This is a genomic window from Rhizobium rhizoryzae (genome assembly GCF_011046895.1).
In the GTDB taxonomy this organism is placed as follows: Bacteria; Pseudomonadota; Alphaproteobacteria; order Rhizobiales; family Rhizobiaceae; genus Neorhizobium; species Neorhizobium rhizoryzae.
Genome location: NZ_CP049249.1, coordinates 114,466 through 229,808 on the forward strand (window position 1 = coordinate 114,466; position 115,343 = coordinate 229,808).

The window sequence follows — 115,343 nt, forward strand, 5'->3', positions numbered from 1 at the left end:
TCAACCAGCCAACCGGGACCAACTGCAGTATTCAATCGTTTCCCAGCGATGTCTGCCTCGCTTCAACGTGTGTTGCCGTTATTGATGCGGCTTTGCCTTGTTCTCGCAGCGATATTGCTGACCGCTACGCATGCCGCGGCGGCGCTTTCGACTGCCTGTCAGCAGCTCAATACCGATTTTGGAAGTGGCCGAACATTCACAGTTGGAGACATCTCCTCTGGTAGTTCGGCTAATTTCAACAGTGACTACCCACTTCTGGCTGGTGAAAAAGTCACATGGCAGGCGAATGCTACTGCGGACCCGACGAATGATACTGAAGCCCAATATAGCGTTTACGATGGAAATTTTGCCTCACTTGCCGGAGCGCGAACCCGGAATGTCGGCTCCTTCTCACAATCCGGTTCCTACACTCTGACAGTGAATGAGACCGTCAATCTCGAGATCGGTACCGAGCGGAATGGTAACGAGACCTCCGGCGCCTCTATCACGATGACCGCCTCTTGCAGTGCCGCTACCGCATCGACAAATGCCAACCTTTCGAACCTCTCGTTGTCCTCCGGTACACTGTCACCGAGCTTTGCCAGCGGTACGACGAGCTATACCGCCTCGGTGGCCAATGGCGTGAGCACGATTACGGTGACGCCGACGGTCAGCGACGCGACCGCAACTGTGAAGGTGAACGGCACGACGGTGACTTCCGGCACGGCCTCGGGCTCCATCAACCTCAGCGTCGGCACGAACACGATCACCACGGTTGTGACGGCGCAGGACAGCACGACGACCAAGACCTATACGGTGACGGTGACGCGGGCGGCGGCGGTCTCGACGGATACTAACCTCGCCAACCTCTCGCTGTCATCCGGCACGCTTTCGCCAAGTTTCGCGAGCGGCACGACGAGCTATACCGCCTCTGTCGCCAATGGCGTGAGCACGATTACGGTGACGCCGACGGTGAGCGATGCGACCGCGACGGTGAAGGTCAACGGCACGACGGTCACGTCTGGCACGGCGTCAGGCACCATCAACCTCAGCGTCGGCACGAACACGATCACCACGGTTGTGACGGCGCAGGACAGCACGACGACCAAGACCTATACGGTGACGGTGACGCGGGCGGCGGCGGTCTCGACGGATGCTAACCTCGCCAACCTCTCGCTGTCATCCGGCACGCTTTCGCCAAGTTTCGCGAGCGGCACGACGAGCTATACCGCCTCTGTCGCCAATGGCGTGAGCACGATTACGGTGACGCCGACGGTGAGCGATGCGACGGCGACGGTGAAGGTCAACGGCACGACGGTCACGTCTGGCACGGCGTCAGGCACCATCAACCTCAGCGTCGGCACGAACACGATCACCACGGTTGTGACGGCGCAGGACAGCACGACGACCAAGACCTATACGGTGACGGTGACGCGGGCGGCGGCGGTCTCGACGGATGCTAACCTCGCCAACCTCTCGCTGTCATCCGGCACGCTTTCGCCAAGTTTCGCGAGTGGCACGATGAGCTACACGGCCTCTGTCGCCAATGGCGTGAGCACGATTACGGTCACGCCGACGGTCAGCGACGCGACCGCGACGGTCGCAGTCAATGGCACGACGGTGACTTCCGGTACGGCGTCAGGCTCGATCAACCTCAGCGTCGGCACCAACACGATCACCACGGTTGTGACGGCGCAGGATGGCACGACGACGAAGACCTATACGGTAACGGTGACGCGTGCGGCGGCTGTCTCGACGGATGCGAATCTCGCTAACCTCTCGTTGTCCTCCGGTACACTGTCACCGAGCTTTGCCAGCGGTACGACGAGCTATACCGCCTCGGTGGCCAATGGCGTGAGCACGATTACGGTGACGCCGACGGTGAGCGATGCGACGGCGACGGTGAAGGTCAACGGCACGACGGTCACGTCTGGCACGGCGTCAGGCACCATCAACCTCAGCGTCGGCACGAACACGATCACCACGGTTGTGACGGCGCAGGATGGTTCGACGACCAAGACCTATACGGTGACGGTAACACGGGCGGCGGCGGTCTCGACGGATGCAAACCTTTCGAACCTCTCGCTGTCGTCCGGCACGCTTTCGCCAAGTTTTGCGAGCGGTACGACGAGCTACACCGCCTCGGTGGCCAATGGCGTGACCTCTGTGACAGTAACGCCGATCGTGAGCGATGCCACCGCGACGGTGAAGGTCAATGGCACGACGGTGACTTCCGGCACGGCCTCGGGTTCGATCAGCCTCAGCGTCGGCACGAACACGATCACCACGGTGGTGACGGCGCAGGATGGCACGACGACGAAGACCTATACGGTAACGGTGACACGGGCGGCGCCTGTGACTCTGATACCGCAGGGCGGTGCGCTGGCTTCCGGCAACATCGGGCAAACCTATAGCCAAAACATTTCTGCAACCGGAGGAACATCAGCCTCTGGTCCCTACACATTTTCTGTGACCGGATCGCTGCCTGCGGGACTGACTTTATCGGCCGCCGGAGCCATCACCGGAATACCCATGGTGGCGGGCGAAAGCAGCTTTACCGTCACCGCGAAAGACGCGGACGGCACGACGGGCAGCGCCGTCTACACGCTTTTGATCGAGGGACAGATCATCCTGTCGCCAGGGGCAGGGTCTCTGTCCTCCGGGATAGTCGGAACACCTTATAGCCAGGGGTTTAGTGCCACAGGCGGCAAGGCGCCCTACAGCTTCGCAGTCAGTGGGACGTTACCCACAGGCTTGAGCCTTTCGAGTAATGGTGCCCTGTCTGGTACGCCGACGGCAGCGGCGAATGCGAGTTTTACCGTGACGGTAACGGATGCGGACAGGATCACCGCGTCGGGAACCTATAGCCTCGCGATTGTCGCAGCCGCCATCAAGCTTTCACCGAACGGAGGCGAGCTGGCGAAAGGCATGGCAGGCGAACAATATAGCCAGCCAATTACGGCGACGGGCGGCGTCGGAGCAACGACCTTCAGCCTGGTATCGGGCACCTTGCCGAAGGGGATGAGCCTGAACCTTTCAACAGGCGAACTGACAGGTCCGCTCGAAATCGGATCGGAGGGAGACTACAGCTTCGTTCTCCAGGCTCGCGATAGCACGGGTAACCTCGGAAGCGGTTCCTATAGCCTGAAGGTGGCGCCGCGAAGCGTGACGGTGACCGACAAGCAGATCGAGGTTCAGGCGGGATCGACGCCCGCTGACGTTCCGCTTCACCGGGGAGCGACGGGCGGTCCTTTCGTTACGGCGGAGAAAACTTTTGTCGAACCGCCGAACGCTGGCACAGCAACAATTATCCGCGGCCAGTTCGCCCAGGCGACGACGACGACGCCCGTTGGCTGGTACCTTCAGTTCACCCCAAACCCCAGCTATGCGGGTCAGGTGAGGGTGGGCTTCCGGTTGACGAGCGCGCTCGGGGTATCGAATACCGGAACGGTGACCTACACAATCGCTTTCGACAAGAAGAAGGTCACCGACGAGATAAATGGTCTTGTTGAGGATTTCGTTCGAGCCCGACAAAACCTCCTCGCCTCAACGATCAAGGTGCCAGACCTGATGAAGCGCCGGCGGTTGGAGACGGCCAAAGACCCTGTGACGACGCGCATACAGCCTTCGGCCAGCGGCGTGACCTTGGGTTTCTCCACCAGCCTTGTGCAGATGGAGTCGGCAGGCAGCAAAGGAACCCGCGGTTCCGGTGGATCTCTTTCCCCGTTCAATATCTGGATCGACGGCACCTTCATGGCCCATAATCGCGAGCAGAACGGTGATCGTTGGGGAAGCTTCGCCATGATCTCCACCGGAGCAGATTATCTCGTCACGGACAAACTGCTGCTGGGTCTATCCTTCCACTATGACCGGATGACGGACCCCACTGACAAAGACGCCGAACTGACCGGAAACGGCTGGCTGGCAGGGCCTTACGCCTCAATGGAAATCGCCAAGGGCGTTTTCTGGAATGCCAATGTTCTCTACGGCGGATCGGTAAATGATATCGAGACCGAGTTCTGGGACGGCGATTTCGATACCAGTCGCTGGCTGTTCGATAGCTCCATCAACGGTGAATGGCGGCTGGACGCTGACACTGTTCTGGTTCCGAAACTGCGCGCGGTTTATCTGTCTGAAACGGTAAAGGATTATGCCGTCAACAATGCTCAGGGCGATAGGCTGGACATCAAGGGTTTCACGACCGAACAGTTGCGGGTGAGCCTTGGTGCAGACCTGTCGAGGGATATTCATCTGGAGAACGGAATGGTTCTGACGCCAAGGATCGGGGTCACCGGGGGCTATTCCGGGCTCGACGGTTCGGGCGCGTTCGGGCAGGTTTCAGCGGGTCTCTCTTTGAATGCAGAGGCCGCCTGGACGCTCGATTTCGATCTGCTTTTCAATATTGACAATGATGGCGAGAGGTCACCCGGCGCCCGCGCGCGGATCGGTGGTAGGTTCTAGCGCGCAGTTCTACCGGGTTCGACTTTCAACACGGAGTCGAACCAGATGTCCGTGCTGTAAATCCTTGATCGACAAAGATCGAGGTCACAGGAAAGTTCGATCAGGTCGAATTTTCCCTGGTCATGAGAGGAAGACCAGTCACTTCGGCCAGATGGCCCGCTACGCCGGGAGCGGCCGCAAGCACGGGGCCGCCCATGACAAGATCCGCTGACGTGACGGGAAATGTTCCGGTACAGCCGCCAGCCTCCCGCACCATCAGGAGGCCGCCGAGACAATCCCAAGCATTCATGAAGTATTCGACGTAACCATCGGTGCGGCCTTCCGCAACCCAGGCTAGGGCAAGAGCCCCGGATGCGCCACGACGAACAGAGGCGCCTCCGGAAAAGACAGCGGTGAAAAGCGAGATATACTCACCCTCGGGCGTATGGTGCGACCAACCGAGTTCTATGCTGGCGGTTTCCAGCGTGGATGTCGCTGCAACCCTTAGTGGGACACCATTCTTTGCCGCGCCGCGTCCCCGCCGCGCCGTATAAAGTTCGCCGGTAACGGGATTATAGGTCGCTGCCAGTTCGGTTTGACCGTCCTCCACATAGGCGATAGCCACGCAGAAATGATCGATCCCACGAGCAAAGTTCGCTGTCCCATCGATCGGATCGACGACCCATAATCTGGAGCCGCCCGATCCGCCGCCGGTTTCCTCACCGAGCAGGCTATCCTCCGGGAAACGAGCTCTCAACTGCGCAAACACGCGTGCCTCAACGAGACCGTCGGCCTCTGTCAGGAAATCCTGGCGGCCCTTGAGGCTGAACTCGCCCGCACGCCGTTTGCGATAGCAATCAAGCGCTACTAGTCCGGCATCCCGGATGATGCCGTGAAGGGCGTTTTCGCGCTCGTCGAGAGTAGTGCTGCTCATAACGGCCTCCGGACTGCCGAACAGTCCCATACCTGTTTGGACTGATTAAGCGGACTTTTGTGCAAAGAGATCCGGAATGTCGGACAGGATCGTCTGCGCGCCGCAATCGAAGAAATGCTGTGCCACGTCCGGCTCATTGATAGTGGCGACGGCAAATTCGATGCCACTATCGGCCAGGATCTTCAACGAATCCTCTGGAAGGAAGTCTCGTTGCAGATGGAGGATCTGGCATTGCGTCTCTTCAAGAAGTGCCTTTGGCTTCTTTGGTGGGATGACCACGGCGTAAGCCCGCGGAACGTTCGGCATGAGCCGGGCCGCTGCATGAATGGAGCGGATGGAAAAGCTGGCAAGGAACAGTCCTTCGTGGTTGGCAGGCCAAAGATCCTTCATCAACGCAAGAGCGACTTCCGCAGTCTCAATGTCATCGCCGGGTGTCGGCTTCAATTCCAGCTGGAGATTGATACCGAGATCAAGCACGGTCTCCACCAGTTCTTCCAGCGTTGGAACCTTGGTGCCGGCGAATTCCGGTGCGAAATAGGCGCCAGCATCCAGTGCCCGTATCTCTTCAAGGGTCATGTTCCCCACAAAGCCGGTTCCGTTGGTGGTCCGGTCAACGCGATCGTCATGAATGATGACCGGTTGCATGTCACGGGTGAGCTTGACATCGATCTCCACCCAACGCGCCCCTTTTGCGGCAGCGGCGCGAATTGCTGGAATGGTGTTTTCGGGCGCCAGAAGCGGAGCGCCGCGATGTGCGATCAAGGCATCCGGAACGGCTACGTCACGACGGGCGATGGTTGCGTCAGGTCTCGGGTCTGTCAGATACACGTGTCAATTCTTTCTTTTTGATTGATAGAAAATGAGAGGGTGCGCCGCGATCGGGCCAACCGCGGCGCCTGAGGCATCGATGCACTCAGTTCTGGGTCACCTGGTTGATGAAACCCTTCTTGATCTCATCGCCGAAAGGTTTGGCCGCCCAAACGGTCGAGTATTTGCGATCGGCTGCCGGGATCAGGGCGACGGCGCTATCGGCTTCGGGATGCTGTGGCGCAATACCGAAGGACTTGGCGAATTCGGTCTGTGTCTTTGCACTGGTCAGCCAATTGATCAGCACGAGTGCAGCGGCCTTGTTTTTTGCATTGGCCGGAATGGCGATGACGTTGCCACCGCCGGGAAAGCCAAAGGACGGTATGTACATCTTGATATCCTTGGAGATCTCGCCCTTGCGCTGAAGCGCTGCCAGTTGGTCCTCCCAGGCGGCAATGATCTTGAACTCGCCCCCATTGAGACGCGTAATGCTGTCCGCATTCGACGCGGTAATGATGTAACCCTGACGGTTGTCCTTGAACCACTTCCAGGCCGGTGCCAGTTTGGCGATTTTTTCCGGCGTGGACGCGCCTTGCGAATAGTCGATATCGGTTACGACAGCGCGCGTGATGCTCTCGATGAGGGCCGGGCCAGAACCGCCATTTTCCACGTTGAAGCCCAGTTCTCCCGGATTCTTTTTCATGAAGGCCACGAATTCGTCCAGCGTATGCGGCAGTTCGGACTGCGAAACCCGGGCCGGATTGTAGGCAATGGCTGTCTGGTTACCCCAGAATGCAGGCGCATAGCCCTTGTTGTCCGTACCTTCCATGACGTAGCGAAGCTTGGCACCTTCCGGCAGCAAGGGCTTCAGAGGTCCGAACAGAAGTTCCTCTGCCTTGAAATTCTGCGGTGTCGAGCCGCCGAGCGAGATGACGTCGATGTCTCCCTGAGCACGGCTGCGTTCGGCGAGCATCTTGTCGATATTGGTCTTGGCGTCACCATCTGGAATGGTGACCTTGATGCCGTACTGGGCCTCGAAGGTCTTTACTTGCTCGCGCATGGCAGGCTGCGAGTACCAGTGGAACCAGTTGATCTGCCCTTCTTTCTTTGCCTGGGCCACGATCTCGTCCCAACTCATCTGGGTAAGGTCCTTGGCGGCCGCCTCAGTCTGGATGCCGGCCAGCGGCAGAACGGTTGCGAGCGCAAGAAATGCTACTTTTCTAAGCATGGCATCAATTCCTTGGTTTTCGTGAGTGAACAGAAACATCGACATCATCCCTTGCCGGTCACGACTGCGGGGTCCGCGCTTTTGAGAAGCCGTTCGGCGATCAGCATCAGGAGTACGTTGGGGACGACGAGGATCAGGGAAACGGCCGCAGCATTGGGCCGGATGAAGTTGTAGCCGAGATAGGAGTAGAGAATGGTTGGGACCGTGGTGAAATCCGGTGCGCCGACGATGTAGGAGATGGCGAACTCTTCTATGGACAGGATGAAAACGATGATTAGCGCAGCCAGGAGCCCCGGCTTCAGGACCGGCAGATAGGCCGTACGGAAGACGGTAACACGAGATGCACCCAGATCGCGGGCCGCATCGATAAGGTCCTGCCGCACCATCGAGAAGGACACGCTGAGCAGTCGGATAGCATAGGGCAGCAGGCCCACCGTATGGCCGATCAGGATTCCGAGAAATCGCGAATAGAGGCCAAGCTCGATCAGCAGCGCCGAGAAAAAGATGGCGCTGACAAAGCCGGGCAGAACCAACGGGACCAGTGTCAGCATCTGCGCAGCCGCCTTGCCGGGAAACTCCATGCGGCCAAAGGCATAGGCTGTTGGCGTGGCCAGCAGCAGGGTCAGGAATGAGACGCACGCCGCCAGCGTGTAGCTATTGTACATCGCTTGCGGCAGTGCGCTCGTCGCCCAGATTTCCACCCAGCGGCGCAAGGAAAGTACCGGCGGAAGCACGGCAGGATAGGCCCATGGGGTTGATGGGTCCACCAGAGACCAAAGAACTGCCATGCAGAAGGGAAGAACCAGGGCGACGAAGAAGACGGCGAGGGCAAGCAGGATGAGCAGTTGACGCTGCCAGAAGGGTGTTGAGCGGGAGGGTGTGGTCATTGATTATCTCCCCATCCGACGAACAAGAAGTTGCATCAGGCCTGCAAGGATGAGTGAGCCGAAAAGCGAGAGTGCCATCAGCATGACGGCCACGACCGCCGCCTCATTCCACCCATGCGCTGCATTGTCGGACTGAACGCGGTGCATGAACTGCGCCATGGACTGAATATTGGTCGGCCCCGCCACCACCTGGAATGACCAGTCGCCTGCTGCGCCGATAAAGATCAGAATGAGCGCCGCCTGCAAGGCACGCAGCGTCAGCGGCAAGATGACCCGCCGAAGTCGTGCAAGACTTCCTGCACCCAGATCCCGGGCTGCATCCAGAATGTCGTCACCGATTGAGCGAACGGAGCCGGTGACGACGAGAAACGCCAGGGGCATGTTCTTCCAGACCTGCAAGATCACCACGCCAATGGCATAGCTGTCGTTCTGCATCCGGATTGGCCGGTCGATGAGGCCGAGCTTGACCAGTGCGACATTCAGGAAACCCTGAAAGGAAATGAAGTTGACGAACAGGAAGGCGGCCACCAGACCGTGGACGAGGAGCGGCGCCTTGATCATGGCGCTGATCAGATCGGAGCCTGGAAAGGGGCGCCTGAGCCACAGCGCCACCGGATAAGCGAGCATGACCGAGATCAGAGAACTCAGGATCGCGATACGCGCCGAGTACCAGAACACGCGCCAGAACTGGCTTTGCGACAGCATGCCTTCCCAGAATTCCAGCGAGAAACGGTCATCACCCGCGAAATTGAAATATCCGATCGACTGCGACACGGCCATTCCCACCACGAGTGACATGAAGGCGACGATGGGAAAAAGCCCGGGAAGCAAGAGAAGGTAGGGAGTGATACGCTGCCGTTTCATCGGACAGCCTCGGCGAGAAATCGGATGGCATCAGGCGCAATCACGACGCCGATGGTCTCACCTTCGGAAACAGGAGCAAACCCGTGGGTCTGAATGCGATAGCGGCTTGTCGCGTCACCAAGCGGATGGACGGAAAAGTCGCATTGGCTTCCCAGGAAGGTACGGGTGGTGACTTTGACGTCAAAGCGGTTCTGTGCGTCTGCAGTGGGCTTCGTGACGTGCGCGTCCTCCGGTCGCCAGCAGGCATAGACATGATCTGAGACCGGCGGGGTGTCCGAACGGACAACTGCTTCGCCCAGGGGGCAACTGACCTTGTATTCGCCCTGGGTGCGATCAACGTCCAGAATACGCAGCGGCATGATGTTGGCCGTGCCGATGAAATCTGCCACGAAGCGGTTGGCGGGGTTGCGATATATGTCTTCCGGACGTCCCATCTGCTCGATGACGCCCGCCCGCATGACGATGACGAGATCGGACATGGCAAGCGCTTCTGCCTGATCGTGGGTGACGTAGACGGCGGTGAACCCGTGCTCGCGCTGCAGCGCCCGTATCTCCATGCGCACATGATCCCGCAGCTTCGCATCGAGGTTGGACAGCGGCTCATCGAAGAGCATGACCCCCGGGCGGACTGCCATGGCGCGCGCAAGCGCCACGCGTTGCTGCTGCCCGCCGGAAAGTTGCCCCGGCAGCTTGGCCAGTTGCGAGGACAGGCCGACCTGCTCTGCGACTGCGGCAACCCGCGCGGCAATGTCCTGTGCGCCAAGCCTGCGCTGGCGAAGCCCGAACCCGATGTTGTCGGCAACTGTCAGATGCGGGAAGAGAGCATAGGACTGAAAGCACATGGCCGTGTCGCGCTTTTCTGGCGGCACGTCCTGCATGTTCTGACCTTTGATCTCAATCGTCCCGCCATCAAGCGGAATGAAGCCGGCAATTGCTTTCAGAAGTGTCGTCTTGCCGCAGCCGGAAGGGCCCAGCAGCGTAACCAAATGTCCTTGCGATGCTTCGAAACTGACTTCGCTCAAGGCCTGGAATGTGCCGTAACGCAGACTTGCGCTGCGAACGGACAAAGCGGTCGACGCTTGTGCCACGGTGTTACCCTCCCTGTAGACGAGCTCAATTCTGACGTTGAGCTTGATTTATCATGCTTTGTGTATAATATTTATGACAGGTTTTTGACTGTTGTAAATAGCGGCATCATCGGTAAAAAGCTCTTTGAATGGTAGAGAACACAGGTTGTGACCTTATGTTTTTATGTTTATTGCATAATTTTTATAGGAGCACCGTGTACGTATTGCCGAGGGCGTTAAAAGCCTCTAGGGGTTGTATGTCCGGACTGAGAGGTAAAGGCTGAGATGTCTGAGAAGGTGAGCGATCTCTCGGGAAACGAGCGAATGATTCTCGAGATCGTGCGCAGGGCACCCAATATTCTGCGGTCTGCCGTTGCGCCTGCCACCAATCTCACACAGCCTTCGGTGCACAGAATCATCGATCAGCTTCTGGAGATGGGACTGCTCACCCTGGGCGATCCGGTCATTCACGGGCGCGGCAAGCCGAGCCCTTCGCTTAAGCTGAACGCTGAAGCACGTTTTACGATCGGCATTTCCGTCAATACCGACAGCATAGCGTTCGGATTGTGCGATTTTGCCTGCCGTATCGTTTACGAGGAAATGCTGGAGGTCGCGCCGACCAACAGGCGTGATACGCTCTTCGTTTTGAAAGAACGGCTGCGCGCGGTTCTGGCGGAGCGGGGAGTTATGCAGGACAAGCTCGCTGGCATAGGATTTTCCATGGCGGGTTTCTTTATTGGCCCCGAGCGATATTTCAATGCGCCGGAACTCCTGCGTGACTGGTCGCTGGTAGATCTACGCAAGGAACTGGAAACGCTCTTCGATCTTCCGGTCTGGACCGAAAACAACGGTACGACAGGCGCTATAGGGGAGTCTGCCGTTGGCGCAGGCCGAAACTTTTCTACCTTTGGCTACCTTTCCTTCAACTACGGTTTTGGTGGAGGCATCGTTCTGGACGGCAAGCCATTCTTCGGCGCTTTCGGTAACGCAGGGGAACTTAGCCGGGTCTTCACTCTGGAGGAGGGACCTTCGCGGCCGGCTCTTGGCGAATTGCTCAAGCGGCTCGATCGTTCAGGCATCGCGATCGCGAATATTCGTGAGTTGCGACAACGCTTCGACCCGACCTGGCCGCAGGTTTCCGAATGGGTCGAGGAGGTTGCGCCCACACTCAACAGGGCGATCGACATGCTGCGCGCTGTCATCGATCCAGAGGCGATTGTCTTCGGTGGTGAACTTCCACCCGCCCTGGGTGAAATGCTGATTGCCATCCCCCCTTCGTCCACAAAGCCGCGATATGGTCTGGAAGCCCCTTATCCGCACCGGCTGCTAAGCCCCATTCAATCGGATCCCGCAATTCTGGGCGCAGCGCTCATTCCGCTGATGGATCAGTATTTTGCCTGGTCGCTTCCAAAGCCGTGAAGATGTGTGTTGTTCCCCTGAAAGACCGTCGTTTCGAGAACGACGGCCCTCGTCGCAAAAATGATGCGCATGATCACAGAGAGACCAAAGCGGGTGTCCCTGCCTGCTACTCCGCAAACACTTCGTCACGACCTCTGCGGATATTCGGAATGATTGCAACGATCAGCAAAAGGGCAGACAGGATGATGAGTCCGGCGCTGATGGGCTCGGTTACGAAGGTGGACAGGGAGCCGCGTGACAGGATGAGCGCCCTGCGCAGGTTTTCTTCCAGAAGTTTGCCAAGCACGAAACCGAGCAGCATGGGTGCTGGCTCGAAGCCGAACCGGGTCAGCAGATAGCCCACGAAACCGAAGAGGCCGATCAGAAGGACATCCGTCGCCTGTGAGTTGATCGAGTAGATGCCGATACAGCAGAAGACGAGGATGGCCGGGAATAGCAACCGGTATGGCACCTTGAGCAGCTTCACCCAGACGCCGACCAGCGGCAGATTGATGATGAGCAACATCAGGTTGCCGATCCACATCGAAGCAATCATACCCCAGAAAAGTGAGGGTTTGCCCGTCATGACCTGTGGACCTGGAATAATGCCATGGATGGTCATCGCGCCGACCATCAACGCCATGACGGCATTGGCGGGAATGCCGAGCGTCAGAAGCGGGATGAAAGATGTCTGGGCACCGGCGTTGTTTGCCGACTCTGGCCCTGCCACACCTTCGACGGCACCCTTGCCGAAGCGAGAGGGGTCTTTCGAAAGCTTCTTTTCCATCGCGTACGACGCGAAGGGAGCCAGAATTGCGCCGTTCCCGGGCAGAATGCCGAAGGCGGATCCCAAAAGCGTTCCGCGCAAAACCGGCGCGATCGACTGGCGTAGTTCCTCCCGGTTTGGCAGCAGCCTGCCGATTGCTCCCCGCACGACATCGCGCTCTTCCGGTTGGCCGAGATTGCGCAGAATTTCCGATACACCGAACACACCCATTGCCAGCACGGCGAAATCGATCCCATCCCATAGGAAGGGTTGGCCGAAGGTCATGCGCTGGTCGCCTGTTTCCAGATCGGTGCCAACCGTGGAAAGCAGCAGGCCAAGCATGATCATGGCAATCGCCTTGATGATCGAGCCGCCCGCCAGAACGACGGCGAACACGAGGCCCATGACCATCAGCGCGAAGTATTCGGTCGGTCCGAACAGAAGAGCGACGCGTGTCAGCGGGGCACCGAGTGCTGCAATGAAGATCGTTGCAACGGTGCCGGCGAAGAAGGAGCCAAGTGCCGCGATGCCCAAAGCCGCTCCGGCCCGACCCCGACGAGCCATGGCATGACCATCAAGGGCGGTAACGACAGATGTTGCTTCACCGGGAATGTTCACCAGAATGGCAGTCGTCGAACCACCATATTGCGCTCCGTAGTAGATGCCGGCGAGCATGATCAGCGCGCCAGTCGGATCAAGGCTGAACGTAATTGGCAGAAGCATGGCAATGGTTGCGACAGGGCCAACACCCGGAAGAACGCCGATCAGCGTTCCTACAAGGCAGCCAAGGAAAGCAAGCGCCAGGTTTTGCAGGCCAAGCGCGACCGAAAATCCCAGCGACAGGTTTGAAACAAGCGTATCCATCAGTCCTGCTTTCCATCAACCGTCGAATTTGAGAGATGCCTCTCTGTAGCGAACAAGCCTGCGGAGATGCAAAGCATCACAGCGGCTGTGACCCGCAGCACCAGTTTTTGCGACCAGCCCTCGGGAAGGCTGTCGATGAGAAAGGCCGGCAGGATCGGGATCGGCAAGTTCAGCAGATCTCCAAACATCAGCATGCAGACCGGCGTCAATCCGAATGCCAGCGCCAGAAGCTCGCGCAGGCGTGCCTCTGGCGTCGCAAATCCGGCAATTATGATTGCAAAGGGGGCTGATACCATCAGGCCCAGTCCCGGAACGTTGACCGGGCCAATGCGCCATGAACTGATGGTCGCAGCGAAGAAGCCAATGGACAGGAGAACGAAAACGGTGCCGCGAAGCTCCGTTTTCTCGATCGCCGAACCATGACGCACGAGGGCGACACCAGCGATGATGAGACCAAGGCTACCCACACCGATGGCCAGGGCACGGGGCAGAAGCGCCGAACCCATTTCGGAGAGCGAACCTGCATTGAGGTCACTCAGCAACCACAGCGCCAGGCCGGCGACACCGGCCAGAGCCAGCCCGCCGGCAAAGTTCTGAGGCGCCTTGATGGCCCGCCCGGCATCCCGCTGACGGGGTTCGATCTCATTCATTCGCAGCCTCCCTGCAGTCATGCCCTAAAGATGTCAGTTCGGTTCGATTCCCAGATCCTTCAGGACCTGACCGGTATAGGCATGCTGGGCTGCTAGAAATTTCTTCGCGCCAGCCGGAGCCACGTTTTCACCCTTTTCCATCTCGAAGCCGAGCGTGGGAGCCCGTTCCAGAACGTCTGGTTCGGCAATTGCCTTGGCGACGGCCTTGCTCATGGTTTCGACGATCGCATCCGGCGTTCCAGCCGGAGCCATGATCATGAACCAACCCTGTAGCTCCATGTTTTTCAGCGTTTCAGCAATGGCTGGCACATTGGGAAGCGTGGCGATCCGCTCCTTGCCGGCGACTGCAATCGGACGCAGCGATCCGTCCTTGATGAAGGCCTCGACGACCGATGCAGACTGAATGGTCACGGGTGTACGACCACTGATGCTGTCCTGCACCGCGTTCGAGATCGTGTTGTAGGGAACCAGTGCCATCTTGGTTCCGGCCTGCTTGTTGATAGCCTGCGCGATCAAGCCGGAAATGTTACGCGGCCCATCCACGGCGATGCTGAGAGAACCGGGATCAGCCTTTTCGAGGGCGATGAGCTCTGCAAGACTGTTTGCTTTCACGTCCGGATTGACAAGCAGGATGTGATGGCTGCGCGCAACCATGGCAACCGGCACGAAGTCTTTCAACGGATCGTAGGACAGATTCTTGATCGTGTAGGGGTTCGTTACCAACGCTGCCGACGTTGCGAAGACGAAGGTGTATCCGTCATTGGTGGCGCGCGCTGCCGCCTGCATTCCGACGACATTGGCGGCGCCTGGACGGTTTTCAACGATGAACTGCTGGCCCAGGGCGCGTGAGAGCTTGTCGGTGATTATGCGGCACAGCACGTCGGGGCTGTTGCCAGCTGCCTGCGGCACGATGACGGTCACAGGCCGTTGCGGCCAGTCCGCTGCCGTTGCCAAGGTCGGGGCAGCAAGGGCTGCGCCCGCTGCGCCAGCGATGAACATGCGTCTAGAAATTTTGAACATTCTTACCTCCCAAGGTTCAAATCAAAATCGGGTACAGGGCCGCCCTCCTCCGGGCGGCCCTGCGCATCAGGCCGCCAACGTCACATCGACAAGATTTGACGTAGGGCTCAGGATCTGCCGCAAATCCTGATCGCGAGCAGCCTGGAAAGTGAATTCCTGTGTCTCTACGCCCTGGCTGTCCCAGAAGGCGAGGCCGGTGCCGTTTGCGGATGACAAAAGCCAGCGGGCCGACCCGCTGAGGACCTGTGTCGAATAAACCGTGTCCGCCGGGATGTTGGCAAAGTCACCAGCGCCCATCACATAGGCTTCGCCATCGAGAACAAGCGACAATGCGCCTGACAGAAGGTAAAGATTGACATGCGTCTCGGCGTGCCGGATTGGCGGCATGCTTGCACCGAGACCGGCCTCGATTGTGCGGATCTCCATCCTGTCATCGCAAAGGCTTGCTGGCAGCACCGTTGTGGCAAGATGGCCAGCCAGACGGTGGCGCGGTCCATATCCGGACTGAAGGACGAAAGACTGACGCTGCTGCGGCAACTGGCGGTCTGTCTCATTGCCATCGGTGACCTCGGCGTAGACCGCTTCCGGCATACGCATAACGCCAAAACGCTGCATTGCGGGACCCATGCGTGAGAAATCGAACGGGTGATTGGATGCTGGCAGTCCCGGTTCGAGCCAGACGCTGCCGGCACCTTCGAAGAAACCTTCCCAGCCGCCGGGCGCTACGATTCCAAAGAACTGCGTGCGCGGAGCAACCGATTGATAGGCATGAACCACGTTCGGCGGTACGAATGCGAAATCGCCCTCGGTCAGGATACGGGAGCTGTTCTCCGCCCAGATGCGGAGTCGGCCTCGTGTGCAGAACCAAGTGTCATATTCTCGCTCATGGTAATGAAGCGGGATAGGCTGCCGGTCGAGCGTTGCTTCGCAGACGACCGCTCCATAGCCACCCGCAGTCTCATCGGTTCCTGCCAGGACCGTGATAATCTGACCGGCAACGTTGAATGCGTCGCCTTCTCCCTGGCGCAGGACATAAGCAACTGATTTTCCCGGTAGGGTACGAAGTGATCCCGACATAAATTTTCTCCTCAAAATTCTACTGTTTCAGGCTGCGTTCGAAGAAACGAAGCAGCGGCGCCGCCAGCCGGGCCGAATGGGTGCCGGCCATTTCGGGATCTTCTTCGGAGAACCAGAGATGCGCGGCATCCGGCAGCTCGAGTGCGGTGACCGGATATCCCGCCTGACGAAGTGTTTCGGCGAAATGGGCCGATTGCTGGGGCGAAACCTCCCGGTCCAGATGGCCCCAGCACAGGAAGACCGGCATGCGGCGTTGATGGCTGATCTGCCTCAGGGGCGACGCCTGATGGTAAAGCAGCGGTTCGGAAAAGGGTGAAGCGCCCAGCAGCAGTTCGGTCTTGTCTGGCGCCGTCACGCTATTGATGGCGCGATCCGCCTGCCAGTGCGCCATAAGATCATAGACGCCATAGATCCCTGCAAGCGCCTTTGGCGCCGGGCAATCAATGGACGAAAGACTGGCGAGTGCTGCCAGATGGCCACCTGCAGAAGCTCCCAGAATGCCGATGCGTTCGCCATCAATGCCATAGGTTGATGCCATGGCCGCGAAGTGGTGCAGAGACGCTTCGACGTCCTGAAGATTTCCAGGAAACGCAGGCGCACCTGCACTTGCGCGGCGATAGTCGACGCTGGCGAAAGCAAAGCCGTTTCTCGCGAATAACTCGCCCCAGGACCGCAGCGCCGAACGATGGCCGCGGATCCAGCCACCTCCCGGTACCGCAACAATCAACGGAAAGGGACCAGACTCATCAGGCATAAACAGATCTGCCTTGAGTGCCTGCCCGTCGGTGCTTGAATACTCGATCGTCTTCATGAGCCGGTCCCTGGTTCTGATCAGCGCTGAGATTTATGCTTCCTGTACGATCGGGTTGCGCAGGATGCCGAGGCGCTCGATCTCAACCTCGACGACGTCGCCCGGCTTCATCCAGAGCGGCGGATTACGCTTTGCACCGACGCCACCAGGGGTGCCGGAAGCGATAACGTCACCGGCTTCAAGACGCGTGAAGCTGGAGCAATATTCGATCTGCCGGGCGATATCGAAGATCATCTGGCTGAAGGTCGCGTCCTGCACCACCTGACCGTTCAATCGGGTCTGAATGCGAAGGTCATCAAGTGGTCCGAGTTCGTCCGGCGTCATCATCCACGGGCCGAAAGCACCAGTCTCGGGGAAGTTCTTGCCAGGCGTGAACTGATGCGTATGGCGCTGATAGTCGCGCACGCTGCCGTCGTTGTAGCAGGCAAAACCCGCAATGTGTCCAAGCGCGTCTTCACGGGTGATATACCGGCCTGGCTTGCCGATGATGACGGCGAGTTCGCCTTCATAATCCAGTTCCGTCGAAACCTTCGGACGCAGGATCGGCTTCAGGTGACCCGTCTGGCTGTTGGCGAACCGGCCGAATATGGTTGGATTGTCCACTTCGGCGCGACCGGTTTCCTTCCGGTGCATTTCGTAGTTCAGGCCGACGCAGAGGATCTTGTCGGGGTTGGGGATGACCGGCAGCCATTCAAGTTGCGACAATTCGAACGAGGGTGCCTTTGCCGCCGCTTCCGAAACACCGGCCAGGCCCGCCGTGATTGCCGCTTTCAGATCCGCATAGCGGTCTGCCAAGATGGCGCCCGCATCACGAAACGTTTCGCCTTCAACAACGCCCCAGGTGGTGCGACCGGCAATCTTCACGGTAGAAAGTCTCATAGGGATAACTCCTTGGAAATGGAACGTAGGACATCGGGCTTTCAGGCGAGCCGCGTGGCAAGGTCCCGTATCTGTTGGCGAAGGCCGTCAAGGTCGGCGGCGGCTGCAAAGACGTAATGATCGGGTCGGACAATCGCGCCGACAGCGCCGTGGCGATCAAACCAGTTGGCAAGTACGCCGTCCTTTTCGCACAGCATTGTACCGTCTGCCGATGCATCGACGACCGGAGCGATTGCGACGACGTCGAGGCCATCGAGTTCTTTGGCCAGAGATTCTCCCTCAGTCTGCGCGACGCGCCGACCATCAAGGACAAGACGCCAGGTTGGACCCGTGATCTGGTCGAGCAGCCTGATTTCGCCATCGCTGATGATCGCCGGTTGCGGGAAGAGCAGGCCGCGTGCCGGCGTGCCTTCTTTCGCGATCAGTCCTTCTTCGATCGGGGGAACGATCTCCTGGCGCGTGATGACAAGCGGCTGGCCGCCGCCTTCTGCGAGGATGCGGGCATCGCGCGCTTCCGCGGCCTGAGGATCCCGTTCGCAGATGGCTTGTCCAATCGTCTTGATCCGGCCGGTCAGCGTCTGCACATGGCGCTTGCGCTCCTGTGTGTAGGTGGCAAACAGGGTTTCGCCCGATTGACCCTTCAGAACACGATCCAGACGCCAGATAAGATTGGAGACATCACGCAAACCCTGGCACATGCCCTGGCCGATGAAGGGCGGCTGCTGATGCGCGGCATCGCCGGCAATCATGATGCGCCCCTTCTTCCAGTCGTCTGCCACCAACGCATGGAAGCGATAGGCGGCGGCGCGCCAAAGTTCACCATCAGCTTCGTCAAGCCATGGAGACAGCAGGCGCCAGACATTATCCGGCTGCGTCATCTGCTGGGGGTCTTCCCCTGGAAGCAGCATGATTTCCCACCGACGGTGGTTCTGCGGCCCTATGATGAAGCTGGCAGGCCGGGCAGGATCGCAAAACTGCGCCGATGTCTGGGGTAGCTTGGCCAGTCCCGCCTCATTGGCGAGCACATCGATCACGAGCCATGGCTCATCGAACACCAGATCTTCCAGTTTTATGCCAGCGAGATCGCGTACGCGGCTGGAGGCCCCGTCGCATCCGATTACATAACGTGCGGTAACCGTGTGCACCTTGCCAGAGGCGTCCTTCAGCTTTGCCACGACCTCGTTTTCGCAATTGTCGAGGTCGATCATCTCGACGCCCAGCGAAACGGTGACGCAATCGAAACCAGCGGCATGCTTGCGCAGAACCGCCTCGACGGGTGGCTGCGTGAAAACCATGCTTGGTGTATAGCCGAGCGGGTAGGGCTCCGGCACCATGTCGATCCGACGGATGAGCTGGCCTTTGGCGCCGAAATGCTGGGACGCTGTGAACGGTTCGATGTAGGGCATCACCTCTTCAGCAATGCCCATATTGTCAAAGTGGCGCAGGATCTCGTGGTCAATGGCAATGGCGCGCGGCTTGTCGTAGATGTCTGTCAGTCGGTCGACGACAAGCGTGGAGTGACCGCGCGCACCCAACATGCCGGCAGCGACGGCACCTGCGGGACCAAATCCGACAATCAGGACGTCGTAATGATCTGAAAATGAAATCTCGTTCGTCACGGATGAGCCTCTGATAAGCTGAAGACGGGCGGCGTTATGCGCCGGAAAAACCGATGGAAACCTGGGCCTTCTTGCAGGCATCGCTTTTGGGTGGCGCAATGCCCCAATGGTCTGTGCGGCCAGGAGGCCAGACCCACTCGTCAGGCCCTTTCACCCGATAGGTTTCGTCGACCTGCAGGACCTCTGCCGTGTATTCGATGACGACGCCAAGGGGATCGACGAAATAGGCAAAGACATTGTCGCCGGGGCCATGCCGCCCCACGCCCCAGCCGATCGGCACACCCTTGTCGACGACGAGGCCGGAGCCACGCATAACCGATTCCAGATCGGGCATCAGGAAGGCGATGTGGTTGAGACCGTTCACGGGGGCTTCTGCCAGCACCACCGCGTGGTGGTCGCTGTTGCAGCACAGGAAGGCCATCATCTTGGATCGGTCGGTCAGCCGAAAGCCGAGAACATCGCGGTAGAACGCAGACAGGGCTTCGATGTCCGATGTATTGATGTTCACATGCGCCAGCCGCTCCACGCGGTTCGCCACCGTATTCGCGGGCTTGCGATGATCGTCGTGAACGAATTCGAGCACTGAACCTTGCGGTTCCCGGATGACGAAACGCTGCCCACCAGACGGTGCATCGGCCGTTCCGGGTTCGCGCAGGACTGTGCAGCCAAACGCCACTGCCTTCGCAAAAAGGTCCGCAAGATCTTCGGCGGAGCGGACGCGGAAGGTGATCTTGCGCAGTTCCGATTGCTTGCTCTGTTTGAGCTCGAGGACGTGGAAATCGTCACCTGTGGCAGCAAGAAACACCTTGTCGCCCACTTCGGCCACAGTCTGCAGCCCCCAGACCCGCGTGTAGAAATCGACGGAGGTGGCAAGATCGGGCGTCCCGAGCTCGACGCTTCGAAGCCCGATCACAGGGAAATTGTTCATCGTCATAAAGTCTCCTCGTCCATCCCGAGAAAGGCGAGCGCATTGCGGAACGTCAGGCGTTCGCTCAGGGTCGGATCGGCAGAAATCTGCTCGATGCGCCTGACTGGTTCTTTCTCGCGGAAATTGAATGGGTAATCGGTGCCGATCATCACCCGGTCTTCGCCAAAGACGGATACGATGTGCGAGAGCATATCCGCGTCGAATACAAGGGAATCGACATAGAGCTTGCGCGCCTGCTCGACGGGCGGTTCCGACAGGCTGTCTTTCAGTGCCGGAAATGTCTGGTACCCCTGCTGCAAACGGGGAAGCAGGGATGCAAGTGTCCCGCCGCCATGGCTGAAGGCGATGCGCAGGCTCGGAAACTTCTGCAGCAAACCTCCGGTGATGACGGAAGCCGCAGCAAGTCCCACATCCGTCGGGTAAGCGAGAACCTGCTGCAGGGGAGCGGGGCCAACCAGACGATCCATCCCGGCGGGCCTTACGGCGTGTACGAATACCGCGGCTCCAAGACGCTCTGCCTCCGCAAAGAACGGATGAAAGCGGGGATCTCCGATCGGTACGCCATTTATGTTGCTGCCAATTTCGACGCCACGGAAGCCGAGCTCGGAAACCACGCGATGCAGTTCAGCAATGGCAAGATCGATATCCTGCAGCGGTAGTCCGCCCAACCCGACGAACCGGCCCGCCCCCTCACTGACCATACCTGCAATCACATCATTGACATGCCGGATGAGGATCGCTGCCGCTGCCGCGTCAATCCAGTAGCCGAACAGTTCCGGCATGGGAGAGAGCGCCTGTACCGCGATGCCTGCGCGATCCATTTCTTCGATCCGACGCTCTGCAAGCCAGCAGGCATCACTCACGGTTCGATAGGGCTTGTCATTAATGACGACTGTCGCGTGGCAGTTCTCAACGGGTGTCATGGACGGCCAGCCGGGAAGCGTTTCGTCTCCAGGCGCTCCCGGAAAGCTGGACGGTACGACATGGCAGTGAACGTCAATGCCGCGGCAGGTGCACCCGCTTCTGAAGCGACTTGCTTGTATCTGGCTCATTCCCTGCTCCTCCGCTGCCAGTGTGGTAATATACAAAATTTAGTCCGTAAAGCAAAAATTTATATATTTTACTTTGATCGCTCGATTGTATATAAAATCACACAAATTGCGGTGGGGTGGCATGAATATCGAAATGCAGTCGAAAGCGGGCGAGAGCCCCGCAACGCTGACCAGCAGCATCTACGAGCGCTTGAAGGCTGATATCCTATCCGCAACGCTGGAGCCCGGCCGCAAGCTTCAGTTGCGGTTTCTCATGGAAACCTATGATGCGGGCCAGACGCCCCTGCGGGAGGCGCTCAACCGTTTGACGACAGAGGATCTGGTCATAGGCAAAGAGCAGCGAGGCTTCTTCGTAAAGCCCATCAGCCTTGAAGAGCTTGGAGAACTCACAAAAACACGCTGCTGGGTCGAGGGCCTTGCTTTGCGCGAATCCATTGCGAACGCGACTGCGGCCTGGGAAGAGGCACTTTTGGTCGCTCATCACCGGCTGGAGCGCGCGCCGCGTTCGCTCAATTCAGAACGTTTCGAGAGCAACCCTGAATGGGAGCGGCTTCACAGGGCCTTCCACGACCGATTGATCGACGGCTGCGGTTCACGCCCGCTGATCGGTTTCTGCGAGCAGCTTGCGGATCGGTTGAACCGCTACCGTGCATTGTCCATTCGAAAGGCGTATCGGGTGCGCAAGGTCAGTCAGGAGCACAGCGAGATCCTGCAGGTCGTGCTGGACAAGAACAGCGATGAGGCCGTGCGGCTTCTGCAGCGGCACTATGAGCAGACGGCAGACATTATTCGCGCAGATCTCGAAACGGGCGAAGCTGGCAGCATGATGCCACCAGCTTCGCCTTGATGAGGATTTCGATCTATTTCGTCCGGTTCTGACGGATGAATTCTAGGATGTCCGGGCCGAGGCTTTCGTCCGCAGTTCCGAAGTGTTCGATGATCGAGATATGATTGTGGCCAAGTGCTGTCTTGTAGACGGGCAGACGGCTGTCGCGATTGAACAGCGCATCCACCAGTTTCTTGTTCTGGCGCTGGATGGACGGCATGTCGTTCTCGGCAACTGCGAGGAACACGGGCAGCTTGCGATCAGCAATACGCCGTATGATCGACATTTGCGGATACTGGCTTGCGTCCTCACCGTAATAGACCTTGTCCTGTGCCGCGAGATCCTCTGCATCGGCGGTCGGAATCGAGATCAGGATGAGGCCTCGCACACCGTCGTCCTGGCTTGAGGCGGAGGTGACGAAGCCGAACGTCGCGGCATGGGTTGCACCCGCCGAATTCCCGGAAACGAAAATCGACCTGGTATCGCCCGGATGGGCTGACGAATTGGTTCGCAGCCAGGCAACGGCCTTGCCGACATCTTCCCCACCTGCCGGAAAACGCGCCTGGGGCGCGAAGCCGTAGTTGATCAGTGCTGTCACAATCCCGTGCTGGGCAAAGTAATAGCCGAAGTGCGACACGTCCTTTTTATCGCCACGCACAAAGCCGCCGCCATGGGCGAAGACAAGGACAGGCGGCTTTGCTCCTTCAGGAAGGGTGGACGGGATGTAGAGGTCGAGCTTCTGGCGCTCACCGTTACCATAGGCGAGATCCTTCTCGACCTTCACTCCTTCCTTCGACGCTGCCTCGTGCAGGGGTCGATATAGTGTTGTGACGCCCTTCACGACGTCTGGCCCGAGTTTGTCGCCGAAGGCACGCACACCTTCGCCGATCTCCGGCGGATTGGCAGACATTTGCGCCTGCGCGGGCAAGGCTTGCACCAGACATGCCGCAAGCGCAGCCAGAAAACGGATCGACTGCATGACTTCCTCCCTCTCTCCTCTTTCGACCGGGTTTTTATCCCGGCCATCCTCCGCGGTGTTGACGGGTTTAGTCCGTCAAGCCCTTTGGCGCGGCGCGGAAACCGGCGCGCTCTATGCCGACAATCGCGCAAACCTCATCATTGTCGCCGATATCGCCTGATATGCCGACGGCTCCGATCACTTCACCCGCCTGATCGACAACCAGGACACCGCCCGGAGAGGGCACCATGCGCCCACCGCTCACCGAGGCGAGGATGGTGATGAAGGTGGGGTTCTTGGCGGCGCGTTCGGTCAACTCTCGGGTTCCGAACCCCATGCCCAGAGAGCCCCAGGCCTTGCCAAAGGCGATGTCGAAACGGACGATACCGGCACCGTCTTCGCGTTTGTAGGCAATGAGATGCCCGCCTGCGTCGAGGACTGCGACGGCGAGCGGCGCAAGAGAGCGGGCGCGTGCTTCGGTCAGAGCTGCATCGATGATAGTCGTTGCGTCAGCGAGTTTGAACATGGGACACTTTCAATAAGTTAGGTTGGATTAGCGGGAAGAGGCCTGCCAGCGCAGCAACCGGCGTTCGGCCATCGATAGAAGGCGGCTGCCTATCAGGCCGATGGCGCCCAGAATGACGATACCGGCGAAAAGATCGGCCGAGCGGAAGCTTCGACTGGCGAGCAGAATACTTTGGCCCAATCCTTCCCGGCTCGCCAGCATCTCTCCGACGACGGCGAGAATAAGGGAGATGGTGAGCCCGAGCCGAAGGCTGGCGAGAACCATGGGCATGGCGCTGGGCAGAGCGAGCTTCCAGATGACCTGAAGGCGGTTGAGCCCGAGGACTGCGCTTACCTCATAAAGACGAGGCTCCATAGCGGCAAAGCCATGGATCGTTGCGAGAAGCATCGGCCATAGAGCGCCAAAGGCGATCACCACGAGAACCATCTGGTCCGAGAAGCCAAGAAACGCGATGGCAATCGGGATCATGGCCGAGGCTGGCAACGGGCGCAGCAATTCGAGGGTCGGTGCGATATATGTTCGAGCGCGTCGCGATACGCCGATGAGCGCGCCTAGCAGAATGCCGACAAGAGAAGCGAGCAGCCAGCCCAGTAGCATGCGCTCTACTGTCTCAACCGTCTGTCCCAGAAGAGGGCCGCCAGCCAGCCCATTCATGAGCGCGGTGAATGTGCGCTCCGGTCCGGGCAGAAAGATCGGCGAAACGATCTTCGCGTCGGTGACAAGTTTCCAGATCAGGAGGAATGCTGCGAGGCCCGACAAACCAAGTCCGAATTTTCTGAATGAGAATCCCGTCATTGGCGTTCTCCCTTCGCATAGGCTGGAAAGAAGATGCGTTGTACTGCATTGAGACCCATGCTGATCACCCATCCAATCGTGCCGATCCAGACGAGGTAGGCAAACATCTCCGCCGGACGAAGGGCCTGCTGTGCCATCATGATTCCATAGCCGAGGCCGAACGGATTGGCGGTGATCTCTACCGTGACCGCCACGACGAGCGCGTAGCCCGCCGCGAGTTTCAACGACATGAAGAGCTGCGGCAGGATCGCGGGAAGCACGACCTTGCGCAGCCTTGCCGAAAAGCCGAGCTGGAGTACAGCCGACACCTCCATCAGTCTCGGCTCAACTTCTTTAACGGCAGCACGCGCAAGGACGACGGAAGGCCAGAGAAGTCCGAGCGAGATGATGACGACTTCCATGCTGGCGCCAAAGCCCAGAAGCATCATCACGACAGGAATGAGCGCAACGACCGGGACCGGACGCAGCAATTCGATGGTCAGGTCGAGCAGATCGTCTGCGAGACGAAAAAGGCCCAGCACGATGCCGATCAGCGATCCCAACCCGACCCCGATGATACAGCCGAAGAAAGCGGCTGTCAGAGTATCGAAGGTTGCGCGCAAGAGGGAACCATCCGCAATTACGCTGAACAGGGCGAGCACGATCGCGGCCGGACTGGCGAGACTATCGCTTTCCAGTCTTGTTGCCGTCGCAGTGATTTGCGCGACGGCGATCACGCCCAGTGGCAGAAGGGCTGCCCGCCAACTTTTCCCGAAAGCGGCAGTCATTGGTGGTCGTCCTTGATCAGGTCGTAGAGTTCACGCCGCAAACGCAGGAATTCCGGATCCTCGCGGGTCAGCAACTGATCGCGCGGGCGGGCAAGGCGCACATCGACAATGCGCCCTATACGCCCTGGGTTTGGCTGGAGGCATACGATCCGGTCACCGAGATAGATGGCTTCCTCCAGATCATGCGTGACGAAAACCATCGTTGCGCCGGTGGTTGCGACAAGCCCCAGAACCTCGTCCTGCAACGCTTGTCGCGTCATGGCATCCAGCGCACCGAATGGCTCGTCCATGAGAAGAACCTTCGGTTCCTGCGCAAGGCATCGGGCGATCTGCAGGCGCTGCTGCATGCCACCGGACATTTCAGAGGGATATTTGTCGGCGTGCCGTCCAAGACCTATCTTCTGTAGAAGATCCTGAATGATGGCCGGCCGCTCCTTGGCAGGGCAGCCTCGCGCTTCGAGCGCAAGGGATACGTTGCCCGCTGCCGTCCGCCAAGGCAGAAGCGCTTTGCCGTAATCCTGAAAAACGATGGCGATGGAGCGATCCGGTCCGCCGAGGACCGCCCCATCGAGCTCCACACTGCCGGATGTCGGGCGAGCAAGGCCCGCCAGCATGCGAAGAAGTGTGGTTTTGCCGCACCCTGACGGGCCAATGACGGAAATCGTTTCGCCCGGAGCGATGTCCACGCTGATCCCGCCGATGATCTGCAAGGCACCATAGGAGAGCGTCACATCGCTAATCCTGATGCGTGGCTCAAGCGTGCTCATCTCGGAATCGGGCACGGTCTTCTTGGAAGCAGTGGACTGGCTTTGCATCGCAATCATGTCAGGCTCCTTTCACCAGCGCAGCATGGGGTCCGGCGGCTGTGCCTTTCTGAAAGCCATAGGCATTCATCTTTGCAAAATACGGCATGCTGGGATGGGCTTCGAAGCGGACACGGCAATCCAGAACCGCTGGAAGACCGCAGGCGATCGCACGCTGCAGCGCCGGTTCTATTTCTTCCACCGAGCTGACAACCTCGCCATGGCAGCCAAAACCACGAGCGATCTCGGCATAATCCGTTCCATCCAGGTCGGTCCCGAAGGAAAAGTCGAAGCTCCTTCGCTGACCCATCTTGATGACACCCCAGGACGCATTGTTATGGATGATGTTGATGATCGGCAAGCCGGCACGACGGGCGGTATCGAGCTCCGAGAGCGTGAAACCGAAGGCACCGTCGCCGCAGATGTTGAAGACGGGTCGATCGGGATGCAGCAATTTGAGCGCAACCGCATAAGGCGTCCCAAATCCCAGCTGGCACATGCCCGGTTCGTGGAACCGCGTTCTTTCAGCAAGCGCTGGCGTCAGATCATTGCTCCAGAAGGATGTATGTCCACCATCATAGACGATCAGCGCATCATCTGGCAGCAGGCTGCCAAGGGCGAAACCAAGCCGCGCTGGATGCATAACCGCGCCATCATCCGTCTTCAAATGTTCAAGCTTCTGCCTGTAGCCGCCATAGACGGAGCGCATCCGGTGAAGCCAGTCCGAACAATCTGCGAGGTTGCGCGCGCGCAAGGCCGCCGTTAGGTCATCGAGTGCGCTTGCGGCATCGGCCCAAATGCCGACTGCGTGTGGCGTATTTGCGCCGAGGCTCATCGGGTCGATGTTAATGTTGATGAGATGCGCGTCGCCCTTGGTCAGGGCGCCCCCTTCGTTCCAAAGCCAGGATGAGAAACGGCACCCGACAGCAAGAACAACATCCGCCTCCCGGAATGCGGCGGGAATAGCATCGCCGCCGATGATTCCGCCATGGCCGATGAAGTAGGGCGAGGTCGATGGAACGGTGCCGATCCCCATCTGCGTTGCAAGAGCAGGGGCCTTCATCAGTTCCATAAGATTCCGGAAGCGCTCGCCCGCCCCTGCCGATACGACACCGCCGCCAGCCACGAGCAGTGGTCGCCTTGCATTTGCCAGAAGCTCCGCTGCCTGACTGATCTGGGTCGCCGATGGGCGAGGTCCCTCAATAGCTCGGTACTGCTGTGGTGGGACTGCGAGCGCATCTTCGTCAAAATCGAAACGGCCGCTGAGAATTTCCTGCGGTATATCCAGGTGAACGGGTCCCCTTCGACCTGTCAACGCATGGCGAAACGCGTCTCGCACCAGATCCGGCAGCCGGCGCCCATCATGCACCACCGCGCTCCATTTGGTCAGCGGCTTCAAAAGCGCGTGCGTATCCAGATCCATGAACATGCCACGGTTCGGATAGGACGCGGCCAGATGATTGTTGGACGTGATCAGTAGAAGGGGAAGATTATTGTTGAATGCCGTGCCAAGCCCGCCGACCAGATTGGCCGAACCCGGTCCCATCTCGCCAAGTGCGACACAGATTCTCCCGCTGGCCGCCGCAATGGCCGCCCCCATCAGAGGCCCCGAGGCTTCGTGACGCACGCCGAGATATCGGATGGATGGCTCGCGCGAGATGGCATGCAGCAGGGGGTTCAGCTTTCCTCCCGCAATACCGAAGACGAACGGAACGGATTCCGGAACAAGCAAACGGGTCAGCGCTTCCGCGCCGGTCATCTGGGTCATGATGTCACCTGTGAATGGGTAGAAAAGCGGGCGCTTGGATCAGCGCCCGCGCCAAGCCTCATGGGGCAATCAAACCGGCAGTGTCGATCTTGCTCTTCAGCATGCCGCCTTCGCGCATTGCCTTGTCGAGGTAGTCGATGGCTGCGACGGTCGGCACCGGCTTGCATTCCGGAAGTTCGATCTTGCTTAGAACTTCGAGCGGCAGGCGGGTATACTTGGAGACGATCTCCCGCGTCTTGTCCTGATTCTTGCCAATGAAGTCAGCAGCCTGTCCGAAGGATGTGCGGAAGGCAGCGATTGTGGCCGCGTTTGCCTTTGCCCACTCCCGGGTCGTTACGAAGGTCGTGTAGGGAATATCTGCCGGAAGATCCGACATGAAGTGGAAGGCAATCTTGCCATTTGACTGGGCGACGGCGCGTCCGAGGGAAGGTTGTCCCGCAATGATGGCGTCGATGGTTCCACCCTTCAGGACGTCAGCAGTATTCGGAATAGGGACTTCTATGAAGGTAATGCCTTTGTCCGAAACCTTCTTCTGCTTCAGCCACTGGCGAAACAGAATATCGAGCGTTCCACCGATGCTTGGAGTGCCGATCTTCTTGCCAAGCAGATCTTCCGGTTTGTCGATGGCAACACCTTCGCGAACGGCGAGGCCGACGTTCTTGGCCGTGCGAGGCGAGGTCACGCCGCAATTGGCGACGACCACAAGGTCAATTCCGCTTTCTACCGCCTGCAGCATCACAGTCGGCGAGACGGCAACGATCTGATGCGAGCCCGCTACGAGTGCAGCGACGAGCGTCTGGTTTGATCCCGTCGGCAGGAACTCGACTTGAAGGCCGTTCTTCTCGAAGAGACCTTCATCCTTGGCCACGAAGGCGGCCTCGACTTCGGCAATCGGCGGTGTGCCAATTGCAATCTTCGTCTGGGCAAAAGCCGGAACCGCTGCGACGGCCAGTGCACCCGCGATCATGAATGCGCGCTTGAACATTTTTTTCTCCTCCTGTGCGGGCTCCTCAACCCTTGTCGCAACTATTCCAGCCGCATTGACTTTCATCAATAGACAGAACGGCAGTTCAGATATAACTTGAAATGCATATCAGGCGACATCAAGGGATATGGATGAACCTTCGCAAATGGGAGTATTTCCTGAAGGCTGCAGAACTGGGAAATCTTTCCCGCGTCGCAGAGAAGCTGGATATCTCACAGCCAGCACTCAGCCGACAGATTGCGGCACTTGAGCAGGAAGTGGGCGCCTCCCTGTTTCACCGAACTGGCCGTGGTTTGACGCTTACTCCGGCGGGTGAAGTCTTTCGCAGCCGCGCCGAGGGGATCCTGGAAGAGATTGCTCGGGTTCCTGAAGAGGTTGTGCATGCGGCCAACACGCCATCCGGGCGGCTGGCTTTTGGCGCGCCTCCCTTCATGGGCCGCATGCTGACTGGCAAGCTGGTGGCGGATTTTCTTGAGAACTATCCCCATGTGCGTCTTCGGGTACGCGGCGCGCATTCGCTTCAACTGCGTGAAGCCATCTTCTTTCGAGATATCGATGTCGGCATCCTTGCCGCTCCTTTGACTGAACCCGATCTCCTCATCGAACCGCTGCTGGAAGAGCAACTTTACCTCGTTGGACCCGTCGGCTGTGGCTTGCGTTCAGATCGGCCGATCAGCCTTGATGGCGTCGCCGATCGCAAGCTTATCCTGACACCGCGTCCGGATGGACTGCGCACCTTGATCGAGGCGGAGTTCGCCCGTATCGGCCGCAGGGTCAAGGTTGCGGTTGAGACCGAATATGCCCCCATGGATGATCTCATCCGACGCAACGTGGGTTATGCGATCATGCCCTTCTGCGGCATGGTCGATTCTCCGCTGACACAGTTTGAATGGGCGCCGATTGATGGTCTCAAGGTGACATGGGTCATCGCTTTGCTGGGCGCATCCGAGAGGACGCTTGCGGCGCGCTGTCTTGTGGACATGATCAAAACCTTGACATTTGCCAATCTACAGTCCGGGCGTTGGAAGGGTGACTATCTGGGTCATCAACCCGCTTGAAACCCGGCGAGCGCTTCGATCTCGTCAGCTGATTTTCCAAGCATCTGTTATTCCAGAGAAATTTTCTCACTCAGTCCAAGGGGCGCCTGAGGCGATGCGCCAGTCGGTGCTCAAAACACGTCGTCGCGGTAGCCGAGGACCTGTTTGCGACCATATATCATATATAAAGATTATTATTTTTTACTATGAAAGAGATTAAACGATTCCTCAATAAATCGGGATCAACTTCACGTTGGATCCTAAAGTCGTTCGACTGGGGGCTTATTCTTTTGGGGAGGAAGTATATTTGCTTTCGCTTGAAAACCTATCGTTTCGAAAATCGATCTCAACCCTGGTCCTGGTGCCACTGGCGGCGGTTGTCGGCCTGGGCGCGGTCGTCTGTTTCAACACCTATCAACAGTACGATAGTCTGAGCCGCGCGGAATTCATGGCGAAGCTTGCGCATGCGGGCGGCGAAATGATGATGACGATGCCGATGGAAGGCGCAGTGCCGCCAGCGGATCGTCCAAAGATCCGGGCCAAGGCTGACGGTTTGTACAAGGAGATCACTGGGCAACTCGATACGTTGAAGACGCTCGGCTATGACGATCCTCTGACCCAGTCCCTTCGGTCTAAGTTCGAAGCAACGTACGCGAAGATCGGCGAATTTCGCCAACAGGTGGACGCTGGCAATACGGATCCGCTGATGCCGCTGCGATACGTGCAGCCCATCGCGACTGCTGCGCTTGACTTGTCTTCTCGCGCCAGCGCGCTGACGGATGATGTGGCGCTTGCCCGTGATATTCGCGGCTATCAGGCCTGGATGAAGGTGAACGAAGGCTATCTGGTGCTCAACCGCATGGGCCAGGTCTTTGGCCAGAAAGGTAGTCTCGGAAAACCTGAGCAAGCTCGCTTCGATGCCGCCATTGCGCAGGTTCGACTGAATGAGCAGCCCTTCCGCGAACTGGTCTCTCCGGCCCTGGTGAGCCGTTATGATGCCTTTTTCAGTACGCCGGAAGGGAAAGCCATCGTCGACATGATCAAGGCGATGGAGAGCTTGCAGGACTTCGCCGGAAAGCCCGAAGATCTGGCTGCCTTCGTCAAGGCCATGGCTGTCCGACGGGATTATGTCGCCGATCTGCTGCGTGAAAACGGTCAGATTCTCTTGAGTGGAGCCAAGGACCGGTTGGATACAGCGCGCACGTCGATGATTGCGATCATGGTCGGTCTTTCTGTGTTCGTCCTGCTGGTCATTGCCTTGAGTACGGGCATCTCGCGCGCCCTGTCGACGAGCATTCGGCGGATCACGCGTTCGACCACCGGCTTGGCGGAGGGGGACACGACCAGTTCTATCCCGTATACGCACCGCAAGGATGAGATCGGCGAAATGGCGCGTTCGGTTGACATCTTCCGGCAGGCAGCCATCCGGAATCTGCAACTCGAAGCGGATGCAGTGGTCAACCGCCAGCGCGCTGAAGCTGAACGGGCCGAAATGCAGGCGCGCGCCGAAGCCGAAGCGGAGGCCCATCTCAACGAGGCTACCGCTGCCTTTGCCGAGGCAATCCGCCGTCTGGCGTCCGGTGATATGCTCTGCGAAATCCAGTCACCATTGTCGCCGCAATTCGAAACCTTGCGCAGCGATTTCAATCTCTCGGTTGAGCAGTTGCGGACGGCACTCCTGAGTGTCAACGGTTCCGCGTCCATGGTCACGAACGGATCGCGAGAAATCTCGGACGCTTCCGACAATCTCGCCAAGCGTACAGAGCAGCAGGCAGCATCACTGGAGGAAACCGCAGCAGCCCTCGAGGAGATCACGGCCAACGTCATCTCTACATCCAAGCGCGCTGCCGAAGCCCGCAATGTCGTCCGGGATGCGCGTGCGCAAGCCGATCAGTCCGGTACAGTTGTGCGCAATGCCGTATCTGCAATGGAGCGGATCGAGCAGGCCTCGCATCAGATCAACCAGATCATCTCGGTCATCGACGAGATCGCCTTCCAGACCAATCTCCTTGCGCTGAACGCCGGGGTAGAGGCCGCACGTGCTGGCGAAGCGGGCAAGGGGTTTGCCGTTGTCGCGCAGGAAGTTCGGGAACTGGCGCAGCGTTCGGCCAATGCGGCGAAGGAGATCAAGACCCTGATCAGCAATTCGACCGCCGCCGTATCGGAAGGCGTCAAGCTTGTCTCCGATACCGGGGAGGGCCTTGGCGCCATCGAACAGCTGGTTCAGGTGATCAACAGTCATATGGAAGCGATCGCAACCGCCGCGCAAGAGCAGTCTTCCGGTCTGGCGGAAGTCAATACAGCGGTCAATCACATGGATCAGGCCACCCAGCAGAATGCCGCGATGGTGGAGGAGATGAATGCGGCCGGCGCAGGCCTCGCTCAGGAAAGCTTCAAACTCAGTGATCTTCTCTCTCGCTTCCAGCTTGGCCATTCCGTCCAGCAGTTGCAACAGGTTGCCGGGCAGCTGCGGTACGGATCCGAAGGGGCGGGTGGAACTCGCTATCGGACCGGAACCGGTCGCTAAGACCCTCTGAGATATGAAGTTCTTGCATCGTTTTATGCCGGAGCCACTTGTGGTCTCCGGCATAGATTTCGTCCAATGCGGCCCCGGATCATGTCCTGCCAGATGAAACTCGAAAGCACTTCAGTAGTCGATGGAAACTTTCAAAGCTCCCTTCACTCGATGTGTTGAAACTCGAAAAATGGAAACCTGTTTGCGCTTTCGATCGCGGTCTACGACAGGATTGCGACAGCACGGCACCAACCAGCAGATCCGCCCTTGATCTTGACGGGGAGACAGGAGACCGTAAAGCCGGATGGCGGCAATTCCTCCAGCCGTGTCAGCTTTTCCATGTGCATGAAAATGCCTTCCCGCGCCGCTTTGTGGCCTTCCCATATCAGTCCGGCATCCCCGGTTTCAGCGAAGCGCTTCGCGGTTACGGGGAAGGGCGCATCCCACGACCATGCATCCGTTCCCGCAATGTGAATGCCCTTGTCCATCAGCCAGTGCGTCGCAGCCCGTCCGATGCCGCATCCACGACCCAGAAAATCCGGACGTCCATAGGCTGCGCCCGCCGCTGTGTTGATCAGAACGATATCGAAGGGCTGCAGGTCATGGCCGCTTGCCTTGACGGCAGCCTCGATATCCTGTGCGGTCGCCACATAGCCATCGGGCAGATCACGCAGATCAAGCTTGACGCCGGGGCGAATACACCAGTCGAGTGGTACTTCATCGATGGTCCAGGCTTTCTCGCCGTTGTTCATGGTCGATGCGAAATGCCAGGGTGCGTCGAGATGCGTCCCTGCATGAGCGGTCAGATTGAGTTGCTCGACCGCCCAACCCTCGCCACCGGGTACATCGGCAATATTGAGGCCTGGAAAGAAGCGAAGAACTTCGGCGCTGCCTTGTGCGTGACCGGTATAGTCGATCCGGGGGCCGAGGCCCGGCGGATCCGCCGGAACATCATTTTCAATGGCTACAGACAGGTCAAGTATCTTCATTGATCAAACTCCTGAAAATGCGGCCTGCGCCAGCGTGTCTACGTTGGCATCGGCGCGAAAGCCGCGTGAGAATGCCTGGCTCGCATCAAGATGAGGCATACTGCCGAAAATCCGCTGGAGAGCATCATTCCTGCCGTAGGAAACGAGTGGCCGGCGGCCAGCGACGCGCATTGCGGCCTCGACAACCTCTGCGACAGTCGCCCTGAGGGCAGGCGGCTGGATGATGCATCCCTCGGTGGCCGCCAGTCCTGCGGCGTGCAGAAGAGTACCGACTGCCGCGTCTCTCGACATCCACCAGCAGGTGCTCTCTGCTGGCACCGGGCATTCGAAAGGCTCGTTGGCCCGGATCCTGTGGAAAAGCTGGCTCATGAAGGCAGAGCCATGCCCGCTCTCCGACTGCGGTCGGGCTACAATCCCGGGAAAACGGATGCTTATGGTGGACAGTGCGCCGCGTCTCGTCATGTCCGACAGCATGATCTCTGTCATCAGCTTGTGTGCGCCGTAGGTCAGCTGCGGATGACATGGGGTATCGGGATTGACGGTGCGGGACGCAAGATCTCCATAGACCGCGATGGAAGACGCAAACACAAATCGGGTGCCAGCGTTCCCCGCCGCCAGCCTGTCTGCCAAAGACAGGGGCGCCATCAGATTGACGCGATGGCCGAGTGCCTGATCCTGCTCGGCCCGGCTTCCGGGAATGCTTGCGAGATGAAAAACCAGATCGAAGCCGGATTGAGTGAGTTCATCCAGAAACGATGGATCTCCGAGATCTCCAGGCTTGAAATCCATGAAATCTGGACAGGTTTCGGATCGCCCGAGGTCAGTCAGCGTGATCTTGTCCGCACGATTGTTTCTCGCCGCCAGCGCGTTGACCAGTCCGCGCCCCAGAAAGCCGTCGGCGCCTGTCACGAGAATACGCATCAGCCTTTTGCCACGGTCTGGTCAATTATGCCGAAGGGTGCCGAGCCATCCGGCATGCGAGCTTCCATGCGTATCCGGTCACCCCAGGTCAGGAAGGGCGTTCGTGACGCACCTTCATCAAGGAGCTCTATCACCCTGATTTCCGAAATACAGGAGGAACCCGCTTCGCGATCCGCGTTCGAAACCGTGCCGGAACCCAGAATGGTACCGGCAGACAGCCGCCGTGTGCGTGCGCAGTGCGCAATCAGTTGGCCGAATGAAAAGTGCATCTCGCTTCCGATTGCTCGTCCGACGTTCCGCTCGTTTATTTCGACATCCAGTCTGAGGTGAATTCGTCCATCGGACCAATAGTCCCCCAGTTCGTCCGGCGTGATCGCCACTGGCGCGAAGGCTGTGGATGGTTTTGCCTGAAGGAAGCCAAAGCCAGCACGCATTTCCCGCGGACCAAGCGCTCTGAGCGACCAGTCGTTGATCTGTACAAGGAGCCGCACGTGTTGAAGCGCCGCATCTGCCTGTGTTCCCATGGGTACATCCGACAGAATGACGCCGAACTCCCCTTCCATGTCGATGCCCAGCCCGTCATCCGGGAAATGCATGGGTCCGAGCGGACCGCGCAGATCGTCGCTGGCGCCTTGGTAGATCAGGGGAATTTTTTCAAAATCGGGATTGTGAGGATTGTCGAAGGCCTTGTCCATCAACCGCCCATGGTTCAGGAAGGCTGACGCATCGAGCCATTGCGGCGCACGCGGCAAGGGTGCAAGGCAACGCCCGGCGTCGAATGGCGTTGCGAACGGTTCCTGTCCCGCGTTCAGGCGATCGGACAAAGCCTGTAGCGCTGGGTGCACAGCATCCCACGTTTCAATCGCATCAATCATGGTACCGGCGATGGCCGTCGCCGGAACGGCCCGATTGAGATCACGCGAAACGACCCAAAGTTGACCGTCGCGTGTTCCGTCATGGTATGTCGCAAGCTTCATGTCGAACGAGATCCTGCTGTAGCGGCTGAAGGTTTGAAGGATTTCAAGTCGGGCATACCGGCTTCATCGAATTGCCAGTTTCGCGGCCAGCTCCGGGTCGTATGAACCAGCGACAAGGACGAAGAGCATGCGGCAAGGCTTGCCCGAACGGTTGGCCCAGGCATGATTGGTGCCTCGCTGGACAACGACTGAACCCGGCTTCAGCAGCACTTCACCCTCATCGAGAACAAGGGTCATTTCACCCTCGATAACGATGCCGTAGTCGATCGATTCCGTCCGGTGCATCAGGGGATGCGGTGAATCGCCCTTGACGGTGGACGCTGCCTTGTCGCCAATCTGGTCGAAAGCGTCTTCCATCCGGGAGGCCCCGTTTCTCAGAAACTCTTCCGTATCCGGAGGAATATCGACAAAGCGAATCCGGGTTCCACCAGGCGGTGGTGGCAGTGACAGCGGTCCAAGGCTTGGATCCGGACCATTGTCGACCGGGGCAGGCGCCCCTGACGTGGCCCAGACTTCATGAAACAGCGTGCCGGGGATGGCTGCAATCTCGACTACGGTCGGCAGGGAGCCCTGTTCCCAGATGACCGAGCGGCCGTCCGGTGCATGTCCGGTGACGATCCTGGTGATCGAAGGGAATGCACTCATGCCGTCTTTACCTTCAATGCTGCGCCTGCTGACCGGGCAAGCGTGAAGCAGGTGATGGAACTTGCCGCCACGAGCACCGCAGCAACACCCAGGGCACCGAAGCCAAGGTTTTCACCCAGAACACCTCCGACGATCGGACCGAGTGCGGCACCAATCATCAGCATCGCAGGCGTTGCCGCCGCCGCGCGTCCCGTCGGGTCCAACTGAGACAGAAGGCCGAAGACGAAGGTATGCGTGAAAATCTGCACGGCAACGAAAACGGCTGCGGCTGGTGCCCAGATCTGGAATGCTGTCGCCGAGGTGACGAGGATAGCCAGTACAGCCTGTACCGCGGGACCGATCTGCGTCACCAACGGTGCCGACACACGGTTCTGCAGGAATGTCGCCAGCGGTGCGGGGAACAGGAAGTTCACGAACCCAAGCGCAATCAGTACGCCAAGGACATGTGCCGCCTCAAAGCCACGAGATTTGCCGATGACTTCCACGAAGGAAAACACCATGGCCTGATTGAACGTCATGATACTGATACCGAGGATCGTCAGCCAGATGACGCGATTGAACGGCTTCTTCTCGTGCTCGGTAATGCTCGTGGGGTTCCGGAAGAACAGCGCCGCTACCACTGCCGCGACCGCCATGATGCCACTGAAGACCTGAAACAGCACCGGTCCGCCGCGTAGGATGAGCAGTTGCGGCACTGCTGCGAGAAGGATGATTGCAAACAGGCCAAGTGCCATGCCGGCAATGGCAAACAAGCGGTGAGGATTAACACTCTGTCCCATGACGCCGTGCACCATGGACAGTGCGGTCCCAACGGAAACGCCTGCTGCAAGGTGCGCAATTGCCAGCGTGGAGAATGAGGTTTGGGTGGACGCATAGAGGAAGATGGCTGCCGTTACAGCAAATCCGCCCACCGTCAACACCTTCTGGTTCAGACCGTTGAAGCGCGCTGCCGTGAACATGCTGGCAGCAACGGCACCCAGCAGGAAGAGTGTCGCGAGGGTACCTGACTGCTGCGGGCTGAAACCGAAGCGCTCGACAAGCGCTCCGACCCAAACCGGCAGCGCAACGAGATCAAGCATCCCTGCGCAGTGGCCAATGACGAGTGCCGTGGCTCCAGCAACGCCGAATTTTTGTCCTGACATTATGACTCCTCCAGTCAATGATGATCCGCCGGGGGGCTTGGGCGCGCGGTCTCCTCAGCCGCGGCACCGGCGTAAAATTTGTCTCAAATTGCTTCTGCGAGTGTTTTCATCGACACTTGCATGATGGATGCATGCTCTTCACGGCTGCCGCCCTTCACCTCGATGTCCGCGAGGCGGCCGGAATTTTCGACTACCATGCGACACCGTTCCCAACGGCGGGCTTCGAAGGCTTCCAGGGCAGACAATGCATTGTTGTGGCGCCCCAATTCTTGCGCCAGCACCATCGCGTCCTCGATGCCGATACAGGCGCCGGCTGCGAGGTGCGGAGTGGTCGCGTGAACGGCGTCACCGATCAGCACGACGCGACCTTTCGACCATGGACGCGGCAGCAGCATCTGCTCCAGTGGCCGATAAATGATGTGATTTTCCGAAGAAAGTTCTGCTGCAATGTTACGAATGAGGGGCGATGGGAACCGCTCCAGAAGCGCGCGCAGCGTTTCCACGAAGGTCTCCGGTGCCACGAAATCGTTTGTTTCCCGGTCTTCCGTCAGGAACAGATAGACTTGCTCCCTGTTGACCCCGTTAAGGCCGACCTTGAGTTTCGGGCCCATCCACATGGTTACCGTATCGATCTCAGGCGGCTTCGGCAGAACGGCGCGCCATACGGATTGACCGATGAAGCGCGGCTTCGGGGCATTTTCAAAGAGTCTCGCGCGGACTGCCGAGTACAGACCGTCTGCTCCGATTACCAGATCGTAGCGACCCACAGACCCATCGTTGAAAGTGACCTGAACGCCATCGTCATCCTGGTTGAACTCGGTGAAGGTTACCCCGAGCCTGACATTGACCGATGATGAACGGACCGCTGCGGAAAGGATACCGGCAAGCGCAGGACGCATGATGCCGCCACTGCCTGGAATATCCGCACCGGCCACGCGAGGGGTCGGAATGCGCATGATAACGCTATCATCGGCTCCCCGAATGGCGAGGCCATCGCTGGCATAGCCTTCCTCCAGGAAGCGTTCGATCAGGCCAAGATCCTTAAGGACACGCAGGGTGGAGCCGTGAAGGCTGATGCCTGCGCCGTAGGAACGCCATCCAGCGTCAATCTCGGCCAGATCGACCTCAAAGCCGTGACGGGACAGCTGCAGCGCGGCTGTCATTCCGGCGAAACCGCCGCCGATGACCAGTATCTTCTTGATTCCGGAATTCATGTTTCTCCTCCTTCGCGTGGCGGGATGACGAAAACGTCACCGGCCTGGTCCACCGCGATTTCAATGCGTGTCAGCCTCTGTCCCAGACATGGGCCCAGAATGCATTCTCCCGTGTCCATCTCGAACAATGCGTTGTGGGAATGGCAGGTGAGATGGGTGCGCTCGCCATTCAGGTATGCGTCGATTTTCCAGGCCATCGGTGTCCCGGTGGAATAATGCGGGCAAGCGTCGAGCCAGGCATGCAGGGTTCCGTTTCGTCTCACGACGATGATCTTGCGTCTGAAGCCCGTCAAAGGACCAAAGCCCTTTGCCTCCCCCTCCTGCACCTCTGCTGAATTGCAAAGATGCAGGCCTTCGGGCGTGTCCTGTGATTGGATCGTGGCAATCGGCATGGAAATACCCGCGTTGTCCTCTCGTGCCGCTCAGAGCTTGGCACCGGGAGGAGGGCCACCGCCCGGTGCCCATTTCTCACGATATTCGAACAGGACGATCTGCGATGCCTCCGCTCCGTTCTGGGCTTCGCGCGCAACCCAGGTATCGTCGTGCTTGTCCATGTCGGCGTCGTATTCGAAATGACAGCCCAGCGGACTGTTGAAGTACCAGAACCAGTTCGATCCGAACTTGTGACGCCCCGGACCCCAGAAGCTTTGGAAACCCTTCTTCATGAAGCGCGTACCGGCCACCATGAGCTCGGTGGGACCGCCCATGTGGAAGGCGAGATGCTCGCAACCCTTCATATAGTCCGGTGTCCGGATGAAGAAGAGTGTGTGATGGTCATCATTTGCCTTTGGTCGAAGGAAGGGGCCAGCGCCGGTGAGAATGTCCGTCACGACGAAACCCAGGCGCTCGCAGTAGAATTTCTCAGCGATTTCAATATCCGGTACAAACAACACGACGTGGCTTAGCGTGCGTGGGAGAGCCGGCATTTCTTCCCAGACGCCCAGTTCATTCGGTCCGCGCTGCGCAGGCGCACCGGGTGCGTTGATCTTCTCTGCAGGCATGTCTAGTTCGCGGCGGACCGTAACCTGAAACTTGAGCTCGAAGCCGTGATCATCCTTTACTTCGATAGATCCATTCGACAGTCGGGTAACGCGCCGATCCTTCCCAAGCTCTGCCTCGATGGCGTCGAGATCTTCGGTAGACTTTACGCCATAGACCTGCTGGCGCAGCATGTTGGACGTCGGAAGTGGTGGTGGCAATGACGGGTCGGACTTATGCCGAACAATGACGCCGGTGCCATCAAGTGTTTCAAAAAGCCCGCCCTTTTCGGTCACATCGACCGGCTTCAATCCCCATGCCGTCAGAAATTCGGTGGCAGCTGCAACGTCGTCGACTCCAAAGACCAGATAATCAGGACCCACAATATTCATTCTTCTCACTCCCCGTTGGCGGACCTGAAGTCCGCCCTGTAGATGTTGCAGATGCTCAGCCGGCGGTCGTGGAACCGCCAAGGACTTCCGCGACCCAGTCGGCGATGTAGGCCCCGGCATTGGCTGAGTTATCGAAGCTGGAATGCTGGACGCCACCGGTCCGCTCATCGAAGATCTTCAACTCGCGCTTTGGGCTGTTGACCAGCTGATCATAGGTTGCGTGCGCCCACTGAAGCGGGATCTGGCTGTCCTTTTCGCCATGGGTGACGAGGAAAGGCACCCGGATCCGGTCGAGAATCCCGTGCAGGTGCACGTTTTCGGCAATCGCCATGAAATCATCGATGTCCTTTGCGCCCCAGACCCACATCACGTGGCTCCAGTAATGCGGAACAGGAAAATTGCCTTCGCGAGCAAGGCGCTTCTTCTGGACATCTCGCCAGTCGTGGTTGGCACCCCAGACGACGCCACAGGCGAAGCGGGGCTCGAAAGCCACGGCGCGCGGGCAGTAGTAACCGCCAAGGGAAACGCCTTCCATGCCGATACGTTTGGCATCCACTTCCGGTCGGGTCTCCAACCAGTCTACCACGCGGCTTGCCCAGTGTTCGCTGTCGAAACGCGCTGTCATGTCATGCAGACGCAGGGCCTCGCCCGTGCCCGGCTGATCCACGATCAGAGAGGCAATGCCACGCTTGGCCAGCCAGGCCGGAAGACCCACAAGGAGTTTCATCTCCTTTGTACTGTCGAGGCCGTTGACCTGGACAAGCAGCGGCTGCGGCCCCTCCACACCTTCAGCAGGCACATAGAGGGCTGAAAGATGCTTGCCTTCGTAGGGAATTTCCACGCGCCGACAGGTGGACCCGGACAGCTTGAGCCCCTTCTCGAAAGCGGCAAGGAAACGCTGGTAAAGGGCGAGACGGCCCTCCGTCCCATGGGCAAGAAGTCGTTCGGCGGTCAGCATGTAGTTGGATGCGCGGATGAGCTTGTCACCGGCCGAGATCAATCGCCCGCGTGCCTCGTCCTCCTCCGCAAGGGAAACGAGCTTGTCGGCCATCTTGATCCAGGTCTCGCGAAAGGCCTGTGTGCCGGCTGCATCAGGCGCCTTTGCTGCTTCCTGCAGCGGCGCGCACATTTCTTCGATCTCTCCCATACGGGCACCCATCTCGATCGAAAGATTGACCGAAAGGTTCCACACGTAATTGGTCGGAAAGTACTTGAACATATCATCTCCTCGAAAGCGCGAAGTGCGGCGCACCCATCTGCAGGAGGGCAGTCGAGCCGCGATGCACACGGCAGCGCAGCGACCACTTATCCTCCCGGCCCGAGATGTAGCGAAAAATAAACTGTTTACAAAATTGCTTCTCTGAATGATTTGTATTTACGTTGTGAATGTCTGGGAGGGCGTCATGCGATTCAAGAATCTCGATCTAAACCTGCTTGTTGCACTCGATACGCTGATACAGGTCCGGAATGTGAGCCGGGCTGCCGAAGAGATGTTCATCACCCAATCAGCCATGAGCAATGCTCTCGGACGACTTCGGGATTACTTCGATGATCCGTTGTTGATACAGGTCGGTCGCACGATGGAACTGTCGCCATTGGCGACGTCGCTTGCGGAACCGTTGCGGGATATCATCGTCAGGATAGAGGCTGCAGTCGTCTCCACCCCATCCTTTGTCGCGGGTGAATCTACGCGCATCATGAGCCTGATCGTTTCGGATTATTCTCTCAGCACCATCATGCCGGAATTCCTGAGACTGGCATCCCGATCAGCGCCGTTCATGCAGTTTCAGTTCAAGCCGCAGCAGAATTATCCTCATGTGCTGCTCGAACGGGGGGAGGCTGACCTGCTGATCGCTCCGACGCTTTTCTGTTCGACCAACCATCCGTCGGAGGTTTTGCTCGAGGATGATCTTGTGTGTCTGGTCGCAACCAATGGTCCATTTGCCACCGCTGATCTGACGGAAGAGATTTTTCAGAGCCAGGGGCAGGTGGTGATGCAGCCGCCGAACGGAGGCGAGAGCTTTGCGCAGCGCGTCTGCACGCAGGCCGGCATCAAGATCCGGGTCGAGGTATCCACCTATTCCTTTGCGTCGATTCCACTGCTTGTTGCTGGCTCCAGCCGATTTGCGATCGTGCAACGGCGTCTGGGTGAGGCGTTCGCATCAATGGGTGATGTGAGGATCGTGCCGTCGCCTGTCGCTCTCCCAAAACTGCAACAGTCCTTGCAGTGGCACAGTTACCGAACCCGCGATCCCGCTCTTGTCTGGTTGCGGGAACAACTGCATTCCGCAGTACAGGCCATGACTGCAAGAGCAAATGGAACAGGGTGAAAATTAGAGTATTAATGTATTCATCCAAAAAATACCAAGCATTACAAATGTGGATTTTACAATTTATACCAAATTAAATAGGCAAGGTAGAGGGATGAGCACGTACTGATTCTCAATTGTATGTGTATCGGGGACGTAATTTAGTGATGCCGGAATCGTTGCTTGTGGCAACTGTGAAGGTAACATGATTTGCAAGTCATGACAGGACTTGGAGCCGTGCGCGCAATGCTATGCGCTGCGGCGTTCAATCATGCGCTTTTTCGTTTTCGTGGCCGGAATGGTCAGTGCGTCTACCACTGTCGACGCAGTTACGTGGCGTGATCATCCATTGTTTTGTTGAGGAGGAATGGAATGAGCAAAAGACATATCTTCAAATGCCTCGCCCTTGCTGCCCTGATGTCGAGTTCGGCGGTCGGCGCGGTGAAGGCGGCGGAGAATGGTAATACGCAGTATGCACCGGGTTCGCCCCAGTTTTACGCCGGTGGTATTCCTCCCTTCCCGGGGCTCTATTTCCTGTCCCAGACCAGTTACTACGCATCCGACCGGACAAACGATTCCAATGGAAACGAGGTGCCGATCAAGTTCAAGGTCAATTCGCTCGCTGAGACGATGCGTTTTCTCTACATCAGCGATCTCAAGATTGCCGGTGGTGACGTCTGGGGGCAGTTGGTCGTTCCGCTGGTTCGCCTCGATCTGACGCTGCCGTTCGGTCGTGACAAGACCTTCACGCTTGCGGATATGACCGCGACGGTCGGTGTTGCCTGGCATCTCGATCGTGCCAATACTTTCCTGGTCGGTCTCGACGTTGCCATGCCGACAGGCCCCTACAGCTCTTCGAACCTCGCGAACGTCGGTTTGAACCACTGGTCGTTCCAACCAACGATCGGCTATCACTATCTCGATCCTCAGGGTCTTGAAATTGGAACGACGGCTCGCCTCATTTTCAATACTGAGAATGAAAGCACGGATTACCGGACGGGTACCGAATTTGTCTGGGACTATGCGATTGGCTGGAACTTCGATAAGTGGCGGGTTGGCGCTGTCGGCTACTACCTGCAGCAGTTGACGGACGACAAGGGGCCTCGTGCGGCCGCTGACGGTCACAGAGGCAAGGGCTTTGCCATCGGCCCGTCCATTACCTACACGTTCAATCCTGCAATGCAGATCAGTGCATCCTGGCAGCATGACATCGTGGCGGAGAACAGATCGCAGGGTGATACGATCTGGCTGAACTTCGCGACCAAGTTCTGATTTTCTTGACAGGCCCGGTTGACGTTGTCCGGGCCTGCATCCGTCTTGAGCTGATCTCAAGACAACCGTATGGTCCTCGCATCCTGCGCTGGGACGAACCAGCTTGGCAATTTTCAAGATTCAGCTGCTGGGGATGGCGGGCTGTGTCTCCCTCGCTTTTTTGCCCGCCCTCTTGATCATCCGGCGCACGATCGCATACTGGTCAGGCGGTAACCCCGCCAGAGACTGGAATCGAGAGTGACAATGAAGCGTCAAAGCTTGCGGGAGAAAAACAAGGAAGACAAGCTGCTGCGCATCAAGAATGCCGCTTTCGACCTCTTCCTGTCCAAAGGCTTCGACGATACCACAACGCGCGAGATTGCGGCACGTGCTGGCGTCGGCATGGGCACCGTATTCGTCTATGCCGAGACCAAGAGAGACTTGCTGTTTCTCATCGTCAACGATGGACTCGAGCGATGCATCGAAGATTCTCGCGCCCGGATCAGCGTTGACAACTCTCTGCTGACCAATCTCCTGATAATCTTGAGGCGGCACTATCACTATTTCGCCGAGAACCCGGTATTGTCGCGAGCGGCGTTGCGTGAGATGTACTTCTATCAATCCGGCAAGCAGGCAGAACGGTTCAACAGGACGAGGCAAAGTCTGCGTCATCTGCTGTTCGAACTGATAGAAGATGCCCTTAGAGCGAAAGTCATTTCATCATCCGAGCCGGCGGACATCATCGCCCAGGTCATTTTCGCCATTTACCAGGTGGACCTCCGTATCTGGCTTTCTGAGGCGGAACTGGACCTCGATAGTGGAGGGGACAGGTTGAGGCGTCAGATCGAGGTCGTCCTGAACGGGCTCTCTCCTGCACCCATTGCCTTGGTGATCAACGCGGATGCGCTCGGTCCGGTGTGATCCAGGGCTGAATCTTCCGCATCGTCACACCTGCGCGTCTCCCCCAAGCGTGCTGACGCTCCGCGCCTGCCTGCATATTAGCCACTACCAGAAAAGGCTCTGCCGGACGTTACCTGTCCGGGCAGTCTCCTGATGCGACGCCTTAGGCGGCAGTCTGCCACAAGAGCACTAATTTGCTGCTGCCCATCGCCTGCATTTCCCTGCAGACGGAATTTAAGACAGCACGCAAAAAATTGAGCATGATCAAATTGACAGGAGGCAGACTCTATGTAATTTTTGATCATGCTCAATTTGCTGATGGAGGTCAGTTTCTGAGCAACCGGATGTGAGGCCGGTTTCGTCCGTGAATTCCATTGCGCGGACATCGGGAGGACTATTCGATGACCGAGACTTTAACGACGGCCAATGGCCGGCGAGGCGTTGCGCTCGCCGTGGCGCCAAACGGTGGCCGGCACATGAAAGTAGATCATGCTGCGCTCCCCATCACGCCGATGGAGCTTGCAGACTGTGCCCAGGCCTGCCTGCTCGCGGGAGCCAGCATGATCCACCTTCATGTGCGCAACGAGGCGGGCCGGCATTGTCTTGACGTGCAACGCTACAGGGCTGCGCTGGATGCGGTACGGACGCGGGTAGGCGATCGGCTCATCACCCAGATCACGACGGAATCCCTCGGTTTGTATCAGCCGGTCGACCAGATCGATCTCATTCGTACCCTCCGGCCGGAGGCGTGTTCGATTGCTCTGCGGGAGATCGCCCCGGATGCGGCGCATGAGATCGGATTTGCATCGCTTCTGGAATGGATGCGACGCGAGCGCGTGTTTCCGCAGATCATTTTGTACGATGCAACCGATGTGGTTCGATTGCAGGGGATGCGCCAGAGGGGACTTATTCCAGCGTCTGATATCCCGGTCCTCTTCGTGCTCGGACGTTATACGGCCGGTCAGCAATCTGCACCCGGAGATCTGCGCCAATTCATGGCAGTGGCGCGGCAGTCTCCCTTTGCGCACTGGACAGTCTGCGCTTTCGGTCGCGACGAGGCGGCCTGCGCAGTTGCGGCGGCGCTGCTGGGCGGTCACGTCCGCGTCGGCTTCGAGAACAACTTTCACCTGCCAGATGGCACGGTCGCAGCTGAAAATGCGGACTTGCTTCGCCCGGTTGCGGGAGCGTTGCAACATCTTGGACGCACTCTCGAAACGGCCGAAAGCCAGCGCGCCGCCTTGGAAGCGATCTGGTGATGGTGGCGAAAACCGAAACGAATGGAGAATTGTCGATGCCGATCACAGTGCAGGCCGGTGGAGAACTTGCCGGACCACGATCATTGGAAAACGCCAAGGAGTGGATGCGCGATCGTCTCGCCAAACGTATCCATCCCTTGGGATTGACCGATCCGCAGGCGACTCTCGACACCATTGAGTCGCTGCGTGGTCTGGACGGCGACAGCTGGGCAAGCGCCTGGATCGGTACTGCCAATCGCTTTCTCGAGAAGGCCGAAACGCAGATGGCGGAAGGAAACACGGCCGCGGCCCGTGACGCTTATTATCAGGCCTACGGTTTCTTTTTCCTGGGCCGTTTTCCTTGTCCGAACCATCCCGCCAAGGAAGAGGCCTATCGCCTGGAACTCGCGGCCTATGAGAAGTTCGGCGCGCTTGCCGAGCCGCCAATCGTGCCGGTCGTAGTGCCGTTCGAGGCGGAAAACGCGCTTTCCAACGAGATCCGCTTCTATCTTCGCAAACCTGAGGGTGTGGAAAAGCCGCCGGTCCTGATCATGTGGGGCGGCGTCGATGCCTGGAAGGAGGAGATGACGGAACTCTCCAACGCACTGGTCGCCCAACGCATCGCGACGATCGCCATGGACAATGTCGGCACCGGTCAATCGCCGTTGAAAGCTCGGCGGAACGGCGAAATCCAGTTCTTGCCGGTCATCGAATGGGTGCGAGCGAGCGCTGACCTCGATGGCAACCGTATCGGCCTTATCGGTCGCTCTTTCGGGGGGCATTGGGCAACGAAGCTGGCCCATCTTATTCCGGAGCAGTTGCGCTGCGCCGTCAACTGGGGCGGTGGCGTCCATTACATGTTTCAGCCGGAATGGGTGGAGGCCTCCCGCTATCCAGACAGCTATCTGATGGAACTGGTGGAAACCCGCAGCCGTATGCTGGGCGCGAAGAACGACGCCGAATACGTCGAGGGTTTTCGGGCTCTGTCGCTTCTCGACCAAGAGCTGCTGTCGAAGCCTTGTGCGCCGCTTTTGCTGGTCAATGGCAAGGAAGACAAGCAGTGCCCCATTGCCGATATCCACTTGCTTCTCGAACACGGCAGCCCGAAGTCCGTCCGGCTTTTCCCCGGCGGACACATGGGCTTTGGCCCGCATACCGTCCCCACGATCGTTTCGTGGGTTCGCAACCATCTGACCTGAGGAGGAGGAACACCCCATGAGCAACTGGCGGCTGATGATGCCGACGACCGAGGCCTATCTGCTCGATAAGGTTCTCTACGAACTTCATCACAAGCCTGATGATCTCGCGGCCTACAATCAGGACAAGGCTGCCTATCTGGCGCGCTTCAACCTCAGCCCTGACATGGCCGCGAAGATCAGCGGCAACGACGTTGCTGGCCTCTATGAGGCAGGCGTCAATCCATATCTGCTGCGCGCGCACTGCATCGGCGTGCGCATTCCCGAAGACGTATCGCTTGCGGCACTTCGCAGCCTGATGAAAGAAGGAGACGACAAATGGCTGAACTGACGGGCATTTACACCGCAAGTCATACTCCTGTGATGCTGAACTTTCCGGACCGGATTCCAGCCGAGTTGCGGACGGAAATATTCGGTGCCTATGAGGCCATGGGTCGCGATTTCGAGGCGGGAAAGCCGGATGCCCTGGTGGTGCTATCCAACGACCACCTGCATAACTTCTTTCTCGATAATTTCCCGGCCCTCTGCATCGGGGTTGGCGAAAGCTATGAAAGCCCGATCGAGCATTGGCTGAAGGCGAAGCGTCGCGTCTTTGCCGGCAATCAGGCCTTCGGCGCCTATCTGCTCCAGGAAGCTCTCAAGGCTGATTTCGATCCGAGCTTTTCCATGGAAATGGTGCTCGATCACGGTTCCCTGACTCCGCTGGAGCTTGCAGGGCTCGATCCGGATTTGCCCATCGTGCCAATCTTGTTCAACTGCGTGCAGCCCCCGATGCCGACCATGAGACGTTGCTACCAGTTCGGCAAGTTCTTGGGCGATGCCATCCGCCGTTACGACGGGGTGGAGCGCGTTGCAATCCTCGCCACCGGCGGCATCAGCCACGATATCGCAACGCCTCGTATGGGGATGGTCAATCGGGAGTTTGATGAAAACCTGCTACTGCTCCTGGAAGCAGGCGATCCGGATGCGGTGGTGAACTTTGCTACCGAGCAGGTGCATACGGCCGGAAATGGCGCTGAAGAAATCCGTATGTGGATGGCGGCAATGGGAGCCGCGAATGGCTTGCCATTCCGCCGCGCTTACTACCGTGCGGTCAATGATTGGTACACGGGTATCGGTATCGGTCATTTCGGCCAAAGCGAACTGGCAGCATCGGCGGGCGGTCATGGCTGATCGTCGCAAGGCTCTCATCATCGGCGGCGGCATCGCGGGCATGTCGGCTGCAATCGCCCTGCGCGAAGCCGGCCTGGAGGTTCACCTCTGCGATCAGGATCCGCACTGGCGGGTCTACGGAGCGGGCATCACGATTACCGGTCCTACTCTGCGGGCGATGGGACGGCTTGGCATCCTGAACGCCGTGCTCGAGCAGGGCTATGCGGCAGACGGGATAGACATCTGTTCGGCAGAGGGCAGGCTTCTGTTCCAACTGGATACCCGTAGCAAGGCGCTTGGCGCGATACCGAGTGCCGGTGGGATCCTGCGCCCGGTCCTGCATAAGATCATGTCGGAACGCCTGCTGGCTCTGACCCCCACGGTCATGCTGGGGGTCACCGTGGACGCGATAGAATGGCATGGCGACCTTGCTACTGTGCGCTTCAGCAATGGTGCCTCTGCGACATACGATCTCGTCGTCGGAGCCGATGGCATCTATTCGCGTACCCGGCAGCAGATGTTCCAAGACGCACCGGTTCCCCGTTACGCGGGCCAGATGTGTTGGCGTCTCATGATGCCGCGCCATCCCGATATCAAGCGCCGGACGTTTTTTCTCGGTGGCCCCGCGAAGGTTGGGCTCAATCCGGTCGCACCGGACCAGATGTACATGTTCTACCTGGAAGCCCAGGCGCAGCCGGTCTGGCGCGAAGAGGAGAACCTGCATGAGGTTCTGCGTGAACTTATGCAAGACTATGGCGGTGTGCTGCAGGAGATTGCGGAGGGGTTGACGCGGACCTCCAACATTATCTGCCGTCCGCTGGAAACAGTGTTGGCCGGTGAAAGCTGGGTTTTCGGCAACGCCGTACTCATCGGTGATGCGGCCCATGCCACCACACCGCAGCTGGCATCCGGTGCCGGCATGGGCATCGAAGATGGGCTTGTCCTCGGGGAGGAAATCGCACGGCACGACCATGTGCCGACAGCGCTAGAGAACTTCATGCGTCGACGCTACGACCGCTGCAAGCTGGTGGTGGACTCCTCTCTTGAAATCAGCCGGCTGGAGCGAGAGCGGGCAGCACCGCAGGCACAGACCGCCATTGTGGAAAAGGCGCTCGCCGCGCTTAGCGAGGAGTTCTGAGCCATGTTCCTCGATATTGATGGTCATTGCCAGCACGTTGCCCTCTATGGTTCAGAAAACCATCCAGCGCTGGTGCTCCTGCATTCGCTTGGAACCTGTCACGCGGTCTGGGAGCGCCAGATCAGGGCCTTCAGCAAGTCGCATTTCGTTATTTGTCCCGATTTCAGGGGGCACGGGCTGAGCGAGGTTTCACGGACACCTGTGACTGTCGAGGCTCTGGCGGAGGACGTGGTTGCCATTCTTGCCGCGATCGGCGTCAACCGGTTCGATCTGGCGGGAATATCGATCGGCGGGCTCGTGGCGCAACGAGTGGCAGCAACATTGCGGGAAGAGGTGCGGACCCTGACTTTGCTGGATTCCAACATTGTCAGCCTCGCTCCCCAAATGTGGAAAGATCGCGCTGCCAAGGTTCGAGCCGAGGGACTTGCCGCCATCGAGGAGGCGGTTCTCTCACGCTGGACCACGCCGCAGGGCAGGCGCAGCGAGGAGGGACGAGGCCTCGCCATGATGCTCGCTCGAACCCCATCCGAAGGCTATGCCGCCGGTTGTGACGCACTGGCGCTGGCCGATTGTCGTGCCTGCGCCGCAAGCCTCATCATGCCGGTCACCGTCGCGGTCGGAGACCTTGACGAGGCGACGCCGCCGCAAGCTGCACGAGCCTTGGCCGACGCCATTGTCGGTGCGCGTTTTGAGATCATCGAGGGTGCTGCGCATATCCCCCTTTTTGAGCGGGCAGATGCAGTGAATGCGATCTTGCGGGGTTCGGTCGAGGGAGGCTGAGCCGCAGACTTTCACCGCGGACTGGCGTCTTGTCCGGTCCGCACATTGATGAATGCATGGTCATCGGGAGGGAAACAAATGACCGACAATATCGTCGCTGCCGCGGCGGGCCAAAAGCCGCCTAGTGTTCTGGACGCATCAAACCGTCCTGCGATTGGTGCAACCTTTGCTGCTACCGTGGGCCTTGTCTTCGGGCCCAGCACATTCCTGCTTTTCGTCTTCGGGGTGTTTGTCGAGCCTTTGTCAAAGACCTTTGGATGGTCCAAGCCTTCCATTCTCTTTGCGGCGACCATAGTCTCACTGATGATCATGGTCGTATCTCCCCTGCAGGGTTATCTCATCGATCGCTTTGGGGCGCGACCCATCGTTCTATCCTCCTGCCTCGCCTTCGCGTTGGGCCTGGGCGGTATGTATTTCCTGAGCAGCAATATCAGCAGCTTCTACATCATGTATGGCCTTCTGCCGCTGTTGGCCATCGGGCTGTGGCCTGTATCCTATCTTCGCGTCGTCTCCACATGGTTCGAGAAGAGGCTGGGGCTCGCAATCGGGATTGCCAATGGCGGTATCGGCCTTGGCGCCGCCATGCTGCCGCCCATTCTCACTTACATTATCCTGAACGGCTCGGTGCAATGGGCCTATGTCAGCCTGGGTGTGATCGTTTTGCTGGTCGTGTTGCCGATCAATGCCCTGCTGCTATACGAATCTCCTGAAACCCGTCCGGCGCGCGGCGTTGCGAGCGCTTCCAACGAGGACTTCAAGAGCCTGATCAAAACTCAAACCTTTATTGTTCTGACACTTGCCTTCTTCTTCCTCGGTTTTGTCAACACCGGTCTTGTCACCAATCAGATCTCGCTGCTGATCGATGGTGGTGCAACTCCCCAACAGGCCGCCTTCGTCCAGGCCGTCTTCGGACTTGCCGTGTTGATCGGCCGCTTCCTGACTGGCGTTCTTCTGGATTATGTTTCCGCCAAACGCCTAATGAGCGTGGTCTGCATTGGTGGCGCGGCCGCCTGCCTGCTTTACGCCATGGGTCCCGCGGGTGCGATCGTCTATCTCTGCGCCATCCTGATTGGCATGGTTTATGGTGCCGAGTTCGATGTGTTAAGCTACATCATCAAGCGTAGTTTTGGTCTTGCCTCCTTCGGGCGCGTCTACGGCACCATCTTCGCGGTATTCCAGCTTGGCGCCGCTCTGGGTGCCACACTCCTGCCGCTGAGCCGCACGCAGTTCCAGAGTTATGGTCCAGGCCTTGCGGTCTACGCCGCTGTCCTTGTTCTCAGCGGCATCCTGTTCGTTGTCCTCAAGGATCGTGTCGGCTCTGAAAAGGCTGTCGCCTGACCGTCCGGTTGCGATTGGCAGGGGCATAGTTCTGTAGGTGTTTCTCTAACCAGGCAAGGAGCGGTGGGCGTCGCCCGCCGCTCTAATGTTCGATCTTGTCACCGTGCGAGAAACAACGGATCGGACAAGGCTTAAATCGGTATGCTGAGCAAAGGCTGGATCAGTGGATTGGGGAAGCGTCGCTTGATGGTCACGGCATAAAAGGATTCGACCATTCCGGGCAAGGCATCGAACTCCACCAGCGTGCCTGCCTCCAACTCGCCCTTGACGACAATCGGTGGCAGTACGGCAAGGCCTGCTCCCTCGCGTGCCAGAAGTCGCATCATTGCCATGTCGTCCACTTCGGCGGCGATTTGCGGCGTGATACCAAGCCGCGCAACAAGCGCTTCGAACTGTGCGCGGACGCCGCTTTCCAGCGTCGGCAGGATGACGGGATGTGTTTCCAGCAGATCCGCCAGGCCTGCACCCGGTTGCCCGTAGGAGGGTTTGCCAATCAGGCCGATACGTTGCTGGTAGACGTGTTGCGCGATAAATGGCGTGACGGAATCGGCCATCGGTGGCTGGTTCAGAAGTACGATGTCGAGGTTCAGCGTCTCCAGTGCGCGCAAGAGTTCTGCGGTGCTTCCCGAACGCAGGATCATATCGACATCCGCACGTCCAAGAATCGGGCGAAGGAATTCGATCTGGAAGTTGCGAGAGAGCGTCGCCAACGCGCCAATGCGGATGGCCCGGCGATTTCTGCCGGTTTCTTTCAGCGTCTCGACCAGTTCTTCGCCAGCCGCGAAAATGGTGTCGGCACGGTCAAGCGCGATGCGCCCTGCCTCTGTGAGATAGAGTTGTCGCCCCCGCCGCTCGAACAGCGCATGCCCGAGCCTTTCCTCCAACTGCTTGATTTGAATTGACAATGCCGACTGGGAAAGGTTCAGCCGCTCGGCTGTGCGCGTCAGGTTGCCGTCATGGGCGACAGCACGAAAATAGCGAAGGTGATGATAGTTCAGGTCAGACATCATTCTATTTTATAGAACGTTTTTGAAGAAACAATGTATTTTTATTGCGATCACGTGCCTGATAACTCCTCTGTGAGCCGCCCCTGTGACCTCCCAAACAGGGGGCAACGATCGGAGAAATGCCATGATCCATGCTCTGCCGCTTCTCGCACCGCTCTTTCTGGCCGGTGCCTCCTGGTATGCCTTCCGGTCGCCCGGCCTTCGTCCACGCCGCGCCATTCGTTTGGCCGAGCTTGCCGCTCTCGCCGCCATCCTGGTTGCGATCCTGTCTGGCGTCGCGCTTTACGCTTATGGTCCCGGCACCAGTCCGGCGATCGGTTACGGCTATGTTGCGCTGGCAAGCAGGCTCGATCTCGTCAGCCTCGTCATGCTGCTGCTTGTCTCCTTCATCGGCTGGGTGGTGTTGCGCTATGCTGGCACCTTTCTCGATGGCGAGGAAAGGCAAGGGCCCTTTACCGGTTGGATGACGGCAACGCTTGCAGTAGTCCTGCTGCTTGTCCAGTCCGGCACGCTTTTGCAACTGGTGCTCGGCTGGGTCGGAACCAGCCTGCTGCTGCACCAGCTTCTCCTATTCTATCCGGACCGCATTGCGGCCCGTCGTGCCGCGCGCAAGAAGTTCATCATTTCCCGCATCGGCGATGTCGCTTTGGTCGGCGCGGTCATCCTGCTCGCCATTTCCTTCGGGACAGGTGACATAGCTACCATCCTTGCTGCCGCGCGGGAAGGCGCTGGCCTGCCACTGACCGTAGCTGGCGCTGCACTCCTTGCCGTGGCGGCACTGTTGAAGTCCGCCCAATTCCCCACGCATGGCTGGCTGACGGAAGTGATGGAAACGCCCACGCCCGTCTCCGCTCTCCTGCATGCGGGCGTCGTCAACGCCGGTGGCTTCCTGCTGATCCGGTTTGCGGATGTCATGCTGCAGGCGCCAATCGTGCTGGCAGTTCTGGTCATGGTCGGCGGCTTCACCGCGCTCTTCGGCAGTCTGGTCATGCTCACCCAGTCGGCGGTCAAGACATCGCTCGCCTGGTCGACGGTGGCACAGATGGGCTTCATGATCCTGCAATGTGGTCTGGCACTCTTCCCCATCGCCCTCCTGCACATTGTCGCCCATTCGCTTTACAAGGCCCATGCTTTCCTGGGGTCCGGCTCGGCGGTGGAAACGGTTGCTTCCATCCGTCGGCCGGGGCCGGTCGCGATCCCGAGTGCGAAGGCCGTGGGCCGGGCCTTCCTGCTGGCGCTTGCCATCTATGCGGTGATTGGCGTGCTCTTCGGCTTTGCGGACAAGCCACCGCAGGCACTGGCGCTCGGCGCAATCCTCATCTTCGGCGTCGCCTATCTCATCGCACAGGGGCTGGCGGATGCCGCCCCCTGGGCGCTCACCTGGCGCACCTCGCTGTATTCCATGTCAGCGGCCACGGCCTACTTCGCTCTACAGCGCATCTCCGACCAGATGATGCATGGCACGCTGCCTGCAACGCCCCAACCCGGCCCGCTTGAGTGGACCCTGATGCTGCTCGCTGTCGTCACCTTCGGCATTGTGGCCGTGGCCCAGTCTCTGTTTCCGCTCTGGGCCTATCATCCGGCAGCGGCGGGCCTGCGTGTCCACCTTGCCAACGGCCTCTATGTGAATGCCATTTTCGATCGCCTGCTCGGCGGCTGGACCCTTACTCGCCCTGTTTCCGCAACGCCTGCTGCCAGCAAGGAATAAACCGATGACCGAGACGACAATTGATACGCTCCACGGTGAAGCGCTTGCAAAGGCGGCAGATCAGGCTGTCCGCGCCATCCCCCCGGCCTGGCCTCTGACGGCGACTGTTGCCGTCAATCCATTCCTCGGCCAGATCAGTGAGACCTTCGAGCAGACCTCCGCGCGGCTGGCGCGCATTTGCGGCGTGCGCCTTGCGCTGCCGCGTGCCCATTATGCCGAAAAGATAAACAAGGGAGAGATCACGGACGAAGATCTCATGGCGGCTCTGCAATCGAGTGCTGCCGCCAAGGGGCTCGATCTGTCGGCGCTCAAGTTGGCGCTGACAACGGAGCCGCAACCTGCTGTATCGCTGCCCACCATTGCCGAGCTTGCCGCACAGGCAACGGGGAAAGATTGGCCGGGTTTGGTGAGCGAGCGGATCGGCGCCTTTGCTGCCGGTTTCTTCGATCAGGGACAGGCGCTCTGGGCCGCGTCGCGGCGCAATGGTCTCTATGCCGCATGGCGCGCCTTTGCGACCCATGACCTGACACCGGAGATCCTTGGCTTGAAAGGCTTCAGCATCCATGTCGATGAAACGCCGGAAACGCCGCAGGGTGCGATCGAGCGGGCAGCCGTCTCTCTCGGCCTTGGGGCTGAGCCGGGAACCTATTTCCATCAATTATTGCTAACCCTCGGCGGCTGGGCGCAATACGCCCGTCATATCCACTTCAAGGCAGAGGTGGAAGGTCGCACGGATACGACGGCGCTCGAACTGCTGGCGATCCGGCTCGTTTTTGAAGAGGCACTTTATGCCCGTCACAAGGCGGCCATCGAAGGACAATGGCAGCGGATCCGCCGCATTCATGCCGAGCCGATTTCGATCGAACGGGACACCGTGATCGATGGCATTCTGCAGCTTGCTGCGGAGCGTGCCGCTCAAAGGCGGCTTTCTGCCACGCTGGCCGCACCGTCTGCTGCTAAGGTTGTGGAGCTGCGGCCCATGCTTCAGGCGGCCTTCTGCATCGATGTGCGTTCGGAGGTCTTCCGCCGTTCGCTTGAGAGCATTGATCCCGCAATCCGCACGCTGGGCTTTGCTGGCTTCTTCGGGCTTGGCGCAAGTCACAAGGGTTTTGCGTCTGATGTGTCCGAGCACCGCTTGCCGGTCCTGCTGAAGCCGTCCGTCTTCACCTGCAGCGCGGTCGATCACGATGAGGAGGCCGATCGGCAAGCCCGGTTTGGTGCCCGCGCCGTGCGTGCATGGGGCCGGTTCAAGCTTGCCGCCGTCTCATCCTTCGCCTTTGTCGAAGCCATGGGGCCTGTCTATGCCGGCAAGCTCCTGCGCGACGGTCTGGGCTTTGGCAAAGGCCGTGGGCCAGATAAGGCAAAGCCTCGTTTTGCTGCGGGTCTGGATCTTGATACACGGGCGGTGTTTGCCGAAACGGTGCTGAAGGCCATGTCTCTGACCGAGGGTTTCGCGCGTTATGTTCTGATCTCGGGCCACGGCGCCAATGTGGTCAACAATCCCTATGCCAGCGCGCTGCATTGCGGCGCCTGCGGCGGCTATGCGGGGGATGTCAATGCGCGCCTCCTTGCCGATCTCCTGAATGACGCCGAGGTTCGCCGGAAGCTTGTCGAGAAGGGTATCACTGTTCCGGCAGACACTGTTTTCATCGGCGGACTGCACGATACGACGACCGATAGTATCACGCTGTTCGAGGAGGATCTGGCTCACGATATCCGGGCCGAGGATCTGGTACGGATCCGGCAGTGGCTGCGGCAAGCGGGCCAACTGACCCGGGCAGAGCGGGCGCGGCGTCTTCCACGGGCAACAGCCGAAAACGTCATGGCACGCGCAAAGGACTGGTCCGAAGTTCGGCCTGAACTCGGGCTGGCCGGGTGCCGCGCCTTCATTGCCGCTCCCCGGGCGCGTACAGCTGGGCGGTCGCTGGAGGGGCAGGCTTTCCTGCATGATTATGTCTGGAGCAGGGACGAAGGCTTCAAGGTGCTTGAGCTTATCCTCACGGCCCCGGTCGTCGTGGCCAGTTGGATCAGCCTCCAGTATTTCGGTTCGTCGGTCGCCCCCTCGCTGTTTGGCGCCGGAAACAAACTGTTGCACAATGTCGTCGGCGGAATCGGTGTCGTCGAGGGCAATGGCGGCAATCTGCGCGCTGGCCTTCCCTGGCAGTCGGTGCATGATGGCGAAGGTTTTGTGCACGAACCACTGCGGCTGACCGTTGCCGTCGAGGCGCCAAAGGAAGCGATTTCCGACATCCTGCGTCGCCATCCACAGGTTCGTGCGCTTTTCGACAATGGTTGGCTTTCTCTCTTTGCGATTGACGACCAAGGTCAACTCGGCTGGCGCTATGAGAGAGATGGGATCTGGAATTCGGTGCAGGTTGACAGCCATTCGCAGCGACGGCTGGTCGGTTGAGATGAATTCTCGGAGGATCAAGGGGCTTGCCGCTGCTGATACATCTTGCAAAACTCGCCCCGATGGTCGGAAAGGATTCACTTGATGTTTACCACATGCACGTGGCTCAACGAGCCGAAAGTGTGGTCTCTCACCGGAGAAACGCTTCACGTAACGACTGACAGCAAAAGTGATTTCTGGCGGCAGACGCACTATGGCTTCACGCGTGACAGTGGGCATTTTTTCGGGGCCACATGCGAGGGCAGCTTTTCCGCCTCATTGCGCGTGAAGGCTCGCTACGAGTCTCTCTACGATCAGGCAGGAATCATGGTCCGCATCGATGAAGCGCGTTGGATCAAGGCCGGGATCGAATGGACAGATGGAGCAGCGTGTATCGGTAGCGTCTTGACTGTCGACCAGTCGGACTGGTCGACAGCGGTCTACGCCGGAGATGCCACGGACATACATCTGCGTGTGACCGTTGATGCAGGTGTGTTGAAGCTTCAGATGTCGGATAATGGGCATCGCTGGCAGTTGATGCGCCTGTGCCCGTTTCCCCTTGCTCGCTCATACACAGTGGGCCCCATGTGTGCACGCCGGAGCGGGAAGGGCTGGACGTGAGCTTTTCCGAGTTCCGGGTCGGCCCGCCGCTCGGCAAGGATCTCCACGATCTGACCTGACTAGGATTGCAGTCAGCCCTGCTTCATGTTCTGTCGAAGCGATTATTTTGAAGCAGAGGCGTTCCTACATGGCCTGACCGAGCCAGCGGAGGGGCAGTTCCCCTCCGCTAGTCCTGCGCTCAACTGTTCAGACCGCCTTTTTCAAATCCATGGTCTTCGGTTCGTAGGCGCGGCCAAAGCGATTATTGAGCACATCCTCGAGCGAAATTTCTTCCTGGCGCACGAAGCCTCGCTGAGGAAGCCTGCCATTCGCCAGCAGATCCAGGACGGTCGTGATGCCGGCGGCGGTCGTGATCTGGATTGCACTCATTCTCTTTCCGGCCACGACGCCAGCATACACCTTGTTGGCATAGCTCTCTTGCAGATATCTTCCGTCCTTCCAGCCGCACACAGTCACGAAAATCACCACCACATCCTGCATTGTGGCAGGCAGCGCATTCTCGAAAAGATCCTTCAGAACATCGCGTCGATTTTTCAGGTTGAGGTCGTTGAGCAGCGCCTTGATGATCGCCTGGTGACCCGGATACCGTATCGTCCGGTAGTTCATGGTACGTACGCGTCCCTCGAGGCTTTTGGCGAGTGTGCCGAGCCCTCCGGATGTATTGAAGGCTTCGTAAGTCACGCCATCCAGGGAAAACTCTTCGCGCTCCTCCATGGCGGGAACCATGACGAATTTACCCTCGACGATCGCTTCGCAAGGCTCGATATATTCGTTGATCAGCCCGTCCGTGCTCCAGGTAAGATTGTAGTTGAGCGCATTCGACGGATATTGTGGCAGCGCGCCAACGCGCATGCGTACGCTTTCCAGACTGTCGAAATTCTTCGCAAGGTCATTTGCGACGATGGAGATGAAACCCGGTGCGAGCCCGCATTGCGGTATGAATGCGACGTCGGCGTCTTGCGCCAGTTGCTCCACCCGTTTTGTCGTGGCGACGTCTTCGGTAAGGTCGAGATAGTGAACGCCGCTCGCCTTGGCAGCCTCGGCGATCAAGCCCGTGAGATTGAAAGGAGCGGCAGAGAGCACAGCGAACTTGCCGGTAAGGGCTCCTATAAGTTCCGCCCGGTCCGAAATGTCGAGCCTAATCGGGGCAATCGCAGGATGCTTGTCCAGGTTTGCCAGCTGCTGTTCGTTACGATCGGCCACCGTGACCTGATAGTCTCCTGTCGATGCCAGCATGAGCGCGATGGCCCCACCGATCTTGCCGCCACCAATAACAATAATGTTTTTCACCGAGCGTCCCCTTCAGATTTCAACATTAGAAGTGTGCAAGGAGAGACTGTTGATTCATAGCTAGATTATGAGCATTATGTGGTATCAAATTCTGCAGAACGCCGATCAATCTGATCATAATGATGTTTCGATGCTGACTGAAAAAGATCGCGAGCTTCTGGCACTTCTCGGCGAAAACAGCCGTATCCCTGTAGCGACTTTGGCAAAGAAACTCGGCTTGTCGCGAACTACGGTTCAGGCGAGGATAGAGCGGCTGGAACGTGAGGGTGTGATTGCGGGCTACGGCATCCGTCTGTCAGAACAGTATGCCTCCTCGCTCATCCGCGCCCATATCCTGATTACGATTGCGCCCAAGGCCCTGTCACAGGTCGTCCGTGCGCTTGATAGGTTGAAGCCGGTGACTACTCTTCATTCCGTCAGCGGCAGCTTTGATCTCATTGCGCTTCTCGCCGCGCCATCCATTCTCGAACTGGACCAAGCCATTGACGAGATCGGGACCATCGACGGCGTGGAGCGGACGCTGTCTTCAATCATACTTTCAACGCGAATTGCTCGGTAGGCGCGGAAAAGCAAGCTTGTGCCTTTGCTCACCCTTCAGTGCTGATCGCTGACGCGCAGATTGTGAACCAGCCTGGCAAGCCAGTCCACGAATACCCTGACCTTGTTCGACAGGTGACGGGTCTGCGGATAGACGATATAGAGCGCCAGGCTCTCGCAATGCCAATCCCGCAATACCTCGACAAGTTCTCCTCGCGCCACAGCGTCTCGCACCATGAAACGCGGTGACTGCACGACGCCCAGTCCCGCGATCGCCGCATTGACATAGGAGCGCGCATCGTTGACCGAGACTAGATAGCGCGGACTGATCTCGATCTTTTCCTGACTGTTCTGAAATTCTGCCGACATGACCCTGCCAGAAGTTGCGTTGAGATAACCGACGGAGAAATGATCCTGCTCCAGATCTCGCGGATGCTGCGGTTCACCGAATTTCTGGATATAGTTGGGTGCCGCATAGGCGTTCATGGCAAGTTCCCCGACCTTGCGTGCAATCAGCGACTGATCGGTTGGAGTGCCTGCCCGAAGTGCGCAGTCAACGTTCTCCGCAATATAGTCAACAAGGCGATCACCAACCCCGATGTCGAGCCGGATCTGCGGAAAGCGGTTATGAAAATCGCATAGATTGGGCAAGACGAGCAAATCCGCGAAGGCACCTGCCATCTCCACGCGCAAGCGGCCGGAAGGTTGGGCTTGCGAATTCGACATGCTCCCATCTAGCTCATCGATCTCGGACAGGATTTGCTGCGCGCGCTCATAGTAGAGGGCGCCGTCGGTGGTGACCATCACGCGCCGGGTCGTGCGGTTGAGAAGCGTCGTGCGCAGATGCTGCTCAAGGCCCTGTACCATGTTCGTCACTGTGGTCTTGGGCATGTCGAGCGCGGCGGCAGCGCGCGTAAAATTGCCAGTTTCCACGACGCGCACAAAAACGCGCATTGCCGAAAGCTGATCCATGGGCGTGCCTCATTGTTCGGATTTTGCGAATAGTGATGCCCAAGAGGATGACTTGTGCAAATTTCGCCGAACAATAATATGCAACGGTACACTTTAGCAAGCGCGGTCTCATGCCGACCGATAGGATGCCTATGACCGATCGTTGGGAAAACATTGGAGTGAATGGCCCTCTGACGCCGCCTATCCCAATGCGGCTCTACGGAGAGGTGTCGAAAACCAAGGGTGCGCCAATCGTTCTGTATTTTCGCGGTGATGCGTTTCAAGGACGCAGCATGTCTCAAGCTGAGCGTCCGGTTGGGACAGCGCTGGTTGCGGCGGGTGCGACTGTCATTGAAGCCGATTATGCGCGCGGCTCTGACAACCGGTTTCCGCAGGCCATGGAGCACGCGTTCATGGCCTTGGCCTACCTTAGCACCAAACGCAAGCTTTATAGTGGCATGAACAAATCCCTGCTCTTTGTTGCCGGGGAGGAAGCCGGGGGCAATATTGCCGCTGGCGTTGCCTTGAAGGCGAGGGACGTGTTGCCGGGGGATCTTTCCGGGCAGCTTCTCCTGTCGCCGATGATTGATCCGATGATGACGTCCGAATCCTTTCGGAGGGCGGACGAAATCGGGATGGCCCGTCGATGGGCTGAAGGATGGAGCCACTATTTGGGGAATGCTTGCGGTTCCCAGCATCCCTATGCGGCGCCTTGTATCTGTTCGCGGCTTTCGGGTGTCGCGCCTGCACTTGTTGTGACATCAGACGACGACCCCTTGCATGATGAGGTGGATGGATATGCGGATCGGCTGGCAGCCTCAGGTGTCTCGGTTACCAAAAAGATTTTCCCGCCTGCTCTTGAATGGCCCGATGTTTATCGAGGCGAGAGTGGCAGGTGGATGGACGTCTTGCGCGATGAATTCGCGAACTTCGTCCACGTGTTGAGTGAATAAAACGAATTGCATTGAGGAATGAAGGCGACCGACTCCCAGGGTCGCAAGGAGAGTAACAATGATATCGAAGTCCAAAAGCTGGGCCCTGTGGGGCACCGGAGCGGTTGCGGCCGTCCTGCTTGCAGGCGGATCGATCTATCTGGATCTGTCGCAGTCAGCAGTCGCAGCACAAGCGACGGCAGCTGCCGCGCCGCCACCAGCCGTTCCGGTAACCGTAGCAGTCGTCAATCCGCGAAACGTCACGACGTGGCAAGAATTCTCGGGGCGCCTTGAAGCCGTTGATCGCGTTCAGGTCCGCCCGCGCGTCGCGGGTGCCATACAATCGGTTCATTTCCGGGAAGGTGGTCTCGTCAAAGCTGGCGACCTTCTGGTGACGATCGATCCCGAACCCTATCGTGCCGAGGTAGCGCAGGCCCAGGGGCAGGTGGCTTCGGCTGAGGCAAAGCTTGAGTTTGCAAGCTCCGAACTCGAGCGTGGAAAGAGTCTCGCGGCCAGGAACACGATTTCCCAGAGTGATCTGACCCAACGTCAAAGCGTACAGAGCGAAGCTCTTGCCAATCTGCAATCGGCAAAGGCTACTCTCAAGACCGCGCAACTGAACCTGGATTATACGCAAATCCGGGCGCCGATTGCCGGTCGTGCGGGCAAGCTCGAGATTACTGTCGGCAATCTGGTGGCGGCAGGTTCTGCTTCCGCGCCTTTGGTCACATTGGTCTCCAGCGATCCGATCTATGCCAGCTTCGATGCCAGTGAAGAACTGGTGGCACGCATCCTTGCCGATCTTCCGGTCGCAAACGGCGTTCCGACAATCGATCAGGTTCCGGTGGAAGTTGTAACCCTCGCAGCCGATGCGCCGGTTCGCGGCAAGCTACAATTGATCGACAATGAAGTGAATGCCGCAAGCGGTACGATCCGGGTTCGGGCAGTCTTCGACAATCCCGGTTCGAAGCTCATTCCCGGCCAGTTCGTGCGCGTGCGTATGGGGCAGCCGAAAGCGCAGGATCATTTGATGGTCAGCGAAAAGGCTGTCGGGATCGACCAGGACAAAAAATTCGTCTTCGTGGTCAACGGTGAAAACAAAGTCGACTATCGGCAGGTAGAGCTTGGTTCTGCAGTCGATGGTTTGAGAATCGTCGAAAAGGGCCTCAATCCGGGCGACCGTATCGTCGTCAATGGTCTGCAGCGCGTTCGCCCCGGTGTCGTCGTCGCGCCGCAGGACGAAGCTCAGGTCGCCAACAAGTAAATCGCCGCGCGCGCAAACGCACGTCTGTCCTGACACAATCCACCGATCCTCCTGTTCGCCTGCGGCCCTCTGGCCGTGGGGCAGGGTCGCTTAGCTTTCTGCTTACCTCTGGAGAGAGGGTTTCGAGATGAATATTTCCCGCTTTTTTATCGACCGGCCTGTTTTCGCGGCCGTCTTGTCGATCCTTATCGTGATCGCCGGATTGATCGGTCTGCGATCTTTGCCGATTTCGGAATACCCGAATGTCGTTCCGCCTTCGATTGTCGTGAGGGCCACGTATCCTGGCGCCAACCCGACGGTCATTGCCGAAACGGTTGCCACCCCGCTCGAAGAGCAGATCAACGGCGTTGAAGACATGCTCTACATGTCCAGCCAGGCGACATCTGACGGCGTTCTGAACGTCACCGTCACGTTCAAGCTGGGGACCGACCCTGACAAGGCCCAGCAGCTCGTGCAAAACCGGGTATCGCAGGCAGAGCCACGCCTGCCCGCCGAAGTGCGTGCCTTGGGACTGACCACGGTCAAGAGCTCACCGGATTTCATCATGGTGGTCAATCTGGTTTCGGATGTCGAGCGCTACGATATCACCTATCTTCGCAACTATGCGACACTGAACGTCAAGGACCGGCTGAACCGCATCCAGGGCGTCGGCCAGGTGCAGGTTTTCGGCGCTGGCGATTACTCGATGCGTGTCTGGATCGATCCCCAGAAGGCTGCCGAACATGGTCTGGCGGCAAGCGACGTCTCTAATGCCATCCGGAGCCAGAACGTACAGGCCGCCGCAGGCACGATTGGCGCATCGCCAAGCCAGCCGGGGGTCAACCTGCAGCTCAACGTCAACGCTCAGGGTCGTCTGCGTTCGCCGGAAGAGTTCGGAAACATCATCGTCAAAAGCGGTGCCAACGGAGAAATCACGCGTCTGCGAGACGTCGCGCGGATCGAACTCGGTGCCGCCGACTACTCGTTGCGCTCGCTGCTTGACGGTCGCCCGGCTGTTGCTGTCGCCGTGCTTCAGGCACCGGGCTCCAATGCCATCGAGATCGCCGATAACGTCAAGGCGACGATGGATCAGCTTCAGCTCGCAATGCCGCAGGGCGTCAAATACGAGATCGTCTACGATACAACCAAGTTCGTACGTGCCTCAATCGAAAAGGTCGTTGATACCCTGCTCGAGGCGATTGCCCTTGTTGTCCTCGTCGTCATCGTCTTCCTCCAGACATGGCGTGCCTCCATCATTCCGTTGATCGCCGTTCCCGTGTCGATCATCGGTACCTTCGCCGTGATGTATGCCTTCGGCTTTTCCATCAACGCGTTGACGCTGTTCGGCCTCGTTCTGGCGATCGGGATTGTCGTCGATGATGCCATCGTTGTAGTGGAAAACGTCGAACGAAACATCGAGAGCGGCCTCAGTCCGCGCGATGCAACCTATAAGGCCATGAAGGAGGTTTCCGGCCCGATTATCGCGATTGCACTTGTGCTTGTTGCCGTGTTCGTGCCTCTCGCCTTCATCAGCGGCCTGTCCGGTCAGTTCTACCGCCAGTTCGCACTGACGATCGCTATTTCGACCGTCATTTCGGCCATCAATTCCCTGACGTTGTCCCCTGCGCTTGCAGCTCTTCTGCTCAAGGACCACCACGCCAAAAAGGATTGGCTGACGAGGTTCATGGATGCGATCTTCGGATGGTTCTTCCGCGGCTTTAACCGTGCGTTCGGCGCTGCGTCCAATGGATATGGGCGAACGGTCGGCGGGCTTCTGTCGCGCAAAAGCCTGGTCATGATCCTTTATCTGGCACTCGTGGGCGCGACCTACAGCATGTTCAGCGCGGTGCCGAGTGGCTTCGTCCCGGCTCAGGACAAGCAATATCTCATTGGCTTCGCACAATTGCCCGATGGAGCAACCCTCGACCGCACTGAAACCGTGATCAAACGAATGAGCGATATTGCACTGGAACAGCCTGGCGTTGCCCATGCCATCGCTTTCCCCGGCCTGTCGATCAATGGTTTCACAATCGGCTCGAATGCGGGCATCGTCTTCGCTGTGCTGGATGACTTCGAGGAGCGCAAGTCGCCTGAGCTTTCAGGTGGTGCAATTGCCATGGCGCTGAACCAGAAGTTTGCCGGAATCCAGGATGCCTACATCGCCATGTTCCCGCCGCCGCCCGTCAATGGGCTGGGTACCACGGGCGGCTTCAAGCTCCAGATCGAAGATCGTGCCGGGCTTGGAAAGCAGGCTTTGAATGAAGCTGCCAAGGCAGTTCTCGCAAAAGCCTATCAGACACCGGAACTGGCCGGAATATTCTCGAGCTTCCAGATCAATGTACCTCAGCTCTACGCCGATCTTGATCGTGCAAAGGCCGAGCAACTGGGCGTATCCGTAACCGATGTATTCGAGACGCTGCAGATCTATCTGGGCTCGCTCTATGTGAACGACTTCAACGCGTTCGGGCGCACCTACAGCGTCAGAATTCAGGCAGATGCGAAATTTCGCGCCAAGCCGGAGGATATCGGCCAGCTCAAGGTTCGTTCTCAGTCGGGGCAGATGATACCGCTTTCGGCTCTTCTGAAGGTGGATGCCCAGACCGGTCCGGAACGCACGACCCGTTACAACGGCTTCCTGGCCGCAGACATCAATGGTGGTCCGGCACCCGGTTTTTCCTCCGGTCAGGCAGAGGCGGCGATCACCAAGATCCTGAATGAGACACTTCCCGCCGGTATCGAGTTCGAGTGGACAGATCTGACCTATCAGCAGATCCTGGCCGGAAATTCCAGTATCGTCGTGTTCCCGCTCGCGTTGCTGCTCGTCTTCCTCGTTCTGGCTGCGCAATATGAAAGCCTGACCCTGCCGCTCGCCATCATCATGATCGTGCCGATGGGTGTACTCGCTGCATTGACAGGCGTCTGGTTGACCGGTGGCGACAACAACATCTTCACACAGATCGGGCTGGTGGTGCTCGTCGGGCTTTCTGCGAAAAATGCGATCCTTATCGTAGAGTTCGCGAGAGAGCTTGAGTTCGATGGACGAACGCCCTTCCAGGCAGCGGTGGAAGCCAGCCGGTTGAGACTGCGTCCAATTCTCATGACCTCAATGGCCTTCATCATGGGCGTCGTTCCGCTCGTGCTTTCAACGGGTGCCGGTGCGGAAATGCGCGTTGCCATGGGCATCGCCGTCTTTTCAGGCATGATCGGCGTCACCTTCTTCGGGATCTTCATGACGCCTGTCTTCTACATGCTCGCCCGTTTGCTAACCGGCAGCCGCCCACTGCGGCAGCATGGTGAGGTGCCAGCTTCTCCGGGTTTCTCTCCAGCGGAGTAAGTTGGCATCCATGCCGCGCGGGCTCTTCCCAGGAGAGGCCCGCGCGGTAATCTATTTTTAGGCAGGCCGCCGCCTGTTCAGAGGTGGCCGCGATCCAGTGCCTCCAGCAGGGCGGCAATATAGCCATAGCAGAAGCTAAAGGCGACGCCGACGGGATCGCGTCCCGATATCGTTGGAACATGATCGGGCATGATCATGTACTTATAGCCGACTTCCTTGTAGACCTTGAGCGAGCGAACCATGTCCATGTCGCCCTCGTCCGGGAAGGTTTCCATAAAGGACAGCTTGCCGCCGCGTATGTTGCGGTAGTGGACGTTGAAGATCTTGTCGCGGCTGCCGAACCAGCGAATGATATCGTCGATTTCGTCATGCGGATTGTCCAGCATTTCCCCGATCGACCCTTGGCAGAAGTTGAGGCCGTGGTAGGGGTTCTCGCGCATGAGCACAAACTTCTTCAGACCTTCCACGGTGCCCAGAACGCGGGTTACCCCTTTGTAGCCGGGCGGCGTGTAAGGATCATGCGGATGGCAGGCCAGACGAACGCGATTGCTTTCGGCTACGGGCACGACGCGTTCCAGGAAGTAGTCTATCCGCTCCCAGTTCTCGTCTTCGGACAAGACGCCTGCAAGGCCCGGCGCAGCGTTCGGGTTCGCTTTTTCCCAGCGCCACGCCTCGTTCAGTGAGCCGCCGCGGCCTCGCTCCATCTCTGTGCGGGGAATGCCAATGAGGTTGAGATTGTATTTCGCTGCGGGAATGCCCGCTTTCGCAATGTTTTCGATCATGCGGCATACGGCATCTATCTGACGGTCGCGATCTGGTCCGGCCAGAAGAATATCCGGATAGGATGCCTTTTCGATCGGCTGCGAAGGCAGTGGCAGCTGGATCATATCCAGGATCAGGTCAAAGCTCTCGACCTTGTCTCTGTGCCGCTCGATATCGTTTAGCGTCCAGCTGGCCGGGTCTCCTGGCGGATCGGCGCAGATGTGTTTCAGTCCCAACTGCGCCCAGACGCGAAAATCATCGTCGTCCCGGGCCGTGACCTGTGTACCAACATACATTTCGAATTCATCCCTGCTGAAGATGCGTAACTGACGGCAGCGCCTTACGGAGCCGGAACTGGCGGCGCGCGCTACACTGGCGGCGCGCCGCCTGTCACTCTAAGTCTGCCGTTTAGATAAGTCATCCATGATATGATGCGGGATGCCACCAAATAGCGGGCAATTCAGAGCACGCTGACAGTCTGGTCGATCGCGCCGAAAAGCGGCTGGCCGCCGGGTAGTCTGGCCTCCATGCGGACATATTCTCCGTTACGCATGAACGGAGTCGAAGCTTGACCATGATCCAGGATCTCGATGCCCCGCCGCTCCGCTATGCACGAAGAGCCGACTTCGCGGTAAGTTGCGTTGGACACTGTGCCGGAGCCAATAACCGTCCCGGCGACGAGATCGCGAGAATATGCCGCATGTGCGACGAGACGATCGAAACCGGCGGACATTGCGTAACCGTTTGCCGCCCCGAACCTCTCTCCCCGAAAATCGACTGCCAGATCGATATCCAGCTGGTAGTCACGCCAGGATGCACCGAGTTCGTCTGGCGTCACGGCGACAGGCGCCATTGAGCAACGAGGTTTGCAACGCAACACACCGAAGCCCGTCTTCATCTCATGCGGACCGATCGCTCTCAGGCTCCAGTCATTGATCTGCACGAGCAGACGGATGTGGCGACCCGCCTGTTCAGGGCTCACACCCATCGGAACCTTGTCCACGATCACGCCGAATTCACCTTCGAAGTCGATTTGGTCGTCCTCTCTCGGGAAGACTGCTGTTTCGGTGGGAGCCAGAAAGCGGTCGGAAATCCCCTGATACATGAGAATGGTGTCTGGATTGCCCTGCTTTGCATCGAAGCCAAAGACCGACGCCAGCAGATCGCCATGGCTATCAAAGGCCGATCCATCCAGCCATTGCCAGGCGCGGGGCAGTGGCGCCAGCGCTGACGTCGGCTCAAATGAAAACGCAGTCTTGGCCTGCCCGCTGTTCAAGGCGCTGGATTGTGCTTCCAGATGAGGGATCAAGGCGTCCCAGTTTTCGAGCAATGACTGAAGAGTTGTGCACGCCTCGGCGGCCACGGCAAAGGCATTGTCACGGGAAATGAGATGAAGGCGGCCATCGGGGCTGCCATCAGGCAAAGTGGCGAAACGCATTGGATTTCCTTTTGAAGTTCGATCAATGGGATTCGTCGAGAATTGCGACGGGACGACACCAGCCGGCTGACGCGGCCTTCACGTTGACTGGAAAGCAGATGACATCGAAGCCGGTCGACGGAAGCGTCTCCAGATTGCCGAGTTTTTCGATATGGCAAAAGACGCACTCGGCTCCGGCCTTATGGCCCTCCCAGAAAAGGGAGTAGTCTCCCGTTTCGCGAATCCGCTCCATCTGGGAGGCTATCGGCGCATCCCAACTCCATCCGTCGGTGCCGCAGACCTTCATGCCGCGCCCGGTCAGCCATAGAGTTGCCTCCCTGCCCATTCCGCACCCGGCGGAGACATAATCATCTTGGCCATAGCGTTCGCCTGCGCGCGTGTTGACAAGGACGATATCACCGGGCCTCAGATCATGGTCGATGCGTGCCAGTTCCTGCTTCACCTCTGCAGCAGTCACAACATGGCCGTCGGGCAGATGGCGGAAATCCAGCTTCACGCCTCGGCCCATGCACCATTCCAGCGGTACCTCATCTATGGTGAGGGCCCGCCTGCCGTTATCCATGGTCGGGTGATAGTGCCACGGTGCATCCATATGCGTGCCGTTATGCGTTGTGATAATGCATTTTTCAGCCGCGGCACCCTTGCCTTCCAGCTGTGAGCTGACTGGGATGCCGAAAATCTGCTCAAACTCGCGCGCACCCTGATCGTGTGCCATGTATTCGATTTTTGGACCAAGTCCGGGCGGGTCCGATGCTATGCCGCTCATAAGCGGTACGGATAGGTCAATGATGCGTTTGGCCATGCGAATGTGTTTCCTTGATTGAAAAGGCTTGGAGATAGAGATGAATGCCCGCGATGCCTCCTCAGGGGCGGAACGGAATGACAACCTTGGTGAGGTCTACCGGTTCTGTGATGAGGCCCTGTTCCAGCGCAATCTTCTGCCAGAAGCCGAGGCTTTTGTTCGGGTCGAGGCGAAGATTTGTCAGGTTCGGCATGGGGATGTTTGCCAGCACGGGCAAAGGCAGCGACGTGTATTTCGCAATGGCAGCACGTGCTTCGCCAGGATGCGTTGCGATGAATGCCGCCGCTTCTTCAAGCGCGCGCTGCATGCCGGCAATCGCCTCCGGATGGGACGAGGCCCATTCACCTGTCGTTGTCAAAAGTGCAGCTGGCGAGCCTGGTTCGATGACGCTCATATAGCTGCCGAGGATGGTGCCTGCTCCGCTCTCAACGGCGCGGCTTGCGAACGGATCCACCGAGGTGACCGCATCGACCTGCTTCGACCTGAGTGCGTCACCCGTTTGAGGCAGAATGACTTCGACAATATTCATTTTGCCGCTATCGCCGCCGTTTTCGTCGACCCATTTCCGCATGACGACATCCAGAAGCCCTCCGATGCCCGGTACGCCTACTTTCTTGCCGCTCAGGTCTGCCGCTTTTCGGATTCCGCTGTCGGTGCCGACAATCAGGCTGGCAGCGGTGGAATCCGGGAAAATGTTTGTGGCAGCAAAAACGCGTAAATCCATACCGTTGTTGATGGCCTGCAGAATGACGGTTGGGGTCGGCAAGCCGACTTGCGCGGAGTTGGACAGGATCCCCGCCAGAAGAACCGAACCGTTCTGCGCCAGTTGCAGTTCAACCCGAACACCGTTCTTGTCAAAGAACCCCTGTTCTTTCGCCACGTATACGGCCACAAAGGGCGAAGCCGCAGTATACAGAAGCTTCACATCCGTCTTTGCCTCATCGGCGTGAACCGTTGTAGCGAATGCCAGTAGCATCGACGCGGCTATGCCCCTCAGAAACTTCATCATGGTCTCCCCCCTCTTGAAATTGTGAATTATCTGCGTTGCCAGCGTAAGAGATGATTTTGAAGGATGGACAATCCCGCGTTCGTCAGCAGGCCGATCAGACCGAGGAGGACGATGCCTGCAAATATGTTCGGGGAATTGAAGCGTCGCGCACCGTTGATGATGAGAGCACCAAGCCCGCCCTGTACGGTGATCATCTCTCCAACGACCGTAAGGATGAGCGCAACGGTCAGTGCCAGACGCAATCCGCTGAGAATATCCGGCATCGAGGCAGGCAGAGCGATCTTCCAGGCAAAACTGAGACGTGTCATTCCAAGCGAGCGGGCCACCTCGCGCCTGCGGATATGCACGACGGAAATGCCATGAGCCGTGGTCAATAGAGCCGGCCACAAGGCACCGAATGCCACGAGAATCAGGATCATCGTATCGGATAGGCCAAAGAGCAGGATTGCCAATGGCGCAATGGCAGAGGCGGGAAGAGGACGTATCGCCTCGAACATCGGCAGGATGAAGATCCGCGCTCGCTCCGAAAGGCCGATCACAACGCCAAGTGCGATGCCGGTCAAAGAGGCCAGAGCCCAGCCGAGCGCCATGCGGCGAAGCGTGAGAAGAGTATCCGCCCACAGAGATCCGTTCGAGAACCCCTTTTGCAGAGCGGCCCATGTTCTGTCCGGACCGGGAAAGAAGGCCTTGGGGAGAAGCTGCGCATCTGCAACCATCTGCCATGCCAAAATCAGGCCTGCGAAGACCAGACAGGAGCCGAGCGACCACGCAAACTTTTCGACCTTGGTCATTGTGCTTCGCTCCCTCGCTTTGGAAACAGAAACTTCTCGATCTGCAGAAAAAGCCAATTCACAAGCCAGCCCAGGAGGCACACCAGGAAAAGAGTTGCAAACATGTCCGCCGGTCGCAGTGACTGACCTGCCTTGATCAGCCGGTTGCCCAGACCGATCGGATTGGCAGCGATTTCCACGGTGATGGCGACGATCAGCGCCAAGCCGGCCGCCAGGCGAAGCGCAATGAAGACACGTGGAATGACTGAAGGAATGACGATCTTGTTGATGTAGCCATAAGTCGAGAGGTTCAATGCGCGGGCTACTTCCGAAAGTCTCGGCGCAATTTGTCCGACCGCGCTTTCCGTCAGTATCAGCATCGGAAAGAAGGTCGCGAAGGCCACAATCGCAATTTCCATCGTGTAGCCGAAGCCGAAGACCAGAATGGCGATCGGTGCGAGCGCGATTGCCGGAACCGGTCGAAGCACTTCGATTGTGAGACGTAGCAACCGCGAGGCCGGAGGCAGCAACCCGAGGCTGATGCCTGTTGCAAATCCGAGCATTCCCCCGACGAGCAGGCCCAAGGTCGCGGCAGCGACGGTGTCCCGCACGTCCAACCAGAGAGATGGGCTCACAATGGCAGCCACAAGAGCAGAGGCGATCTCGACCGGTGCGGCAAGACTGTCACTCCTGATGCCGTAGATCAGAGCCAGGCCCTGCCAGAGGACGATGAGACAAACAGGGACATAAAGGCCACGTAAGCTCCTCATTTCTCGTACCGCCAGACAAAGTCGAACAATTGTCGACGCAGGGTAACGAAGGCCTGGTTCTCCCTGGTTTCCAGTTGATCTCGCGGATGAGAGAGGCAGACAGGAAAATCTTCGGCAATGCGGCCGGGTCTTGGCTCAAGTGCGATAACCCGGTCACCGAGATAGATTGCCTCTTCAAGATCATGCGTTACGAAAAACGCGGTGATACCCCTATCGCTGACGATCCGCAGCAGTTCGTCCTGAAGACGCTGGCGGGTCATTGCATCGAGGGCCCCGAAGGGTTCATCCATCAGCAGAACGCTGGGGTTCTGTGCCAGACACCGGGCAATCTGTAGCCGCTGTTGCATGCCACCGGAAAGTTCCGACGGGTAATGATGCGCATGCCCATGCAGACCAACAGTCTCCAGAAGATCAGCAATTCGTTCGCGACGCTCTTCCTTGGGTGTGCCTATTGCTTCGAGCGCTAAGGCGACGTTGCCCGCTACATCTCGCCACGGCAGAAGTGCGTTGGCATAATCTTGAAAAACAATCGCAATTTCCGGGGACGGTTGCATATGCGGCCTGTCGCGGTAAAGCACGAGGCCCTCGCTTGGCCTCTGCAGCCCGGCCAGCACGCGCAGCAAAGTCGTCTTGCCGCTGCCCGACGGGCCGATGACACAGACAAACTCTCGCTCATGAAGGCTGAAATCGATATTTTTCAGTATCTCGATTGCACCGAAGCGCACCGTCGCCTGCTGCAACTGCAAGGCTACGCGTCGCTGCGCCTTGGATTCGGCCTCACCGGTCAGGCGAACTGCGTCCTGTTTCATTCCTTGCCTCCCAGCGTCCCGGACAACACTGGTAGGCGATTGCGACATATGTGTCGAATGACTTGAAATCATTCAATGCATGATTTCTGATCATGCTATAGGTGCGGGCTCTCCCTGCATCTCCTGGAGTACATCCTTCATGACGGTGCGCACCCATCTGAAGGCCAGGTCATCAGCCCGCTTGGGATGCCATTGTAATGTCTGCTGAATCGGCGGAATGTCGATGGGAGGTTTCATTCGCCGCAAGGGCAGGTTGGTGGGAAGCTGGGCTGCCAGACGGGCGTGGATCGTCGCCAGAAGCGGCGTACCTATGACGCAACTGGGCAGAAGGACGAAGCTCGGCACGAACATTGCGACCTTGAGATCAATCCCTGCGACTTTGAGATAACTTTCGAGATGGCTGTCAAATCGGTGCGAACCAAAGGCTGTTGCAACATGCCGGGAGGTCAGGAAGGTCTTCTCGTCCAGCGTCTCGCCGATGTCCGGGTTCGCGTCCCAGGCGATGCTGACGAAATGATCCTCGAACAGTGGGCTGCCGGGAAATGTCGGATCGATAAAGTCGTCCGGCAAGATTCGAAAGTCGATATCGCCCTTCAGGAACAGTTCCTCGCTGTGATTGTCGATGGAGATCGAGCGAATGGTGATACCGGGGGCCAGTAGACACAGTCGTTGGATGAGACGCGTGAGGAATACGACGGTGACGTAGTCAGAGCACAGGATCGAAAACTCTCGCACCTCCCTTGAAGGGTCGAAATCAGCACGCATCTGGCTGAAGCTTCGTGCCTCCTGGATCAGTCCCTGAACCTTCAGGTAAAGTGTTTCGCCGAAAGCCGTCGGTACAAATCGGCGGCCCACCTGAACGACGATAGGATCACCGAAGTGATCCCGAAGTCGGGCCAGTGCGCGGGACAAGGCAGGCTGTGTGAGATGCGTCTCGCGTGCTGCTGCCGAGACGGATCTCAGCCGCAGTATGGCTTCAAGCGCAACCACGAGGTTCAGATCAAGGCCTCCGAGACGCATGTGTTTCCCCTGTCGAACTCGCCTGGTTGTGGCCGTTTTCCAAACGCATGACAACCCGACATGGGACGTTTGAAGCCAGGCTTATGCTTCGAACCCGAGCGAGCGGGAGGCCTCGGAACTGGCATCCTTCAGAAGCGCAATATATTCCGGCTTTCGATCTTCCTGGAAACGGAAGAGAGGAAACGAGATCGACATGGCCGCGATTGGTTTTCCAAGATGATTGAAGATCGGAACGGCCATGCATCGCACGCCTGCTTCGCTTTCCTCTATCTCTTCGGCAAAGCCACGTTCACGTGTCTTCTTCAATTCTTCTGAGAAGCGACCGCGCTCGGTGATCGTATTCGGTGCGAGAGGCGTGAACTCCATCTTGGCAAGGCGGTCGCTGATCTCTTCGTCATTGCGCCATGCAAGAAGCGCTTTGCCAAGTGATGTGCTATGGAGCGGGTTGCGCAGACCAAGCGTCGATTTCATCGAAAGATTGAAGACGGAATCATATTTGTGAATGTAGACCACGCGCTGATCGCGATCATCCAGGATGCCCAGGTTGACTGCCTCGCCTGTGGCGCGTGACAACCTCCCCATGGCGGTATCGGCCACTTTCAGCATATCCGCATGCTCGTTCAAGGAGCGCGCGCCAAGGCTGAACAGCTTGAGTGTCAGGCCGTATTTCTCCGTTTCCGGATCCTGTTCGACATAGCCGAGCTCCACCATTGTCTGCAGCAGGCGATGGGCCGTGGTCTTGGACGTCATCGCTTTTTGCGCCAGATCGGCAAGGCTCGCTCGCTTGTCTTCGACGAGCGCCTCCATCACCGCAAAGACCTTCAGCACGGCGGCAACATTTTCGGTTTTGACTTGAAGATCGGACATGAGGCGCGTTTCACAAAATTTGGAATTGCATTCTGAAATTTAAAGCTCAGTCTGTCAACCGGCTGACGAGCAGGGTGTCTAGCAGAGCCTTCTTTCACAAGCCTAACCGAAAAAACAGGATTGAAAAGCGTTAAGGGATGTGATTTCTTATTTTCCGGAATGATGTTCCGAAAATTTTTTTATGCGAGGAATTGTTGCATGCACCCGCTGCTGAGGCAGAAACAGCATTTCATTCAGCGAGCGGAAGTATGCGCTCTCATCGAGCGTTTGACGCATAATCTCGTCAACATCGAAGACAGGACGGGCGAGTTCCTGCTGCGCCTTGAAGATGGCCGCGTGATCGACACGAAGGGTTGGGCAGGCTGGGAATGGACGCACGGCATCGGTCTCTACGGGCTGTTGAAGTACTGGCAGCTTACCGGCAGCAAGCAGGCGATGGATACCATCACCGGTTGGTTTGATGCGCGGCTGGCAGAAGGGACGCCAACCAAAAACATCAACACTGTAGCGCCATTCCTGACGCTCGCTCACCTGATGGAACTTTCGCCGAACCCTCACTGGAAGCCCTACCTGGAAACCTGGGCGGAGTGGGTGATGTACGAAATGCCGCGCACTCGTGAAGGCGGTTTGCAGCACATCGTCTACAACAACGTGAATGATCAGCAGATGTGGGACGACACGCTGATGATGAGCGTTCTGCCGCTCGCCAAGATCGGTCTCGTTCTCGACCGCCCGGAATTCGTAGAAGAGGCGAAGTATCAGTTTCTGATCCATACGCAGTATCTCATGGATACGCAGACAGGCCTGTGGTTCCACGGATGGACGTTTGACGGCAATCACAATTTTGCCCGTGCTCGCTGGGCGCGCGGCAATAGCTGGATCACGATCGCAATTCCGGAATTCATCGAGATGCTGGATCTGCCGGAAGGCGATTTCCTGCGCAGGCATCTGCTTTCGGTTCTCGATCGGCAGGCTGCAGCGCTCAAGGCACATCAGCACGCTTCGGGTCTCTGGCATACCCTGATCGACGATCCGGGCAGCTATCTGGAGGCTTCCGCGACGGCAGGTTTCGCCTATGGCCTGATGAAGGGCGTTCGCAAGCGCTACCTGAGTCGCGATTATCTCGAAACGGCGGAACGGGCGATGCGCGGCGTTGTGGAGAAAATCAATCCGGAAGGTGAGTTGACGCAGGTATCTTTTGGAACCGCCATGGGCAATGACCTCGATTTTTACCGCGAGATCAAGCTGACTTCGATGCCCTATGGACAGGCGATGGCCATGCTTTGCCTGACGGAACTTCTGAGAAGCCACATCTGACGTGAGAGAATACAGCGCATCCCCGGGAGAAGGGTGCGAACTGGTAAGCAAGGTGAACAAGCGGCAGAAGCCGCCGGATCGATAAATCCGAAATCTGGAGGAGGATGACATGATGGAATTAACACGTCGGCGGCTTTTGGGGGCTGTCGGGGCAGGCGTTGCGGCAAGTGCGCTTTCGGCCGTGCCTGCCAAGGCCGCAACCCGTATTCGCCACTACTGGTGGGGTAACCCGGAGCGTGACAAGCGCACGTTCGCTGTCATCGAAACCTTCCAGAAGGCGAATGCCGGTATCGAGGTGTCCGGCGAAACCATTGGTTGGGGCGACTACTGGACCAAGATGGCAACGCAGACCGCGGGCCGCAACATGGCGGACCTCGTTCAGATGGACTACCGCTATCTGTTCGAATATGTGCGCCGCGGCGCGCTGAAGCCGCTGGATGAATATGTCGGCAAGAGCCTGATGATCAAGGATTTCGATCAGGGGCCAATCGCCGGCGGCATGGTAGACGGCAAGCTCTATGCCCTGAATATCGGCTCCAACAGCCAGGTCATCGTGCACAATACGCGCGTCTTCAAGGAAGCTGGCGTGGATGTGGATCTGATCAATTGGACCTGGGATGATTTTGCCAAGGCTTGCGAACAGATCACTGCGAAGAGCGGCGGCAAGGTGAAAGGTTCAGACGACCTTTCGCTGATGATCGAGGCGTTTGAATCCTGGGTTCGTCAGAACGGCCGCGAGTTCTACGGGGCTGATGGCAAGGTTGCAGCCACTGTGGACGATGTTGCCAGCTACTGGCAGATGTGGGCGGACCTGCGCAAGAAGGATGTCGTGCGCTCCAAGGACAAGACTGTCATCCTGGACCCGCCGATCGCGGAATCCGGCGTGGCCGTTGGCGACACCGCCATGTCGCATTACTGGTCGAACCAGCTCGTCGGCATTCAGGCCGTTGCCAAGGACAAGATCGGTGCGGCCATGGTTCCGCACAAGAAGGGTGGCAAGCCCGGCCAGTTTATCAAGCCTTCCATGTTCATGTCGCTTTCTCGCGACACCAAGGATCCGGAAAGCGCGATCAAGTACATGAATGCCTGGGTCACGGATCCGGCCATCACCAAGATCCTCGGTCTCGAGCGCGGCATTCCAGCCTCCAAGGCGGTGCGTGATGCTCTGGCACCGGGCTTGAACGAAACCGAAAAGCTGTCGGTCGCCTATTTCGATGCGATCCAGAGCAAGGTCGGCGCGCTTCCACTCCCGGCGCCAAAGGGTGCGGGCGAAGTGCGTGATGCCTTCATGCGCATTGGCACCAGTGTCGTGCTTGATCGTGCCAAGGTGAAGGATGCGGCGGAACAGTTTATCGCCGATGCGTCCGATATCGTGGAACGCGCCCAGTAAAGGGTTTGACCTGCAAGAGCCCCGCAACAGGTGTCGCGGGGCTCAACCTCCCCACTGAAAGCAAGTTTCATGAGACGTTTCATTGCGCGAAACGCGCCTGCCTATGCCTTTTTGACGCCTTGGCTGCTCGGCTTCTTCCTGCTGGCGCTCGGCCCTATCCTGGCATCGCTTTATCTTTCGTTCACGCGCTATGATATGGTGAACGCGCCCAGATGGGTTGGTCTCGCCAACTATGAATACATGTTCACGCGTGACCGGCGCTTCTGGAAGGCGTTGAACGTAACCTTTACCTATGTGGCGCTCGCTGTTCCGGCCCGTCTCATCATGGCGCTTGGTGTCGCCATGCTGCTGGATAAGGGGTTGCGCACAATCGGGCTCTACCGCGCCATCTTCTATCTGCCGTCGCTTCTGGGTGCCTCGATCGCGATTGCCATTCTCTGGCGCCAGCTGTTTGCCGCCGACGGCGTGGTGAATGCTGTTCTTGGCTATTTCGGCATTCAGGGCGCTGCATGGATCACCAATCCCGATACGTCGCTCTATACGCTCGTGGTGTTGGCCATGTGGCAGTTCGGCTCGCCGATGCTGATCTTCCTCGCCGGTTTGCGCGGCATTCCGAAAGATTTGTATGAGGCCGCAGAGATCGATGGAACGCCCAAATGGCGGCAGTTCACCCGCATCACGCTGCCGCTTCTGGCACCTGTCATTTTCTTCAATCTCGTTCTGCAGACAATCGAGGCCTTCAAGACCTTTTCGAGCGCCTTCATTATTTCGAACGGTACGGGCGCTCCGGCAGACAGTCTGCTGTTCTATACGGTCTACCTGTTCAATGAAGCCTTCAAGTTCTTCCGCATGGGCTATGCCTCGGCGCTGGCCTGGGTTCTGTTGATCATCATCGCGATCTTCACGGCCATTTCCTTCCTGACCTCGAAATACTGGGTGCATTATGAAAACGAGCGCGACTGACATGACCCTCGCGCACGAGATGGAGGAAGCCGCGCACGTGGCGCATGAGTTGCGCGTGAAGCGCGATCAGCGCGCCCGCATGGGGCGTCTGCTCAAGCATCTCTTCCTGATCAGCGTCTCGATTGTGATGCTCTATCCGCTGCTCTGGCTGCTCGCCTCGTCGCTCAAGCCCGAGAATGATATCTTCGGCAGCCTTACGCTGTGGCCGACCGAATTCCAGTGGCACAACTATGTCGATGGCTGGCACGGCCTTCCGGTAAGCTTTACGACCTTCTACATCAACTCAACGATCGTGACGGTCCTGTCCGTCATCGGAAATCTGATTTCCTGCTCCTTTGCGGCCTACGCCTTTGCGCGCTTGCAGTTCACGGGACGCACGTTTCTGTTCGGCCTCATGATGATGACGCTGATGATCCCCTATCACGTCGTTCTCATTCCGCAGTATGTGCAGTTCCTCCGTCTGGGTTGGGTTGATACCTATCTGCCGCTCGTCGTGCCGCGGTTTCTGGCCTCGGATGCGTTCTTCATCTTCCTGATGGTGCAGTTTTTTCGCCAGTTGCCGCGGGAACTGGATGAGGCGGCGATGATCGATGGCTGCTCTCCCTTCAAGATCTACTGGGCGATCATTCTGCCGCTTTCCCTTCCGGCACTGGGCACGGCGGCCATCTTCTCGCTGATATGGACCTGGGAGGATTTCCTGGCTCCGCTCATCTATCTCAACGACATCAAGAGCTACACCGTGCCTTTGGCGCTGCGCCTCTTCCTCGATCAGGAAGGCCAGTCATCCTACGGGCAGATGTTTGCAATGTCTGTTCTCTCCCTGGTTCCGGTGGTGATTGCCTTCATCATGTTCCAGAAGCTGATTGTTCGTGGCATCGCCACCTCCGGAATGAAGTAAGGAATGGCTTGAAATGGCTGGATTGACACTTCGTAATGTCGGCAAGCGCTACGGTGCGTTGTCGATCATCCAGGGCCTGAACCTGGATATTCATGATGGCGAGTTTCTGGTGCTGGTTGGGCCATCCGGCTGCGGAAAGTCGACACTTCTTCGCATGATTGCCGGGCTGGAGGACATCAGCGAGGGCACGGTCGCGATCGGCAACAAGATCGTGAACGATCTGCCTGCGTCCAAGCGCGAGCTTTCGATGGTATTCCAGTCATACGCACTCTATCCGCACATGAGCGTGGCCAAGAACCTCGCTTTCGGCCTGCAGAACTTCAAGATGCCGAAGGCTGAGGTGGATCGGCGTGTTGCCGAAGCCGCACGTATTCTGCAGATCGAAAAGCTCATGGATCGCAAGCCGCGCCAGCTTTCCGGTGGTCAGAAGCAGCGCGTTGCAATCGGCCGCGCTATCGTGCGCGAACCGAAGTTGTTCCTGTTCGATGAGCCGCTGTCAAATCTCGATGCGGAGCTGCGCGTTCAAATGCGCGCCGAGCTTGCCTCTCTCTACACGCGTCTCGGCACAACGATGATCTATGTGACGCACGATCAGGTGGAAGCCATGACCATGGCCAGCCGTATCGTGGTGCTGCGCGGCGGCAAGATAGAGCAGGTAGGCACGCCGCAGGAGCTTTACGAAAAGCCGCAGAACCTTTTCGTCGCGGGCTTCATTGGCTCCCCGAAGATTAACATGCTGAAGGCCAAGGTTTCCGATAATCAGGCTGTCGTGGATGGCCTTCCCGCCTTTGCGCTGCCAGCCCTTGGCACGACCGATCAGGAACTGACGCTGTGTGTGCGCCCGGGAAGTGTCCGCATCGGATCAGGCAAAGTCACCGCCGAGGGAACTGTGAAGCTGGTGGAATATCTCGGCAACGAAACGCTCATGCACGTAACGCTCTCTTCGGGTCAGGTATTGCTGGTCAGCGACAATGGCAAGGTCGGCTATCGTACCGGAGACCCTGTCACGATTGGCTTTGACCCATTCGACCTGCATTACTTCGATGCGGCGGGGCAACGCGTCGAACCCACAGAGAATGAAGGCAGAATCCAGTGAAAATCGCTATCGTAGGATGCGGATCTCGGCACAAGATGTTCCGGGATTCCGTGATCGAGGACTACTCCGATAAACATGAAATCGTGGCTTTGTGCGATAGCAATCCGCATCGGCTGAGCGAAGCAGCCCAAGCCGCATCGGTTCCCGGCACCAACGGTGTGGCAACCTATCTGGCTGATGATTTCAACCGTCTGATTGCCGAGCAGAGGCCGGACACGGTCGTGGTCGCAACGCCTGATTTCCTGCATTCGGATTACATCGTTCGGGCCTTCGAAGCTGGTTGCGATGTCATCTGCGAGAAGCCGCTCACCATCGATCTCTCACGCCTGAAGATGATCATCGATGCGCAGAAACGCACCGGTCGTCAGGTCAAGGTCACCTTCAATTATCGTTACTCTCCAGCCCGTACGCAGATCCGCGAGTTGATCGCTTCCGGCGCGATTGGCACCGTGACGGCCGTAGACTTCCGCTGGCATCTGGATCGCGTCCATGGTGCGGATTATTTCAGACGCTGGCACCGCCAGAAGGAGAACTCAGGCGGGCTTCTGGTTCACAAGTCCACGCACCATTTCGATCTGTTGAACTGGTGGCTGGGCACTGTTCCGACCCAAGTGTTCGCTTCAGGAAAGCGCGTCTTTTATCGTCCGGAGACAGCTATCGAATTTGGTCTTGAGGATCGCGGTCGTCGCTGTGCCGACTGTCCTGTCGCGCACAAGTGCGATTTTGAGCTGAATATGGCGGAAGACCCAGCACTCAAAAGCCTCTATTTGGATGCGGAAGCTGCCGATGGCTACTACCGCGACCTCTGTGTGTTCGACAAGGAAATCGGTATCGAGGATACGATGCAGGCGCATATCCGCTACGCATCCGGTGTTACGGCGAATTACACGCTGACCGCCTATTCGCCGTGGGAAGGTCTGGAGATCAAGTTCCAAGGCACCAAGGGCGACATCACTCATCGCCACGTCGAAGTACATGGAGTCTTCGGGGGTGAGCGCGCGCATGCTGACGAGGATGCGATCACCACGGAGCTTCATCTGGCGGGTGAGCAGCCCCGGATGCTGGAGGTGCCAAAGGCCAAGGGGCATCACGGCGGAGCTGATCCGGTGATGCTCGGCTATATCTTCGATCCTGAAGGCATGGAGCCGGACCGTTTCAATCGTGCATCCGATCATGTTGCAGGTGCCTGGTCCATCCTGACCGGCATAGCGGCAAATGCGTCGATCGAAACGGGTTCGGTCGTCGAAATCCAAGCCATGCTGCGCGCACGCGGCATTCAACTGGAGCGATAGCGATGAGGCCGCCCCTGAAATTTGCCGTCATCGGCATTGATCACAACCACATCTACGGCATGATCAATGGTCTCATAGGCGAGGGGGCGGAATTCACCGGTTGGGCCACCAGCGCTGAAACCCCGCTTTCTCAATGCCAGAGATTTGGCGAATCCTATCCTGATGTGCCGATGGTAGAGCCGGATGCCTTGCTTGACGATGCTTCCGTGCAACTGATCGTATCGGCCGCGATTAACGACCAGCGGGCAGGCATTGCCATTGCCGCCATGCAGGCGGGCAAGGACGCTTTCGTAGACAAGCCCGGCTGTACGACGCTTTCCGAACTTGAGGCAATCCGCGAGTGCGTCAACGCCACGGGCCGAAAGTGGGTTGTATGCTTCTCGGAGCGTTTGCAGGTTGAAAGCGTCACGTTGGCCGATCAACTGATCAGGGAAGGGCGCATTGGCAAAGTGGTGCAAACGGTCGGATTGGGACCGCACCGCCATAATCCATCACTCCGCGCTAACTGGTTCTGGCAAAGGTTGCGCTATGGTGGAATTCTGACCGACATCTGTGCCCATCAGTTCGATCAGTTCCTGCACTTCACCGGATCGACGCAAGCTAGCGTCGTCACTGCGCATATTGGGAATGTGGCTAATCCCGACCGCCCGGACTTTCAGGATTTCGGCGAAGTCTTGCTGGAAGGCAATGGCGGTAGAGGTTACGCGCGCGTTGACTGGCTTACCCCGGATGGCCTGCCGACGTGGGGAGATGGCCGGATGACCATCCTCGGTACGCATGGCACGATCGAGCTTCGTAAATACATTGATATCGCGGGACGACCCGGCAAGGATCATGTGTTTCTGGCGGATCAGAAGGGTGTCGAGCATTTCGAAGCGACCGGCGCGGGACTGCCATTCTTCGGCAAATTCTATACCGATATCATCGAGCGAACCGAGGTTGCGATGACGCAGGCGCATGCGTTTCTTGCGACGCAACTCGCGCTTCAGGCGCAGGCAAAGGCAGAAAGTCAGCAGTAGAATGAGCAGTCGATTTCGCGTGGCAGTCATCGGAGCCGGTATCGGCAAGGCCCATGTGGTCGGATATCTGCAACTGCCAGAGGCGTTCGAGGTCGCTTGCGTTTGCGATCTCAACCTTGCCCGCGCCGAGGACGCAGCCAGCCTTGCGCCCAGGGCGCAGGCCGTCACCAGTTTTGATGCGGTGCTTGCTGATCCGTCGATCGATATTGTCGACATTTGCCTGCCCCCAGGGTTGCATGTGTCCATGTCGATCAAGGCGCTTGAGGCGGGCAAGCATGTGGTCTGCGAAAAGCCCTTGGCCGGATCGCTTGCAGACATGCGAAAGCTCATGTTAGCAGCCGGAAATAGCACCGGTCGGCTGTTCCCGGTGTTCCAATACCGCTATGGCCGGAGCTATCTCGCAACGCATCGGCTGAAACAGGCAGGACTGCTGGGGCGTCCCTATGTGATTTCACTGGAAACCCATTGGCAGCGCGGCGCGGACTATTACGCAGAGCGCTGGCGAGGAACATGGGCGGGAGAGCTGGGCGGCGTCATCGTCAGCCACGCGTGCCATCTGCATAATCTCGCAACGCATCTGGCGGGCAATGTGTGCGAAGTCGCCGCTTTCCTGGATACGCGGGTCAACCCCATCGAAACAGAGGATTGCGCCGCCATTTCCATGCGCACCACCGAAGGCGCGATGGTCACCTCGTCGATTACGCTCGGATCTGCCGGGAACATTTCGCGCTTCAGGGCCTGCTTCGAACAGGTGACGATCACGTCAAGCGATGAGCCTTACAACGTCTGCTCGGCGCCATGGACATTTATAGCGCGTGACCCATCGCTTCAGGCTGAGGTGGATGCCATCGTGGCAGGCACGGAAGAGGTGCCACCGCGCTTCCCTGGCTTCTTCGCCGATATCCATCGTGCACTAACGGGACAGCCGGATACATACCTCCCGACCATCGCCGAAGGCTATCATTCAGCGGAGTTGATGACGGCCATCTACACTTCAGCGCGCGGAAAAACCATCGTCCAGCTCCCGCTGGCGGAAGATCATGACGATCGCGATTTCCAGCAATTGTTGACCTGAAAGGCGTGGTCAAACGGCCACGCTTGCCGAAAGTTTCTTTGCTGCCGTTTCCGAACCTGAAAAAATATCGGATTGGCACTCAGAATCCCTTGGACAAAACCGATTGCGCACCATATCACGCCGCAGCGATTTTCCTTATATTTGGGGTTTCTGATGAACCTTCAGTTCGTGTCCGCGCACTGGCCTCTCGGCGGCGGTGAGACCGGTGAACTCATTCGGCAGTTCGACTGGTCGCAGACTTCGTTGGGCCCCATTTCCGAATGGCCGCAACATTTGCGGATCAAGGTCAATTCCATCGTCAATTCTCCCATCCCGCAGGTTCTGATGTGGGGTGCGGATCATGTGATGATCTACAACGATGCCTATGTCGAAATTGCCGGAAGTTATCACCCAAGCGCTCTGGGTGCGCGGGTGCAGGATATCTGGCCGGAGATCTGGGATTGGAACCGCAAGATCCTGGAAGCCGGTTTCCGTGGCGAGGTGCAGTCTTTCCGCGATCAGGTCATGACGCTGTACCGCCATGGTGAAGCAGAAGATGTGATCTTCGATCTCTTCTACACGCCGATTTATTGCGAAGACGGCCGTGTGGACGGCGTCCTTTGCACGGTTCTTGAAAACACCGAGAAAGTCATCGCAGTTCGCGCTTTGGCAGAGAGCCGTGAGGAGTTGCGCCGGCTGACCGATGCAATGCCGATCCTCGTCGGCTTTCTCGATCGCAACCACGTCTATCGCTTTGCAAATCAGGGCTACATCGAGTGGTTCGGGCTGAACGCAGACGAGGTGGTAGGCAAACACGCCTCAGAGGTGATTGGGCAAGCTTATTACGAGGCCAGAAAGCCGCTTCTGGACCGTGCCTTGGCGGGTGAGGTTGTGATCACGGACACTGTGATCCGGCGTCCAGACGGCGAAAGCCGCACCGCAGAGGTTCGCTACATTCCGCGCTCGACGTCTGAGGGCGTGGTCGACGGTCTCTACATCCTGATTATCGACATCGAAAGCCGCAAGCAGAGCGAAATTGCACTTCGTCGCAGCAATGACAGGTTCAAGGCCGCGGTGAGCGCCGTTCATGGTGTTCTCTGGACCAACACGGCTGACGGACGAATGGTGGGTGCGCAGCCTGGCTGGTCGGCGTTGACGGGTCAGACCTTTGAAGAATACCAGGGATATGGTTGGTCCAATGCCGTTCATCCGGATGACCGGGCGGGATCGATCGCCAGCTGGCGGGAGGCTGTCGCTGAAAAGACGACGTACATCTGGGAGCATCGGGTGCGCCGTCACGATGGGGTCTATCGGACCTTCATCATCCGGGCCGTGCCCATTCTGGACGCGCAAGGCGAGATCGAGGAATGGGTTGGTGTCCATACCGACATTACCGAGCAGCGCCAGGCGGAACTCAGCCTTCAGGAGCATGCAAGCAGTCTGGAGAGGCAGATCCGCCACCGACAGCGTGCCGAAGAGCAGCTGCGGCAGCTCAACGAAAGCCTTGAGGCGCGTATTGAAACAGAGATGGCTGAACGTCGTCAGGCGGAGCGGGCGCTGCAGCAGGCGCAGAAGATGGAAGCCATTGGCCAGTTGACCGGCGGCGTCGCGCACGACTTCAACAACCTGCTGCAAGTCGTCCAAGGCAACCTCCAGCTTTTGCTGAAGGATGTTGCCGGTAACGGTCGGGCTGAACGGCGTGTCAGCAATGCGCTGGCAGGTGTCAGCCGCGGTGCAAAGCTTGCCAGCCAGCTACTGGCCTTCGGGCGGCGTCAGGCACTCGAACCGAGGGTCATCAACATCAGCCGTTTCATTGCCGGCATGGATGATCTGCTTAGACGCTCGTTGGGTGAAGCAATCGAGATCGAAGTCATAACATCTGGCGGTCTATGGAATACCTATGCTGATCCGGCGCAGGTGGAGAACGCGCTTCTGAATTTGGCCATCAATGCGCGCGACGCCATGGATGGCTCGGGCAAGCTGACAATCGAAGTTGGCAATGCAAGCCTCGACCAGGACTATGCGCGCACCCATGCGGAAGTCTCGCCCGGTCAGTATGTCATGTTGGCCGTCACAGATACCGGATCGGGCATGCCTGCCGAAATCCTCGAAAAGGTCTTCGAGCCATTTTTCTCCACCAAGCCTGAAGGCAAGGGAACAGGTCTCGGGCTGTCCATGGTCTACGGCTTCGTCAAGCAGTCCGGTGGACATATCAAGATCTACAGCGAGATAGGTCAGGGGACGACCGTCAAGATCTACCTTCCACGCTCCATCGCTGACGAAGATCGCGAGGTCACGATCCAGACCGGTCCCATCGTTGGCGGTACGGAGACGGTCCTTGTCGTTGAGGACGACGAAGAGGTTCGCAACACTGTCGTCGAAACTCTTGCAGATCTCGGCTACAGAGTTCTCACGGCAAAGGACGCGCAGGCGGGTCTGAATGTCGTCGAGAGCGGCCTGCCCATCGACGTCATCTTCACGGACGTCGTCATGCCCGGTCCCATGAAAAGCCGCGAGATGGCGCGACGTGCGAAGGAACGCCTACCGAACCTCGCCGTTCTCTTCACGTCCGGATACACGGAGAACTCTATCGTTCATGGCGGAATTCTGGATGCAGGCGTCGAGCTTTTGTCGAAGCCTTATTCGCGGGAGGCGCTTGCGCGACGCATTCGTCATGTGATTGCCAACCAGAAGCAGGCTGAGGTTGCCGAAACTGTTCTGCGTGATCGCACAGCGGTCGTGCCACAAGCCTTGGCAAGCGAAACAGTTGTTCTGCTGGTGGAAGACGATATGCTGATCCGGTCGAGCACAGCGGAAATGCTTGCTGATTTCGGCTATCAGGTCATCGAGGCAGCCAATGGAGCGGAAGCTCTGGCGGCTCTTTCTTCCGAACCGATCGACGTGCTTGTGACCGATGTTGGCCTCCCCGACATTGATGGCGGAAGCCTTGCGAAACGTGCGGTGGAACATAATCCGGCACTGCATGTCGTTTTCGCAACGGGCGAAACACATGCGCCTCCTGGCGCGCCGGAGCGATCCACTCTTTTGCGCAAGCCTTACCATCAGGAACAGGTCAAGATTGCGCTGGAGAAAGTACTGACGTCTCAAGCTATGTGAGAACCGGCAGCCTTTCGTCATCTGAGGGAACTGTGCCATAACAGGCGTAGTTTCCTCAGTAGCGTTTGTCTCCATGACCTCAATGCAACAACAACCGGTTGATCAGCGTCATGCGATCATATGGACCGGCGAATTTCGCGACCGTGATGTCGAGGCCCGCTATGCAGAAACTGCGCGAGCCGAAACACTCAACATTGCCCGCCTTTGCGTCATTGCGACGACAGTGGCGAGCGTATCGTTTGCCCCGATGGACCTGATGATGATCGAACCGCCGATACTCTATGAGTTCCTCGGCATTCGGTTCGGTCTTGCGATTTTGTGCGTGGCGACGCTGCTTGCCCTGGCGAAAGCCAACTCTCAGCGGGAGATCGTGTTCGCGAGTTATGCGCAAACCATCATCTTCTTCTTTTTCAATGCGCTGATCTTCAATCACCCTGCTCTGACACGGCATGGCGGGACTCTCATCCCGCTGATCGCGATTGCGCTGCCAATGTATCTGCCTGGCCGCGCTTTTCCGGTTGCTCTGGCCAGCGCCTATGCCTGGATTATCAGCCTTATGTTTTGGGGCGTGTTGCGGCCAGATCCTGAAAGCCTGCTGGATCTCTCGTCTATTTTTCTGGTGGCGACCGTCGCCTATGTCGCAGGCAATATGGCCCGTATCCAGTTGAACCGCATGCGACGCGTCGAGTTCTTGCACATGGAAGAGATGCGACGCATCAACCGCGAACTGATCGCTGCGAAGGATCGGGCCGAGGCTGGAGAAAGGATCAAGAGCGAGTTTCTCGCGGTCATGAGCCATGAAATCCGCACGCCGATGAATGGCATCCTTGGCATGATTCAGCTCTTGCTGGGCGAGAAACTCAGCGCTTCGGTGCGCAAGCGATTGAGCGTTGTCCGTCGCTCCGCGGAGGCTTTGCGTGCCATTCTGGATGACGTGCTGGATCTCTCCAGTCTGGAGCGCGGCGTGGATGTCGTTCTGCATGAACCGGTCGATCTTGGACGCCTGACCCAGGATGTTGTGGACCTCATGATGCCGCGCGCAAGGGAAAAGGCGATTGAACTGAGGCTTGTGCAGGAGACAGCCTCCATTGGCTGGGTGCTAGGTGATGCAGCGCGTCTACGGCAGATCCTCTTCAATCTGGTAGGCAATGCGGTCAAGTTCACCGAAAAGGGCTATGTCGTTATCGATATACAGCGGGATCCGGTAAGGGACCAGGTCACGATTGAAGTCAAGGATAGCGGTATCGGCATTCCCTCAGACGAAATTCCTAGTCTCTTCCAGCCATTCGTGCAGGTTGATGCAACCATCAAGCGGCGCTTCGGCGGTTCGGGCCTTGGCTTGGCTATCGTGCGGCGTCTAGTAGAGACCATGAAGGGAACGATTGCGGTTCAGAGCGCGCCCGGAGAGGGGAGCGCTTTCCTCGTGAGCCTGCCACTCTTGCCAGTGGCGCCGGAACTCACCGTCGCCAATGCTGCTGGCACGGAAGATGTGGTTGGGAGGCAAAGGCTGAATATCCTCATCGTCGAGGACAATCCGGTGAACCAGGCTGTTGCCTCTGGTCTTTTGACGGCAGCGGGGCATCGCTGCGAGGTTGTCGACGGCGGTCTGTCGGCTCTCGAACGTATCCAGCAACGCTCGTTCGATGTCGTGCTTATGGATCTACAGATGCCGGGAATGGATGGTTTCGAAGCCACCCGACGTATTCGGGCGCTTGGCGGCCGGTGCACAGGCCTCCCCATCATCGCATTGACGGCCAATGCGATGCGCGAAGATATCGAGCGGTCACTCGCCGCAGGGATGGACGGGCATCTTGCCAAGCCAATTGACATCGACGCTCTCTTACATCTTCTGGCTTCTCTGCCGGAGAGAAAAAAGTCGACTGGTCTTCTGCAAAGAGGCGATGATGTATTGCTCGTCGGGGAAGTTCCCAAGACGCTGCAGTTACGGCTGCGCAGACTGGATTTGCGCTTGTTCCCTGCGCGGGATTTTTCGGCTGCACGATCCATGTTGAAAGCCCGGCCCTTCCCAGGCGTGATTGCACTCGACGGGGCAGATGATTTGCGAGATCTCAAGCCGCTTCTGCCCGCATCAGCCTCCCTCGTCATGTTCAGGAACGAAATGCCCGTGTCACATGGCAAAGATCCTCAGCAAAGTCCGGCAATTTCGCTCAGCTTGACGATGTCTGACGAAGAGCTCGCCGCGCGTCTGCTGCGTGCATCAAGCGACGACGATTCCATTATCCTGCCCGGTGAACAAATATACTCCAACGTGAACGACCTGTTCCTGAAGCACCTGGCAGATGAGCACGACCTTCTTCAGAATGCCGACATGACTGACGTCGGATTAAGGGAGATTGCCCATCGTTTGAAAGGAAGTGCTGCGAACATGGGAGATCAGATACTTGCCGAAGCAGCAGCGCAGGCGTTGACAGCAGAACCGCAGCATCACATAGAAACGTGCTCGAAATTGCGGGACGCCGTTTATTTCAGCATATCCCGAATAAACGCAGTCAGTGCCGCAAGTCAGCGGCGGAGTATCGAGTAACGTCATGAGTACAACGGTTCTTGTGGTTGAAGATGCGCCTGAGAGCCTGGAGCTGATCTGCTCATTTCTCAAACAGAACGGCATGACAACTTTCGCAGCCCGCTCCCTGGCGGAGATGCGTCAACGTCTGCAGAGCCATCAGCCTGACATCATTCTTCTCGACGTGAACCTGCCAGATGGTGACGGCATTGAAGCTGCTCGCAAGCTCAGGCTCGGTTCTCTTTACGGGCTGATTTTCGTCACTGCGCGCGATTCCGATGACGATATTCTGGCAGGCCTGGACGCTGGCGGCGATGATTATGTTACGAAGCCGATCAATCTGAAAACGCTTCATGCGCGGATTCGAAGTGTGCTCCGACGCTCACGCGAGCCGGTGATCACGTTCGACGGGTGGATCCTCGATGTCGTTCGCCGCGAACTCTTTCGCCCGAATGGACAATTGCTGGAATTGACCGCCGGTGAGATGAATATACTGGTCGCCCTTGCCTCAAGGCCGGGTGAGCCGCTTTCGCGAGACTTTCTACTGGACGTTATTGCCAATCGCGATCCGACCTCGATTAGCGGACATACCGTCGACAACCTCATCGCCCGTTTGCGAAAGAAGATGCAGCTGGATGGCAAAGACGCACCCATTCTGACTGTACGCGGTATTGGATATGCGTTGATGGTTGGCAGGGCATAAGCATCGGTCCGACCTGAAAAGCCGAGCATTCCCGGCAAACTCCACTGCGCGTTTGCACCGATATCCACGCCGATACACTCGAAGGTCTCAAGGGATATGCCCTTCATGTCTCGGCTTGATCCCGTCACACAATCGATGTGTCAGAGTGATCCCGAGTTTGCCGGAAATGCTCTAGTCGCCCGCCTTGCTCAAGGGGAAGCTCCGCCAATACCGATTGAATTTCCTGGAGCTGAAATAAACCGCACGCCACCCGCTTCAAATGCTTGCCGAAGTTGTGCCTCGGTCGCGCGATGAACATCGTGACGGCTGCCTTCGTAATCCCGGATCGTGCTTCGGGATACACCTGACCGATCCGCCAGATCCGTCTGCGTCCAATCCAGAAAGCCACGGGCCGCGCGACAGAGCGCAGGCGTCAATATTCTGCTGCTACCGGGTTGACCCATCTCAACAACCTGCCCATATTGGTCGACAGTGATCATATAGATCGTTTCTGCGCCGATTTCCAGAGGCTCTGCTTTGCAAGTCTGGATGGTGCGTTCTCAACCAGAAAGGTTTAAGTCCTTGGGATAACGCTCGGGCCCTACATTCTTGTACTTATTGTTCTGTTGCCATTTCTTGGCAGCCTGGCGTCGGCGTTCATTCTCAATACAACCTCTCGGGATCTACCCGTGGCGGTTGCCGCAACGGTAACCGCGTGCTGTCTCGCCCTTTGCATACTGGCTTATCCGAACGTCGTTGACGGAAACGTTCTGCGCTTCGAGGCGGAGTGGCTTCCGCAGTTCGGCCTTAACTTCACGCTGCGCATGGATGGTTTCGCCTGGATTTTCTCCACGCTGATCACCGCCATCGGTTTGCTGGTTGTTCTCTACGCCCGTTATTACATGTCGGAAGACGATCCGATCCCTCGTTTCTTCTCGTTTCTCTTGGCGTTCATGGGCGCCATGCTCGGGATTGTCGTATCCGGCAACGTAATCCTGCTCTCCGTCTTCTGGGAGCTCACAAGCATATTCTCGTTCCTGCTGATCAGCTACTGGCACCACAATGCTGCGGCACGCGATGGTGCGCGAATGGCGCTCACCATCACCGGGATCGGTGGCTTTTGCCTGCTGGTCGGAATGCTTCTGCTGGGTAATATCACCGGCACCTATGATCTCGACAAGATCCTTGCCTCCGGCGACGTGATCCGCGAACATCCACTCTATCTTCCGACGCTGATTTTCATTCTTCTCGGCGCCTTGACGAAAAGCGCGCAGTTTCCCTTTCATTTCTGGCTGCCCAATGCGATGGCGGCACCGACCCCGGTTTCGGCCTTCCTCCATTCGGCAACCATGGTAAAGGCTGGTGTGTTTTTGCTGGTGCGTCTATGGCCCGCGCTTTCCGGTACCTATGAATGGTTTTTCCTGGTCGGCCTTGCCGGAATGCTTACGCTGTTACTAGGCGCCTATTTCGCCATTTTCCAACAGGACTTGAAGGGGCTCCTGGCCTATTCGACGATCAGCCATCTGGGGCTGATCACCACTCTGCTCAGCCTTGGCAGTCCGCTCGCGACCGTAGCCGCGATTTTCCATATGCTGAACCATGCGACCTTCAAGGCGTCGCTTTTCATGGCGGCGGGGATCATCGACCATGAAACCGGAACACGTGACATGCGGCGTCTCAGCGGCCTTTTACGCTACCTGCCCATTACGGCAACGCTTGCCATGGTCGCCAGCGCAGCCATGGCCGGGGTGCCGCTGCTGAACGGGTTTCTCTCGAAGGAGATGTTTTTCGCAGAAGCCGTCGAAACACATGCCGATTCCTGGCTTGACCGGATTCTTCCCTACGTTGCCACGCTTGCTGGCGCGTTCAGCGTCACCTATTCGCTTCGCTTTATTCATACGGTGTTTTTCGGACCGAAGCCTGAGGGCTTGCCGAAGTCGGAGCCGCACGAGCCGCCGCACTGGATGCGGTTTCCGATCGAGTTCCTCGTTATCGTCTGCCTGATCGTCGGGATCGTTCCTTCGATTTCGATCGCACCCTTTTTGGCGACGGCGGTCATGAGCGTACTCGGCGCAAAAACGCCTGAATACAGCCTTGCGATCTGGCACGGCTTCAACATCCCTCTTCTGATGAGCGCCATCGCTCTCATCGGTGGTGTTCTGATTTATGTTGCTATTCGTCGCTACCTGGCAACGTGTGAGGATGGACCGCCCTTCATTCGCCGTCTACGCGGGCAACGAATATTCGAGCGCGTTCTTGTCGCCGTTTCCTGGCGCTGGGCGCGCTGGGCCGAGAGCAGGATTGGCACGCGCAATCTTCAGCCGCAATTGCGCTGGATCGTTTTCATCGGGTTCCTTGCCGGGTTGTTACCGCTATGGTTGGCGGGTTTCGAAGCGCGCCCCTTCGTCTTCACCGGCGTCGACCCGGCATTCGCCGTGCTGTGGGCGCTGGGTGCTGGAATGTCGCTGGCCGCAGCCTATCTCGCCAAATACCACCGGCTGGCGGCACTTGTCCTGCTGGGCGGCGTCGGTCTGGTCGTTTGCGTAACCTTCGTGTGGCTCTCTGCACCGGACCTGGCGATCACCCAATTGCTGGTAGAAGTCGTGACGACGGTCCTGATCCTGTTGGGTCTGCGCTGGTTGCCGAAACGAAATGCACTATTGGTCGATCAGATGACGATTCGCGCACGGGCGCGGCGTTTCCGGGATCTGGTGCTCGCTGTTTCCTGCGGCATCGGCATGTCCTTCATCGCGTTTGCGGTCATGACGATGCCGGTGCCCGATGCGATTGCCAACTATTTCCTTGAGAATGCCTATTCTGAAGGGGGCGGGCGTAACGTCGTCAATGTCATTCTGGTCGACTTTCGCGGCTTCGACACGATGGGCGAAATTGCGGTGCTTGGTGTCGTCGCGTTGACAGTCTATGCGCTTCTGCGACGTTTCCGCCCCGCCGCCGACAGCTTTGCCGTGCCCGAGCAACAACGTATTCAGGCTCGGTTCGACGAGGAGCAGCCGGAACGTGCTCCGGGTGACACCGTACGCGACTACCTGCTCGTACCATCCGTAATCATGCAATGGATGTTCCCCGTCATCATCACATTCGCGGTTTATCTTTTCATGCGCGGACATGACATGCCGGGCGGTGGATTCTCGGCGGGGTTAACAATGTCGATCGCCTTCCTTCTTCAGTATCTCGCGGGCGGCACGCGCTGGGCGGAAGATCGCATCCGTATTCTACCGCTTCGCTGGATGGGAGTTGGTCTCCTGACTGCGATGGCAACAGGAATGGGAGCCTGGCTACTTGGCTATCCCTTCCTCACCTCGCATTTCCAGTATCTCGACCTGCCTCTTGTTGGCAAAGTACCGGCAGCGACCGCGCTCTTGTTCGATCTCGGCGTCTTCATGCTCGTTGTCGGCTCGACCGTGCTGATACTCGTGGCACTTGCGCACCAGTCGATCCGCATCAATCGCTTGCGGGCCATGGAAGCGGCCAAGGCGGAGGAAACCTGATGGAACTGATTCTATCTCTTGCCATCGGTGTGATGACGGGATGCGGCGTCTGGCTGATCCTGCGTCCACGCACATATCAGGTGATCGTCGGGCTTTCGCTTCTGTCCTATGCTGTGAATCTATTTATTTTCGGCGTCGGCGGAGTGAAGAGCAACATGCCTCCGATTCTGTCGGACGATGTTCTGCCTGCCACCCTTTCCGATCCGGTTCCGCAGGCATTGGTGCTGACGGCTATCGTCATCGGTTTCGCAACGACAGCTTTGTTTCTCGTTGTCCTTCTCGCATCGCGCGGGCTGACCGGTAACGACCATGTCGATGGACGCGAGGAACAGCGATGATCCAGTGGTCGCATCATCTGATCATCGCACCCATTCTAGTGCCTCTCCTCGCAAGCGCACTGCTGCTCTTTCTGGACGAGCGTCAACGCGTTGCCAAGGCAATGATCAGCGTCATCTCGACGCTGCTTCTGGTCCTCATTGCTTTCATCCTGTTGAAGATCGAAAGCGGACCGAACGACTTTGGCGGCGTTTATTTGCTCGGGAACTGGGCTGCGCCATTTGGCATCGTCCTGGTGCTGGATGGGCTTTCCGCACTCATGCTTTTGCTGGCGGCTCTACTCGGAATTGCGGCGCTGGTCTTCTCGCTTGCACGCTGGCATGCCAAAGGCGCGCATTTTCACAGCATGTTCCAGCTCTTGCTTGCGGGCCTGAACGGCGCCTTTCTAACCGGTGACCTGTTCAATCTCTTCGTCTTCTTCGAAGTCATGCTGGCTGCGTCCTACGGGCTCATGCTCCACGGATCCGGTCCGCTTCGCGTCAAGGCAGGCATGCACTACATTGCGGTCAATCTGGTCGCCGCGCTGTTCTTCCTCATTGGTGTCAGCCTGATCTACGGAACGGCTGGAACACTGAACATGGCGGATCTGGCCGCCCGCCTTCCTCAGATCGAGCCAGATCGGCTCATGCTGTTGCAGGCAGGGGCGGGCGTACTTGGCGTGGCGTTCCTGATCAAGGCGGGTATGTGGCCGCTCTGCTTCTGGCTGCCAACGGCCTACAGTGCCGCCTCGGCGCCCGTTGCCGGAATCTTCGCCATTCTCAGCAAGCTCGGCATTTATGTCATTCTTCGGCTCACCATGCTGCTGTTTGGCGATGGGCCGCTGGATGGATTTGGCGCCAACGCGCTTTTGCTGGGTGGCATGGTCACCTTGATCTACGGCATTATCGGGGTGCTCGCCTCCCAGGCTCTTGGTCGTCTGGCCGGGTACTCGGTACTCGTGTCGTCCGGTACGCTCTTGATGGTTCTCGGCATCAATGATGGCGTCGTTTCATCCGGTGCTTTGTTGTATCTGGTCAGTTCGACATTCACCATCAGTGCGTTTTTCATGCTGATCGAGCTTGTGGAACGAGGGCAGGATGCGGGCGCAAACGTTCTCGCCGTCACGATGGAAGCCTATGGCGAGGGTGACGAGGACGGGATCGACGAAGCCGAAGGCGTGACTATGCCCGGAACCATGGCTATCCTCGGTCTTTGCTTTGCCGCCTGTGGCATATTGCTTGCCGGACTGCCGCCCCTCTCGGGGTTCATCGCAAAATTCGCAATGCTCTCAGCCATGCTTGGTGCCGGTGCAATTGGGGTGCCGCCTACCGCTGCGGTATGGACCCTGATCGTTCTCGTTATCCTGTCCGGCGTTGCATCGCTGATCGCCATGACACGCGTCGGTATCCGGACGTTCTGGGGCTCGCTTGAAGGAACGGTGCCACGGGTCCTGGTCATAGAATTGACACCTGTCATGTTCCTGCTGGCGCTGACATTGCTGCTGACCGTATGGGCGGGGCCTGCGATGCAGTACATGGATACGACCATCCGCACACTGGGCAACCCTGCCAACTACATTGAGGCCGTCCAGAAGGCGTATCGGGTTCCGGGATATCAAGGCGCACCGACAAAGGTGGGAGACCCCTGATGCTTCCGTTCCCGATCTTGACCTTCTGTTTGATGATCATGTGGATGCTACTCAACGGCTTCACGCTTGGTCACCTAATCCTCGGCTCTTTGGTCGGATTCGTTGCTGGCTGGGCGCTCGCATCCTTGCGTCCGGAGAAGCCTCGTCTCAAAAAATGGTATCTTTTGCCGAAACTGGCCGCGATCGTGATTGTAGATATCATCCGCTCCAATTTCTCCGTGGCGCGATTGATTGTCATGGGACAGAAAAGGCCCGATTCCTCCGGGTTTATCCTTTTGCCCGTCCAAACGGAGAATCCCTTTGCGCTCGCAGTTCTTGCTGTAATTCTGACATCCACGCCCGGATCTGCCTGGCTGGAATATGACTCGCGCAACAAGACAGTGCTTTTGCATGTGCTTGATCTCATTGATCGAGACGAGTGGGTTGCGATGATCAAAAACCGGTACGAAGTGCTGTTGCTGGAGATTTTCGAATGAGTGCAATCATTCTGCTGACAGCCGTTTCTTTGGCTCAATTCATATTCGCACTCGCGATGGTCATCGCCTCCGTTCGGATGTTGCGCGGACCGCGTGCTCAGGATCGGATTATCGCTCTGGACACGCTATACATCAACGCAATGCTGCTGCTTGTCACATTCGGGATTGGTACTGGAAGAACGGTCTATTTTGAGGCAGCCCTCGTGATCGGCATGCTGGGCTTTGTTGCAACGGTTGCTCTTGCCAAGTTTCTGATGAGAGGGGAGGTCATTGAATGATACAGCCAATTTCCGATTTCCCGGTGTGGGCCGCAATCGCGGTTGCTTTTTTCCTCTTGTTGGGTGCGGCACTCACACTCATCGGTACGATCGGACTTCTTCGTTTGCCGAGTTTTTACGAGAGGCTACATGCGCCGACCCTCGGGACGAGTTGGGGCGTCGGCGGTACGATGGTTGCTTCCATGATCTTTTTCACCGTGGGTGCGGAGCGGTTTGTCATCCACGAAATTCTGATCGGAATTTTTGTCACGGTAACAACGCCGATAACTTTCATGCTTTTGGCAAGGGCTGCGCTTCACCGCGATAGAGCGGAAGGCGATCAGCAGGTTCCACACAAAATGGACATCAGCCGCGCAACGGAGGCTGAATAGCGTCATCCCCATGCGCCACGAAGTTAATATTGGATTTATCTGATATATACCTGAATATTGGTAATTGTGGGATATGCTGCTGCGCAGTATAGTCGCAACCACTGTTCGAAGCAAAGTGAAGAATTTAACGTTCGTACATCCTGCCGATGCATGTATTCACTGACGTAACCGTTCAGAGAAGCAAAGATAATTTGAAGCATCCACTCGGGCCGCATCAATCGCGGCCCTTTTCTTTTCCTGCACTACTTCAAACCTGTGTCCGATGTGATGACGGCCCATTGTGCCATCTCGCCAAGTGTCGGTGCGCAAGAGGATGACCCTTCAATAGATGCATGCGCCGGTGGCGGTTCCTCGCCCTTGCAAAACATGCTGACCAGAACATCCAGTATTCGCGCCACGCGTGCATCCGCGATTGAATAGTAGATCTGACGTGATTCGCGTCGCGTCTGGACCACGCCAGCTTGGCGCAACTCTGCCAGTTGCTGGGAGAGGCCTGGCTGCTTGAAACCAAGCCCTTCCTGTATTTCGCCGACTGAGGCTTCGCGTCCCGACAGGAAGCAGAGCAGCATCAGTCTGCTTGAGGTTGAAAACAGGCGAATGAATTCAGCCGCTTCGCCCGATGCTTCTATCATTTGCTCGAGTGGGAGAGTCGTTTTCCTCATTTTGAGCGCTCCCTGAAGTACCAGATATCTCCGTGTGGGACAGCAGATGCGTCGTCAAGCGAAGCAGCGGCAGGTTCCATGAGCTTGTCGCCAACTTTCCAGCCTTCAGGGGTGAGCGCCTGTTCCCGGTCTGATGTCTGCAAGGCCTCAATTAAGCGCAGAAGCTCCGCAACAGAGCGCCCCACCGTCATCGGATACCATACAATGGCGCGGATTATGCCGGATGCATCAATAACGTAGGTTGCGCGGACAGTGGCGCTTCCGGAGGAATGCCGGTCCAGCATGCCGTAGGCGCGTGCAATGGCCATGCCGGAATCTTCGATCAGCGGGAAATCAACTCTGACGCCGAAGCGCGTCTCTATATCCTGCAGCCAGGCGAGATGAGCATAGAGGCTGTCGACCGAGAGCCCCAGAAGGGCGCATTTCAAGCGTTCGAATTCGGGGGCCGCCTTTGCGAAGGCTATGAACTCGCTTGTGCAGACCGACGTAAAATCGGCTGGATGCGAGAAGAGAAGCAGCCAGCGCCCTCGGTAATCTGACAGCTTCACGAGGCCGCGGGTTGAGCGCGCTGTGAATTCTGGAGCGGGATCATGGATGCGCAGAGCAACTGCTCGTTCCACGGTGCAATCTTCTGACAAGCGAATCTCCTGTTTTGCCGAGAAAACATATCGCGGCAGGCGCCAAACCCAAAACCAAACATACATAGTTGCATAGTTACCGTAAATATGTATTATTGGTGCAAACGGAGATTGTCGCCATGTTGGATGCGCCGCTGGAATTTGCCTCGAAGATCGTTGCTTCAGCTCTGGAAGAGCCTTCCTCTAGACCGCTAGTGAGATCGTTCTTTGACCCTGCAACATATACGGTTACGCATGTCGTGCGCGACCCTCGCTCAAGCGCGTGTGCCATCATTGATAGCGTTCTCGATTACGATCCTGCCTCAGGTCGGACGATGAATGCCTCTGCACGAGAAGTGATTGATTACGTAAAATCCGAAAGTCTCGAGGTTCAATGGCTTCTTGAAACGCATGCACATGCCGACCACCTGTCTGCTGCCCCGCTTTTGCAGAAGGAGCTCGGTGGGCAGCTTGCTATCGGGCGCGAAATCATTCGTGTCCAGGAAGTCTTCGGCAAGATCTTCAATGCGGGTACGGAGTTTCAGCGCGACGGCAGTCAGTTCGACCAACTGTTTCAGGATGGCGATCGATTCAAGATCGGCTCACTCGATGCGACTGTGCTTCATGTTCCAGGACATACGCCCGCATGTCTTGCCTATGTGATCGGCGATGCCGTCTTTCCCGGCGATACCTTGTTCATGCCGGACTATGGCACGGCCCGTTGTGATTTCCCCGGCGGAGATGCCCGCACCCTGTATCGCTCTATCACGCGGTTGATGCAGTTGCCCGGTTTTGCGCGCATGTTCCTATGCCATGACTACAAGGCGCCGGGTCGAGACAACTATGCGTGGGAAACTACGGTCGCGGAGCAACGTCAAGGTAATATTCATGTCCATGACGGGGTCACCGAAGACGAATTTGTAAAAATGCGGACGGAGCGGGACGCTACACTTGCGATGCCGAAGCTCATCCTGCCGTCGGTGCAAGTCAACATGCGGGCGGGCAAGTTGCCTGCGGCGGAAGACAATGGCGTGCAGTACCTGAAAATCCCGATCAATACGCTTTGAGGGCGGCAGCAAGCCATGTCTTATAGTTCATTCCTCTTGCCCTTGGCCGGCGGTCTGCTGATCGGTTTGTCGGCGGCGATTTATCTGCTGCTAAATGGCCGCATCGCCGGGATTTCCGGTCTTGCCGCGTCCGCCTTTGGATTGACGGGCTCAGGCATCAGTTGGCTCGGCGTCGGCTTTCTGGGCGGCATCCTGGCAGGGGCTGCATTTGCGGCCTCATTCCTTCGGTTCCCAATCATCGAAGTGTCTTCGTCGCCGCTTCTTCTGGTCGCGGGCGGTCTCATCGTTGGCTTCGGCACACGGCTCGGCTCCGGTTGTACCAGCGGTCACGGTGTGTGTGGTCTGGCGCGCCTGTCTCCGCGCTCCATCGTCGCGACGGTGGTTTTCATGTCGGTTGCCGCTGTCACCGTCCTGATCATGCGTCACTTTCCGGGGTAAGCTCATGAATGCTCGGGTTATCGTCGCAGTCGTTGCGGGTATCCTTTTCGGAATCGGCCTGGTTATCTCGGATATGATCAATCCGGCGCGTGTCCTTGCCTTTCTCGATGTTGCCGGTGATTGGGATCCGTCTCTCGCTTTCGTCATGGGAGGTGCCTTGATTCCGTCGGCGATCGCGTATCGCATCAAGGCTCGCCGCCAAATCCCCGTGTTCGATACTTCATTTCATGTTCCTGAGAATCGAAATCCGGACCGTAAGTTGATCGCGGGCTCTGCCCTTTTCGGACTGGGCTGGGGTCTCGTGGGCTTGTGCCCAGGGCCGGCTTTCGCCGGTCTTGCTCTTGGCAGATGGGAAATCGTTCTGTTCGTCGCCGCGATGATCGGTGGTATGGCGATCCATCGCCTGTTCCAGAACCGTTTTGCTTAGGTCAGGGAGCTTTCACCATGGTTCTTGATCCGATGCAATACGGGCTCGGCGGGCTCTCAGGCGTACTGGTTGGCTTTACCCTTGGTCTCTTCGGGGGCGGGGGGTCGATCCTTGCGGTTCCACTTATGGTTTATCTGGTTGGGGTCCCAAATGCGCACATGGCAATCGGTACCAGCGCCTTTGCCGTCTCTGCGAATGCGTTCACAAACTTGTTGGGCCACGCACGCGCCGGTCATGTGAAATGGCGTTGCGCCGGTGTGTACAGCGTGGCCGGTATTCTGGGAGCCTTGATCGGCTCTAGTATCGGCAAGCTGGTCGATGGTCAAAAGCTGCTGATGCTATTCGCTTTCCTGATGATTTTCGTGGGTGTTCTCATGTTCCGGAAACGGGGATCGGAAGGGAACCCGGGTGCCCAATGTTCGAGAGAGAACGTTTCCAAAGTCGCCGGTTTTGGCGGAATGACGGGAATTTTCTCCGGTTTCTTCGGCATCGGCGGAGGCTTTTTGATTGTCCCGGGGCTTATTGCTTCCACGGGCATGCCTATTCTGTTCGCAATTGGTTCTTCCCTTGTGGCTGTCACGGCCTTCGGACTCACGACCGCGCTGAATTATGCGATTTCGGGTTATGTGGATTGGGCGCTTGCAGGAATTTTCATTGCGGGCGGCATCGCGGGCGGGCTAGCGGGTGGGGTCGTTGCCGATCATCTGTCTACAAAAAAGGGAACTCTGAATACCCTCTTTGCCGGATTGATTTTCGCCGTTGCTCTTTACATGCTTTATCGTGGCTTCTGGGAGATTCTTGCATGATACCCTTCCAGGTTGAACTATAAGGTCTTTGATTCTCTGGCTTGAAATGTTCCGGAATCTGTCGGTATGCTTTAGCGAGCGGTGGGCCTTGAGCACGCTTGGTTCACCCGACCTCCCCAGAGAAGGAACAACAAGATGACCTATTCGAACCGCCTGCGCGCTTCTGCGATGGCGCTTGGTATTGTCATGGCCGGCACTTTTGGTGCGGCCGCACAGGCCAAGACCCTGACCATTTCATGGTGGGGCTATAACGGCGACAAGCTGAACGCCAACATCATCGAGCCGTTCAAGAAGATCTGCGGCTGCGACATCGTCTTCGAGACGGGCAATAACGCTGATCGCCTCAACAAGCTGAAGCTTCGCGATGGAAAGGGCGTTGATGTCATTTACCTGACCGACAGTTTCTCGCAGATTGGGATCGCCGAAGGCCTCTTCCAGAAGGTTGATCCGGCGAAGCTGCCGAACCTGGCCGATCTCTATGACATCGCCAAGAACCCGCAAGGCGGTTACGGCCCAGCCTATACCATTGGTCGTGTTGGCATCGTCTACGATAGTGCCAAGGTCAATCCTCCGATTACCTCTTGGAACGATCTGTGGCGCGCCGATCTGAAGGGTGCCGTTACGCTTCCGGGCATCACGACGACGGCTGGTCCGATGGTGGTTCTGCAGGCTGGCAAAAATGCCAAGGTTGATGCTTTCAGCGATGCGGACAAGGCTTTCGAATCCATCGGCAAGCTGAAGGCCAACGTTGCGAAGAACTACAATACCGGGTCCGAAATGGTGAACCTCGTTTCCACGGGTGAAGCCAAGGTTGCGGTGACGCAGGACTTCACGCTGGCCTCGCTGAAGGCTGCGGTCCCGACCATGACCTGGGCGCAGCTCTCGGACGGTGATATCGCGACGCTGAACACCGTCAACATTCCGAAGGGCTCGGAGAATGTCGAACTGGCCTATCAGTTCATCAACTTCATTCTCTCCAAGGAAATCCAGCAGATCGAGGCAGAGCAGGGCGTTGACGCGCCGGTGTCTACCAAGGTGCAACTGACGCCGGAACAGGCCAAGATCTGGACCTATGGCGCAGACATGATCTCCAAGCTGAACCGTTTGGACTATGTGAAGCTGAATCAGGCGAAAACCGACTGGATTGATCGCTGGAACGAAATCTTCAGCAAGTAAGTGCGGATATTTGATGATATTTGCGTCGGCCCGGTATTTTGCCGGGCCGACGCACTTGATTGCATTGCAACATTTGGGCATTCTTGCGCTCTAGATGCGGTATGTGCCGCGAAAATTCTCCATTGAAATCTGGAAATCGCTTCCGATGAATGCTTGCGGACAGGTGGCTTCGAAACAAGATGGTTAAACGTTTAAGCCCCTGGCTTTTGGCGGGTCCCGCGACATTGCTGGTCCTGATCTTCCTGATCTTTCCTGTCGGTTCTACGCTTTTTGCAACATTGACGGATGCCAAGGGTTGGCTTGCCCCCTACATGGCGTTCTTCAACAGCAGCCTGCGACGCACGGTCCTGATGCGGACGATCGAGATTTCGCTGATTACGACGGTTATCTCCGTCGTTCTAGGTTTTATCGCCGCCTATGTGGTCGCGCATATGCCGGGGCGCCTGAAGAGCATCATGATCATCGCCGCCGTCTTCCCGCTGTTGACGGGCGTTGTTGTCCGTTCATTCGCGTGGTTGATCCTGCTCGGAAAGAACGGAATCTTGAATTCTGCGCTTCTTTCGCTGGGCCTGATCGCAGAGCCATTTTCCATGCTCTACACCAAGGGCGCTGTCATTGCGGCCATGGTCTATCTGTTCGTACCGTTGATGATCCTGACCCTTGCGGGCGTCCTGGAAGGTATCCCCAGGGATGTGGTTGAGGCCGCGTCTTCGCTTGGCGCCAAGCCGTTTGCGGTGTTCCGCCAAGTCATCCTGCCGCTTGCCATGCCGGGCCTCATCATCGGCGCCGTGCTCGTTTTCACAGGAAGCTTTACCTCCTATGCCACTCCGCAACTTCTGGGCGGCGAGCGACAAATGATGATGGGTACCTTCCTCTATCAGCGGGCAATGGTGACGTTTGACTGGACTGGTGCCTCAACGGTTGCCGCCATCATGGTTGTCGTGACGATTGCCATCGTTGTCCTGATGACGCGGCTTGCGCGCCGCATGAACCCCATGGCAGCATGATCATGCAGACAAAGCTTCATCCCGCGCTGATCGCGATTGCGTCTCTCATCTTCCTGATTTTGATCGCGCCCTTGTTCATCATCCTGGGCGCCGCTGTCAGCGATACGCCTTTCCTGACCTTTCCCCCGCAGGGTTTCACGCTGAAGTGGTTCAGCAATATCTTCCAGATCGAGGCGTTCCGCACCACCGCCATCACCAGCCTCCAGATCGCGTTTCTCGGAACATTTCTGGCGCTGCTCATCGGTATTCCTGCGGCCTATGCATTGAACAGGTTCAAGATCCGCCTGCCATCCTGGCTTTCCAACGTCTTCGTCCTGCCAATTCTTGTCCCGGAGATTGTGCTTGGCTTCTCTCTGATGAAGAACATCACGATCGGTCTGCAATTGCCGGTCTATACCACGCTGCTGCTGGGGCATACGCTTCTGGTGCTGCCCTATGCGGTCCGTGTGGTGGGCGCGAGCCTCGCGTCTTTTGATTTCTCCATTGAGGAGGCTGCGATCAGCTTGGGGTGCCCGCCGCTGAAAACCTTCCTCACTGTTGTGCTACCCAACATCAGTGCCGGGGTGGTCGCCGCGTTTATTCTCGCCTTCATCACCTCGATCAACGATGTTTCGATTTCGCTGTTTCTCACCGGTCCAGGTGTCTCCACGCTGCCGATCCAGATTCTTGCGCATATGGAACAGTTCTTCGACCCCACCATCGCCTCGGTTTCGGTTCTGCTGATGCTGCTGACTGTTGGCGTCATGGCCATTGTAGAAGCCACCCTTGGCCTTACCTTCCTGACAAAGTGAACCGCTGTGACCGTATCTCTGACGCTCGAAAATGTTTCCGCCCACTACGGCTCCACGCAGGTGCTGAAGGATCTCACGCTTGCTGTGGCTGCAGGTGAACTCGTGTCTCTTCTGGGCGCCAGCGGATGCGGCAAGACCACGACATTGCGGCTTGTGGCTGGGTTTCTCCAGCCAAGTAGTGGGACGATTCGCCTCGGCGACCGGGATCTCACACGCCTTCCCGCGCATCAGCGCGATATCGGTCTGGTGTTTCAAAATTACGCCCTGTTCCCGCATCTTTCTGTGCGCGATAACGTTGCCTTCGGCTTGAAGCAGCGGGGAGTTGACGCGGCGGAGCGGAAAAAGCGCGCAGACCGCATGCTAGAGCGCGTCGGTCTTTCAAGCTTCGCAGACCGCATGCCCGCTGCCTTGTCTGGCGGTCAGAAGCAGCGCGTCGCGCTGGCTCGTGCTCTCGTCATCGAGCCGCCTCTGCTGATGTTCGATGAGCCACTCTCCAACCTGGACGCCAAGTTGCGCGTCGACATGCGGGTCGAGATCCGCCGCCTGCAACGGGCAAACGGCACGACCTCGCTTTATGTCACGCATGATCAGGAAGAGGCCTTTTCGATTTCCGACCGTGTTGCGATCATGAATGCTGGTCGCATCATGCAGCTTGATACGCCGGAAGTGCTATACCAGCGGCCTGCCAATAGTTTCGTCGCGCGGTTCGTCGGGTTTGAAAATTTGATCGACATGACCGTCGTTGAGCGTCTCGGCGAAACAGTCACGGCCCGTACCAAGGACGGCGCACTCCTTCAGCTTTCGCAGGAACGTCTCGGTGCAATACCGGATCGCTTCATTCTGGCTGCGCGACCGGATGGGCTGGCCGTTGCACGAGACGGGAACGGGATTCCGGTAACTCTCGGAATCCGCACCTATCTTGGCCGCGCCTATCAGTACCAGTGCACAGCCGAGGGGCAGAGCTATCTCGGTAATGGCTCTCTCAGCGAACCGCTGGGGACGGGGGATCGCGCCGTTCTCTCTCCAGTGCCGGAGCAGTGCTGCATTCTACCCGCTGACGTGTGACCTTCAATCAGCCGGTCAGAAGACGACCGGCTGCACCTGTCCTGTCTGAACGTTGACGAGCCCCTGCGGAGCGTAATTGCTTGGCGCAACGAGTACCCAGCGCCAAGGTGCACAAGTCAGTGTCGCAAAGGCGAGTCGCTCCGGAAAGCCGGGAAACCAGCGCGGGCTGAAGGTCGGCTCATACATCCAGTCGATTTTTTCGCCTTCCGCATAAAGCGTCTGCATCTCCTCATGCAATTCTTCTGGCGGGCGGCACGTCATCAGTCCCGCTACTTCGTAGCGAACAGTCGCGACCACGTCTCCGCCTCTGACAAGCGCCCAACCACCGTCGTTGGCGGCAATGGCGTTCACGGCCTTCGCCATGGCTTCATCGGAAGAGCCGACGCACCAGATATTGTGCTTGTCATGTGCCATGGAGCAGGCAAGAGCCGTATTCGGCGTGCGCGGTCCGCAACCGATCCAGAACATTTTTGAGACGGCGCCCTTACCCGAAAAGCGATCGATGACCGAAAACTTGGTAATGTTGCGCGCTTCATCCCGCTGGACCTGCCCATCCACGACCGGCAGCTCGAATGTCAGAAAATCGTCATCCCAATGAAACGGGCGAAGGACCGCGGCCTTCATGGTTTCTCGACCCGGCTCAGCCTGGATGGCGAAATCCGCAGCGGTGAGGTCGCGTCCAATATTGATTGTCTTCGTTGCCCATTCCGGCCAGTCAATCCTGGGAACATCGAGCAGATAGCTCTTGCCCTCGGATACGTGCTGCCCATCTGCCCAGACTTTTGCGATCTCCAGCCGCTGTACATCAGACAAGAGGACGATATCAGCGTAACGTCCCGGCGCGATCGATCCGACCCAGGGTGTGAGGCGCATATGACGGGCAGGATTGATGGTGGCGCATTGGATGGCGATCTCTGGTGCAAGTCCCGACTCGATGGCGAGACGGACGTTATAGTCGGTCGCGCCCATTTTCAGTGTGTCGGATGCGCTGCGATCGTCCGTGGTGAAGGCGATCTGCGACCAGTCCTGAAGGCCCTTTTGCAGGAGACCCTTGATGACATCCGGCAGGCTGTGAGGACGCAATTCCATGAACAGTCCATGGGTGAGTTTGTCCCAGAACTCTTCGAACGTCCACGCTTCATGATCTGACGAAAGCCCTGCGGCGGCAAAGGCATTGATGGTCGGAAGATCGCGAATGCCTGCGGCATGTCCTTCCACGACGCCGCGCTGCTCGAATGTGGCGCGGATCATCCCCCAAAGTCGGTCATAGGAGGGGTTGTCGCGATTCCAGACGGCGGGCCAGTCCATGACCTCGTCAAGACCGGCAACCATGAGGCTCTCCTTGAGAAAGGCCTTCTGCTCGTCATAACCAAGAAAGCCGCCACCATGCTCGTAGCCTGTCGGCGGTACGGCAGAGCCGGGCAGTGGGAAGATTTTGAGCGGCGATCCGGCCTCGCGTGCCTTCAGCCAGAATTCCAGCGTCTTCGCGCCATTCACATTGGAAAACTCGTGGCTCGCCTCGCAAGTCCAGGTGTTGCCACGGGGGAGCACAAGTGCTGCCTCGTATTCCGGTGTCAGATGCGAGCTTTCGATATGCTTGTGGACCTCGCCCAGACCAGGGATTGCTGCCAGATCCGGTTCATGGACGCGCCTTTCGATCTGGCCCGTATAGCTTCCTGCCGGACCGACATAGGCGATGCGGCGCCCTTTGATGACAATCTCCTGATCCATGCTCCAGGTGCGCGTCGCCACATCCAAAAGACGACCCACCCGCAAGGCGGTATCTGCGGGTTGCTTGCCCAGTGCAACGAGCGTCAACTCCTGACGGATGGCCACCTCTGCCGCTGAACTCGGGTTGATGTCCAAGGAGTGGCGGTGGGACGTGCTGGTCATCGGGGAACTCCCTCGCTGGATGCGAGTACTGAAGGAAACTAAATCAGTTCAATGGAATAGATGCTTCACCGAATAGCGGCAACTGTGAAATTGGCCGGTGGATCTCATAGCGCGACGGCTTCTTTTCCGTCTTCTTCGATGCGGCGGATAATCGGATAAACAACCTGACCGTCCTCTTCCCCGCGGGGAAAGTGTCCATCCCGGTGTCGCTTTTCGGCCTCCTTGTAGCCCGCAGGGGAAACGCCAATATAGTGCTTGAACATGCGGGAGAAGTAATAGCTATCGAGATAGCCCACCATTTCCGCCGTCTGCTTCACCGAACGGCCTGCTGCCAGCAGGCCCATCGCGCGCTCCATCCTTTTGAATTCCTGATATTTTGTCGGCGTCAGACCCACCTGTCGTCTGAAAATGCGGCGGAAGTAATCCACATTATAGGGGATGGACGCCAGGACGAGGTCCACGATCTCGTTGTTGAGCGGTTCGGCAGCGATGCGGCTGGCAGCGACCATGACCGCAAGTGACAGAGCATCGGGATTGTCGACGGTCGCTTCTACCTGCTGACGCCACCCCAGGAACGCCGCCTCGATATAGGCAATCAGGAACACCATGAACATGTGATGCTGTGCAAGCGTTGTGGATGACAAGGGTGCGGTCTCTCGATAATGCCTGACGAGTGGTTCCAGCATGTCCCAGCGGGGCAGATGCACCGCGCGCCGCAGTTCCATCTGCTGAATCATGTCCATCCGACCGAATACATCCAGCGTGAAGTGCTGTGCAGCACCCGTATAAAGTTCGGACGATGTGGACCGGCCGATAAAACGGGTGTTGGCATCGATCAGCAGAGCCATTCCCGGCCGTATTTCGATAACCTCATCTCCAATAGCATAGGTCGCTGATCCTGTAAGACATATGATAAGATCGTGAACGCTATTCGATTTGTCGATCATCCAGCTGGGTGAGTGCAACATCTTGATCGTAGAACGGGTTAGCTTCAGAGTCAGGGCATGAACCGGAATTGCGCCCAAAGGCCCATGTTCGTTTTTATCCATCTTTTTGTCCTGAAGCCTCTATTCTCTTCAACTCGTATGACAAGGATATTACGCCCAACTGATGGAGTTGCATAGCTCTATCGCCTGTTCAATGGGAGGAGCGGGTCAAGATCGTACCAATCAGGGGAATTTTCGCTGAGGGGATAGGATTTTACCGACGACTTTAGATGCAGATTTCAGACTATAAGATTATTCATCGTCCGGCTAACTGCGTAAGCGCCTTCAGACCCATTTCTGATGCTGGTCCGGTGCAGCAAATGCCGAATGCCGGCTACCTATACCTGTATGACATGTTCTTCGGCCGCAGGAAATGCGGAGGTTGGGCATGAGCGGGGATAGCCGTTTCCTGGGGTTGGTCTACCTGGCGCCCTACATCATCGGGTTGATGGTGTTTACGGCACTGCCATTTGCAGCGTCGTTCTATCTCAGCTTCACCGATTACAACCTGATGAGCGCTCCGGTCTTTACCGGTATCGAGAACTACGTGAAGCTGTTTACCAGCGATCGCACATTCCGTAAGTCGCTGTGGGTTACGCTGGTCTATGTGTTCACGACGGTTCCGCTGAAGCTGGCTTTCGCGCTCTTCATTGCGGTCATCCTGAATTACAAGCTGAAGTTCATCAACTTCTTCCGGACCGCCTTCTACGTACCTTCCATTCTCGGTGGATCGATCGCCATTGCGGTCATGTGGCGCTATCTGTTTGCGGATGTCGGCATCGTGAACATGGGCCTGGCTGCCATCGGCTTCGAGCCGGTGAACTGGTTCGGCGATCCAACCAATGCGCTGTTCACCATCACGCTTTTGCGGCTTTGGCAGTTTGGCTCGGCCATGGTGATCTTCCTCGCGGCTTTGCAGAGCATCGACAAGTCTCTCTACGAGGCAGCCTCCATTGACGGCGCGGGCAAATTCGCCACCTTCTGGCACATCACCATGCCGCTGATCACGCCGGTCATCTTCTTCAACCTGATCATGCAGATGGTTCAGGCCTTCCAGGAGTTCAACGGGCCTTACATCATCACGCAGGGCGGTCCGCTGAAGTCCACCTACCTCCTGCCTCTGTACATTTATGAGGAGGCCTTCAAGCGGTTCGATATGGGCTATGCCTCCGCAATTGCTTGGGTTCTCTTTGCCATCATCATGGTCCTGACCGTCATCGCCTTCTGGTCTTCGCGCCATTGGGTCTACTACGCCGGCGACAAGAGGAGCTGATCCCGTGACAGATCACGCACTTTCCACTCCACTCTCCGTTGATCGCGAAGCGGAGCAGATCTTGAAGGCGCAGCGTCGCCGCCGGATCATCAGCGCCACTCTTCGCTATGGTGTGCTGTTTTCCGTTGGTCTGGTCATGCTCTATCCGCTGATCTGGCTGATCGGGGCGTCGTTCAAACCCAACTCGGAAATCTTTGCGGGCGCAGGCTTCATTCCGCACGAGGGTACGGTCGCCGGTTACGTCAACGGTTGGCAAACCTCGACGCCCTACACGTTCGGTCGCTTTTTCTGGAACACGTTCCTGATCGTCATTCCGAAGATCATCGGCACGGCCATCTCCTGCACCGCCGTGGCCTACGGTTTCGCCCGCTTTGATTTTCCGGGGAAGAAGATCCTGTTCGCGTCCCTGATCGCGACGCTGCTCTTGCCAAACGTCGTGACCCGCATTCCGCAGTATCTCCTGTTCCGGGATCTGGGTTGGCTCGACAGCTTCCTGCCGCTCTGGGTTCCGTCTGCGTTTGCGGGGGATGCATTCTTCGTCTTCATGCTGGTGCAGTTCCTGCGCGCCATTCCGCGCGACATGGAAGAGGCCGCCCGTGTTGATGGCGCCTCCACCTGGCAGGTTCTGCTGTTCATCGTGGTGCCGCTTTTGACGCCCGCCCTGATCTCGGTCTGCCTGTTCCAGTTCATGTGGACGATGAACGATTTCCTCGGCCCGCTCATCTACATCTCGTCGGTCGACAAATTTCCTGTCTCGCTGGCGCTCAAACTCTCGATCGATACCACCGAAGCCTTCGAGTGGAACCGCATCCTGGCCATGTCCGTGCTCACCATCATGCCTGCGCTGATCGTGTTCTTCGTGGCCCAGAAATACTTCATCGAAGGCATCTCCGCCGGTGGCGTGAAAGGATAAGACGATGGCTCGCTTGCAGCTTAGAAATCTGGAAAAGGACTATGGCGGCTTCAAAGCCGTGCATGGGATCAACCTCGATGTGAATGACGGCGAGTTCATGGTTCTGGTCGGGCCATCTGGTTGCGCCAAGTCCACGACCTTGCGCATGATCGCAGGTCTCGAGCGGGTCACGGGCGGAGAAATCCGTATCGGCGACAACCTCGTCAACGACAAGGCTCCCGGCGAGCGTGGCATTGCCATGGTGTTCCAGAATTATGCGCTCTATCCGCATATGAAGGTCCGGAAAAACCTTTCCTTCGGTCTGCGCCTGAAACGTCGTCCGAAGGATGAGATCGAGCAGGCGACCCGCGACGTGTCCAACATTCTCGAAATCGGGGATTATTTGGAACGCCTGCCGAAGCAGCTTTCCGGCGGGCAGGCGCAGCGCGTGGCAGTGGGGCGTGCGCTCATCAAGAAGCCGCAGGTCTTCCTGTTCGACGAACCGCTATCCAACCTTGATGCGAAACTTCGCGCCTCGATGCGCGTTCGCATCACCGATCTTCACAAGCAGCTGAAAGCAGACGGTCTGCAATCCACCGTCGTCTATGTGACCCACGACCAGACGGAAGCCATGACCATGGGCGACCGCATTTGCGTGATGAAGGAAGGCCGCATCATGCAGGTGGCCGACCCCGTCACGCTATACAATCGCCCGGCCAATGCCTTTGTCGCAGGCTTTATCGGCAGCCCTGAAATGAACTTGCTGGAAGCCGATCTGGCTGACTCCACCCTTTCCATTGGCAGCCAGCGCCTTCCGCTCGGATCGGACGTCATGGCGCGTCTGAGCCAGACGGCAGCGAAGCGCCTGACGCTTGGCGTTCGTCCGCAGCACTTCCGAGTGGCAGGATCAGATGAGGCCGGCACGCTTGCGGGCAAGGTTTCCCACGTCGAGTTCATGGGCCACGAGGTCTATCTCTACGTGAAGGTCGAGGGTTCCCAGGTCATCGCCGTGGTGCCGTCTGCCCAGTACGATCGCAGCAAGATCAGCGGCGATACGGTGTATCTCGCACCGCAGTCGGAAAACATCCATTTGTTCGACCGCGTGAGCGGCGAAAACATCTCACTAGCCAAGCTTGATTAAACGCGTTCGGGGAGGAACGACCATGAAACTGACAAAACTTCTGCTTGCTACGGCCTTCGCAGCCACCAGCCTTGGGCAGGTCAGCCAAGCTGCCGATCTGCGCATGTCCTGGTGGGGTGGCGACAGCCGACATAAGGTAACACAGGAAGCCCTGAAGGTGTGCGGCGACAAATATGGCCACAAGATCGCGGCCGAGTTTACCGGCTTCGATGGTCATCTGGAAAAGGTGACGACCCAGATCGCAGGCGGCACGGAAGCCGATATCATGCAGATCAACTGGCCATGGCTGCCACTCTTTTCCATCAAGGGTGATGGATTTGCGGATCTCAACCAGTTCAAGGATGTGATCGATCTCAGCCAGTGGTCCGCCGATGATCTCGCTGCCGGCACGATGAACGGCAAGCTGAACGGCCTGTCTGTATCGACGACGGGTCGCGTGTTCATGTTCAACAAGACCGCGCTCGACAAGGCAGGCGTTGCGATCCCGACCACTTGGGACGAACTCTTCAAGGCCGTCAAGGCAGTGAAGGAAAAGATCGGCCCTGATGCCTATCCGATGAACGCGGTCAAGGAGACGGCGGTTCTTCTGATTTCGCTGAATGCGACACAGTCGACGGGCAAGGATCTGGTCGATCCTGCAACGAAGAAGGTTGCGTGGAAGCCTGAAGAGCTGGCCAAGGCCATCGATTTCTACGGCAAGATGGTCAAGGACGGTGTCGTGATGTCGCAGAAGTCTGTCGCGGCAGAAGGCAACCTCAACCTGTTCGAAAGCCCGAAGTGGGCAGACGGGCGCATTTCCGGTTCCTATGAATGGGATTCGACCTTCTCCAAATATGCTGATCCACTGAAGGGCCAGAAGCTGGAGCCTGTCGCCATCCTGAAGGCAAGTGATGCCAAGACCGATGGTGTCTACCGCAAACCTTCCATGGTCTTCTCGATCTCGAAGCGTTCGAAGGATCCGAAGGCTGCTGCCCAGATCGTCAACTGCCTGCTGAACGAGCCGGAAGCCATCAAGATCCTCGGTACATCCCGCGGTCTTCCCGCCAGCAAGATTGCAGCCAAGACCTTGACGGATGGCGGTAAGATCGAGGCGGAACTTCTGAAGGCGCATGACATCATCGTCAAGGCCAGCGGCCCCACCGTTTCGCCGCTGAACGAGCATCCGGAAATCCGCTCCGTCTTCCTCGATGCGCTCGAAGAATATGCTTACGGACAGATTGATTCCAAGGAAGCCGCAGAAACCATCATTGATGGCGTGAACGGCGTTCTGAAGAAATTCTGATCCTCCCAAGGGCCTCGCGCGCGAATGCCGCGCGGGGCCAACCTCCCGCTTTCCGAGGACATGTCCATGTCGCGACTAGCGCTGATTGCTGTGAGCACCCGCACGGCGACTGTCAGCATTGATGCCGAACAGAGCCACTTTTTCCTGCCCGCATTGGTGAACTGGCGTCTCATCAACGATGAGAATGAGACCGTTGCCACCGGAGTTGCCGATCAGGCCGTATTCACGATCTACGACCTGCAACCTTCGACACGATATCGACTTGTGTGCGACAAAGACGAGCTCGACATCAATACCAGTAGGGAGAGCAGGCTCGTCAACATCGTCGACGAGGGCGCATCACCGGAACTGGACGATAATGCGCCACGCATACAGGCGGCGATCAATACGCTTCCGAATGATGCCACACTTGTCATTCCCGCTGGTACGTTCCGCTCAGGGCCTCTGTTTCTGAAGAGCAATATGACTTTGCTTCTGGAGGAAGGTGCTGTTCTGCTGGGCCATGAAAACCGGAAGCACTATCCTATCCTGCCTGCGCGCCATGCCGATGGTAGGGTTCTTGGAACCTGGGAAGGGGTGGCGGAAGCCTGCTTTGCCAGTCTCATTACTGCCATCGACTGCCAGAATCTGAACATCACCGGGGCCGGGCTGATCAACGGTGGCGCCGATGCGGCCGATTGGTGGACGTGGCCGAAGGAAACCCGCGATGGCGCCCGGCGTCCCCGCACGCTGTTCGTTTCGCATTCCGACCATGTGCAAGTGACCGGTCTGACGATATGCAATTCACCCTCCTGGACAGTTCATCCAGTCTTCTGCCGGGACTTTCTGGCTGCGGATCTGCGCATATCCAACGATCCCCATTCGCCCAACACCGACGGTTTGAACCCGGAATGCAGCCGGGATGTCAGATTGGCGGGCATTCATTTCTCCGTCGGCGATGACTGTATCGCCATCAAGGCGGGCAAGAGGGATCCGAAAGGTGGACTGGACCAACCCTGTGAAGGCATCCTCATCGAGAATTGCCATATGCAGCGCGGGCATGGCGGCGTCGTGATCGGAAGCGAAATGAGCGGCACGGTGCGCGACGTTATCATTCGTAGATGTTCTCTGCGGGAAACCGACCGCGGCCTACGCATCAAGACCCGGCGCGGACGCGGTGGTCAGGTGAGCAATATCTCACTGGATGATTGCTACATGGACCGGGTTGCAACGCCGCTCGTGATCAACGCATTTTACTTCTGTGACGCGGACGGAAAATCCGATTACGTTCAATCCCGCTCGCCGCTTCCTGTTACCGATGCTACGCCGAAGATATCCGGGATTCATCTTCGAAATGTCGTGGCGGACAACGTGGGCACTGCCGCAGCCGCATTTTATGGCCTGCCAGAAGCGCCCGTGACAGGAATTTCAATCGAGAACTATCGGGTCACATTCGATCCGAATGCCAAACCGGATGTGCCGGACATGGCCTGCGGCTTCATCCCCCTTCGTCATGGCGGGATCATTGCCGAAAATGCCGAATTCGATCGCCGTGATGGGATCGTCCTGACTCCTTCTTTGCAGAGTGTTTCCGCATGAACATCAACCTGCCTGACTATTTCGACGCCTATGCCCGAGACTACAGCCTCTACAAGGGAGGAGCCTCCTGCTACGAAGACGGCTGTCTTTATCGCGGTCTCATCATGCTGCACGAGGCAACGGGCGAGGAGCGTTGGTTCCGTCATCTGAAGCGGCTCGCAGACGCTCAGGTCCGCCCAAACGGGGAACTGGCTGGCTACACAGTTGACGAATACAACATCGACAACGTGCTTCCCGGTCGTGCGTTTCTCTACCTTGCGGGGCGCACCGGCGACGATCGCTATCGCAAGGCGGCGGATCTGCTGGCGAAACAGCTGGAAACGCATCCCAGGATTGAGGCCGGACCACATTGGCACAAGCTGCGCTACCCGCATCAGGTCTGGCTGGACGGCCTTTACATGGCTTTGCCATTCAAGGCGGAATATGCGGCTGCCGCCCGGCAGTCCAGGCTTGCCGAGCAGGCACTTGGCGAAATGTTGTCGGCTCTTCGCCTGACTGAAGACAAGGATGCCAATCTCTATCGCCACGGCTACGACGAATCGCGGCAACAGAAATGGGCAGATCCGGCGACAGGTCTTTCACCCGCACATTGGGGACGCTCCCTTGGCTGGTTGGCCATGGCGCTTGTCGATCTGATCGATGCCTTGCCACCGGGAGCTTCCACCAATCAGCTTTCTGCCAGGTTGCTGTCCCTGCTGCTGCGGCTACAGGAACTGCAACTTCCCGATGGTCGCTGGCTGCAGGTCATCGACCAGCCGGAACTCGCCGGCAACTATGCAGAGAGTTCCGCAACGGCGATGCTGGCCTATGCGTACATGAAGGCTGCGCGCCTGCCCGGACTTTCACCCGCTTTGGCAGATACCGGTCAGAAAGCTCTGGATGGGTTGATGACCAACGCCATGATCAAGAACGCAGATGGCCGAACCGTTCTCGGCAACATCTGCTGCGTGGCCGGGCTTGGTGGTTTCGATGGCAATTACCGGGACGGTACGCCTGAGTACTATCTGACCGAGGTTTTGCACGATGACGACATCAAGGGCGTTGCACCGCTTATGATGGCCTATTCGGAATTCGTCAGCGCGGGCGATGCCATGGCAGGGCAGGACAGGATAACTGCATAGCCGTTTGCCTATAATTCGTGGATCTGAACATCGGGAACCACGGATCTTGCAATATCGCATAAATGCCGGTGGTGGGTCAGATAGATCACCTGACCCATGGTCGCCATCTGTCCGAACAGCCGGAAAACCTCCTCGGAACGCGGTTCGTCGAATGTTTCCATGATGTCGTCAGCGACGAAGGGAATGGACGGGCGAACGGCCGCGAATTCTTCGTAGCCCGCAAGTCTCAGTGCCAGATAGAGCTGGTAGCGCGTACCGGTCGACATGGCATCCGATAGCTTGGAGCCTCCATCCCTCGTTACGCCGATCAGAATTTCCTTGCCGCCATCGGGCTGGGTGCTGAGGCCTGAATATTCATTTCGGGTCATCTGCCGGAACGCAGCAGAGGCCTTGGTCATCATCGAACTGCGGTGTTTCTCACGATAAAGGCTCAATGCAGTCTCAGCAGCCATGGTGCCAGCGCGCAACCGAAGATAACGCTGGGCCTGATCCTGAGTATCGAGAATGATGGTCGCGCGTCGTGCTTCAAGGCGAGCCACGGCATCATCGCCGCCAACCGCGTCGATCTTGTCCTGCGCACGCGTCAGTTCTGCGTAAAGTTCGCGCGATCGCTGAGACAGGTTCTCAATCGTTTGCGTCAACTGTTGAACATCCGACGCCGCGCGTTCTGCATCCAGGTCAGTCAGCATGCGAACAGCATCATCCAGGCTATTCACAGGCAGCATGTCCAGCAGTTGATGGCGAAGTTCGGCCGCGCGTACGTCCAACCTGTCGCGCTCTGCGGCCCGCTCCAGATGTTGGCTGACGGCCTCAAGACTTTCGACCCCAAAGAATGACGTGAATTCTGCCTTGCGCGATGCGTGGGCCGCAAGCCTTAGATCGACAGCTTCCAGCGCTTCCTTCTGCCTTCCAAGATCGGCCATCCGGGACTGCCGGTGCAATTGCAGCTGTTCCACTTCTTGTCTGCCACGTTCCAGTCGGCCGGCAAGGGCGATCACATCCCCATCTGTCTCAGCCCAGCCAACGGATGCGCCAAGCTCTCGAACCTGTTCTGTGAACCGCGCAATGTCCCGTGCCATCAGTTCCGTGCGATGGGCCAGCTGATCGCGCTGTCCAATGAGACGGGGCAGATCCGCCAGTCGATCGAGAATGCCGCGCACCGCGGCGGGGTCCGTCTCTTCCGCGAACCACGTCCTGTTCAGCGCATTGGTCCACTCTGCGTGCCATTCATCTTGCGCCTGGCGCGCGTTCGCCAGATCCTGCTGGCGCTCACTCAAATCACGCTTCAGCTCGCCAAGTCTGTTCGCTTGCTGGTGCCGCTCCCGGGCCTGTTCCTGACCTGCAGCCAGCCAGTGGCTGATGGTGTCGAGTTTGCCCTCGAAATCAGCTGGTGAAGTTTGAATGTCTGGAATATCCGAAAGCAGCAGGTTCAGTTCTTCTAGCTGCTGCCGTTCCGTTTCCTGTAACTCCTCCACTTTATCGTTGGCTTCGGCCCAGCTGTCGTAAGCGGAAAGGTAGTCTGCCCGCGCTCTGGAGAAACCTTCGATCCATGAGATCACAGCCGGGATGTCAGCTTCCTTTCCACGCTCGAAAGGCAGTACCTCCATCAGACGATGCAACAGATCCGTTCGTTCCTGGCTGATCTCGGCGAGAGCCTCTTCGGTCTCCCGTAGTTTCACCGCGAGCGCCTGCCGCTCTTGCCGCAGCCGCCGCCACTCAACCAACTCCCCGGAGTGGGAAAGACGGCTGTCGTTGACCTTGTCGTACTCTTGCATCAAGGCGTCGAAGGCCTGCGCGGTCTCCGGAGTTAAACTCCTTAGATGCTGCTGCCATGCCTCGTTTCGACGCTGGCGTAGCGCGGCGGCGGATGCGTCATCAAAATTTTCCGCCTCGCTACGCGATGCAGCAAGACGCGCCTCCGTCTCCGCAAGCCGCGTGCGGGTTTCGCGCAGGCTTTCCTTCATGCGGGCCGTCTGCCGGTCCAACTCCGCAGACTGCTGACGCCAAGCCTCCATCTGCCGAGGTTCGGGCACTCTCAGAGACCTAAGCTCGTCGGCGGTCCCCTCCCAGGGCAGAAGAGCGGTCGCGGTCTGTTCTACCTGCCGC

General features: G+C 58.0%; 101 protein-coding genes and 1 pseudogene (1 of these 102 running past the window's edge). 53 read left to right on the forward strand and 49 right to left on the reverse strand.

The window, feature by feature from the left end; genetic code table 11:
• Window positions 1-84: 84 nt before the first annotated feature.
• The gene (locus G6N80_RS01415) at window positions 85-4,440 is read left to right on the forward strand and encodes a cadherin-like beta sandwich domain-containing protein (RefSeq protein ID WP_165130754.1); all 4,356 of its coding nucleotides are present in this window, start codon (window positions 85-87) and stop codon (window positions 4,438-4,440) included.
• 100 nt (window positions 4,441-4,540) lie between these two features.
• On the opposite strand, the gene G6N80_RS01420 is transcribed toward G6N80_RS01415, so the two are convergent.
• The 6 genes from G6N80_RS01420 to G6N80_RS01445 all read right to left on the reverse strand — a co-directional run bounded on the left by G6N80_RS01420 (window position 4,541) and on the right by G6N80_RS01445 (window position 10,227).
• On the reverse strand, window positions 4,541-5,353 hold the full coding sequence (locus G6N80_RS01420) for an inositol monophosphatase family protein (protein WP_165130756.1): 813 nt from the start codon (window positions 5,351-5,353) through the stop codon (window positions 4,541-4,543).
• 45 nt (window positions 5,354-5,398) lie between these two features.
• The gene (locus G6N80_RS01425; protein ID WP_210300860.1) at window positions 5,399-6,175 is read right to left on the reverse strand and encodes a glycerophosphodiester phosphodiesterase family protein; all 777 of its coding nucleotides are present in this window, start codon (window positions 6,173-6,175) and stop codon (window positions 5,399-5,401) included.
• Window positions 6,176-6,266: 91 nt separating this feature from the next.
• Window positions 6,267-7,388: an extracellular solute-binding protein gene (locus G6N80_RS01430; RefSeq protein ID WP_246251380.1), complete on the reverse strand. Its 1,122-nt coding sequence runs from the start codon at window positions 7,386-7,388 to the stop codon at window positions 6,267-6,269.
• A 44-nt stretch (window positions 7,389-7,432) separates the two neighbouring features.
• On the reverse strand, window positions 7,433-8,275 hold the full coding sequence (locus G6N80_RS01435) for an ABC transporter permease (protein WP_165130758.1): 843 nt from the start codon (window positions 8,273-8,275) through the stop codon (window positions 7,433-7,435).
• A 3-nt stretch (window positions 8,276-8,278) separates the two neighbouring features.
• Window positions 8,279-9,139 carry an ABC transporter permease gene (locus G6N80_RS01440; RefSeq protein ID WP_165130760.1) on the reverse strand — a complete coding sequence of 287 codons (861 nt, stop codon included), beginning with the start codon at window positions 9,137-9,139 and terminating at the stop codon, window positions 8,279-8,281.
• Entirely contained in the window at window positions 9,136-10,227 is a 1,092-nt protein-coding gene (locus G6N80_RS01445; protein ID WP_312223067.1) for an ABC transporter ATP-binding protein, read from the reverse strand. The genes G6N80_RS01440 and G6N80_RS01445 overlap by 4 nt, the downstream gene beginning before the upstream one ends.
• Window positions 10,228-10,491: 264 nt before the next feature.
• On the opposite strand from G6N80_RS01445, the gene G6N80_RS01450 reads away from it, so the two are divergent.
• Window positions 10,492-11,625: an ROK family transcriptional regulator gene (locus G6N80_RS01450; RefSeq protein ID WP_165130762.1), complete on the forward strand. Its 1,134-nt coding sequence runs from the start codon at window positions 10,492-10,494 to the stop codon at window positions 11,623-11,625.
• 106 nt (window positions 11,626-11,731) lie between these two features.
• Here G6N80_RS01450 and G6N80_RS01455 read toward each other — a convergent pair whose 3' ends face one another.
• The 9 genes from G6N80_RS01455 to G6N80_RS01495 all read right to left on the reverse strand — a co-directional run bounded on the left by G6N80_RS01455 (window position 11,732) and on the right by G6N80_RS01495 (window position 21,270).
• Complete coding sequence (locus G6N80_RS01455; protein WP_062556858.1) at window positions 11,732-13,234, reverse strand: tripartite tricarboxylate transporter permease; 1,503 nt, start codon at window positions 13,232-13,234, stop codon at window positions 11,732-11,734.
• Window positions 13,234-13,884, reverse strand: a complete 651-nt coding sequence (locus G6N80_RS01460; RefSeq protein WP_165130764.1) for a tripartite tricarboxylate transporter TctB family protein — start codon at window positions 13,882-13,884, stop codon at window positions 13,234-13,236. The genes G6N80_RS01455 and G6N80_RS01460 overlap by 1 nt, the downstream gene beginning before the upstream one ends.
• A gap of 33 nt (window positions 13,885-13,917) precedes the next feature.
• The gene (locus G6N80_RS01465) at window positions 13,918-14,904 is read right to left on the reverse strand and encodes a Bug family tripartite tricarboxylate transporter substrate binding protein (RefSeq protein ID WP_165130766.1); all 987 of its coding nucleotides are present in this window, start codon (window positions 14,902-14,904) and stop codon (window positions 13,918-13,920) included.
• Window positions 14,905-14,970: 66 nt separating this feature from the next.
• Window positions 14,971-15,981, reverse strand: a complete 1,011-nt coding sequence (locus G6N80_RS01470) for a cupin domain-containing protein (protein WP_165130768.1) — start codon at window positions 15,979-15,981, stop codon at window positions 14,971-14,973.
• A 19-nt stretch (window positions 15,982-16,000) separates the two neighbouring features.
• Window positions 16,001-16,792: an alpha/beta hydrolase gene (locus G6N80_RS01475; protein ID WP_165130770.1), complete on the reverse strand. Its 792-nt coding sequence runs from the start codon at window positions 16,790-16,792 to the stop codon at window positions 16,001-16,003.
• Window positions 16,793-16,825: 33 nt separating this feature from the next.
• The gene (locus tag G6N80_RS01480) at window positions 16,826-17,671 is read right to left on the reverse strand and encodes a fumarylacetoacetate hydrolase family protein (protein WP_165130772.1); all 846 of its coding nucleotides are present in this window, start codon (window positions 17,669-17,671) and stop codon (window positions 16,826-16,828) included.
• A gap of 41 nt (window positions 17,672-17,712) precedes the next feature.
• Window positions 17,713-19,209: a bifunctional 3-(3-hydroxy-phenyl)propionate/3-hydroxycinnamic acid hydroxylase gene (locus G6N80_RS01485; RefSeq protein WP_246251396.1), complete on the reverse strand. Its 1,497-nt coding sequence runs from the start codon at window positions 19,207-19,209 to the stop codon at window positions 17,713-17,715.
• Window positions 19,210-19,324: 115 nt separating this feature from the next.
• On the reverse strand, window positions 19,325-20,218 hold the full coding sequence (locus G6N80_RS01490; protein WP_165130776.1) for a VOC family protein: 894 nt from the start codon (window positions 20,216-20,218) through the stop codon (window positions 19,325-19,327).
• Window positions 20,219-20,220: 2 nt separating this feature from the next.
• Complete coding sequence (locus G6N80_RS01495) at window positions 20,221-21,270, reverse strand: amidohydrolase family protein (RefSeq protein WP_165130778.1); 1,050 nt, start codon at window positions 21,268-21,270, stop codon at window positions 20,221-20,223.
• 121 nt (window positions 21,271-21,391) lie between these two features.
• Here G6N80_RS01495 and G6N80_RS01500 point away from each other — a divergent pair, with 121 nt between their 5' ends.
• A complete protein-coding gene (locus G6N80_RS01500) occupies window positions 21,392-22,117 on the forward strand; it encodes a GntR family transcriptional regulator (protein ID WP_062556850.1) in 726 nt (241 codons plus the stop codon).
• Between the two features lie 13 nt (window positions 22,118-22,130).
• Here G6N80_RS01500 and G6N80_RS01505 read toward each other — a convergent pair whose 3' ends face one another.
• From G6N80_RS01505 to G6N80_RS01535, 7 genes are all read right to left on the reverse strand, one after another.
• A complete protein-coding gene (locus G6N80_RS01505; protein ID WP_165130780.1) occupies window positions 22,131-23,075 on the reverse strand; it encodes an alpha/beta hydrolase in 945 nt (314 codons plus the stop codon).
• Between the two features lie 67 nt (window positions 23,076-23,142).
• Window positions 23,143-23,580, reverse strand: coding sequence for a GlcG/HbpS family heme-binding protein (locus tag G6N80_RS01510; RefSeq protein ID WP_165130782.1), 438 nt, complete (start codon window positions 23,578-23,580; stop codon window positions 23,143-23,145).
• Window positions 23,581-23,607: 27 nt separating this feature from the next.
• A complete protein-coding gene (locus G6N80_RS01515) occupies window positions 23,608-24,375 on the reverse strand; it encodes an ABC transporter permease (protein ID WP_062556847.1) in 768 nt (255 codons plus the stop codon).
• On the reverse strand, window positions 24,372-25,142 hold the full coding sequence (locus G6N80_RS01520; protein ID WP_165130784.1) for an ABC transporter permease: 771 nt from the start codon (window positions 25,140-25,142) through the stop codon (window positions 24,372-24,374). The genes G6N80_RS01515 and G6N80_RS01520 overlap by 4 nt, the downstream gene beginning before the upstream one ends.
• Window positions 25,139-25,909, reverse strand: coding sequence for an ABC transporter ATP-binding protein (locus G6N80_RS01525; protein ID WP_082547358.1), 771 nt, complete (start codon window positions 25,907-25,909; stop codon window positions 25,139-25,141). The genes G6N80_RS01520 and G6N80_RS01525 overlap by 4 nt, the downstream gene beginning before the upstream one ends.
• A gap of 58 nt (window positions 25,910-25,967) precedes the next feature.
• Window positions 25,968-27,713: a thiamine pyrophosphate-binding protein gene (locus G6N80_RS01530; protein WP_165130786.1), complete on the reverse strand. Its 1,746-nt coding sequence runs from the start codon at window positions 27,711-27,713 to the stop codon at window positions 25,968-25,970.
• 58 nt (window positions 27,714-27,771) lie between these two features.
• Window positions 27,772-28,698: an ABC transporter substrate-binding protein gene (locus G6N80_RS01535; RefSeq protein ID WP_165130788.1), complete on the reverse strand. Its 927-nt coding sequence runs from the start codon at window positions 28,696-28,698 to the stop codon at window positions 27,772-27,774.
• Window positions 28,699-28,829: 131 nt separating this feature from the next.
• Here G6N80_RS01535 and G6N80_RS01540 point away from each other — a divergent pair, with 131 nt between their 5' ends.
• Window positions 28,830-29,756: a LysR family transcriptional regulator gene (locus G6N80_RS01540; RefSeq protein WP_165130790.1), complete on the forward strand. Its 927-nt coding sequence runs from the start codon at window positions 28,830-28,832 to the stop codon at window positions 29,754-29,756.
• A gap of 286 nt (window positions 29,757-30,042) precedes the next feature.
• Entirely contained in the window at window positions 30,043-32,262 is a 2,220-nt protein-coding gene (locus G6N80_RS01545) for a methyl-accepting chemotaxis protein (RefSeq protein ID WP_246251381.1), read from the forward strand.
• 209 nt (window positions 32,263-32,471) lie between these two features.
• Here the strand turns inward: G6N80_RS01545 and G6N80_RS01550 are convergent, their stop codons facing one another.
• The 9 genes from G6N80_RS01550 to G6N80_RS01590 form a co-directional block, all read right to left on the reverse strand.
• Entirely contained in the window at window positions 32,472-33,239 is a 768-nt protein-coding gene (locus G6N80_RS01550; protein WP_062556841.1) for a cyclase family protein, read from the reverse strand.
• A gap of 3 nt (window positions 33,240-33,242) precedes the next feature.
• Window positions 33,243-34,160 (reverse strand): NAD-dependent epimerase/dehydratase family protein, encoded by a 918-nt coding sequence (locus G6N80_RS01555; protein ID WP_165130792.1) that lies wholly within the window; start codon window positions 34,158-34,160, stop codon window positions 33,243-33,245.
• A complete protein-coding gene (locus G6N80_RS01560) occupies window positions 34,160-35,137 on the reverse strand; it encodes a fumarylacetoacetate hydrolase family protein (RefSeq protein WP_165130794.1) in 978 nt (325 codons plus the stop codon). Before G6N80_RS01560 ends, G6N80_RS01555 begins: the two co-directional genes overlap by 1 nt.
• 63 nt (window positions 35,138-35,200) lie before the next feature.
• Window positions 35,201-35,782, reverse strand: coding sequence for a cupin domain-containing protein (locus G6N80_RS01565; protein ID WP_165130796.1), 582 nt, complete (start codon window positions 35,780-35,782; stop codon window positions 35,201-35,203).
• A complete protein-coding gene (locus tag G6N80_RS01570; RefSeq protein ID WP_062556837.1) occupies window positions 35,779-36,924 on the reverse strand; it encodes an MFS transporter in 1,146 nt (381 codons plus the stop codon). Before G6N80_RS01570 ends, G6N80_RS01565 begins: the two co-directional genes overlap by 4 nt.
• Window positions 36,925-37,007: 83 nt before the next feature.
• On the reverse strand, window positions 37,008-38,138 hold the full coding sequence (locus tag G6N80_RS01575) for an FAD-dependent oxidoreductase (protein WP_165130798.1): 1,131 nt from the start codon (window positions 38,136-38,138) through the stop codon (window positions 37,008-37,010).
• Window positions 38,135-38,530: a Rieske (2Fe-2S) protein gene (locus G6N80_RS01580; protein WP_165130800.1), complete on the reverse strand. Its 396-nt coding sequence runs from the start codon at window positions 38,528-38,530 to the stop codon at window positions 38,135-38,137. The genes G6N80_RS01575 and G6N80_RS01580 overlap by 4 nt, the downstream gene beginning before the upstream one ends.
• A 30-nt stretch (window positions 38,531-38,560) precedes the next feature.
• On the reverse strand, window positions 38,561-39,508 hold the full coding sequence (locus tag G6N80_RS01585; protein ID WP_165130802.1) for a VOC family protein: 948 nt from the start codon (window positions 39,506-39,508) through the stop codon (window positions 38,561-38,563).
• 55 nt (window positions 39,509-39,563) lie between these two features.
• Window positions 39,564-40,727 (reverse strand): alpha/beta hydrolase family protein, encoded by a 1,164-nt coding sequence (locus G6N80_RS01590; protein ID WP_165130804.1) that lies wholly within the window; start codon window positions 40,725-40,727, stop codon window positions 39,564-39,566.
• 184 nt (window positions 40,728-40,911) lie between these two features.
• On the opposite strand from G6N80_RS01590, the gene G6N80_RS01595 reads away from it, so the two are divergent.
• The 10 genes from G6N80_RS01595 (at window position 40,912) to G6N80_RS01640 (ending at window position 50,807) form a co-directional block, all read left to right on the forward strand.
• Window positions 40,912-41,838: a LysR substrate-binding domain-containing protein gene (locus G6N80_RS01595; protein ID WP_165130806.1), complete on the forward strand. Its 927-nt coding sequence runs from the start codon at window positions 40,912-40,914 to the stop codon at window positions 41,836-41,838.
• A gap of 351 nt (window positions 41,839-42,189) precedes the next feature.
• Window positions 42,190-43,089 (forward strand): SphA family protein, encoded by a 900-nt coding sequence (locus G6N80_RS01600; RefSeq protein ID WP_165130808.1) that lies wholly within the window; start codon window positions 42,190-42,192, stop codon window positions 43,087-43,089.
• Window positions 43,090-43,332: 243 nt separating this feature from the next.
• On the forward strand, window positions 43,333-43,989 hold the full coding sequence (locus tag G6N80_RS01605) for a TetR/AcrR family transcriptional regulator (RefSeq protein WP_062556830.1): 657 nt from the start codon (window positions 43,333-43,335) through the stop codon (window positions 43,987-43,989).
• Between the two features lie 380 nt (window positions 43,990-44,369).
• The gene (locus G6N80_RS01610; protein ID WP_165130810.1) at window positions 44,370-45,224 is read left to right on the forward strand and encodes a beta-keto acid cleavage family enzyme; all 855 of its coding nucleotides are present in this window, start codon (window positions 44,370-44,372) and stop codon (window positions 45,222-45,224) included.
• Between the two features lie 35 nt (window positions 45,225-45,259).
• Window positions 45,260-46,402: an alpha/beta hydrolase family protein gene (locus tag G6N80_RS01615; RefSeq protein WP_165130812.1), complete on the forward strand. Its 1,143-nt coding sequence runs from the start codon at window positions 45,260-45,262 to the stop codon at window positions 46,400-46,402.
• A 16-nt stretch (window positions 46,403-46,418) separates the two neighbouring features.
• Complete coding sequence (locus tag G6N80_RS01620) at window positions 46,419-46,730, forward strand: subunit of meta cleavage enzyme (protein ID WP_062556828.1); 312 nt, start codon at window positions 46,419-46,421, stop codon at window positions 46,728-46,730.
• Window positions 46,718-47,572: a DODA-type extradiol aromatic ring-opening family dioxygenase gene (locus tag G6N80_RS01625; protein ID WP_062556827.1), complete on the forward strand. Its 855-nt coding sequence runs from the start codon at window positions 46,718-46,720 to the stop codon at window positions 47,570-47,572. Before G6N80_RS01620 ends, G6N80_RS01625 begins: the two co-directional genes overlap by 13 nt.
• Window positions 47,565-48,689, forward strand: coding sequence for an FAD-dependent monooxygenase (locus G6N80_RS01630; protein ID WP_165130814.1), 1,125 nt, complete (start codon window positions 47,565-47,567; stop codon window positions 48,687-48,689). The genes G6N80_RS01625 and G6N80_RS01630 overlap by 8 nt, the downstream gene beginning before the upstream one ends.
• Before the next feature lie 3 nt (window positions 48,690-48,692).
• Window positions 48,693-49,469 carry an alpha/beta fold hydrolase gene (locus G6N80_RS01635; RefSeq protein WP_165130816.1) on the forward strand — a complete coding sequence of 259 codons (777 nt, stop codon included), beginning with the start codon at window positions 48,693-48,695 and terminating at the stop codon, window positions 49,467-49,469.
• A 78-nt stretch (window positions 49,470-49,547) separates the two neighbouring features.
• Window positions 49,548-50,807: an MFS transporter gene (locus tag G6N80_RS01640; protein ID WP_062556824.1), complete on the forward strand. Its 1,260-nt coding sequence runs from the start codon at window positions 49,548-49,550 to the stop codon at window positions 50,805-50,807.
• A 131-nt stretch (window positions 50,808-50,938) separates the two neighbouring features.
• Here G6N80_RS01640 and G6N80_RS01645 read toward each other — a convergent pair whose 3' ends face one another.
• Window positions 50,939-51,814 carry a LysR family transcriptional regulator gene (locus G6N80_RS01645; protein ID WP_062556932.1) on the reverse strand — a complete coding sequence of 292 codons (876 nt, stop codon included), beginning with the start codon at window positions 51,812-51,814 and terminating at the stop codon, window positions 50,939-50,941.
• 124 nt (window positions 51,815-51,938) lie between these two features.
• Between G6N80_RS01645 and G6N80_RS01650 the strand changes: the two genes are divergently transcribed.
• From G6N80_RS01650 to G6N80_RS01660, 3 genes and pseudogenes are all read left to right on the forward strand, one after another.
• Window positions 51,939-53,522, forward strand: coding sequence for a proton-conducting transporter transmembrane domain-containing protein (locus tag G6N80_RS01650; RefSeq protein WP_165130818.1), 1,584 nt, complete (start codon window positions 51,939-51,941; stop codon window positions 53,520-53,522).
• Between the two features lie 4 nt (window positions 53,523-53,526).
• Entirely contained in the window at window positions 53,527-55,932 is a 2,406-nt protein-coding gene (locus G6N80_RS01655; RefSeq protein ID WP_165130820.1) for a YbcC family protein, read from the forward strand.
• A gap of 84 nt (window positions 55,933-56,016) precedes the next feature.
• Window positions 56,017-56,591 (forward strand): annotated as a pseudogene (locus tag G6N80_RS01660) (DUF1349 domain-containing protein).
• A gap of 127 nt (window positions 56,592-56,718) precedes the next feature.
• Here G6N80_RS01660 and G6N80_RS01665 read toward each other — a convergent pair.
• Entirely contained in the window at window positions 56,719-57,822 is a 1,104-nt protein-coding gene (locus G6N80_RS01665) for a saccharopine dehydrogenase family protein (RefSeq protein WP_165130822.1), read from the reverse strand.
• A 130-nt stretch (window positions 57,823-57,952) separates the two neighbouring features.
• Between G6N80_RS01665 and G6N80_RS01670 the strand changes: the two genes are divergently transcribed.
• Window positions 57,953-58,381 carry an Lrp/AsnC family transcriptional regulator gene (locus G6N80_RS01670; RefSeq protein WP_062556931.1) on the forward strand — a complete coding sequence of 143 codons (429 nt, stop codon included), beginning with the start codon at window positions 57,953-57,955 and terminating at the stop codon, window positions 58,379-58,381.
• A gap of 35 nt (window positions 58,382-58,416) precedes the next feature.
• On the opposite strand, the gene G6N80_RS01675 is transcribed toward G6N80_RS01670, so the two are convergent.
• Window positions 58,417-59,331: a LysR family transcriptional regulator gene (locus G6N80_RS01675; RefSeq protein ID WP_165130824.1), complete on the reverse strand. Its 915-nt coding sequence runs from the start codon at window positions 59,329-59,331 to the stop codon at window positions 58,417-58,419.
• Between the two features lie 131 nt (window positions 59,332-59,462).
• Here G6N80_RS01675 and G6N80_RS01680 point away from each other — a divergent pair, with 131 nt between their 5' ends.
• The 3 genes from G6N80_RS01680 to G6N80_RS01690 all read left to right on the forward strand — a co-directional run bounded on the left by G6N80_RS01680 (window position 59,463) and on the right by G6N80_RS01690 (window position 64,819).
• Complete coding sequence (locus G6N80_RS01680; RefSeq protein WP_062556818.1) at window positions 59,463-60,263, forward strand: alpha/beta hydrolase fold domain-containing protein; 801 nt, start codon at window positions 59,463-59,465, stop codon at window positions 60,261-60,263.
• 58 nt (window positions 60,264-60,321) lie between these two features.
• Window positions 60,322-61,506 (forward strand): efflux RND transporter periplasmic adaptor subunit, encoded by a 1,185-nt coding sequence (locus G6N80_RS01685; RefSeq protein WP_165130826.1) that lies wholly within the window; start codon window positions 60,322-60,324, stop codon window positions 61,504-61,506.
• Window positions 61,507-61,633: 127 nt separating this feature from the next.
• Window positions 61,634-64,819, forward strand: a complete 3,186-nt coding sequence (locus tag G6N80_RS01690; RefSeq protein WP_165130828.1) for an efflux RND transporter permease subunit — start codon at window positions 61,634-61,636, stop codon at window positions 64,817-64,819.
• Between the two features lie 77 nt (window positions 64,820-64,896).
• On the opposite strand, the gene G6N80_RS01695 is transcribed toward G6N80_RS01690, so the two are convergent.
• The 9 genes from G6N80_RS01695 to kdgR all read right to left on the reverse strand — a co-directional run bounded on the left by G6N80_RS01695 (window position 64,897) and on the right by kdgR (window position 73,066).
• Window positions 64,897-65,877, reverse strand: coding sequence for a mannonate dehydratase (locus G6N80_RS01695; RefSeq protein ID WP_165130830.1), 981 nt, complete (start codon window positions 65,875-65,877; stop codon window positions 64,897-64,899).
• A gap of 164 nt (window positions 65,878-66,041) precedes the next feature.
• On the reverse strand, window positions 66,042-67,019 hold the full coding sequence (locus G6N80_RS01700) for a fumarylacetoacetate hydrolase family protein (RefSeq protein WP_062556814.1): 978 nt from the start codon (window positions 67,017-67,019) through the stop codon (window positions 66,042-66,044).
• Window positions 67,020-67,041: 22 nt separating this feature from the next.
• Window positions 67,042-67,821, reverse strand: coding sequence for a cyclase family protein (locus G6N80_RS01705; RefSeq protein WP_165130832.1), 780 nt, complete (start codon window positions 67,819-67,821; stop codon window positions 67,042-67,044).
• 61 nt (window positions 67,822-67,882) lie between these two features.
• On the reverse strand, window positions 67,883-68,830 hold the full coding sequence (locus G6N80_RS01710) for an ABC transporter substrate-binding protein (RefSeq protein ID WP_165130834.1): 948 nt from the start codon (window positions 68,828-68,830) through the stop codon (window positions 67,883-67,885).
• A 26-nt stretch (window positions 68,831-68,856) separates the two neighbouring features.
• Window positions 68,857-69,621 carry an ABC transporter permease gene (locus G6N80_RS01715; protein ID WP_062556811.1) on the reverse strand — a complete coding sequence of 255 codons (765 nt, stop codon included), beginning with the start codon at window positions 69,619-69,621 and terminating at the stop codon, window positions 68,857-68,859.
• Window positions 69,618-70,370 carry an ABC transporter permease gene (locus G6N80_RS01720; RefSeq protein ID WP_062556810.1) on the reverse strand — a complete coding sequence of 251 codons (753 nt, stop codon included), beginning with the start codon at window positions 70,368-70,370 and terminating at the stop codon, window positions 69,618-69,620. Before G6N80_RS01720 ends, G6N80_RS01715 begins: the two co-directional genes overlap by 4 nt.
• Window positions 70,367-71,179, reverse strand: coding sequence for an ABC transporter ATP-binding protein (locus G6N80_RS01725; protein ID WP_165130836.1), 813 nt, complete (start codon window positions 71,177-71,179; stop codon window positions 70,367-70,369). Before G6N80_RS01725 ends, G6N80_RS01720 begins: the two co-directional genes overlap by 4 nt.
• Before the next feature lie 90 nt (window positions 71,180-71,269).
• A complete protein-coding gene (locus tag G6N80_RS01730) occupies window positions 71,270-72,199 on the reverse strand; it encodes a LysR family transcriptional regulator (protein WP_165130838.1) in 930 nt (309 codons plus the stop codon).
• 81 nt (window positions 72,200-72,280) lie between these two features.
• Window positions 72,281-73,066: a DNA-binding transcriptional regulator KdgR gene (kdgR, locus tag G6N80_RS01735; protein WP_062556807.1), complete on the reverse strand. Its 786-nt coding sequence runs from the start codon at window positions 73,064-73,066 to the stop codon at window positions 72,281-72,283.
• 198 nt (window positions 73,067-73,264) lie between these two features.
• On the opposite strand from kdgR, the gene bglB reads away from it, so the two are divergent.
• From bglB to G6N80_RS01790, 11 genes are all read left to right on the forward strand, one after another.
• A complete protein-coding gene (bglB, locus tag G6N80_RS01740) occupies window positions 73,265-74,383 on the forward strand; it encodes a beta-galactosidase BglB (protein ID WP_165130840.1) in 1,119 nt (372 codons plus the stop codon).
• Between the two features lie 109 nt (window positions 74,384-74,492).
• On the forward strand, window positions 74,493-75,773 hold the full coding sequence (locus G6N80_RS01745; protein ID WP_062556805.1) for an ABC transporter substrate-binding protein: 1,281 nt from the start codon (window positions 74,493-74,495) through the stop codon (window positions 75,771-75,773).
• Window positions 75,774-75,842: 69 nt separating this feature from the next.
• On the forward strand, window positions 75,843-76,736 hold the full coding sequence (locus tag G6N80_RS01750) for a carbohydrate ABC transporter permease (RefSeq protein ID WP_062556804.1): 894 nt from the start codon (window positions 75,843-75,845) through the stop codon (window positions 76,734-76,736).
• Window position 76,737: 1 nt separating this feature from the next.
• A complete protein-coding gene (locus G6N80_RS01755) occupies window positions 76,738-77,634 on the forward strand; it encodes a carbohydrate ABC transporter permease (protein ID WP_425503865.1) in 897 nt (298 codons plus the stop codon).
• 13 nt (window positions 77,635-77,647) lie between these two features.
• The gene (locus G6N80_RS01760; RefSeq protein ID WP_165130844.1) at window positions 77,648-78,730 is read left to right on the forward strand and encodes an ABC transporter ATP-binding protein; all 1,083 of its coding nucleotides are present in this window, start codon (window positions 77,648-77,650) and stop codon (window positions 78,728-78,730) included.
• Between the two features lie 35 nt (window positions 78,731-78,765).
• On the forward strand, window positions 78,766-80,022 hold the full coding sequence (locus tag G6N80_RS01765) for a Gfo/Idh/MocA family protein (protein ID WP_210300852.1): 1,257 nt from the start codon (window positions 78,766-78,768) through the stop codon (window positions 80,020-80,022).
• Between the two features lie 2 nt (window positions 80,023-80,024).
• Window positions 80,025-81,041 (forward strand): Gfo/Idh/MocA family protein, encoded by a 1,017-nt coding sequence (locus G6N80_RS01770; RefSeq protein ID WP_165130848.1) that lies wholly within the window; start codon window positions 80,025-80,027, stop codon window positions 81,039-81,041.
• 1 nt (window position 81,042) lies between these two features.
• Window positions 81,043-82,116, forward strand: a complete 1,074-nt coding sequence (locus tag G6N80_RS01775; protein ID WP_165130850.1) for a Gfo/Idh/MocA family protein — start codon at window positions 81,043-81,045, stop codon at window positions 82,114-82,116.
• A gap of 153 nt (window positions 82,117-82,269) precedes the next feature.
• Window positions 82,270-85,212: a PAS domain-containing protein gene (locus G6N80_RS01780; protein ID WP_376748604.1), complete on the forward strand. Its 2,943-nt coding sequence runs from the start codon at window positions 82,270-82,272 to the stop codon at window positions 85,210-85,212.
• A gap of 73 nt (window positions 85,213-85,285) precedes the next feature.
• Window positions 85,286-87,757, forward strand: coding sequence for an ATP-binding protein (locus G6N80_RS01785; protein ID WP_165130852.1), 2,472 nt, complete (start codon window positions 85,286-85,288; stop codon window positions 87,755-87,757).
• Window positions 87,758-87,761: 4 nt separating this feature from the next.
• A complete protein-coding gene (locus tag G6N80_RS01790) occupies window positions 87,762-88,439 on the forward strand; it encodes a response regulator transcription factor (protein ID WP_062556797.1) in 678 nt (225 codons plus the stop codon).
• Window positions 88,440-88,627: 188 nt separating this feature from the next.
• Here the strand turns inward: G6N80_RS01790 and G6N80_RS01795 are convergent, their stop codons facing one another.
• On the reverse strand, window positions 88,628-88,882 hold the full coding sequence (locus G6N80_RS01795) for a helix-turn-helix transcriptional regulator (RefSeq protein ID WP_082547356.1): 255 nt from the start codon (window positions 88,880-88,882) through the stop codon (window positions 88,628-88,630).
• Between the two features lie 123 nt (window positions 88,883-89,005).
• Here G6N80_RS01795 and G6N80_RS01800 point away from each other — a divergent pair, with 123 nt between their 5' ends.
• Genes G6N80_RS01800 through mnhG form a run of 6 tightly spaced genes read left to right on the forward strand, consistent with a single transcriptional unit; the run spans window position 89,006 to window position 95,015 of the window.
• Window positions 89,006-91,927: a monovalent cation/H+ antiporter subunit A gene (locus tag G6N80_RS01800; protein WP_165132269.1), complete on the forward strand. Its 2,922-nt coding sequence runs from the start codon at window positions 89,006-89,008 to the stop codon at window positions 91,925-91,927.
• The gene (locus tag G6N80_RS01805) at window positions 91,927-92,265 is read left to right on the forward strand and encodes a Na+/H+ antiporter subunit C (protein WP_062556794.1); all 339 of its coding nucleotides are present in this window, start codon (window positions 91,927-91,929) and stop codon (window positions 92,263-92,265) included. The genes G6N80_RS01800 and G6N80_RS01805 overlap by 1 nt, the downstream gene beginning before the upstream one ends.
• A complete protein-coding gene (locus tag G6N80_RS01810) occupies window positions 92,262-93,890 on the forward strand; it encodes a monovalent cation/H+ antiporter subunit D (RefSeq protein ID WP_165130854.1) in 1,629 nt (542 codons plus the stop codon). Before G6N80_RS01805 ends, G6N80_RS01810 begins: the two co-directional genes overlap by 4 nt.
• Window positions 93,890-94,366, forward strand: a complete 477-nt coding sequence (locus tag G6N80_RS01815) for a Na+/H+ antiporter subunit E (protein WP_062556792.1) — start codon at window positions 93,890-93,892, stop codon at window positions 94,364-94,366. Before G6N80_RS01810 ends, G6N80_RS01815 begins: the two co-directional genes overlap by 1 nt.
• Window positions 94,363-94,644 (forward strand): K+/H+ antiporter subunit F, encoded by a 282-nt coding sequence (locus G6N80_RS01820; RefSeq protein WP_062556791.1) that lies wholly within the window; start codon window positions 94,363-94,365, stop codon window positions 94,642-94,644. Before G6N80_RS01815 ends, G6N80_RS01820 begins: the two co-directional genes overlap by 4 nt.
• A complete protein-coding gene (gene mnhG, locus G6N80_RS01825) occupies window positions 94,641-95,015 on the forward strand; it encodes a monovalent cation/H(+) antiporter subunit G (RefSeq protein ID WP_062556790.1) in 375 nt (124 codons plus the stop codon). The genes G6N80_RS01820 and mnhG overlap by 4 nt, the downstream gene beginning before the upstream one ends.
• Window positions 95,016-95,257: 242 nt before the next feature.
• Here the strand turns inward: mnhG and G6N80_RS01830 are convergent, their stop codons facing one another.
• Both G6N80_RS01830 and G6N80_RS01835 read right to left on the reverse strand, forming a co-directional pair.
• Window positions 95,258-95,677, reverse strand: coding sequence for an ArsR/SmtB family transcription factor (locus tag G6N80_RS01830; RefSeq protein WP_165130856.1), 420 nt, complete (start codon window positions 95,675-95,677; stop codon window positions 95,258-95,260).
• Window positions 95,674-96,381, reverse strand: a complete 708-nt coding sequence (locus G6N80_RS01835; RefSeq protein ID WP_165130858.1) for a peroxiredoxin — start codon at window positions 96,379-96,381, stop codon at window positions 95,674-95,676. The genes G6N80_RS01830 and G6N80_RS01835 overlap by 4 nt, the downstream gene beginning before the upstream one ends.
• A gap of 53 nt (window positions 96,382-96,434) precedes the next feature.
• Here G6N80_RS01835 and G6N80_RS01840 point away from each other — a divergent pair, with 53 nt between their 5' ends.
• The 8 genes from G6N80_RS01840 (at window position 96,435) to G6N80_RS01875 (ending at window position 103,071) form a co-directional block, all read left to right on the forward strand.
• Window positions 96,435-97,361 (forward strand): MBL fold metallo-hydrolase, encoded by a 927-nt coding sequence (locus tag G6N80_RS01840; protein ID WP_165130860.1) that lies wholly within the window; start codon window positions 96,435-96,437, stop codon window positions 97,359-97,361.
• Window positions 97,362-97,376: 15 nt separating this feature from the next.
• Window positions 97,377-97,799: a YeeE/YedE family protein gene (locus tag G6N80_RS01845; RefSeq protein ID WP_165130863.1), complete on the forward strand. Its 423-nt coding sequence runs from the start codon at window positions 97,377-97,379 to the stop codon at window positions 97,797-97,799.
• A 4-nt stretch (window positions 97,800-97,803) separates the two neighbouring features.
• Window positions 97,804-98,226, forward strand: a complete 423-nt coding sequence (locus tag G6N80_RS01850) for a YeeE/YedE family protein (protein WP_165130865.1) — start codon at window positions 97,804-97,806, stop codon at window positions 98,224-98,226.
• Window positions 98,227-98,243: 17 nt separating this feature from the next.
• On the forward strand, window positions 98,244-99,032 hold the full coding sequence (locus G6N80_RS01855) for a sulfite exporter TauE/SafE family protein (protein WP_165130867.1): 789 nt from the start codon (window positions 98,244-98,246) through the stop codon (window positions 99,030-99,032).
• 168 nt (window positions 99,033-99,200) lie between these two features.
• Window positions 99,201-100,208 carry an ABC transporter substrate-binding protein gene (locus G6N80_RS01860; RefSeq protein ID WP_246251397.1) on the forward strand — a complete coding sequence of 336 codons (1,008 nt, stop codon included), beginning with the start codon at window positions 99,201-99,203 and terminating at the stop codon, window positions 100,206-100,208.
• A 179-nt stretch (window positions 100,209-100,387) separates the two neighbouring features.
• Window positions 100,388-101,215 carry an ABC transporter permease gene (locus G6N80_RS01865; protein ID WP_165130871.1) on the forward strand — a complete coding sequence of 276 codons (828 nt, stop codon included), beginning with the start codon at window positions 100,388-100,390 and terminating at the stop codon, window positions 101,213-101,215.
• Window positions 101,216-101,217: 2 nt separating this feature from the next.
• Entirely contained in the window at window positions 101,218-102,006 is a 789-nt protein-coding gene (locus tag G6N80_RS01870) for an ABC transporter permease (RefSeq protein ID WP_210300853.1), read from the forward strand.
• Window positions 102,007-102,012: 6 nt separating this feature from the next.
• Window positions 102,013-103,071: an ABC transporter ATP-binding protein gene (locus G6N80_RS01875; protein WP_165130873.1), complete on the forward strand. Its 1,059-nt coding sequence runs from the start codon at window positions 102,013-102,015 to the stop codon at window positions 103,069-103,071.
• A gap of 15 nt (window positions 103,072-103,086) precedes the next feature.
• On the opposite strand, the gene G6N80_RS01880 is transcribed toward G6N80_RS01875, so the two are convergent.
• Entirely contained in the window at window positions 103,087-104,964 is a 1,878-nt protein-coding gene (locus G6N80_RS01880; protein WP_165130875.1) for an adenine deaminase, read from the reverse strand.
• A 104-nt stretch (window positions 104,965-105,068) separates the two neighbouring features.
• Window positions 105,069-106,013: a helix-turn-helix transcriptional regulator gene (locus G6N80_RS01885; RefSeq protein ID WP_062556782.1), complete on the reverse strand. Its 945-nt coding sequence runs from the start codon at window positions 106,011-106,013 to the stop codon at window positions 105,069-105,071.
• Between the two features lie 325 nt (window positions 106,014-106,338).
• Here G6N80_RS01885 and G6N80_RS01890 point away from each other — a divergent pair, with 325 nt between their 5' ends.
• From G6N80_RS01890 to G6N80_RS01915, 6 genes are all read left to right on the forward strand, one after another.
• A complete protein-coding gene (locus tag G6N80_RS01890; RefSeq protein ID WP_165130877.1) occupies window positions 106,339-107,223 on the forward strand; it encodes a carbohydrate ABC transporter permease in 885 nt (294 codons plus the stop codon).
• A 4-nt stretch (window positions 107,224-107,227) separates the two neighbouring features.
• Window positions 107,228-108,136: a carbohydrate ABC transporter permease gene (locus G6N80_RS01895; protein ID WP_425503866.1), complete on the forward strand. Its 909-nt coding sequence runs from the start codon at window positions 107,228-107,230 to the stop codon at window positions 108,134-108,136.
• 4 nt (window positions 108,137-108,140) lie between these two features.
• Complete coding sequence (locus G6N80_RS01900) at window positions 108,141-109,256, forward strand: ABC transporter ATP-binding protein (RefSeq protein WP_165130879.1); 1,116 nt, start codon at window positions 108,141-108,143, stop codon at window positions 109,254-109,256.
• A 22-nt stretch (window positions 109,257-109,278) separates the two neighbouring features.
• On the forward strand, window positions 109,279-110,538 hold the full coding sequence (locus G6N80_RS01905) for an ABC transporter substrate-binding protein (RefSeq protein ID WP_165130881.1): 1,260 nt from the start codon (window positions 109,279-109,281) through the stop codon (window positions 110,536-110,538).
• Between the two features lie 66 nt (window positions 110,539-110,604).
• Window positions 110,605-112,116: a polygalacturonase PglA gene (gene pglA / locus G6N80_RS01910; RefSeq protein ID WP_246251383.1), complete on the forward strand. Its 1,512-nt coding sequence runs from the start codon at window positions 110,605-110,607 to the stop codon at window positions 112,114-112,116.
• The gene (locus G6N80_RS01915; protein ID WP_210300854.1) at window positions 112,113-113,237 is read left to right on the forward strand and encodes a glycoside hydrolase family 88/105 protein; all 1,125 of its coding nucleotides are present in this window, start codon (window positions 112,113-112,115) and stop codon (window positions 113,235-113,237) included. Before pglA ends, G6N80_RS01915 begins: the two co-directional genes overlap by 4 nt.
• Before the next feature lie 8 nt (window positions 113,238-113,245).
• On the opposite strand, the gene G6N80_RS01920 is transcribed toward G6N80_RS01915, so the two are convergent.
• Window positions 113,246-115,343: the 3' portion of an ATP-binding protein gene (locus tag G6N80_RS01920; RefSeq protein WP_165130883.1), read on the reverse strand. The gene runs 1,370 nt beyond the window's last position; only the last 2,098 of its 3,468 coding nucleotides appear in the window; its start codon lies beyond the right edge, outside the window; its stop codon occupies window positions 113,246-113,248.

What these genes read in the sequence shown, in the direction of transcription:
- G6N80_RS01415 (WP_165130754.1), top strand. Translation starts at nt 85, where the DNA reads ATGCGGCTTTGCCTTGTTCTCGCAGCGATATTGCTGACCGCTACGCAT.
- G6N80_RS01420 (WP_165130756.1), bottom strand. Translation starts at nt 5,353, where the DNA reads ATGAGCAGCACTACTCTCGACGAGCGCGAAAACGCCCTTCACGGCATC.
- G6N80_RS01430 (WP_246251380.1), bottom strand. Translation starts at nt 7,388, where the DNA reads ATGCTTAGAAAAGTAGCATTTCTTGCGCTCGCAACCGTTCTGCCGCTG.
- G6N80_RS01435 (WP_165130758.1), bottom strand. Translation starts at nt 8,275, where the DNA reads ATGACCACACCCTCCCGCTCAACACCCTTCTGGCAGCGTCAACTGCTC.
- G6N80_RS01440 (WP_165130760.1), bottom strand. Translation starts at nt 9,139, where the DNA reads ATGAAACGGCAGCGTATCACTCCCTACCTTCTCTTGCTTCCCGGGCTT.
- G6N80_RS01450 (WP_165130762.1), top strand. Translation starts at nt 10,492, where the DNA reads ATGTCTGAGAAGGTGAGCGATCTCTCGGGAAACGAGCGAATGATTCTC.
- G6N80_RS01455 (WP_062556858.1), bottom strand. Translation starts at nt 13,234, where the DNA reads ATGGATACGCTTGTTTCAAACCTGTCGCTGGGATTTTCGGTCGCGCTT.
- G6N80_RS01460 (WP_165130764.1), bottom strand. Translation starts at nt 13,884, where the DNA reads ATGAATGAGATCGAACCCCGTCAGCGGGATGCCGGGCGGGCCATCAAG.
- G6N80_RS01465 (WP_165130766.1), bottom strand. Translation starts at nt 14,904, where the DNA reads ATGTTCAAAATTTCTAGACGCATGTTCATCGCTGGCGCAGCGGGCGCA.
- G6N80_RS01470 (WP_165130768.1), bottom strand. Translation starts at nt 15,981, where the DNA reads ATGTCGGGATCACTTCGTACCCTACCGGGAAAATCAGTTGCTTATGTC.
- G6N80_RS01475 (WP_165130770.1), bottom strand. Translation starts at nt 16,792, where the DNA reads ATGAAGACGATCGAGTATTCAAGCACCGACGGGCAGGCACTCAAGGCA.
- G6N80_RS01480 (WP_165130772.1), bottom strand. Translation starts at nt 17,671, where the DNA reads ATGAGACTTTCTACCGTGAAGATTGCCGGTCGCACCACCTGGGGCGTT.
- G6N80_RS01485 (WP_246251396.1), bottom strand. Translation starts at nt 19,209, where the DNA reads ATGTTGGGTGCGCGCGGTCACTCCACGCTTGTCGTCGACCGACTGACA.
- G6N80_RS01490 (WP_165130776.1), bottom strand. Translation starts at nt 20,218, where the DNA reads ATGAACAATTTCCCTGTGATCGGGCTTCGAAGCGTCGAGCTCGGGACG.
- G6N80_RS01495 (WP_165130778.1), bottom strand. Translation starts at nt 21,270, where the DNA reads ATGAGCCAGATACAAGCAAGTCGCTTCAGAAGCGGGTGCACCTGCCGC.
- G6N80_RS01500 (WP_062556850.1), top strand. Translation starts at nt 21,392, where the DNA reads ATGAATATCGAAATGCAGTCGAAAGCGGGCGAGAGCCCCGCAACGCTG.
- G6N80_RS01505 (WP_165130780.1), bottom strand. Translation starts at nt 23,075, where the DNA reads ATGCAGTCGATCCGTTTTCTGGCTGCGCTTGCGGCATGTCTGGTGCAA.
- G6N80_RS01510 (WP_165130782.1), bottom strand. Translation starts at nt 23,580, where the DNA reads ATGTTCAAACTCGCTGACGCAACGACTATCATCGATGCAGCTCTGACC.
- G6N80_RS01515 (WP_062556847.1), bottom strand. Translation starts at nt 24,375, where the DNA reads ATGACGGGATTCTCATTCAGAAAATTCGGACTTGGTTTGTCGGGCCTC.
- G6N80_RS01520 (WP_165130784.1), bottom strand. Translation starts at nt 25,142, where the DNA reads ATGACTGCCGCTTTCGGGAAAAGTTGGCGGGCAGCCCTTCTGCCACTG.
- G6N80_RS01525 (WP_082547358.1), bottom strand. Translation starts at nt 25,909, where the DNA reads ATGAGCACGCTTGAGCCACGCATCAGGATTAGCGATGTGACGCTCTCC.
- G6N80_RS01530 (WP_165130786.1), bottom strand. Translation starts at nt 27,713, where the DNA reads ATGACCCAGATGACCGGCGCGGAAGCGCTGACCCGTTTGCTTGTTCCG.
- G6N80_RS01535 (WP_165130788.1), bottom strand. Translation starts at nt 28,698, where the DNA reads ATGTTCAAGCGCGCATTCATGATCGCGGGTGCACTGGCCGTCGCAGCG.
- G6N80_RS01540 (WP_165130790.1), top strand. Translation starts at nt 28,830, where the DNA reads ATGAACCTTCGCAAATGGGAGTATTTCCTGAAGGCTGCAGAACTGGGA.
- G6N80_RS01550 (WP_062556841.1), bottom strand. Translation starts at nt 33,239, where the DNA reads ATGAAGATACTTGACCTGTCTGTAGCCATTGAAAATGATGTTCCGGCG.
- G6N80_RS01555 (WP_165130792.1), bottom strand. Translation starts at nt 34,160, where the DNA reads ATGCGTATTCTCGTGACAGGCGCCGACGGCTTTCTGGGGCGCGGACTG.
- G6N80_RS01560 (WP_165130794.1), bottom strand. Translation starts at nt 35,137, where the DNA reads ATGAAGCTTGCGACATACCATGACGGAACACGCGACGGTCAACTTTGG.
- G6N80_RS01565 (WP_165130796.1), bottom strand. Translation starts at nt 35,782, where the DNA reads ATGAGTGCATTCCCTTCGATCACCAGGATCGTCACCGGACATGCACCG.
- G6N80_RS01570 (WP_062556837.1), bottom strand. Translation starts at nt 36,924, where the DNA reads ATGTCAGGACAAAAATTCGGCGTTGCTGGAGCCACGGCACTCGTCATT.
- G6N80_RS01575 (WP_165130798.1), bottom strand. Translation starts at nt 38,138, where the DNA reads ATGAATTCCGGAATCAAGAAGATACTGGTCATCGGCGGCGGTTTCGCC.
- G6N80_RS01580 (WP_165130800.1), bottom strand. Translation starts at nt 38,530, where the DNA reads ATGCCGATTGCCACGATCCAATCACAGGACACGCCCGAAGGCCTGCAT.
- G6N80_RS01585 (WP_165130802.1), bottom strand. Translation starts at nt 39,508, where the DNA reads ATGAATATTGTGGGTCCTGATTATCTGGTCTTTGGAGTCGACGACGTT.
- G6N80_RS01590 (WP_165130804.1), bottom strand. Translation starts at nt 40,727, where the DNA reads ATGTTCAAGTACTTTCCGACCAATTACGTGTGGAACCTTTCGGTCAAT.
- G6N80_RS01595 (WP_165130806.1), top strand. Translation starts at nt 40,912, where the DNA reads ATGCGATTCAAGAATCTCGATCTAAACCTGCTTGTTGCACTCGATACG.
- G6N80_RS01600 (WP_165130808.1), top strand. Translation starts at nt 42,190, where the DNA reads ATGAGCAAAAGACATATCTTCAAATGCCTCGCCCTTGCTGCCCTGATG.
- G6N80_RS01605 (WP_062556830.1), top strand. Translation starts at nt 43,333, where the DNA reads ATGAAGCGTCAAAGCTTGCGGGAGAAAAACAAGGAAGACAAGCTGCTG.
- G6N80_RS01610 (WP_165130810.1), top strand. Translation starts at nt 44,370, where the DNA reads ATGACCGAGACTTTAACGACGGCCAATGGCCGGCGAGGCGTTGCGCTC.
- G6N80_RS01615 (WP_165130812.1), top strand. Translation starts at nt 45,260, where the DNA reads ATGCCGATCACAGTGCAGGCCGGTGGAGAACTTGCCGGACCACGATCA.
- G6N80_RS01620 (WP_062556828.1), top strand. Translation starts at nt 46,419, where the DNA reads ATGAGCAACTGGCGGCTGATGATGCCGACGACCGAGGCCTATCTGCTC.
- G6N80_RS01625 (WP_062556827.1), top strand. Translation starts at nt 46,718, where the DNA reads ATGGCTGAACTGACGGGCATTTACACCGCAAGTCATACTCCTGTGATG.
- G6N80_RS01630 (WP_165130814.1), top strand. Translation starts at nt 47,565, where the DNA reads ATGGCTGATCGTCGCAAGGCTCTCATCATCGGCGGCGGCATCGCGGGC.
- G6N80_RS01635 (WP_165130816.1), top strand. Translation starts at nt 48,693, where the DNA reads ATGTTCCTCGATATTGATGGTCATTGCCAGCACGTTGCCCTCTATGGT.
- G6N80_RS01640 (WP_062556824.1), top strand. Translation starts at nt 49,548, where the DNA reads ATGACCGACAATATCGTCGCTGCCGCGGCGGGCCAAAAGCCGCCTAGT.
- G6N80_RS01645 (WP_062556932.1), bottom strand. Translation starts at nt 51,814, where the DNA reads ATGTCTGACCTGAACTATCATCACCTTCGCTATTTTCGTGCTGTCGCC.
- G6N80_RS01650 (WP_165130818.1), top strand. Translation starts at nt 51,939, where the DNA reads ATGATCCATGCTCTGCCGCTTCTCGCACCGCTCTTTCTGGCCGGTGCC.
- G6N80_RS01655 (WP_165130820.1), top strand. Translation starts at nt 53,527, where the DNA reads ATGACCGAGACGACAATTGATACGCTCCACGGTGAAGCGCTTGCAAAG.
- G6N80_RS01670 (WP_062556931.1), top strand. Translation starts at nt 57,953, where the DNA reads ATGCTGACTGAAAAAGATCGCGAGCTTCTGGCACTTCTCGGCGAAAAC.
- G6N80_RS01675 (WP_165130824.1), bottom strand. Translation starts at nt 59,331, where the DNA reads ATGGATCAGCTTTCGGCAATGCGCGTTTTTGTGCGCGTCGTGGAAACT.
- G6N80_RS01680 (WP_062556818.1), top strand. Translation starts at nt 59,463, where the DNA reads ATGACCGATCGTTGGGAAAACATTGGAGTGAATGGCCCTCTGACGCCG.
- G6N80_RS01685 (WP_165130826.1), top strand. Translation starts at nt 60,322, where the DNA reads ATGATATCGAAGTCCAAAAGCTGGGCCCTGTGGGGCACCGGAGCGGTT.
- G6N80_RS01690 (WP_165130828.1), top strand. Translation starts at nt 61,634, where the DNA reads ATGAATATTTCCCGCTTTTTTATCGACCGGCCTGTTTTCGCGGCCGTC.
- G6N80_RS01695 (WP_165130830.1), bottom strand. Translation starts at nt 65,877, where the DNA reads ATGTATGTTGGTACACAGGTCACGGCCCGGGACGACGATGATTTTCGC.
- G6N80_RS01700 (WP_062556814.1), bottom strand. Translation starts at nt 67,019, where the DNA reads ATGCGTTTCGCCACTTTGCCTGATGGCAGCCCCGATGGCCGCCTTCAT.
- G6N80_RS01705 (WP_165130832.1), bottom strand. Translation starts at nt 67,821, where the DNA reads ATGGCCAAACGCATCATTGACCTATCCGTACCGCTTATGAGCGGCATA.
- G6N80_RS01710 (WP_165130834.1), bottom strand. Translation starts at nt 68,830, where the DNA reads ATGATGAAGTTTCTGAGGGGCATAGCCGCGTCGATGCTACTGGCATTC.
- G6N80_RS01715 (WP_062556811.1), bottom strand. Translation starts at nt 69,621, where the DNA reads ATGACCAAGGTCGAAAAGTTTGCGTGGTCGCTCGGCTCCTGTCTGGTC.
- G6N80_RS01720 (WP_062556810.1), bottom strand. Translation starts at nt 70,370, where the DNA reads ATGAGGAGCTTACGTGGCCTTTATGTCCCTGTTTGTCTCATCGTCCTC.
- G6N80_RS01725 (WP_165130836.1), bottom strand. Translation starts at nt 71,179, where the DNA reads ATGAAACAGGACGCAGTTCGCCTGACCGGTGAGGCCGAATCCAAGGCG.
- G6N80_RS01730 (WP_165130838.1), bottom strand. Translation starts at nt 72,199, where the DNA reads ATGCGTCTCGGAGGCCTTGATCTGAACCTCGTGGTTGCGCTTGAAGCC.
- kdgR (WP_062556807.1), bottom strand. Translation starts at nt 73,066, where the DNA reads ATGTCCGATCTTCAAGTCAAAACCGAAAATGTTGCCGCCGTGCTGAAG.
- bglB (WP_165130840.1), top strand. Translation starts at nt 73,265, where the DNA reads ATGCACCCGCTGCTGAGGCAGAAACAGCATTTCATTCAGCGAGCGGAA.
- G6N80_RS01745 (WP_062556805.1), top strand. Translation starts at nt 74,493, where the DNA reads ATGATGGAATTAACACGTCGGCGGCTTTTGGGGGCTGTCGGGGCAGGC.
- G6N80_RS01750 (WP_062556804.1), top strand. Translation starts at nt 75,843, where the DNA reads ATGAGACGTTTCATTGCGCGAAACGCGCCTGCCTATGCCTTTTTGACG.
- G6N80_RS01755 (WP_425503865.1), top strand. Translation starts at nt 76,738, where the DNA reads ATGACCCTCGCGCACGAGATGGAGGAAGCCGCGCACGTGGCGCATGAG.
- G6N80_RS01760 (WP_165130844.1), top strand. Translation starts at nt 77,648, where the DNA reads ATGGCTGGATTGACACTTCGTAATGTCGGCAAGCGCTACGGTGCGTTG.
- G6N80_RS01765 (WP_210300852.1), top strand. Translation starts at nt 78,766, where the DNA reads ATGTTCCGGGATTCCGTGATCGAGGACTACTCCGATAAACATGAAATC.
- G6N80_RS01770 (WP_165130848.1), top strand. Translation starts at nt 80,025, where the DNA reads ATGAGGCCGCCCCTGAAATTTGCCGTCATCGGCATTGATCACAACCAC.
- G6N80_RS01775 (WP_165130850.1), top strand. Translation starts at nt 81,043, where the DNA reads ATGAGCAGTCGATTTCGCGTGGCAGTCATCGGAGCCGGTATCGGCAAG.
- G6N80_RS01780 (WP_376748604.1), top strand. Translation starts at nt 82,270, where the DNA reads ATGAACCTTCAGTTCGTGTCCGCGCACTGGCCTCTCGGCGGCGGTGAG.
- G6N80_RS01785 (WP_165130852.1), top strand. Translation starts at nt 85,286, where the DNA reads ATGACCTCAATGCAACAACAACCGGTTGATCAGCGTCATGCGATCATA.
- G6N80_RS01790 (WP_062556797.1), top strand. Translation starts at nt 87,762, where the DNA reads ATGAGTACAACGGTTCTTGTGGTTGAAGATGCGCCTGAGAGCCTGGAG.
- G6N80_RS01795 (WP_082547356.1), bottom strand. Translation starts at nt 88,882, where the DNA reads ATGGGTCAACCCGGTAGCAGCAGAATATTGACGCCTGCGCTCTGTCGC.
- G6N80_RS01805 (WP_062556794.1), top strand. Translation starts at nt 91,927, where the DNA reads ATGGAACTGATTCTATCTCTTGCCATCGGTGTGATGACGGGATGCGGC.
- G6N80_RS01810 (WP_165130854.1), top strand. Translation starts at nt 92,262, where the DNA reads ATGATCCAGTGGTCGCATCATCTGATCATCGCACCCATTCTAGTGCCT.
- G6N80_RS01815 (WP_062556792.1), top strand. Translation starts at nt 93,890, where the DNA reads ATGCTTCCGTTCCCGATCTTGACCTTCTGTTTGATGATCATGTGGATG.
- G6N80_RS01820 (WP_062556791.1), top strand. Translation starts at nt 94,363, where the DNA reads ATGAGTGCAATCATTCTGCTGACAGCCGTTTCTTTGGCTCAATTCATA.
- mnhG (WP_062556790.1), top strand. Translation starts at nt 94,641, where the DNA reads ATGATACAGCCAATTTCCGATTTCCCGGTGTGGGCCGCAATCGCGGTT.
- G6N80_RS01830 (WP_165130856.1), bottom strand. Translation starts at nt 95,677, where the DNA reads ATGAGGAAAACGACTCTCCCACTCGAGCAAATGATAGAAGCATCGGGC.
- G6N80_RS01835 (WP_165130858.1), bottom strand. Translation starts at nt 96,381, where the DNA reads ATGTATGTTTGGTTTTGGGTTTGGCGCCTGCCGCGATATGTTTTCTCG.
- G6N80_RS01840 (WP_165130860.1), top strand. Translation starts at nt 96,435, where the DNA reads ATGTTGGATGCGCCGCTGGAATTTGCCTCGAAGATCGTTGCTTCAGCT.
- G6N80_RS01845 (WP_165130863.1), top strand. Translation starts at nt 97,377, where the DNA reads ATGTCTTATAGTTCATTCCTCTTGCCCTTGGCCGGCGGTCTGCTGATC.
- G6N80_RS01850 (WP_165130865.1), top strand. Translation starts at nt 97,804, where the DNA reads ATGAATGCTCGGGTTATCGTCGCAGTCGTTGCGGGTATCCTTTTCGGA.
- G6N80_RS01855 (WP_165130867.1), top strand. Translation starts at nt 98,244, where the DNA reads ATGGTTCTTGATCCGATGCAATACGGGCTCGGCGGGCTCTCAGGCGTA.
- G6N80_RS01860 (WP_246251397.1), top strand. Translation starts at nt 99,201, where the DNA reads ATGGCGCTTGGTATTGTCATGGCCGGCACTTTTGGTGCGGCCGCACAG.
- G6N80_RS01865 (WP_165130871.1), top strand. Translation starts at nt 100,388, where the DNA reads ATGGTTAAACGTTTAAGCCCCTGGCTTTTGGCGGGTCCCGCGACATTG.
- G6N80_RS01870 (WP_210300853.1), top strand. Translation starts at nt 101,218, where the DNA reads ATGCAGACAAAGCTTCATCCCGCGCTGATCGCGATTGCGTCTCTCATC.
- G6N80_RS01880 (WP_165130875.1), bottom strand. Translation starts at nt 104,964, where the DNA reads ATGACCAGCACGTCCCACCGCCACTCCTTGGACATCAACCCGAGTTCA.
- G6N80_RS01885 (WP_062556782.1), bottom strand. Translation starts at nt 106,013, where the DNA reads ATGGATAAAAACGAACATGGGCCTTTGGGCGCAATTCCGGTTCATGCC.
- G6N80_RS01890 (WP_165130877.1), top strand. Translation starts at nt 106,339, where the DNA reads ATGAGCGGGGATAGCCGTTTCCTGGGGTTGGTCTACCTGGCGCCCTAC.
- G6N80_RS01900 (WP_165130879.1), top strand. Translation starts at nt 108,141, where the DNA reads ATGGCTCGCTTGCAGCTTAGAAATCTGGAAAAGGACTATGGCGGCTTC.
- G6N80_RS01905 (WP_165130881.1), top strand. Translation starts at nt 109,279, where the DNA reads ATGAAACTGACAAAACTTCTGCTTGCTACGGCCTTCGCAGCCACCAGC.
- pglA (WP_246251383.1), top strand. Translation starts at nt 110,605, where the DNA reads ATGTCGCGACTAGCGCTGATTGCTGTGAGCACCCGCACGGCGACTGTC.
- G6N80_RS01915 (WP_210300854.1), top strand. Translation starts at nt 112,113, where the DNA reads ATGAACATCAACCTGCCTGACTATTTCGACGCCTATGCCCGAGACTAC.